Annotated in this window: 104 protein-coding genes and 3 pseudogenes (2 of these 107 running past the window's edge); 29 read left to right on the top strand and 78 right to left on the bottom strand. The window is 61.3% G+C overall.

Going from position 1 to position 114,230, the window contains the following annotated elements; all coding sequences use genetic code 11:
• The 3 genes from V7S54_RS20815 to V7S54_RS20805 all read right to left on the bottom strand — a co-directional run.
• On the bottom strand, positions 1-1,139 hold the 5' portion of the coding sequence (locus tag V7S54_RS20815; protein ID WP_234793148.1) for an ABC transporter substrate-binding protein. The gene continues 433 nt to the left of window position 1, outside the view; the window shows 1,139 of its 1,572 coding nt (coding positions 1-1,139); the start codon lies at positions 1,137-1,139; its stop codon lies beyond the left edge, outside the window.
• A gap of 92 nt (positions 1,140-1,231) precedes the next feature.
• A complete protein-coding gene (locus tag V7S54_RS20810; RefSeq protein WP_065375869.1) occupies positions 1,232-1,864 on the bottom strand; it encodes a helix-turn-helix domain-containing protein in 633 nt (210 codons plus the stop codon).
• Positions 1,865-2,160: 296 nt separating this feature from the next.
• Entirely contained in the window at positions 2,161-3,618 is a 1,458-nt protein-coding gene (locus V7S54_RS20805; RefSeq protein WP_065375809.1) for a M81 family metallopeptidase, read from the bottom strand.
• A gap of 110 nt (positions 3,619-3,728) precedes the next feature.
• Here V7S54_RS20805 and V7S54_RS20800 point away from each other — a divergent pair, with 110 nt between their 5' ends.
• Both V7S54_RS20800 and V7S54_RS20795 read left to right on the top strand, forming a co-directional pair.
• The gene (locus V7S54_RS20800) at positions 3,729-4,553 is read left to right on the top strand and encodes a M55 family metallopeptidase (RefSeq protein ID WP_336409459.1); all 825 of its coding nucleotides are present in this window, start codon (positions 3,729-3,731) and stop codon (positions 4,551-4,553) included.
• A 23-nt stretch (positions 4,554-4,576) separates the two neighbouring features.
• On the top strand, positions 4,577-5,815 hold the full coding sequence (locus V7S54_RS20795) for an NAD(P)/FAD-dependent oxidoreductase (protein WP_065375811.1): 1,239 nt from the start codon (positions 4,577-4,579) through the stop codon (positions 5,813-5,815).
• Positions 5,816-6,306: 491 nt separating this feature from the next.
• On the opposite strand, the gene V7S54_RS20790 is transcribed toward V7S54_RS20795, so the two are convergent.
• Both V7S54_RS20790 and V7S54_RS20785 read right to left on the bottom strand, forming a co-directional pair.
• Positions 6,307-6,600 carry a type II toxin-antitoxin system RelE/ParE family toxin gene (locus tag V7S54_RS20790; RefSeq protein WP_065375812.1) on the bottom strand — a complete coding sequence of 98 codons (294 nt, stop codon included), beginning with the start codon at positions 6,598-6,600 and terminating at the stop codon, positions 6,307-6,309.
• On the bottom strand, positions 6,597-6,905 hold the full coding sequence (locus V7S54_RS20785) for a type II toxin-antitoxin system RelB/DinJ family antitoxin (protein WP_065375813.1): 309 nt from the start codon (positions 6,903-6,905) through the stop codon (positions 6,597-6,599). The genes V7S54_RS20790 and V7S54_RS20785 overlap by 4 nt, the downstream gene beginning before the upstream one ends.
• Positions 6,906-7,367: 462 nt before the next feature.
• On the opposite strand from V7S54_RS20785, the gene V7S54_RS20780 reads away from it, so the two are divergent.
• Complete coding sequence (locus V7S54_RS20780; protein WP_336409460.1) at positions 7,368-9,107, top strand: adenylate/guanylate cyclase domain-containing protein; 1,740 nt, start codon at positions 7,368-7,370, stop codon at positions 9,105-9,107.
• Positions 9,108-9,823: 716 nt separating this feature from the next.
• Here V7S54_RS20780 and V7S54_RS20775 read toward each other — a convergent pair.
• The 4 genes and pseudogenes from V7S54_RS20775 to V7S54_RS20760 form a co-directional block, all read right to left on the bottom strand.
• The gene (locus V7S54_RS20775) at positions 9,824-9,973 is read right to left on the bottom strand and encodes a transcriptional regulator (RefSeq protein WP_419178173.1); all 150 of its coding nucleotides are present in this window, start codon (positions 9,971-9,973) and stop codon (positions 9,824-9,826) included.
• A 167-nt stretch (positions 9,974-10,140) separates the two neighbouring features.
• A pseudogene (locus V7S54_RS20770) lies at positions 10,141-10,385 on the bottom strand (DUF4168 domain-containing protein); the annotation flags it as partial.
• Between the two features lie 43 nt (positions 10,386-10,428).
• Positions 10,429-10,947 (bottom strand): tetratricopeptide repeat protein, encoded by a 519-nt coding sequence (locus tag V7S54_RS20765; protein ID WP_234793149.1) that lies wholly within the window; start codon positions 10,945-10,947, stop codon positions 10,429-10,431.
• The gene (locus tag V7S54_RS20760) at positions 10,938-11,957 is read right to left on the bottom strand and encodes an adenylate/guanylate cyclase domain-containing protein (RefSeq protein WP_442892583.1); all 1,020 of its coding nucleotides are present in this window, start codon (positions 11,955-11,957) and stop codon (positions 10,938-10,940) included. The genes V7S54_RS20765 and V7S54_RS20760 overlap by 10 nt, the downstream gene beginning before the upstream one ends.
• A 534-nt stretch (positions 11,958-12,491) precedes the next feature.
• Here V7S54_RS20760 and V7S54_RS20755 point away from each other — a divergent pair.
• Entirely contained in the window at positions 12,492-13,724 is a 1,233-nt protein-coding gene (locus V7S54_RS20755) for a flavin-containing monooxygenase (RefSeq protein WP_065375815.1), read from the top strand.
• A gap of 437 nt (positions 13,725-14,161) precedes the next feature.
• Here V7S54_RS20755 and V7S54_RS20750 read toward each other — a convergent pair whose 3' ends face one another.
• From V7S54_RS20750 to V7S54_RS20735, 4 genes are all read right to left on the bottom strand, one after another.
• On the bottom strand, positions 14,162-14,998 hold the full coding sequence (locus tag V7S54_RS20750) for a tetratricopeptide repeat protein (protein WP_065375816.1): 837 nt from the start codon (positions 14,996-14,998) through the stop codon (positions 14,162-14,164).
• Positions 14,999-15,188: 190 nt separating this feature from the next.
• On the bottom strand, positions 15,189-15,623 hold the full coding sequence (locus V7S54_RS20745; protein ID WP_176707588.1) for a hypothetical protein: 435 nt from the start codon (positions 15,621-15,623) through the stop codon (positions 15,189-15,191).
• A gap of 25 nt (positions 15,624-15,648) precedes the next feature.
• Positions 15,649-15,849 carry a winged helix-turn-helix domain-containing protein gene (locus V7S54_RS20740; protein WP_065375818.1) on the bottom strand — a complete coding sequence of 67 codons (201 nt, stop codon included), beginning with the start codon at positions 15,847-15,849 and terminating at the stop codon, positions 15,649-15,651.
• 40 nt (positions 15,850-15,889) lie between these two features.
• Positions 15,890-16,174, bottom strand: a complete 285-nt coding sequence (locus V7S54_RS20735) for a hypothetical protein (protein ID WP_065375819.1) — start codon at positions 16,172-16,174, stop codon at positions 15,890-15,892.
• A gap of 539 nt (positions 16,175-16,713) precedes the next feature.
• On the opposite strand from V7S54_RS20735, the gene V7S54_RS20730 reads away from it, so the two are divergent.
• The 4 genes and pseudogenes from V7S54_RS20730 to V7S54_RS20715 all read left to right on the top strand — a co-directional run.
• Positions 16,714-16,905 (top strand): DUF6494 family protein, encoded by a 192-nt coding sequence (locus V7S54_RS20730; RefSeq protein WP_065375820.1) that lies wholly within the window; start codon positions 16,714-16,716, stop codon positions 16,903-16,905.
• Positions 16,906-17,279: 374 nt separating this feature from the next.
• On the top strand, positions 17,280-18,041 hold the full coding sequence (locus V7S54_RS20725; protein ID WP_234793150.1) for a L,D-transpeptidase: 762 nt from the start codon (positions 17,280-17,282) through the stop codon (positions 18,039-18,041).
• Between the two features lie 132 nt (positions 18,042-18,173).
• Positions 18,174-18,404, top strand: coding sequence for a 30S ribosomal protein S21 (gene rpsU, locus V7S54_RS20720; RefSeq protein ID WP_057249963.1), 231 nt, complete (start codon positions 18,174-18,176; stop codon positions 18,402-18,404).
• Positions 18,405-18,641: 237 nt separating this feature from the next.
• Positions 18,642-18,761: pseudogene (locus V7S54_RS20715) on the top strand (transcriptional regulator); the annotation flags it as partial.
• 213 nt (positions 18,762-18,974) lie between these two features.
• Here the strand turns inward: V7S54_RS20715 and V7S54_RS20710 are convergent.
• Positions 18,975-20,369 (bottom strand): sulfite oxidase, encoded by a 1,395-nt coding sequence (locus V7S54_RS20710; protein ID WP_336409461.1) that lies wholly within the window; start codon positions 20,367-20,369, stop codon positions 18,975-18,977.
• Between the two features lie 573 nt (positions 20,370-20,942).
• On the opposite strand from V7S54_RS20710, the gene V7S54_RS20705 reads away from it, so the two are divergent.
• Positions 20,943-21,416 carry a YbhB/YbcL family Raf kinase inhibitor-like protein gene (locus V7S54_RS20705; protein ID WP_336409462.1) on the top strand — a complete coding sequence of 158 codons (474 nt, stop codon included), beginning with the start codon at positions 20,943-20,945 and terminating at the stop codon, positions 21,414-21,416.
• A gap of 418 nt (positions 21,417-21,834) precedes the next feature.
• On the opposite strand, the gene V7S54_RS20700 is transcribed toward V7S54_RS20705, so the two are convergent.
• The 14 genes and pseudogenes from V7S54_RS20700 to V7S54_RS20635 all read right to left on the bottom strand — a co-directional run bounded on the left by V7S54_RS20700 (position 21,835) and on the right by V7S54_RS20635 (position 37,944).
• Positions 21,835-22,194 carry a helix-turn-helix domain-containing protein gene (locus V7S54_RS20700; RefSeq protein ID WP_057205211.1) on the bottom strand — a complete coding sequence of 120 codons (360 nt, stop codon included), beginning with the start codon at positions 22,192-22,194 and terminating at the stop codon, positions 21,835-21,837.
• A complete protein-coding gene (locus tag V7S54_RS20695; protein WP_065375870.1) occupies positions 22,191-23,066 on the bottom strand; it encodes a S1C family serine protease in 876 nt (291 codons plus the stop codon). Before V7S54_RS20695 ends, V7S54_RS20700 begins: the two co-directional genes overlap by 4 nt.
• A 916-nt stretch (positions 23,067-23,982) precedes the next feature.
• Positions 23,983-24,894: an FAD:protein FMN transferase gene (locus V7S54_RS20690; protein WP_083203747.1), complete on the bottom strand. Its 912-nt coding sequence runs from the start codon at positions 24,892-24,894 to the stop codon at positions 23,983-23,985.
• Between the two features lie 4 nt (positions 24,895-24,898).
• Positions 24,899-25,480 (bottom strand): nitrous oxide reductase accessory protein NosL, encoded by a 582-nt coding sequence (locus tag V7S54_RS20685; protein ID WP_065375825.1) that lies wholly within the window; start codon positions 25,478-25,480, stop codon positions 24,899-24,901.
• Positions 25,477-26,298, bottom strand: a complete 822-nt coding sequence (locus V7S54_RS20680; protein WP_065375826.1) for an ABC transporter permease — start codon at positions 26,296-26,298, stop codon at positions 25,477-25,479. The genes V7S54_RS20685 and V7S54_RS20680 overlap by 4 nt, the downstream gene beginning before the upstream one ends.
• Positions 26,295-27,194, bottom strand: coding sequence for an ABC transporter ATP-binding protein (locus tag V7S54_RS20675; RefSeq protein WP_065375827.1), 900 nt, complete (start codon positions 27,192-27,194; stop codon positions 26,295-26,297). Before V7S54_RS20675 ends, V7S54_RS20680 begins: the two co-directional genes overlap by 4 nt.
• Positions 27,160-28,488: a nitrous oxide reductase family maturation protein NosD gene (locus V7S54_RS20670; protein ID WP_065375828.1), complete on the bottom strand. Its 1,329-nt coding sequence runs from the start codon at positions 28,486-28,488 to the stop codon at positions 27,160-27,162. Before V7S54_RS20670 ends, V7S54_RS20675 begins: the two co-directional genes overlap by 35 nt.
• 3 nt (positions 28,489-28,491) lie before the next feature.
• Complete coding sequence (gene nosZ / locus V7S54_RS20665; RefSeq protein ID WP_065375829.1) at positions 28,492-30,420, bottom strand: TAT-dependent nitrous-oxide reductase; 1,929 nt, start codon at positions 30,418-30,420, stop codon at positions 28,492-28,494.
• A gap of 35 nt (positions 30,421-30,455) precedes the next feature.
• Positions 30,456-32,612: a 4Fe-4S binding protein gene (locus V7S54_RS20660; RefSeq protein ID WP_336409463.1), complete on the bottom strand. Its 2,157-nt coding sequence runs from the start codon at positions 32,610-32,612 to the stop codon at positions 30,456-30,458.
• 302 nt (positions 32,613-32,914) lie between these two features.
• A pseudogene (locus V7S54_RS20655) lies at positions 32,915-33,184 on the bottom strand (SDR family NAD(P)-dependent oxidoreductase); the annotation flags it as partial.
• 489 nt (positions 33,185-33,673) lie between these two features.
• Positions 33,674-34,960, bottom strand: coding sequence for an ABC transporter permease (locus tag V7S54_RS20650; protein WP_336409464.1), 1,287 nt, complete (start codon positions 34,958-34,960; stop codon positions 33,674-33,676).
• Complete coding sequence (locus tag V7S54_RS20645) at positions 34,957-35,643, bottom strand: ABC transporter ATP-binding protein (protein ID WP_336409465.1); 687 nt, start codon at positions 35,641-35,643, stop codon at positions 34,957-34,959. Before V7S54_RS20645 ends, V7S54_RS20650 begins: the two co-directional genes overlap by 4 nt.
• Before the next feature lie 2 nt (positions 35,644-35,645).
• Positions 35,646-36,110 carry a hypothetical protein gene (locus V7S54_RS20640; RefSeq protein ID WP_336409466.1) on the bottom strand — a complete coding sequence of 155 codons (465 nt, stop codon included), beginning with the start codon at positions 36,108-36,110 and terminating at the stop codon, positions 35,646-35,648.
• A gap of 79 nt (positions 36,111-36,189) precedes the next feature.
• The gene (locus tag V7S54_RS20635) at positions 36,190-37,944 is read right to left on the bottom strand and encodes an alkaline phosphatase (protein ID WP_336409467.1); all 1,755 of its coding nucleotides are present in this window, start codon (positions 37,942-37,944) and stop codon (positions 36,190-36,192) included.
• Between the two features lie 604 nt (positions 37,945-38,548).
• On the opposite strand from V7S54_RS20635, the gene V7S54_RS20630 reads away from it, so the two are divergent.
• The 4 genes from V7S54_RS20630 (at position 38,549) to V7S54_RS20615 (ending at position 42,874) form a co-directional block, all read left to right on the top strand.
• Positions 38,549-39,034 (top strand): adenosine-specific kinase, encoded by a 486-nt coding sequence (locus V7S54_RS20630; RefSeq protein ID WP_336409468.1) that lies wholly within the window; start codon positions 38,549-38,551, stop codon positions 39,032-39,034.
• A gap of 871 nt (positions 39,035-39,905) precedes the next feature.
• Complete coding sequence (locus V7S54_RS20625) at positions 39,906-41,663, top strand: phospholipase D-like domain-containing protein (protein WP_336409469.1); 1,758 nt, start codon at positions 39,906-39,908, stop codon at positions 41,661-41,663.
• 367 nt (positions 41,664-42,030) lie between these two features.
• Positions 42,031-42,387, top strand: coding sequence for an ArsR/SmtB family transcription factor (locus tag V7S54_RS20620; protein ID WP_336409470.1), 357 nt, complete (start codon positions 42,031-42,033; stop codon positions 42,385-42,387).
• A complete protein-coding gene (locus tag V7S54_RS20615; RefSeq protein ID WP_336409471.1) occupies positions 42,371-42,874 on the top strand; it encodes an SRPBCC family protein in 504 nt (167 codons plus the stop codon). The genes V7S54_RS20620 and V7S54_RS20615 overlap by 17 nt, the downstream gene beginning before the upstream one ends.
• Before the next feature lie 374 nt (positions 42,875-43,248).
• Here the strand turns inward: V7S54_RS20615 and V7S54_RS20610 are convergent, their stop codons facing one another.
• From V7S54_RS20610 to V7S54_RS20590, 5 genes are all read right to left on the bottom strand, one after another.
• The gene (locus tag V7S54_RS20610) at positions 43,249-45,138 is read right to left on the bottom strand and encodes a bifunctional sugar phosphate isomerase/epimerase/4-hydroxyphenylpyruvate dioxygenase family protein (RefSeq protein ID WP_336409472.1); all 1,890 of its coding nucleotides are present in this window, start codon (positions 45,136-45,138) and stop codon (positions 43,249-43,251) included.
• Positions 45,139-45,172: 34 nt separating this feature from the next.
• Positions 45,173-46,033 carry a shikimate dehydrogenase gene (locus V7S54_RS20605; protein WP_336409482.1) on the bottom strand — a complete coding sequence of 287 codons (861 nt, stop codon included), beginning with the start codon at positions 46,031-46,033 and terminating at the stop codon, positions 45,173-45,175.
• Positions 46,034-46,126: 93 nt separating this feature from the next.
• The gene (locus V7S54_RS20600; protein ID WP_065375840.1) at positions 46,127-47,140 is read right to left on the bottom strand and encodes a TRAP transporter substrate-binding protein; all 1,014 of its coding nucleotides are present in this window, start codon (positions 47,138-47,140) and stop codon (positions 46,127-46,129) included.
• 59 nt (positions 47,141-47,199) lie between these two features.
• Positions 47,200-48,480, bottom strand: a complete 1,281-nt coding sequence (locus V7S54_RS20595; protein WP_065375841.1) for a TRAP transporter large permease — start codon at positions 48,478-48,480, stop codon at positions 47,200-47,202.
• Between the two features lie 10 nt (positions 48,481-48,490).
• Positions 48,491-49,054: a TRAP transporter small permease gene (locus V7S54_RS20590; protein ID WP_065375875.1), complete on the bottom strand. Its 564-nt coding sequence runs from the start codon at positions 49,052-49,054 to the stop codon at positions 48,491-48,493.
• A gap of 281 nt (positions 49,055-49,335) precedes the next feature.
• On the opposite strand from V7S54_RS20590, the gene V7S54_RS20585 reads away from it, so the two are divergent.
• The gene (locus V7S54_RS20585; protein WP_065375842.1) at positions 49,336-50,001 is read left to right on the top strand and encodes a TetR/AcrR family transcriptional regulator; all 666 of its coding nucleotides are present in this window, start codon (positions 49,336-49,338) and stop codon (positions 49,999-50,001) included.
• 460 nt (positions 50,002-50,461) lie between these two features.
• Here the strand turns inward: V7S54_RS20585 and V7S54_RS20580 are convergent, their stop codons facing one another.
• The 6 genes from V7S54_RS20580 to V7S54_RS20555 form a co-directional block, all read right to left on the bottom strand.
• Positions 50,462-51,535, bottom strand: a complete 1,074-nt coding sequence (locus tag V7S54_RS20580; RefSeq protein ID WP_065375843.1) for an ABC transporter ATP-binding protein — start codon at positions 51,533-51,535, stop codon at positions 50,462-50,464.
• Positions 51,532-52,359 (bottom strand): carbohydrate ABC transporter permease, encoded by an 828-nt coding sequence (locus V7S54_RS20575; RefSeq protein ID WP_058327944.1) that lies wholly within the window; start codon positions 52,357-52,359, stop codon positions 51,532-51,534. The genes V7S54_RS20580 and V7S54_RS20575 overlap by 4 nt, the downstream gene beginning before the upstream one ends.
• A complete protein-coding gene (locus V7S54_RS20570) occupies positions 52,356-53,258 on the bottom strand; it encodes a carbohydrate ABC transporter permease (RefSeq protein WP_065375844.1) in 903 nt (300 codons plus the stop codon). The genes V7S54_RS20575 and V7S54_RS20570 overlap by 4 nt, the downstream gene beginning before the upstream one ends.
• A 201-nt stretch (positions 53,259-53,459) precedes the next feature.
• Positions 53,460-54,692, bottom strand: coding sequence for an ABC transporter substrate-binding protein (locus V7S54_RS20565; RefSeq protein ID WP_065375845.1), 1,233 nt, complete (start codon positions 54,690-54,692; stop codon positions 53,460-53,462).
• 59 nt (positions 54,693-54,751) lie between these two features.
• A complete protein-coding gene (locus V7S54_RS20560; protein ID WP_065375846.1) occupies positions 54,752-55,654 on the bottom strand; it encodes a sugar phosphate isomerase/epimerase family protein in 903 nt (300 codons plus the stop codon).
• 10 nt (positions 55,655-55,664) lie between these two features.
• Positions 55,665-56,699: a Gfo/Idh/MocA family protein gene (locus V7S54_RS20555; protein ID WP_083203748.1), complete on the bottom strand. Its 1,035-nt coding sequence runs from the start codon at positions 56,697-56,699 to the stop codon at positions 55,665-55,667.
• 137 nt (positions 56,700-56,836) lie between these two features.
• Between V7S54_RS20555 and V7S54_RS20550 the strand changes: the two genes are divergently transcribed.
• From V7S54_RS20550 to V7S54_RS20535, 4 genes are all read left to right on the top strand, one after another.
• Positions 56,837-57,853, top strand: a complete 1,017-nt coding sequence (locus V7S54_RS20550) for a LacI family DNA-binding transcriptional regulator (RefSeq protein WP_065375848.1) — start codon at positions 56,837-56,839, stop codon at positions 57,851-57,853.
• Between the two features lie 388 nt (positions 57,854-58,241).
• On the top strand, positions 58,242-58,754 hold the full coding sequence (locus V7S54_RS20545) for a hypothetical protein (RefSeq protein ID WP_336409473.1): 513 nt from the start codon (positions 58,242-58,244) through the stop codon (positions 58,752-58,754).
• Between the two features lie 155 nt (positions 58,755-58,909).
• A complete protein-coding gene (locus V7S54_RS20540) occupies positions 58,910-59,068 on the top strand; it encodes a hypothetical protein (protein ID WP_176707589.1) in 159 nt (52 codons plus the stop codon).
• Between the two features lie 2 nt (positions 59,069-59,070).
• Positions 59,071-59,730 carry a dienelactone hydrolase family protein gene (locus tag V7S54_RS20535; protein ID WP_083203749.1) on the top strand — a complete coding sequence of 220 codons (660 nt, stop codon included), beginning with the start codon at positions 59,071-59,073 and terminating at the stop codon, positions 59,728-59,730.
• Positions 59,731-59,994: 264 nt separating this feature from the next.
• On the opposite strand, the gene V7S54_RS20530 is transcribed toward V7S54_RS20535, so the two are convergent.
• From V7S54_RS20530 to V7S54_RS20500, 7 genes are all read right to left on the bottom strand, one after another.
• The gene (locus V7S54_RS20530; protein ID WP_141679494.1) at positions 59,995-60,183 is read right to left on the bottom strand and encodes a hypothetical protein; all 189 of its coding nucleotides are present in this window, start codon (positions 60,181-60,183) and stop codon (positions 59,995-59,997) included.
• A gap of 100 nt (positions 60,184-60,283) precedes the next feature.
• Complete coding sequence (locus tag V7S54_RS20525) at positions 60,284-61,357, bottom strand: lipocalin-like domain-containing protein (protein WP_065375852.1); 1,074 nt, start codon at positions 61,355-61,357, stop codon at positions 60,284-60,286.
• Positions 61,347-63,758: an ABC transporter permease gene (locus V7S54_RS20520; protein WP_065375853.1), complete on the bottom strand. Its 2,412-nt coding sequence runs from the start codon at positions 63,756-63,758 to the stop codon at positions 61,347-61,349. Before V7S54_RS20520 ends, V7S54_RS20525 begins: the two co-directional genes overlap by 11 nt.
• Positions 63,755-64,408, bottom strand: coding sequence for an ABC transporter ATP-binding protein (locus tag V7S54_RS20515; RefSeq protein ID WP_065375876.1), 654 nt, complete (start codon positions 64,406-64,408; stop codon positions 63,755-63,757). Before V7S54_RS20515 ends, V7S54_RS20520 begins: the two co-directional genes overlap by 4 nt.
• A 96-nt stretch (positions 64,409-64,504) precedes the next feature.
• Positions 64,505-64,864 (bottom strand): hypothetical protein, encoded by a 360-nt coding sequence (locus tag V7S54_RS20510; protein WP_141679495.1) that lies wholly within the window; start codon positions 64,862-64,864, stop codon positions 64,505-64,507.
• Between the two features lie 111 nt (positions 64,865-64,975).
• A complete protein-coding gene (locus tag V7S54_RS20505; RefSeq protein WP_336409483.1) occupies positions 64,976-67,417 on the bottom strand; it encodes an SAM-dependent methyltransferase in 2,442 nt (813 codons plus the stop codon).
• Positions 67,418-67,482: 65 nt separating this feature from the next.
• Positions 67,483-68,235 (bottom strand): protein-L-isoaspartate(D-aspartate) O-methyltransferase, encoded by a 753-nt coding sequence (locus tag V7S54_RS20500; RefSeq protein ID WP_058323821.1) that lies wholly within the window; start codon positions 68,233-68,235, stop codon positions 67,483-67,485.
• 269 nt (positions 68,236-68,504) lie between these two features.
• On the opposite strand from V7S54_RS20500, the gene V7S54_RS20495 reads away from it, so the two are divergent.
• Positions 68,505-68,696, top strand: a complete 192-nt coding sequence (locus tag V7S54_RS20495; RefSeq protein WP_065375856.1) for a DUF6494 family protein — start codon at positions 68,505-68,507, stop codon at positions 68,694-68,696.
• 944 nt (positions 68,697-69,640) lie between these two features.
• On the opposite strand, the gene V7S54_RS20490 is transcribed toward V7S54_RS20495, so the two are convergent.
• Complete coding sequence (locus tag V7S54_RS20490) at positions 69,641-70,165, bottom strand: GNAT family N-acetyltransferase (RefSeq protein ID WP_065375857.1); 525 nt, start codon at positions 70,163-70,165, stop codon at positions 69,641-69,643.
• Between the two features lie 17 nt (positions 70,166-70,182).
• Positions 70,183-71,043 carry a LysR substrate-binding domain-containing protein gene (locus tag V7S54_RS20485; protein WP_442892582.1) on the bottom strand — a complete coding sequence of 287 codons (861 nt, stop codon included), beginning with the start codon at positions 71,041-71,043 and terminating at the stop codon, positions 70,183-70,185.
• 154 nt (positions 71,044-71,197) lie between these two features.
• On the opposite strand from V7S54_RS20485, the gene argH reads away from it, so the two are divergent.
• The 6 genes from argH to V7S54_RS20455 all read left to right on the top strand — a co-directional run bounded on the left by argH (position 71,198) and on the right by V7S54_RS20455 (position 77,507).
• The gene (argH, locus tag V7S54_RS20480) at positions 71,198-72,652 is read left to right on the top strand and encodes an argininosuccinate lyase (RefSeq protein WP_065375858.1); all 1,455 of its coding nucleotides are present in this window, start codon (positions 71,198-71,200) and stop codon (positions 72,650-72,652) included.
• The gene (locus V7S54_RS20475) at positions 72,649-73,515 is read left to right on the top strand and encodes an amino acid ABC transporter permease (RefSeq protein ID WP_065375859.1); all 867 of its coding nucleotides are present in this window, start codon (positions 72,649-72,651) and stop codon (positions 73,513-73,515) included. Before argH ends, V7S54_RS20475 begins: the two co-directional genes overlap by 4 nt.
• A gap of 10 nt (positions 73,516-73,525) precedes the next feature.
• A complete protein-coding gene (locus tag V7S54_RS20470) occupies positions 73,526-74,296 on the top strand; it encodes an amino acid ABC transporter ATP-binding protein (RefSeq protein ID WP_336409475.1) in 771 nt (256 codons plus the stop codon).
• Between the two features lie 30 nt (positions 74,297-74,326).
• The gene (locus tag V7S54_RS20465; RefSeq protein ID WP_336409476.1) at positions 74,327-75,154 is read left to right on the top strand and encodes an ABC transporter substrate-binding protein; all 828 of its coding nucleotides are present in this window, start codon (positions 74,327-74,329) and stop codon (positions 75,152-75,154) included.
• Positions 75,155-75,218: 64 nt separating this feature from the next.
• Positions 75,219-76,625 (top strand): MmgE/PrpD family protein, encoded by a 1,407-nt coding sequence (locus tag V7S54_RS20460; RefSeq protein WP_336409477.1) that lies wholly within the window; start codon positions 75,219-75,221, stop codon positions 76,623-76,625.
• 12 nt (positions 76,626-76,637) lie between these two features.
• The gene (locus V7S54_RS20455; protein ID WP_336409478.1) at positions 76,638-77,507 is read left to right on the top strand and encodes a polysaccharide deacetylase family protein; all 870 of its coding nucleotides are present in this window, start codon (positions 76,638-76,640) and stop codon (positions 77,505-77,507) included.
• 230 nt (positions 77,508-77,737) lie between these two features.
• Here V7S54_RS20455 and V7S54_RS20450 read toward each other — a convergent pair whose 3' ends face one another.
• The 9 genes from V7S54_RS20450 to V7S54_RS20410 form a co-directional block, all read right to left on the bottom strand.
• Positions 77,738-79,171, bottom strand: a complete 1,434-nt coding sequence (locus V7S54_RS20450; RefSeq protein WP_336557122.1) for an aldehyde dehydrogenase family protein — start codon at positions 79,169-79,171, stop codon at positions 77,738-77,740.
• Positions 79,172-79,183: 12 nt separating this feature from the next.
• Complete coding sequence (locus V7S54_RS20445; RefSeq protein WP_065377103.1) at positions 79,184-80,320, bottom strand: fumarylacetoacetate hydrolase family protein; 1,137 nt, start codon at positions 80,318-80,320, stop codon at positions 79,184-79,186.
• Positions 80,307-81,206, bottom strand: coding sequence for an aldose 1-epimerase (locus V7S54_RS20440; RefSeq protein ID WP_065377104.1), 900 nt, complete (start codon positions 81,204-81,206; stop codon positions 80,307-80,309). Before V7S54_RS20440 ends, V7S54_RS20445 begins: the two co-directional genes overlap by 14 nt.
• A complete protein-coding gene (locus V7S54_RS20435; protein ID WP_065377105.1) occupies positions 81,207-81,947 on the bottom strand; it encodes an SDR family oxidoreductase in 741 nt (246 codons plus the stop codon). It abuts the gene before it with no gap.
• 11 nt (positions 81,948-81,958) lie between these two features.
• Positions 81,959-82,690 (bottom strand): ATP-binding cassette domain-containing protein, encoded by a 732-nt coding sequence (locus tag V7S54_RS20430; protein WP_065377106.1) that lies wholly within the window; start codon positions 82,688-82,690, stop codon positions 81,959-81,961.
• 3 nt (positions 82,691-82,693) lie between these two features.
• Positions 82,694-83,671: an ABC transporter permease gene (locus V7S54_RS20425; RefSeq protein ID WP_065377140.1), complete on the bottom strand. Its 978-nt coding sequence runs from the start codon at positions 83,669-83,671 to the stop codon at positions 82,694-82,696.
• Between the two features lie 146 nt (positions 83,672-83,817).
• Positions 83,818-84,798: a sugar ABC transporter substrate-binding protein gene (locus V7S54_RS20420; RefSeq protein WP_065377107.1), complete on the bottom strand. Its 981-nt coding sequence runs from the start codon at positions 84,796-84,798 to the stop codon at positions 83,818-83,820.
• Between the two features lie 43 nt (positions 84,799-84,841).
• On the bottom strand, positions 84,842-86,044 hold the full coding sequence (locus V7S54_RS20415; RefSeq protein ID WP_065377108.1) for a mandelate racemase/muconate lactonizing enzyme family protein: 1,203 nt from the start codon (positions 86,042-86,044) through the stop codon (positions 84,842-84,844).
• An 11-nt stretch (positions 86,045-86,055) separates the two neighbouring features.
• Positions 86,056-86,778, bottom strand: coding sequence for a FadR/GntR family transcriptional regulator (locus V7S54_RS20410; protein ID WP_065377109.1), 723 nt, complete (start codon positions 86,776-86,778; stop codon positions 86,056-86,058).
• Positions 86,779-86,888: 110 nt separating this feature from the next.
• Between V7S54_RS20410 and V7S54_RS20405 the strand changes: the two genes are divergently transcribed.
• Positions 86,889-87,785, top strand: a complete 897-nt coding sequence (locus V7S54_RS20405) for an SMP-30/gluconolactonase/LRE family protein (RefSeq protein ID WP_065377110.1) — start codon at positions 86,889-86,891, stop codon at positions 87,783-87,785.
• A 297-nt stretch (positions 87,786-88,082) separates the two neighbouring features.
• Here the strand turns inward: V7S54_RS20405 and V7S54_RS20400 are convergent, their stop codons facing one another.
• A complete protein-coding gene (locus tag V7S54_RS20400; protein ID WP_336409357.1) occupies positions 88,083-88,871 on the bottom strand; it encodes a DUF1194 domain-containing protein in 789 nt (262 codons plus the stop codon).
• Between the two features lie 830 nt (positions 88,872-89,701).
• On the opposite strand from V7S54_RS20400, the gene V7S54_RS20395 reads away from it, so the two are divergent.
• Positions 89,702-91,099 (top strand): sigma-54-dependent transcriptional regulator, encoded by a 1,398-nt coding sequence (locus V7S54_RS20395; RefSeq protein ID WP_065377111.1) that lies wholly within the window; start codon positions 89,702-89,704, stop codon positions 91,097-91,099.
• On the opposite strand, the gene V7S54_RS20390 is transcribed toward V7S54_RS20395, so the two are convergent.
• From V7S54_RS20390 to V7S54_RS20335, 12 genes are all read right to left on the bottom strand, one after another.
• Positions 91,075-91,824, bottom strand: a complete 750-nt coding sequence (locus V7S54_RS20390; RefSeq protein WP_336409347.1) for an amidohydrolase family protein — start codon at positions 91,822-91,824, stop codon at positions 91,075-91,077. The two genes, V7S54_RS20395 and V7S54_RS20390, sit on opposite strands and share 25 nt — an antisense overlap.
• Before the next feature lie 95 nt (positions 91,825-91,919).
• Positions 91,920-92,648: a hypothetical protein gene (locus tag V7S54_RS20385; protein WP_336409346.1), complete on the bottom strand. Its 729-nt coding sequence runs from the start codon at positions 92,646-92,648 to the stop codon at positions 91,920-91,922.
• Between the two features lie 40 nt (positions 92,649-92,688).
• Positions 92,689-93,519, bottom strand: a complete 831-nt coding sequence (locus V7S54_RS20380) for a peptidoglycan-binding protein (RefSeq protein WP_336409345.1) — start codon at positions 93,517-93,519, stop codon at positions 92,689-92,691.
• 13 nt (positions 93,520-93,532) lie between these two features.
• Positions 93,533-94,609 (bottom strand): aminotransferase class I/II-fold pyridoxal phosphate-dependent enzyme, encoded by a 1,077-nt coding sequence (locus tag V7S54_RS20375; protein ID WP_065377115.1) that lies wholly within the window; start codon positions 94,607-94,609, stop codon positions 93,533-93,535.
• A 19-nt stretch (positions 94,610-94,628) separates the two neighbouring features.
• A complete protein-coding gene (locus tag V7S54_RS20370; RefSeq protein ID WP_065377116.1) occupies positions 94,629-96,803 on the bottom strand; it encodes a hypothetical protein in 2,175 nt (724 codons plus the stop codon).
• Position 96,804: 1 nt separating this feature from the next.
• The gene (locus V7S54_RS20365; RefSeq protein ID WP_336409344.1) at positions 96,805-98,160 is read right to left on the bottom strand and encodes a hypothetical protein; all 1,356 of its coding nucleotides are present in this window, start codon (positions 98,158-98,160) and stop codon (positions 96,805-96,807) included.
• Positions 98,161-98,166: 6 nt separating this feature from the next.
• On the bottom strand, positions 98,167-98,844 hold the full coding sequence (locus tag V7S54_RS20360) for a hypothetical protein (protein WP_065377118.1): 678 nt from the start codon (positions 98,842-98,844) through the stop codon (positions 98,167-98,169).
• Positions 98,845-98,866: 22 nt separating this feature from the next.
• The gene (locus V7S54_RS20355; protein ID WP_336409342.1) at positions 98,867-99,457 is read right to left on the bottom strand and encodes a hypothetical protein; all 591 of its coding nucleotides are present in this window, start codon (positions 99,455-99,457) and stop codon (positions 98,867-98,869) included.
• Positions 99,458-99,973: 516 nt separating this feature from the next.
• Entirely contained in the window at positions 99,974-101,254 is a 1,281-nt protein-coding gene (gene otnK / locus V7S54_RS20350) for a 3-oxo-tetronate kinase (RefSeq protein ID WP_336409341.1), read from the bottom strand.
• Positions 101,255-101,257: 3 nt separating this feature from the next.
• Positions 101,258-102,034, bottom strand: a complete 777-nt coding sequence (otnI, locus tag V7S54_RS20345; RefSeq protein ID WP_336409340.1) for a 2-oxo-tetronate isomerase — start codon at positions 102,032-102,034, stop codon at positions 101,258-101,260.
• Between the two features lie 11 nt (positions 102,035-102,045).
• Positions 102,046-102,990, bottom strand: a complete 945-nt coding sequence (gene ltnD, locus V7S54_RS20340; protein ID WP_065377122.1) for an L-threonate dehydrogenase — start codon at positions 102,988-102,990, stop codon at positions 102,046-102,048.
• Positions 102,991-103,058: 68 nt separating this feature from the next.
• A complete protein-coding gene (locus tag V7S54_RS20335; RefSeq protein ID WP_336409339.1) occupies positions 103,059-104,375 on the bottom strand; it encodes an MFS transporter in 1,317 nt (438 codons plus the stop codon).
• A gap of 242 nt (positions 104,376-104,617) precedes the next feature.
• Here V7S54_RS20335 and V7S54_RS20330 point away from each other — a divergent pair, with 242 nt between their 5' ends.
• On the top strand, positions 104,618-105,616 hold the full coding sequence (locus V7S54_RS20330) for a LacI family DNA-binding transcriptional regulator (protein ID WP_336409338.1): 999 nt from the start codon (positions 104,618-104,620) through the stop codon (positions 105,614-105,616).
• Between the two features lie 16 nt (positions 105,617-105,632).
• Complete coding sequence (gene otnC, locus V7S54_RS20325) at positions 105,633-106,301, top strand: 3-oxo-tetronate 4-phosphate decarboxylase (protein ID WP_065377125.1); 669 nt, start codon at positions 105,633-105,635, stop codon at positions 106,299-106,301.
• 24 nt (positions 106,302-106,325) lie between these two features.
• Here otnC and V7S54_RS20320 read toward each other — a convergent pair whose 3' ends face one another.
• The 8 genes from V7S54_RS20320 to V7S54_RS20285 all read right to left on the bottom strand — a co-directional run.
• Positions 106,326-107,225, bottom strand: a complete 900-nt coding sequence (locus V7S54_RS20320; RefSeq protein WP_058328924.1) for a carbohydrate ABC transporter permease — start codon at positions 107,223-107,225, stop codon at positions 106,326-106,328.
• Between the two features lie 16 nt (positions 107,226-107,241).
• Entirely contained in the window at positions 107,242-108,174 is a 933-nt protein-coding gene (locus V7S54_RS20315; protein WP_336409337.1) for a carbohydrate ABC transporter permease, read from the bottom strand.
• Between the two features lie 95 nt (positions 108,175-108,269).
• Positions 108,270-109,586 (bottom strand): ABC transporter substrate-binding protein, encoded by a 1,317-nt coding sequence (locus tag V7S54_RS20310; RefSeq protein WP_336409336.1) that lies wholly within the window; start codon positions 109,584-109,586, stop codon positions 108,270-108,272.
• A 160-nt stretch (positions 109,587-109,746) separates the two neighbouring features.
• Positions 109,747-110,814, bottom strand: coding sequence for an ABC transporter ATP-binding protein (locus V7S54_RS20305; RefSeq protein WP_065377127.1), 1,068 nt, complete (start codon positions 110,812-110,814; stop codon positions 109,747-109,749).
• A 97-nt stretch (positions 110,815-110,911) separates the two neighbouring features.
• The gene (locus tag V7S54_RS20300) at positions 110,912-111,688 is read right to left on the bottom strand and encodes an SDR family oxidoreductase (RefSeq protein WP_336409335.1); all 777 of its coding nucleotides are present in this window, start codon (positions 111,686-111,688) and stop codon (positions 110,912-110,914) included.
• A gap of 1 nt (position 111,689) precedes the next feature.
• Positions 111,690-112,673: a D-erythronate dehydrogenase gene (gene denD, locus V7S54_RS20295; RefSeq protein WP_336409334.1), complete on the bottom strand. Its 984-nt coding sequence runs from the start codon at positions 112,671-112,673 to the stop codon at positions 111,690-111,692.
• A 40-nt stretch (positions 112,674-112,713) separates the two neighbouring features.
• A complete protein-coding gene (locus V7S54_RS20290) occupies positions 112,714-113,490 on the bottom strand; it encodes a FadR/GntR family transcriptional regulator (RefSeq protein WP_336409356.1) in 777 nt (258 codons plus the stop codon).
• 267 nt (positions 113,491-113,757) lie between these two features.
• Positions 113,758-114,230, bottom strand: partial view of an ion channel gene (locus tag V7S54_RS20285; RefSeq protein WP_065377143.1) — the 3' portion only. It continues 19 nt past the right edge of the window; 473 of the gene's 492 nt are visible here — the last part of the coding sequence; the start codon falls outside the window, past its right edge; it ends in the stop codon at positions 113,758-113,760.

Here is a 114,230-nt window from a genome sequence, read left to right as displayed (position 1 = left end):
GCAAGGCCGACCGGTTCCCAGGCGGGGTCGGCCTGCGAGAAGGTATAGGTCAGGTGGATGTCGCTCTTGCCGGATTCGGCAAGCAGCGCCTTGGCCTTCTCGACGTCGTAGCTGTACTGGAAGCCCTGGGGATCGTGGCCCCACATGCCGCTCGGAACGGCACCGCGCATCTGCTTGGCCTGGCCCAGCATGATGCCGTCGATGATCCCCTGGTAATCGACAGCGTAGGAAATCGCCTGGCGCACCTTCGGGTCGTCCAGCGGCGGCTGGCGGTTGTTCATGTATATGTAGTTCACATACATGCTGGGATTGCTCTCGACCACGATGGACGCGTCTTTCTGCAGCGCTTCCGCCTGATCGAGCGGGATCTGCTCGATGATATCGGCATCGCCATTCGTCAGTTGCAGGCGGCGCGCCGAGACGTCGCCGACAATGCGGATGACGACCTGCTTCAGCGCCGGTTTGGCGCCTGCATAGTGCTCGTTGCTGTCGAGCACTATGCTCTGGTTGCGCTCCCAGGAGGCGATGCGATAGGGGCCGCTTCCGGCCGTATGCTCGGCGAGCCAGGCCTTCGCCATGTCGCCGTCCTTCTCATGCTCCATCACCTTGGGATTGACGATCGCGGCCCCTGAGACGGCGAGCGTCGACAGGAAGGGCGCAAAGGGCGCGGTCAGATGGAACCTCACCGTCTGGGGGTCGACAACCTCGACCTCCTTCAGCACCGGGAACGCGTCTGATGGTCCCGCCTTCAGCTTCATCAGCCGGTCGAAGCTGAACTTGACCGCTGCCGCATCGACCGGCGAGCCGTCATCGAATTTGTGACCATTGGCAAGCTTGAAGGTCCAGACCAGACCGGCGTCGTCGGCCGTCCAGCTTTCGGCCAGTTCAGGGCCGACTTCGGTCGTCGCCCCCTTGTACGCGACCAACCGCTCATAGGCAGCGTAGATCAGCGTGTAACCGCTGTTGCTGATCTCAACGCCCGGATCGGCGGTCGGCGGATCTTCCGCCCGCGCCAGTACCAACACATCCTGCGCTGCCATCGCGCCGGAAAGAGGCGTCGATGCCAGAAGCAATGCGATGCCGATCGACTTCCACTTGGAACCGCTCATCTCGTAGTCCTCCCCAGAACTGCGGCGCACGATGCCCTCCCGGCATTCACCGCAGCAACAGACTAGGAAAGGATTTTCCGAAGCGCAAGATTTTTTCCTATCGTACGCTCTTTTTCCAGATTCTAATCTCTGTGCTTTATCGTCTGCGTGCTCTCAAGCGTGGAGACCAATTCGGTTTCCGGGGTAGAGCACACGCAGATGATCTGGGCTGGTTCGTCACTCACGCTGAGGTAGGCGTGGCCGGTCATGGCGTCAAAATAGGCGGAATCGCCCTTCTTCAGCCTGAGCGGCGCGTAGATTTCGGTGTGAAGTTCGAGCTCGCCCTCGAGAACATAGAAGAACTCCTCGCCTCGATGGCGGATCAGCGGCCCGAACTCCTCCAGCGTGCGGGCCCGCACGACCGCGAAGATGGGAACCATCGACTTCTTCGAGATCTCCGTACAAAGGTAGAGGTAATCATAGTTCCGCGTGATGATTGCCCGACCGTCGCCCGTCCGGGTGTATGTACGGCGCCCTAGCAAGTTCTGAGTGTCTCCGCTTGCTGCAGGCGTGCCGAAAAGCTCGACGATGTCGACCTCCAGCCCTTGGGCAAGCTGGATCAACCGGTCGTAAGTCAGCTGCATCTGGTTGTTCTCGACCTTGGAAAGGGTCGACACAGCAAGTCCGGTCATGGAGCTCACCTCTGCCAGCGTCCAGCGATTGCGGTTGCGAATTTCCTTCAGGATATCGCCGAGGCTGGATTTCGCGTCTGTCATCGTTGGCGTCTCCATTTTGCCTTCAGCTATTCCGACGGGGCCACCGACCGCAGTCCGCGCGGTAGCGCCGAGGTATCCGACTGGCATGATAGGAAAACCATTTCCTATAATACGTGGCCGAAATCAACATCGCCCTGAAAAGCAATCCAGACTTGCCGCACGATGGCCACGCCCGTTGGACGACCGCTGCCATCATTTGACCACCCGGTCGTTCCGGTTGACCGAGGAAAAAGGCGGGGTATCGACCCGTCGAAGGCGCGATCGGACCAACCAGAGAGGAGACCAGCGTCCCTCCTCTACTCCGCAAACGGGTCGGCGACCTTGGGCCAGTAGGGCTGTTTCAGCTTGGTAAAGGGCAGTTCTTCAAAAGAAGGCCGCAAGGCGCCAGGAGCGCCGACATAGAGGATTTCGCTGGCGATGGGTTCGAAGCCGGCGCGGAAGTGATTGCTGGATTTCACCACGACAATCTTCTTCTGCGCCGGGTTCAGGCCCAGCGCCGTCATACATTCCGGGTGGAAGGTTTGGGTGCGCACCGTGTTCAACACGATGTCGATACTGCCCGCGCTGACCCATACCGCATCGCCGATGCTAAGCGGCGTTGGGCCGAAGTGCTGAGTAATATCCGAGGCGATGCGCCTGATTGTCACCGTCAGATCAAGCGGGTCGCCGGAGGCCGGCCCGACTTTGCCGCCGATCCTTAGCGGCAGCGTGGCGCCTTCACCTGCCTCGCGGCACATGCGCACGGCAATCGGGTCCCAGTAGAGGCAGGTCGCCACGTCTTCTATGCCGCGCTCGATGATCCGTCGCAGGACGAAGGTGGAATCACCCGGCGCCCCACCGCCAGCATTGTCGGAGACGTCAGCCAGCACGATCGGACCGTTCGTCGCCGCGACGGCCCGGTCCAGCGCTGCGTCGATACTGAGATAGGTGCCGCGCATTTCCTCACGCGCATCGAAAATCTCCCGGCCAAAAGCCTCTGCCGTACGTGCCGCCTTCTCAGCATCGTCATCCGTAACGACCAGCATCTTGGCGCCGACATCCTCGACGTCCCCCCAGGGGAACCCGTGACCGAACGATACCGAGAGGATGCCCTCTTGACCCTCGACCGCCTTCATGCGGTCGACAATGCCGCGCAACGGAGAGCGATGCGGATGGAAGGTGCTGATCATACGGCAATCATAAACGCCCATTCTCGGCCGCACTTCGCCGGCGAGTGTGCGCTCCATCAGCCGGAACAGTTGCCCCGCAACCTCCTCGATATCGGTGTGCGGATATTCCTTGTAGGTGGCGATCATGGTCGCATTGGCGAGCATACGCTCGGTGATGTGGCAATGCAGGTCAAGTTCGGCAGCAATCGGCACATTCGGCCCGACCAGTCGGCGTATATGCTCGAGCAGGTCGCCTTCGACATCGTCATAGCCGTCGGCGACGCAGGCACCATGTAGGGCAAGCAACACCGCGTCGACCGGCATGGCTGCCTTCAGATCACTGAGGATCGTTGCACGGAAGCTCTCATAAACCGCGCGCGTGGTCTTGCCGCCAGGCTCGGCCACCGCGCAGAGGCTCTCCACAACTTCCCAAGCCCTTTCCTCGGCGGCATTGCGCCAGACAAGCATCTGCGATGAGCAGCAGTTGAGCGGTTTGCTGGTGCCATCGCCGTAGGCGATCAGGTTTTCCCTGAAAGCCTCAAGCCCCGTTTGCATCGGCGAGAAGGTGTTGGTTTCGGTATCCAGCCCCGCGATGAACAGCTTCATTTTTTGCCCCACATAACAAGAAAGATATTTTCTAATCATAAAACTATGTTTATCGTCGGAAAGTCAAATGCATTATCCGCGCCATAGCGCGGCTGACTGGGGAGGCAGAAATGCGCCTATATATTTCCGCTGATATCGAGGGGATCGTCGGCGTGGTAAGCCGCGACCAGCTGATGCCGGAAGGCTTCGAGTACGAGAATGCGCGCCGCTGGATGACCGATACCGTGGTCAACGCCTGCGAGGCGGCCCGTGAGGAAGGCGTGGAAGAGGTTATCCTCAGCGATTCCCATGGGAATGGCGAGAGCATCCTGATCGATCGCCTGCCCGACTATGTGCAGATCGTCCGCAGTTGGCCACGTCCCCTGATGATGATGCAGGGCGTCGAGCTCGGTTCCTTCGTCGGCGCGATGCTCATCGGCTACCACGCCGGCGCCAGCCATATCGGTGGCGTGCTGTCGCATACGATCGGCGGCACGGCCTTTGCCGAAGTGCGGATCAACGGCGTTGTCATGCCGGAGGCCGGCATCAACGCCGCCATTGCCGGCCATTTTGACGTGCCGGTGCTGCTCGCCTCGGGCGACAATGTGGCATTGGACGAGATACGCCAGGTTATCGGAGACATCGTTGCGGTACCGGTGAAGCAGGTCTACAGCACGCAATCGGCGATAACGCTGACGCCGGCCGTCGCGCATCGCCGGATTCGCGAGGGCGTCAAGAAGGCATTGTCCAGGGCAGGTTCGGCAAGGCCGTTCAAGCTGGACAGTCCGGTCCTGGAAATCGTATTCCGCAACCGCCTGCCGGCCGAATATCTTTCCTACCTCAAGGGCATCGAACGCACCGACGGCTATACGATCCGCTACCAGGGCGACGACATGGTCGACGTCTCGCGCTTCATCGAGTTCGTGGTCGGCTACAATTCACGCCTCACCTTCTGACGCACCCACGGCGAACCCCATCCATGACCACCTCTATCGTACTCGGCGCCGGCATGGTCGGCGTCTCAACCGCGCTCGCCCTGCAGGAAAGCGGCCACCAGGTGGTGCTGCTCGATCGCAAGGCGCCTGGCCGGGAAACCAGCTACGGCAACGCCGGCATCATCCAGACCGAGGCCGTCGAGCCATACGCTTTCCCTCGCTCAATGCGCGAGATCGCGTCGGTTGCCCTGAAGCGGGCAAACGATGTCGACTGGCGGCTGCGCGACATGCCGCATTTGGTAGGGCCGCTCTGGCGGTACTTCGCCCAGTCGGCGCCCGCACCATATGCCAGAACCGTCGCCGCCTATTCGCGGCTGGTGCTGCGCGCGAGCGAAAATCATGCACGCTTCATCGAACCTGCAGGAGCCGGCGAGCTGATCGTCCGGCAGGGGTGGCGCGCCGTCCATCGAAGCCCCGCGAAATTTGAGGCAGCTATCGCCACCGCCGAGCGGCTGAAGCAGGCCTATGGTGTGCCGTCAAATGTGATGAGCGCGGACGAACTCGCTGCGAGCGAGCCTCGAATGCGTCGCCGGCTGGCAGGTGCGATACACTGGACCTCGCCGTGGACCTGTCGTGACCCGGGCGAACTGGTTGCCCGCTACGCCGCCCTTTTCGTCGCGCGCGGTGGAACCGTGGATCGCGGCAATGCAATGACGCTGCAGCAGCACGGCGCAGGATGGCGAGTGTTGTCTCAGGATGGCGTTGTATCGGCGCAAAACGTGATCGTCGCCTTGGGACCATGGTCGCCGGCGCTCGTCAAGACCTTCGGCTATCGCATACCCATGGTGTTCAAGCGCGGGTATCACCGGCATTTCGCGATTGCGGACGGGCCGCGCGTCTCAACGCTGGATGTCGACAACTCCACCTTGATCGCGCCGATGAACGCCGGTTGGCGGGTTCTGACCGGGGCACACATGGCGCCGCCTGGCTCAGCGTCGGCATCGCGACAGATTCTGCATGCCGTCAACGCCGCGTGCGAGCTTTTTGTGCTGCGCGAACCCGTCGAGGAGACGCCTTGGTCGGGCACCCGCCCCTGCATGCCTGACATGCTGCCCGTCGTTGGTCCCAGCCGGCACAAGGGGTTGTGGTTCCATTTTGGTCACGGCCATCAGGGCTTTACATTGGGGCCGACGACCGCGTTTCTCCTGGCGGAGCAGATTGACGGGAGACACACCAATCCGCTCGCCTCGCCCCTGTTGCCGTCGGCACGAAACTGGGCCTAGGGCAAACCGCTAACCTGGGACCACACAAGCATAAGCTCGGTCAGTGATGACCGGACTTTTCATATTCACGTGGTTGGCCGTCCAACAGAAAGCTGCTCGCGCCCCATCCAGGCAGTTCCACTTCCTGGCGCACCCATGCGACCCCGCTCGCCTCTATATCCACAACGGCATGCGTGCCAACGTAAGAACCCAACGTCCCTGGACGTAGGCGGCAATTGCGGCGGGATGAAAGCGCGCGGCTGGCGCCGTCACTGATGGCGATCGCCGAAGGTACTTGCCTCGTTCCAAGTTTTCACAATCATGTCTGCCGTACGGTGGCGGCTTTTGATAGTGATCCCATACGGCATTCATTCGCCTCCCTTTCGATGTGGCCAGACCTTATTCCAACATCGAAGGCTGGGTCGAGCGTCCGTTTTAGGCCGGAAACCGACCGTCGAATGGCTGCTCTTGAAGGGATTCGAACCGGCGACTTCGTTGGCTCATAGTTGGGACTACTCGTCGCCGAACTCGAAGGGCCATATCTGGGCGCCGTGCAGGACGCGCAGAATGCGGATCCGATCCACCGACACCATGTAGGCGGCGATGTATGGTGTGCGCGGAATCACCAACTCCCGCGTTCCCTCAATTCGACCGGGACGACCGCTTTCGGGAAAGTCGAGGAGACGTCGAATGGCTCGCACAATCTCCTCATCGACGTGGATTGCCGCTTTCGGATTTTCGCTTTCAATGTAACTGAAGATAGCGTCTCGATCGTCAAGCGCGTACTGCGCCCAGACAAGCCTCATCGGTCGCCAGCCCCTGCCTTACGCAGAGCAGCCGCCCGGCGCTCGCGGAAGCGAGCCTCTGCATCAGCATCCTCTAAATCGGGTCGTGTGTCCTCAAGGGCCTGCAACACTTTGGCGCGGAACCAGGCGTCGTGGGCGTCACTGCTACCAACCATTTCCAGCGGCAGAGAGCCCTCGTTCGCTGTCCGGGTTAAGAGGATTCGAACAGCATCCGAGACGGTCAGCCCCATGTTCTGCAGCACGGCCGTAGCGCGGTCCTTAATGTCAGCATCAATCCGGGTCTGGACCAGTGCATTTGCAGCCATCACAATTCTCCTCACAAAGCCTCAATGTAATGCAACTGCATGACGGAATCTAGTGTTGTCGCGAACAGTGAATCGGTCGGGCCCAATCGACGTTCCGTAAGCGTGACGTAATGACCGCGCAGAAGCGCCTACCGGGTTCCGGACGATACGTTATGTGATCCTAGCTGCACAGATAGCGAACATTTAAGTTGTTGTCGCAGGATTGCGAAGGAACTGGTGCGATACGCAATCCAGATAGCGCTGCCGGATACACTTTCTCCGATCTGTGTTCAGAACAAAACCTCCGTCGGAAGGCTGCAACACACGCGGCGTAGACGCACACGGAGATCGAATCACGTCTTCGAAAAGGCGTGGGATGTGCACTCATATGATCGTCGGAACTCCATTCGGAATCGGCCCGTTGGACTTCGACCCAGGGCGCAAATATCATAGAGTCGTTGCCACCTTCGGGTAGATGCCCAAATGGCCGAAGAACACGTTAAGCGCCGTCTTGCAGCTATCGTCGTCGCGGACGTGGTTGGTTATTCGCGTTTGATGGAGATGGACGAGGTTGCGACGCTGGCCGTGCTGAAGGAGCGCCGGGCGAAAATTCTCCAGCCTGTCGTGCGCGCACATGGCGGCCGCATTGTCAAAGTGATGGGTGATGGGGTTCTCGTTGAGTTCACGAGTGCGGTCAACGCCCTGTCAGGAGCGATCGAGCTACAGCGGCGGATGGCGGATGCAAACGCTTCGCTGCCAGAGGCGCAACGTATCGTCCTGCGCATCGGGATCAATCTCGGCGATGTTGTCGTAGACGGCAGTGACCTCTATGGCGACGGCGTCAACATCGCCGCACGGCTGCAAAGTCTTGCCGAGCCGGGAGCCATCTATGTCTCCGCGGGCATCCATGATCAAGTCAAACGAAAGCTCGCACTTGGCTACGATGATCTCGGGCCGAAATCCCTGAAAAACATCGCCGAAGAGGTTCACGTCTATCGTGTTTCCGAGGCCGAGGCCGCGAAGGATCACGCAGAAAAGCCGGAGCTGCCGCTGCCTACCAGGCCGTCCATCGCCGTGTTGCCGTTCACCAATCTGAGCGGGGAAGCCGAATACGACGTTTTCGCAGACGGTTTGACAGAAGACCTCATTACCGACCTTTCAAGGAATGCCGGTCTGTTTGTCATCGCGCGCCATTCCATCTTCGCCTACAAGGGGAAGTCGGTCGACGTTCGATTGATCGCGCGCGAACTGGGCGTCCGCTACCTCGTGGAGGGAAGTGCACGCCGCGCCGCCGGTCGCGTGCGGATCAACGTTCAGCTCATCGACGCCGTTGGCGGAGATCATCTCTGGGCCGAACGCTTCGACCGAAATCTCGAAGACATTTTTGGCGTACAAGACGAAGTCACGGACAAGATCGTCGAGGCCCTTGTTGGACGTTTGGCGGGATCACCGTCGCGTAATCGCCCGAAGAGCCTGGAAGCTTATGATCTTTGTGTCCGTGGACGAAGTCTGATCTCGGCGTTCAACAGTTCCCCAGAAGCGCTTCGCGAAGCCGAGATACTCTTGAACCAGGCAGTCTCCATCGATTGCGAATATGCGGAGGCATTTCGCTGGCTGGCTTTTGTTTACTGGCAATTGTGGGCGCAGAGCATCGAACCCACGGAAGAGAACCGATCACGAGCCCTTGAGCTGGCCCGCAAGGCATTGGCATTGGACAGGAACGATGCTGCCGGTCACTGGTTTATCGGATATTTGCTGGCCTATGAAAAACGCTGGCCTGAGTCCGATGAAGAGTTTGCAGCCGCCTTCACGCTGGAACCAAACAATGCGGATGCCCTGGCCATCTGTTCGGAGTTTGCGGCGTTCGCAGGTCGCGCATCGGAAGCGATCGAACTGATCCAAAGGGCGCTTCGCCTAAATCCGCACCCAGCCGGGTGGTATTATTGGCAGCTTGGCCTCGCGCATTACGCGGCCTGCCAATACGAAGAAGCCATCAAGATTTTGCGCACGGATGCGATCTACCGCAGCCCTTCGCGACGCATACTGGCGGCCAGCCTTGCCCAACTTGGGCGCAGGGACGAGGCGATGCATGAGGCAGCTCTTTTCATGGCGATGACCCCAAAGTTCACGATTACGCACTGGGCCGCGGCACAACCCGCCCGCAATATGGAGACGCTCCAGCGCTTTATCGAAGGCTATCGGAAGGCCGGATTGCCCGAATGATTGTGAAAGTTGGTAAGCTAGGCCTCAGACGGCGCATCGGTCCTTCATGCGAATTGACTGCTAGACAGTGGAATCTCTTTCTTGACGTGCTTGCCTACGTTCGGGCTTGTAGGACGCTAGCAATTTCATAGCCATCTCGATTCCCGTAGGGCCGTTTGGGTCGACGTCATTCGCGCGACACCATTCCTCATGCCGCCGCCTGATCGCGTCCATGTCGGTCGTAGAAAACGTGTTGCGCATCTCCCCTCCCCGGTGTCGCATAAGGGGGGCAAACTATCACAACTGAAATAATAGAGACCCGGCACAAATACTGGGTTTCATCGGCGTTTCTGGTTGTTTGATCCCATTCGGTGTCTGCAGCTTGCGGTCACGTGAGAGTGGTAGTGAAGATCGTGGACAGGCAGGCCGCAGGGAGGCGACTGATGGGATATGACTGGACGGGCGCACGAGAAGCGCCGAATGAAGGTCACACGCTACAGTGCGGCGGTCACGATCGCCGCCCTGGTCGTTACCGCCGCTACGCAGGTTGTCAGTAAAACACTCTAGAATCGAAAAGCCCCTCCCTTGCTCACGCAAGAGGAGAGGCCCGGCGTCTGAGCGTTCGACTTCACAGACGCGGGTATTGATGGCAGAGACGTCGGAAATTGATAGCCCGCTCACACGATTGTGGGCAAAAGTTGATGCCCGGTGCGTCCTGCTCGTGCGACATGCCCGAGCTACTTCTTGAAACGAACACCCACTCCGCCACCATTTTCCGGAATAAACTCTATCCCTGCCTTATCAAATGCGGAGGCGATGCTCGCGAGATTGTTGCTGATAGGCACGTGAGTTCCCCGTACAAAATCGGCAACAGTCTGGCGAGACACGTTAGCTGCATTCGCGAGCTCTGCTTTCCCGAGCTATGCTTGGCTCGAGCCCAGCATAGCTCGTGCCCCTCGGTCAGTTAGGCATTCATCACTCAGCACCGGGAGCCCGCAAATGGGGTTCGCGGGCCACCCGCAGTGTCCGGCAATCCGATTGCTGCCGAGGCCACCTACTGCTGTGCCGGAGCCGCCTTTTGAAGTTCTGCCTGAACCTTCTTGGCGATGGCCGGATTGCTCTGCGCCTCCATAAGGATTGCCGAATATTCTTCGACCGAAATGGACGGCGAGGCTTTGACGGCTCAACCATTTTCTTGCTGCCTTCGGTCTCCAGCTGCTTCTTCGCCGCCGCGTCCGGTGTTGCTTCTATCTTTACCGAGTGTTCCTGCCTGACCTTTTCGACCTGAAGATAGGCAACCTGGTTCGTTCCGGGCCGCCAACCCTACCCTCCTCGCTTTCGCTCATTCTGGCAGCCCTGCCTTGAGATAGCCTTCGATAAAATGCTGTCGGTCGGCATCATCCCCGAAGGGCTGCGTCCGACCCCACTGCCGGGCCGAAAAATTCGGAAATTCCGAGAGGAATTCCCTCCCCACCCTGCGCGCTTCTGCGGTACGGTCCAGTCGCGCAAGCGCGGCGGCGAGATTGCGTTTTGAGCCAGGTCCACCCGCCTGTGGGTGACGGAGCGTTTCGACAGCATCCTGATATCGACCAGCAGCATACTGGGCCCAGCCGAGGAACGAGTAGTGGTCGCCTGGAGGATAGGGATTAAGGCGAAAACTGTTCTCGGCGCATTCAACGGCCTCATTTGCACGCCCCTCGAACACCCGGAGATCGGCAAGGTGGGCCCAACCCGCAGAGTGATTGGGATTGAGCCGAAGCCCCAGCTCGAACTCGGCCACTCCCGCTTCGAACTCGCCCTCATAGGCGCGCAGGTAGCCCAGCACGATATGCGCGTCGGCGTTTTCCGGATCTATCTCCACGGCTTTCGCGGCGGCGGTGCGGGCGGCAGCGCGGTGCTCGTCGATAAGCCGTAATAAAGCGCATCGAAATGGTGGCTCATCGCGAGCCAGGCATGCGCCCCGGCAAAGCCCGGATCGATCTCGATAGCCCGGGCGAGGAGCGGACGGGCAGCCCTTGTTTCCCTGAGCGATTGCGTCGCGAGCGCTCGCCCCCGAACGAACAGGTCGTAGGCCTCGAGATCGGTAACTCTCCTGCTCGGAGGGGGTTTCGCCGACGGCAGGACGTCGGCCAAGGCGTTGATCACTTTGGTGACAACTTCGTCCTGCAGGGCAAAGATATCCGCGAGGTCGCGGTCCAGGCGTTCCGCCCAAAGACAGCTGACATTAGTGGCGTCGATAAGCTGCGCATTGATCCGGAGGCGCGCTGCCGCCCTCCTCACGCTTCCCTCGATAAGATAACGGACCCCCAGTTCCTTGGCGATCGCACGCAAATCCAGCGCGCGATCGCTGTAGGCAAAACTCGAATGACGGGCGATCACCAGGAGGCCTTCAACTTTGGAAAGATCGGTGATGAGGTCTTCCGCGAGTCCGTCGGCGAAATACCCCTGCTCCGCATCGCTGCTCAGGGTGGCAAACGGCAGCACGGCAATGGAAGCCACCCGCGGCAGTACCGGAACGGCATTCGGCTCGCCGTCCTCCCGTCCGTGGGTAGGTCCCCAGTCCACCCGGAAAACCCGAATAGGGCGGGCAATGTTCTTCAGCAGACACTCGCCCTGATCAACGAACTGCATCGGCAGCTTGCGATTGACTTGTTCGTGAACGCTGTGACTTATAAGCACCCCGCCTGGCGCGGCCAAGGCCTCCAGCCGGGCGGCGACATTGACCCCATCTCCGAACACGTCGTCCTGGTCAGCCAGGACGTCCTCGAGGTTGATACCCATTCGGAAAACCAGTCGGCGGTCCTGGTCAACATCCTTGCTCCGCTCGGCTGTCGCTCGCTGGAGATCAACGGCGCAGCGCACCGCTTCGATGGCGCTCGCGAATTCCGCCAGGAACCCGTCCCCTGCCGTCTTGAAGATGCGCCCCCGGTGTGTTTCGACCGCTGGCCGGCGACATCGCGCAGCAGTCCCTGCAGCCGCTCGTGGGTGTCCTCCTCGTCACGCTCCATCAAGCGGCTGTAGCCCGCGACATCAGCCGCAAGGATGACTGCCAGCTTCCTTTGGGGTGCGGCAGAAACCAGAGTTGGTTTGTGGTCGTCCGGCATTGGGGGAGGTTACGCTGCACCAGTTCTGCCTTCAACAGGGATCACGGTCCTGCGTGTTGAGGTTGGGGATGCTGCTAGCCTGCGGGCACAGAAACGAACAACGCCTTTCTCCTTAGAGTTGATCGAACTTTCATGTTACCGTCGTATCCTCGCTGCGTGGTGCGTTAGCCTCCTTGTATCAAAGCATATCCAGGACAGGACAGATGGCGGCGGAGCACACCGCCAGCAGGTTTGCCTGAACGTTGATCCGAGGCCGTTGCGCTTCGATTCCTACGATGCCGTCTTGTTGGGAGGATGTGTCATGGCGGGGATACTTGACGTGGTCGTCGTAGGTGCGGGTTCGGCCGGGCTTGGGATCAGTTATTTCCTCAAGCAGCAAGGCCGCGATCATCAGGTGCTTGAACAGGGCCGCGTCGGAGAAACGTGGCGGACCCAACGCTGGGATTCCTTCCGTCTGAACTCGCCGAACATCCGCTCGTTGCTGCCCGGTGATGCCCCCGACGTCCCTGACCCTTGGGGTGCCGGCACGCAGCATCAATTCGTCGCCTATCTCGAGAGCTATGTCGAGCGGCATCGTTTGCCGGTGATAACTGGCACTTCGGTAGGGGAACTATGCACGGATGACGGGCTCTTTCTCGTGACGACGCCGCGCGGTGTACTTCGGGCCCGCAACGTCGTAATCGCGAGCGGTAGCCTGAACTGTCCGAAACGCCCGCCTGCGTCGGCGGAGCTGCCGGGAGCGCTTCGCCAGCTCGATTCCTCGGCCTATCGCAATGCCGCCGAACTGGAGCAAGGTGCTGTTCTGGTGATCGGTAACGGTCAATCGGGCGGCCAGATCGCCGAGGACCTGGCACTCGCCGGGCGCTCGGTCTTTTTGGCGACGAGCCGAGCCGGACGCCTGGTCCGCTATTATCGCGGCGGCGACATCTTCAATTGGATGACGATTTCCGGTTTTCTCGACGTCCCGCGCAGCGAAGTCATCCTTCCTTCCGGGAAGTTGCCGACGCGAGCCCTGCTTGGTGCCACGCACACCATCAGCCTGCAATCGCTGAGTGCCCAAGGAGTCGTGTTGCTCGGTCGCTTCTTGGGTATCGAGAACGGCAGCCTGATATTCGGCGACAACCTGGATGAGCACATGCGCTTTGCCGACCAGAGCTCAGCCGACGTCAAGCGCTTTATTGACGATTACATCCGGCGCGCCGGGCTGAACGCGCCGCCAGCCGAGGATGACCCAGCCGAGATGATCGCCCCACGCCTGCCATATCCACCGATCCGCTCAATCGAATTGGCGACGAGCGGCATACGGTCGGTGATTTGGTGCACAGGCTTCAGAGGCGATTTCCAGTGGATCAAAATACCGGACACCATCGATGACGACGGCCAGCCTATTCACGAGGACGGGATCGGATTCGTTCCCGGACTGTATTTTTCCGGCCTCGATTTTGCCTCGACACGGAAATCGGGAATCATAGCGGGGGTTGCTGAGGAAGCAGCACGTCTGGTGAACCATCTCGCCGGGAGATCGGCGAGATAATTCGATTGGGTAACACCTGCATGGTCAGCGCTATTACAGGACCCTTGTGAAGGGCCGGCCCCTTTTCGGAACGCCGTGTTGGAGTTTCAGCAGCTCTGGCGGGACCGACCGAACCTCTCTCAAGTAGCGCTCGATGGGTGTCTCGAGGCCCTTGTTGGACGCTTGGCGGAATCGCCGTCACGCAACCGTCCGAAGACCCGTGGTTCGCATGCAGCTCCGTCGAACGAGGGCCGCGCCGAGGTGGTGGTCGAGCATCAGCCTCCGTGATGTCTGGGCGACGCGGGAGCCCGGATCTCCTCGGATCAGTGCATACAGGATGGGCTTCGAGCTCCTTGCAGGCGGTATTCCCGGTCCAGAACATTCTCAACTCAGAGAGTCGGCTTCGCGAGCGTGAGCCACGCCGCTTTGTCAACCTCCGGGAAGCCGCCCAGGCACACTCATCGCTCATTCTCGTTGTGAAACCGATCGGTGGCGGCGCCGATCCTCAATTCAAAGGAGCGCGTCTGCCATCCGGTTGCGACAAGCGCGTCGTAGCCTGGATGCCTGCGAACGGCGTCTAGATCCCCATCGTGCCGGATGAATGTGGCAGCATCTTCCGAGCTATGATGGATGGAAGTTTCGAGATACTGCAAAGCAGTGTCCTGGTCACCGGAGAGGGAGTAGACCGCCGCCGCGTTGTAGCAGGTTACCGGATCCTCGGGATCGAGCGTCAGGGCACGTCGAATCCATGAAGCGGCCTGCGAGATTTTGCCGAGATGGACGAGCGTAACGGCGCCGCGTGACAGTGGTGCAGGATTCTCGGGTTGGAGAGTAACCGCGCGCTCGATCCTCTCAAGAGCGAGCTGAGCCCAAGCAAGCCTGTCGGGACCTGACTTGTCGATCATACCGAGCACGAAATAGGGCGCGACATAGTCCTCGCGACGCAAATCCGCCGCTTCGATGAACCGAGCCTTAGCTGCTAGGCGATTGCCCTGCGTCCAAGCCAGATGACCGGCGAACAACTTTGCTTCATAGCAGCTTGGGTCGATCGCCATTGCCCGTGCATAAGCGTCTGCGGCTTCGTCCGTACGTCCGCTCCGATGAAGAACCGAACCTCGGGCCACATACGCCGTGGCGAGATTGGGATCGAGCGCCAATGCCATGTCCGCCGTGGCGAGAATGGAACTACGGGTATGGGAGGTTGCGGACCACTCCAGCAGATAGCAATCACATAGGGCCAGGGCAGCGTAAGCAGGCGCGAAGCCAGCGTCGAGCTCAGTTGCTTTGGCGAACAAGCGGCGTGCCACAAGCAGATGGGCTTTGCTCCAGTGGCGCGCCAATTGCCACCCGTGCCGATAATAGTGTAAGCCTCCATATTGTCGGTGCGGGACAACTGGATGGCCCGTCGTTCCTCCGGCAGAAGCTCGAGTTCGAGGTGCCTTACGGTCGCTTCCGCAATCTCGTCCTGGATCGCGAAGACGTCGTTCAGATACCGGTCGAAACGATCGGCCCATAGTATGGTGGCCGATTGCGCATCGACAAGCCGAGCGGAAACGCGCAGGTGCTCCCCGCCAGCCGGACGCTACCGTCCACGACATATTGCACGCCGAGCGCTTCGGCAACTTCGGTCGCGGGCGGAGGGGCCGCGGTTTCAATGGCTCGAACGGGCCGTGACACGACCGTCAATTGCCGGCTTCGTGTCAGCGCCGTGGCGATGTCGTCCGTCAACCCATCCGCGAACCAATGGTGCTCGTGGTCGTGCGCCAGTGGTCGGAAGGGCAGGACCGCGATGGTCGGTTTCTCCGATCGGCGGGCCGGAAGCCGGTTCCGACTGCGGATTTGCTCTGCATCCACCATGTAGCCGCGACGCGGGACCGTACGGACAAACCCTTCCCCTTCAGCGCCGAGTGCCGCGCGCACTCCCTTCAGGCACTGGCTGAGTGAATCATCGGTGACGATCGAAATTCGGCCATACCGCGGCGATCAGCTCTTCCTTGTCGATCACCCTGCCCGGATTTTCGACGAGGTAAACGAGCATTGCCAAGGACTTCGGACGGAGTGCGACGTCCTCATGGCCGCGCTGGAGCCTGCCCCTACCGAGATCGAGCGTGTGGCCTGCGAATTCGTAGATGCGTTCAGGTCTCATCTCATCCCCCGCGTCCAAGTGAGTGCGATGAAAATACACCTCAGCCATCCAGGCGAAAATAGTCGAACACCGCCGTCCCCTCCGAGGCGAGGCTCCGGTCAAGATGGTCCCATTTTATACGGCGGACTTTGCGGTAGACGCCGATATCGTTTAGCTGCTCATCGCCCATCCTGGAAAAGGCTTCCAAGGCCCTTTCGTCCGTAACGCGGGAGTTGGGTTTCCCACCTGCCCCGGCCGCGTGTGCCGCAATGCGCTTCAAAATCCGCAATACGACCTGGAAGACGCTCGTCAATGACATCGTACTGTCGATGCGGATATAGGACATTGGTCGCTCCATTCATTGTTGGTGACGGACTAAAACTCCCATGCGCCCGCCCAAATGTCCGGAACGTTCGGGGAAAGTTTCCTGAAGTTCTTTTGAAACCCTCGTGAGACGAGCAGGGGCAGCAATCACGGCCGTCCGTCGTCAAAGCCCTCAACGGCGTCTATGGCTACGTCCTGACAGGCGTGCCGGACGAAACCTACGAGGTTGCTCGCGAAATAGCCGCCATGAACCGACCGTCGCCCTTCCGTGTGTGGACCCGGACACCATCCCGCCACCAAGCTCCCGAGCAAGTCGAATTGCTCCTCCGAGCGCAACGCGAAACCCAAGTTCCGCACGATACATTATGCGATTTTCGAGCTCCTTCCGCCGCGCATAACGTGGATCGGTTCCACGCCTCCTCCCAGAACCGATTAAGTTCAAAGGCCCCGGAACCTCCGCCCGTGTCGCAGTGTGCTTGTAGCGCACCGCGCCTCACCGCCCTGCTTCCTTGATCGCGCGGCTTGCCTTACAATCCCTTCCGGACACAGTGGAGTTCCGCCATGAGCGAAGACGCCTTCAACATGTCGATCCGCAAGTTTCTGAAGGAAGTCGGCATCACCTCGCAGCGCAAGATCGAGGAGACGGTGCGCGAAGGGCAGGCCGGCGGCCAAAAGCTGAAGGTCCGCATGACGTTAACGGCAGAAGGCACCGACCTCAACCACGTGGTGAATGGCGAGATCGAACTTCCATAAGAAGCATCGGGCTTCCTAACGTGCAACGTCGCATCCCCTGATACGAATTCGGAGCCGTCTGAACGCCATTCACCTAACCACGGACCCATGCTGCTCGCCCTGGAATCACTGGAGCGCATAACTGCTGCCGCAGAACCCAAAATGTAGCGGCTCCGACGAGCAGTTGGGTCCTGCCATCCAGCCCCTCGAGCCCACGAAATGGCATCTGCCACCCTGCACTTGCAAAAGGGAAGCGGCCGGGAGGCCGGTTTCACGCCTTCTTAACCATGAATTGTGAAAATGTGCCCATCCGGTGGGCATGATGCCGACCGTTCGTTTTGGGTAAAAAGCGCATGCATAAGCCGCAAGATCAGAAGCTGTCCTCTGACGCCCCCATGCCGGAGTCCGGGTACATCGTCTCCCGCCGCGCCGTGCTTTCGGGCCTCGGTGTCATGACCCTGCTTGGCGCTTCCGGCTGCTCGCAGACGCTGGAACTCCCGTCGCTGGGACCAATCGAGCCGTCTGGTGGCATGCCGCCTGTTGGCGTTGACCAAATGCCGACCGGGTCCATCCGCCCGATCCCACCGATCAGCGTCGACAGCAACATCACCGACAACAGCACGATGTATGCCTCGCTGATCGATAATGGTTTCGTGATCCCGGCAATCCCATTCCAGAAGGTCAGGCCGGAATTCCGGCGTCAGATCGTCATCGACCCGACCGGAGAGGCGCCGGGCACGATCGTAGTACGGCTCAACGAGCGGCATCTCTATTGGGTGCAGGAAGGCGGTGAAGCGATCCGCTACGGCGTCGGCATCGGCAAGGCCGGCTTCGAATGGAACGGCCGCGCGGAGATCCAGTACACAAAGGAGTGGCCGATCTGGACGCCGCCCAAAGAGATGATCGCGCGCAAGCCGGAGCTGGTAAAATGGACGGGCGGCCAGCCGGGCGGGCTCGACAACCCGCTCGGCGCCCGCGCGCACTATATCTACAAGGACGGTCACGACACTGGCTATCGCGTGCACGGCTCACCGGAATGGTGGACCATTGGCACTCAAGCATCTTCCGGCTGCGTGCGCATGATCAATCAGGACGTCATCGACCTCTACAACCGGGTCAAGGCGTCGCCGACCAAAGTCCCGATTGTGGTGGCGTGAAAGCCTTCCTGTCCCGGTTTCAGCGTTGCCTCGCTTTATATTTTAGAAAGCTCGAATTTCTGCGAACTGTGAACTTGGAATCAGCTCGAAAACTTGTAAGTTGAGCGACCTTTTCCAACCTACGAGCGGCTAATGCAGGTTCTAGTACGCGATAACAATGTCGATCAGGCGCTCCGCGTCTTAAAGAAGAAACTCCAGCGCGAGGGCATTTTTCGTGAAATGCGGATGCGCGAGGCTTTTGAAAAGCCCTCGGTTAAGAGAGCGCGCGAGAAAGCCGAGGCGGTGAGCCGCCAGCGCAAGAATGCTCGCAAGCAGATGCAACGCGAAGGCCTGCTCCCGTCGAAGCCGAAAAAGAGTAGATAGTTTCGTGAAGGCTTAGGGCGGCCACTGTGACGGTGGAGTAAGCGCCCCCCGTGGTTCAGAAGCACAGGCCCGAGTATTTGCCCGGGCCCGCTGCGTAACTCGAATTGATTAGTCAGCACCCCTAAAAATCCATCGCTTTTGAGCATCGCAATTGCAACGATTTACTTGTAATTGCATAACCGAAAAGCACACGTTAAAAATGAGATTCGTGCTGGTTTATTGCCGCGCAATTCCTCAATTTTAAGAACGCGCACCGTGATTGAGCCGAACCAAAAAATAGGGTCCCGGCTTGCGCACCGCGCCGATATCGACCGCACCTACATCAGCTCTCTCGAACGATGTGTGTACAGCCCCAGTACGAGCGACGCGAATGGCTGCTGTCCCATGTCATGCCATTGCAGGCATGTAGACCTTGGTGACTTCCATTGCTTCCTTCAGACCGACAAAGCGCGCGATCAAGCCGCTCGAAGGTGGCGGCGATTGCGCGCCCGAGGCGGTCATCGCTGAAATCAAAGGAGCCTTTGCACCGCACATGTAACGACGCCGGTTTGAAATGCCTGCTTTCTCGCTTCAGATTACCCGTGCTGTTACAGAGTGGATCGAGTTGTTGCCGTAGCCCAGCCGGTTCCACACGGCGTGCTCGGGTTGTGTCCGGCCCGCCGTGTCGGTGGCGCGCGCCCGCACGGTGAGTGGCCCCGTCTCCTCAAGTCGCGTGATTAACTCCCACCATTGCCAGGCAGCCCGTCGTCGTGCGCCAACGAGCCGTGCCTCGCACCAAGGTCCGTCGTTCAGGCTTACATCGACCCTGGATATGCTCCCCGCGCCCGACCATGCGACACCCCGGATCGCGGTCTCGCCGCGCGGCAGGTTCTCCCCCTCATCAGGTGAAGATACCAACGCTCGCACATTCATCAGCTTCACCGGCGCGCGCTCGTCATGCCCATTGCGCACCCAATGGTACCAGTACTTCTCCGCCTGATAGTACGCTTCGCAGGGCTTGTCGGTAACGTCGATCTCGGTCAGCCACTTGACGGACGCCACCGCATACCAACCGGGCACGATCAGCCGCAATGGATAGCCATGAGGTGGTGACAGTGGCTCGCCGTTCATCTCGTAGGCAAGAAGCGCATCCGTTTCACCGATCTGGTTCAAGCTTAAGCCACGTTCGAAACGAACCGGCGCGCCGTGCCCGTCGACGACCCCGCTGTCGGCACCGCGGAAGGTGAGTTCCGTCGCCCCGGGTCGCATGCCCGCGCGCTCAAGCACTTCCATCAGGCGAACCCCGGTCCACTCGGCGGTGCTGACGGCGCCCATTCCCCAGGCTTCGCCGGGTACGGCCGGATCGAATAGGCTGCGGCCGTTGCCGGCGCATTCCAGTGTCACCACGAGGCTCTCCGCATGAAGGTTGTGAAGCTCCCTCATGCTCAGTTTCAGTGGCCTTTCGACCAGCCCGCCGATCGACAGCCGGTAGTTATCACCGCCAAGGTTCGGAATATCGAAGTGGTTCCGCAAGTAGAACCGACCGTTCGGCATCACGGCACCGCCTGCAAGGTCCGGCACCGAGGTCTCGCCGTTCAACGGATTAACGCTGTGAATGAGAAGGCCAGCCTCGATGGCATCCTGGCACGCATCTGCGGGGTTGAGCACCTCTGCGGACACGTCCACCGGGCGCCCATCACAGCCGCCGCTCGAAACCATCGCTGCGCAGGTCATCGCTGCCGTCACTTCGACCTCGCCGGCTTGACGGAGAGGCGTCAAAAAAGCCTGAAGCACGGTCTCATCCGCTGCCGCGGCAATGAAGAACAGGGAATGTGAGCCCTGTGCGACAGCTTCCCCCTTGATCAGCACACCGTGGCGGGCAGCACTCGGCCGGCTCAAATGGTTCAACAGCATCGCGCCCTTGGCCGGATCGCGCGCGGGACAGGTTTCGGGTGAGTGCCGATGGTGCACAATGAACAGAGGCATCGAAAACTCCCTGCTGGGGCTTCGTCGAACTGGCTGGTCGGTCTGATACGATCAGTGGTGGTCCTTCGGCCACTTCGGCACCTGCATGATCAGATAGAACCGCGCCGCTTCCCGGCCAGGATTAGACGCCGGATTTTTGGATGAACATGCCTTGTCAACCGCGCTAGGAATAGGTTGCCGGTTGATGTTGTGAGGCTGAAGGTCCGCTTTGGACCGGAATCCGAGACACATCCTGCGCCCTGAAGGGATTCGAACTGTAAACCGCAACTGCAAGGAGCTATTTTGCGCTCCCACCATATGTGGGGCGTTGGCATCATCGTCCATCCGATATCCTATGATAAAGTCCTTTATCATCGACAGACGTTCGCGTTAATTTTGCTGACACTCGCAGGCTGCGTGTAGATGTGGGTCGCTATAGAATTATTCTGAAACTGGTTGCGGGTCGACATCCTGGACATCGTGCGCCAATAGGCCGATGCTGTCGTTGGCCTGGAGGCGCCCACAGATTGCGTGGGCACGGGTATATCGTGCGTGCGGCAACGAAACGGTTTCTTGAACTCGTCGAGGCTCCATATGGCGTTCACTATCGCATCGCCCGCCTTTAACAATGGCGGAACCATTCCCAGGCTTTACACCTGCGAAGGGCAAGATATTTCCCCGCCTCTCGAATGGACAGACATCCCGACCGGAACCAGAAGCCTTATATTGATCGTCGACGACCCGGACGCCCCCGATCCGGCCCATCCGAAAATGACCTGGATACACTGGATTGTTTTCAATCTGCCCCCCGATCTGAAGGGGCTTGTGGAAGGGATTTCGCAACTGCCATCAGGCGCTCAGACAGCGAGGAATGGGTGGAACAGCAATGCGTATGGCGGCCCTTGTCCTCCGATCGGTGTGCACCGCTACTTCTTCAAGCTCTATGCACTCAATGACCGGCTCACCCTATCGGCGGCGGCTAGCAAGGACCAAATCGAAGCGCAAATGCGCGATCACATCATTGCCGGAACCGAGCTAGTCGGCACCTATGGCAAAACAGGGATGTGACCGATATGCGTCGACCGATGTACTCGATCAAACCTTCTCGCCGATTGATCAAGATGGAGTGGGGTAGCGCGGACTACGATCTGACCGACGTCAGAACTGCGAACCTCAGCGATAACGTTGATGCTTTGATGCTGAGCCCTCCGCGAATGCTTACATTGCTGTCGTTCAAGATCGCAGAGCCAATGACAAAGCATTGGTTGTCTTCTGGTCTTCGCAATGAGGACCCGCGTGAGCATGATGCTCGCACTCAGTCATTTCGGCCCGCTCCGCGTCGATTTCCGGCACGCACGACCGATGGGCCTACGGCTTCCGCGACACGCACAACGGCGCGCGAATAGGCATCTATGGGATGGTCAGCGGATGACCGTCATCAGAATGACTGTCAATTGGAAGTGTATCGAGCATAATAAAAGCACCTTCACAGATGAATCACGCCGCGCCGCGCGGCGTGGGCGACCGCATCGGTGCGGCCGGTGGCATCAAGCTTGTCGATGACGCGGCCGACATGAAATTTCGCTGTATCGACAGAGATGCCGAGTTTGCGAGCAATCTCTTTATTCGAAAGGCCTTCTGCGAGAAGCGCCACGACTTCGCGTTCGCGGGAAGTCAGGCCCGCCTCCTCCGTGGCGGCCCGCGCCGTGGAGAGGACCAGCTCGGACATCTCCCCTTCCGGCGCCAGGCGCACCCAATCGACTGACGTCAGCAACTCGCTCAACCGCTCCGCAAGCGCCGGATCGTCGATGCGCACCGCGATCGTAACAGGGCCCGTGTCACTCATCGGCGGGGTCGGGTCGCGATAGTGACCGCCGCCTCCACATCAGCGCCCGCACGCCTGATCCCCAAGGAGACCGATCTGCCAATCGATTGATGATCAAGGGTCCGCACGAGCGCATTGACCGAAGGAACGGCCTCACCGTTCCAGTGGACGATGATGTCTCCTTGCAGGACCCCACCAATAGCGCCGGGTCCATCGGGGTCAACACTCATGACCATCGCCCCCTGGCCGCCACCGGTAACGGCGACCTGATGGAGCCCGAGGCCGAGATAGCCACGCGGGACTTCGCCATGCGCCAGGAGAAGAGCCGCCGCGCCTTCCACGGTCGCAGAGGGGATGACGAGGGTTCGGCCCCGGGGGCCGCGCACCGCCATTCCAAAGACATTGCCCTCCGCGCTGATCGCCAAGCCCCCCTCCGCGCGACGTCGCAATCTCACGTCGAGCTCGATACGTGCATCGATTTTCCCGCCGCGCATCGATCGCCAAGTAGGACCAACCGCGATCGCGCTGCCGAATGAAACAAGTGGCGCGCTCTCGGCGGCCGCGGCGACCACGACGAGTGCACCAGGTCGAGGCACCACTTGGTCGAGCACAGCCGACGGCGCGTCGGCTCCCTCGACGCGAAGCAGCGCGACGTCAGTCGACGGATCGCGCCCCACCAGGCTGGCTGGGTGTTGCGTGCCATCCGAGAATTCGATGAGGATCTGACCTTCGTCGGAAAGAGCTTCATCTGCGGTGATGATGAGCCCTGCGCGCCAGACGAATCCGGTGGCGAGCGAACGGGTTGAGGCAATTTCAACAATGCTCGGCGCCACCGCAGCGGCGGCCTCGACGATCGTGGAAGATAATTGAGTGAGGAAACTAGGTTCAGTCATGGGTGATCTCCTGTAGAGCCTAATGTGTGTCTCTACGGCGGTGATAGCCACTGCCCGGTCAGGTAGGCCGATCACGCTCGGCTTGCCGCATCCCAACGCCTCGGCGCTCATCACTTGTCGACGTACGCGGCTGGCCAATTCATAGTCCGAAGCATTACCGATATACGGCCGGCTGTGCGTCCCCTCAATGCCCAAATAATATCTCAACGCGATCTGGAAGGTCAGGATTGCGCCCGTGCGGGGAGCGAGTCTCATACAGGCAGTTCGAATAGATTACCCCGTCAGGGGCATAATTAGCCGGCTGCTCCTTCGCGTAACGGGTATTCGCCGGGGGGTCGTACCAGAACCAACGGCCCCGAATACTCTCCGGATATCCCGTTCCTCGCATATCGAGTTTCCGGCAGTAGCACGGGCTCCCGTCAATACATTATGCGATCCTTTTGGCCCAGAACGTGAACATACTCACAACAAGCCGTGCATGGGGCTCATGAAGTACGTATCCCTTCTGCCCTAGGAGACGTCCCGATCCGCGCGTCCACTCCCGTTCCTCTGTGAGTGAAGGCGTCAGGTTTAAGTCGGCGATCGAGAAGTTCCCCGAGGTCGATCAGCGACATGCACAAAAGCAGCCTGGCCATGCAGGCACCGAAATGATCCGGCGCGACCGATTTAGGGTCAATCTGACAAAGGCCTCAGGGGACTGTAGGGACTTTGTTCCGCCAGCATACGTGCGAATATATTTCTGATCTGGTCCTGCGCGCCCCAATCCACCGGTGTCAGAAGATGCGGCTCAAACCGAGTACCTCATCTGCCGGGCCGCACCAGCGACCGGGCAACGTCGATGATATCGTCCTGGGCAGTTGTTCGATCGTCCTCTGGCCGTTCTCAAGCCCACGGATGACGTCGTTAGTCGAACCACTTACATTAACGCCTCTTCCAGGTGGGCATCCTTAAAACGCTCGTTCATCGCAAGGATCGATACTACATCCGGCATCAGGCATGCGGCTGTCGCCAGTGCGTCGGCTATGGCGGCGGATGGTGCCGAGACCGACACGGAGCGCCAGGTTGCTGGCGCGGGCATTCCGGTCACGGGGTCGAGAATATGTCCGTCTCTGGCTGCCTGATCGAAGGTTGTGCCCAGAGGGGCGGAGGTAGCCACCGCGCGCTGGCGCAGCGGCAGGCGCTCGCCTGATTCCAGTCGGACCGGCCATCCGCCGCCGCCCGGACGTCCACCGAGCGCACGGAACTCGCCGGTGTCGATCAGAATGTCCGTCAGGCCCTCACCTTCGAGCAATACTGCTACCCGGTCGGCGACATATCCTTGGCCGATGCCGTTCAACGTCAGCGCCATGCCCGGATGTAGCGTGATCGCTGCTGCCTCGAGCTTTACCTTACCCCAGCCTACGTTGGCACGCACTCGAGCAACTTCTGCTGAGCCGGGTCGTTTGCCGTTTGCGGCCGATTCGGCCCAGAGCGTCCAGAGCGGCTGCACCGTCGGATCGAAGCGCCCGCCGCTCGCTCGATGGACTGCGTCGGCCAGTGACAAACATTCCAAAAGCTCGAACGGCGGGTCTTGAAGATGGCCATCGCGGTTCAACTGCGAAAGCGCGCTGTTTGGGCGGTAGAGGCTGAGGATATTTTCCAGGCGGCTGATCTCCGCCATGACCCGGGCGACGATGGTGTCGGCCTCAGGATGATCGATCCGGATCGAGGCGCGCGCGCCAAGAGCCTGACCTGTCCAGAAACGGGTTGCCGCGTTGGCGTGGGCGATCGCGGGCGCAGTTGCCAGAACTGCAGAAATTGCGATCAGGCGGCGTCGGGTCAGCAGCATGGGGTCAACCTCCGGCTGGATTGGGCAGTGCGCGCAGACGGCCGAGATAATCGTCGTCGTCCGCCCCCTGTTCCGAGCCGGTCTCCACCGGGGTCAGAACCATGGCATCGGTAATATCGGCGAGCGCGAGCACCTGGCCGCCCTCGGCAAGGACGAAGGCCGCAGCCTCATCGCGGCTTGAAAACGGCACGGCTTCGGGCGCACCCATACCACCCCGCCGGGCAGAGCCGACGACGTAGAACGCCTTGTCGGCGGCAATCCAGTTGCCGTTACCGGGCTGGTGCCAGGTTGCCCCTGCGGCCCCCATGTCATTGACGTAGATGACGAGGATCGGTGCAATCTGCTCCGGCCCGCGAGCATAGGCGATAGCGTCACGCACCTGACTGAAGAAAAGCGGCGCCGGGCTTCCTTCAAGAAAGATCTGGGCCTTCGGGCCGGGGTGCTCCAGAAGGTTCATCTGACAATAATGACCGAGGGTCTCGGGCGTCATGTCCTGCGGCACTATGCTTTGGGCTACGTCCTCCTTGCAGGCGGAAAGTAGCGCCAAAGCGGCAGCGAGCAGCACGAATCGAAGCCGGTTCCTCATGGGGTCACCTTTCGGAAGGCTGCCGCGGCAAGTGCGATGGCAGCGAGTGGCCAGAGGAGAAGGGAGGCCGCCGATTGCCAAAGCGGGATCGTGCCCGCGGCGCCACCTAGTCCGCCGGCGGCAGAAACGGCTTGTGCGGCCGAGAGGTTGAAGACGCGAAAGGCGTCGGCCGGGTTGGCGAGCAGCGCGACGGGCAATGCCTGTGTGGTGAAGGGACCGCCTCCATCCGTCACGATAAGCGCCAACAGGGCGAGGTCGTAGAGCACCACCGCCACCAGCCAGAGGGCGATAGCCAACCCCGCCGCCCCCGACGGCCGTCGCGCCAATGCCGAAAGCGCATAGCCTGTGCCAAGAAAAGTCGCACCCAGCAGCACCGAGGACCAGATCAGCCGCCATAACGCGCCGAGCCCCTCCGTCGCTCCAGGATCGAACCAGACGGCTGCGAGCGCCGCCGCGCCATAGCCAAGCGTCACGGCAAGACCGAGGATTGCGAGATGCGCCAGCAGTTTGCCGAGCAGGATCTGCAGGCGCGAGACGGGATAGGTGAGAAGCAGTGGCAGCGTGCCGCGTTCCACCTCGCCAGCCACCGCATCGAAACTCATCAGCAGTGCCAAAAGCGGCACCAGATAGACCGCAAGCGAGGTGAGCGAGGCGACCGTCACGGAGAGCCGGTCGATGCCGACATCGCCCGTCGGGGCGGAGCCGGCTGCGGCCAACACCAGAGCGAACAGCACCATCATGCCGGTGGCGATAGAGACCCAACGATTGCGGAAAGCGATGCGGAATTCGCCCACGGCGGTAGCAAGGATGCGGTTCATTGCCCGTCCCTTCGGCTGAAATGGCTGTAGATGTCCTCGAGGCTGGGCGGGATGACATCGAGATCGGCAACGGCGCTCCCAAGCGCCGCGATCCGGGCGAGGAGCGGCAGCTTTTCCGGCTGCGAACAGCTAAGGCGCAAGAGACCATCCTCCCCTTGCACGCCCTCGGGAAAAGTTGCTGCCAGCGCCGGCGCATGGCCCGGTGCGGAGCGGACGGAAAAGGCGACCGGAAGGGCCGCACGGGCCCGAAGATCGGCAAGCGTACCCTCGGCCACCAGTTCCCCACCGGAAAGGATGAGGATGCGGTCAGTGCGGGCCTCCACCTCGGTCAACACGTGGGAGGAGAGCAGGATGGCGGTTCCTTCTGCGGCCAACCCGTCGAGCAGGTCATAGAAGTCCCGTCGCGACACCGGGTCGAGGCCCGAAGTCGGTTCGTCCAGCACCAGGAGACGGGGGCGGCCGATCAGCGTCTGGGCCAGGCCCACCCGCTGGCGCATGCCCTTGGAATAGGTGCCGATCCGCCGCCGCGCCGCGTGGCCAAGCCCGACCCGCGCAAGAAGCTCTATGGCCAGCCTCGGGCTTTCGCCGCGCAGTGCAAGATAGTGGCGAAGCTGCTCCTCTCCTGTCAAAGCCGGGTGAAAGGCGACATTCTCCGGCAGATACGCAACTTGCGTCCGCGCGGCGGGCGAACCGGGCGCCATGCCGCAGACCGAGACCTCGCCGCTGTCGAAGGGGATGAGACCAAGCACGATCTTCATCATCGTCGATTTGCCCGCACCGTTATGGCCGAGCAGCGCCGCGCGCCGTCCCGGCTCCAGCGCCAGGGAAACGGACTTCAGCGCTTCCACGGATTGGAAGCGCTTAGTGAGCCTGGAGATTGTCAGCGTCGGTGTCATCGTAATTTCCTTCAGTCCAACGCCCTTCGGTCTCCGCCTCGTAGGCAAGGATGTCGAGGGGGACAGGGATGGTCAGGGGGCGCATCAGCGGCGCGCTATCGCGCACGCCTCCAGGTAGCGTGGCGGGAAAATCCCGCTGGCTCCAGCGAACGATCTGCACAGCGGGCGAGCCGGTGAGCAGGCTTGCCGCCGGCTGCGACCAGAGGATCTGGTCCATCAGATCGTTGGGGCGGTAGAAACTGTCGGCAATGCCGTCGCCGTTGAGGTCGAAGGCCGGATGGTCGGACCAGAAATTGCCCCGGCCTTCATGGCTCCATTCCATGTTGCGAGTGCCGACATACTTAACCTGCTCGCGGTTGGCGATGAAGGCGTTGCCGGTCAGCACATTTTTCTCGGAGCCGGCGGTAAAATGAATGCCGATGCCGCAGCTCTCGAAGCGGTTTCCCCAAACCAGGTTCTTGTGGGCGTTGTAGATGAAGAGGCATTTCTTCGTGCCCCCGCGCACCAGATTGCCTGACACGTCGGCATTGTTGGCATAGTTCAGCATCAGCCCGTGCTCACGGTCGCTGAGACTGAGATTGTTCAGGATCTTCGCGCGGTTGGAGAACATGATCGCGAAACCGAGATGGTTCCCGATCGAGATGTTGTCGGAAACCTCGGTGTTGCGGGTGTACATGAAGTGCACGGCAAAGCGCAGGTCGCGCATGATGTTGCGGCGATAGATGCTGTCGGCACTGGCGTTCGAAAAGATGCCGTCGCGACCATATCGGATAATGTTGTCTTCGAGCAGCGTGCCGGGGCTGTTCCAGACATAGATGCCGTTGCCGCGCTCGTTCATGCGGGGGCTGCGCGTACCGACGATCTCGTTCGCCGCGACAACAGCGCCACGGCCGCCATGAACGTCAATGCCGTGCATATTGTCTGTGACGAGCAGATTTTCGACGCGGGCGCGATCGGCGCCTTGAACGATTTTGACCCCGGCGTCGAGATCCTGGTTGATGCGGCCCGAACCGGTGACGGTGAAACCGGTCAAGGTGACATCGGGCGCCGTAATCGTCACCACGCTGCCCTGCCCGAGCCCATCCACCACCGCTCCGCGCGGACCGGTGACTGTCAGCGGCCGGTCGATGGTGACGGGGCCGCCATAGGCCCCGTCGGTCAATATCAGCACGTCGCCGGGTTGAGCCCCAGCGACGGCCTCGGCAAGACTGCCCGCACCCGGCACGACTGCGCGCTCCGCCGCGCAGAGCGGCGAGGCAAGAAGAAAGCCGATCAGGAGAACGGACAGCCGCATCGATCAGGCGCCCTTCGGTTCCACGAACATGCGGCCGCGCATTTCCATATGCAGGGCATGGCAGAACCATTGGCAATAGTACCAGTAGACGCCAGGGTTGGCTGCGACGAAGGTGACGGAGCTCGTCTGTTGCGGCCCGACCTCCATCGCTACGCCGTGATTGCCCATGGTGAAGCCATGGGTAAGGTCATCGATCTCATCGAGATTGGTGACGATGACCGTGACCTCGTCGCCCTCCTTCACCGTAAAACTCGGCTGGCTGAAGCTGGGCGCGACCGAGGTCATGTAGACGCGAACCTTGTTGCCGTCGCGGATCACGGCCTCGGTCCATTCGTCGATGTCGACCTCATCGGCCTCGGCTTGCTTGCGCGTTTCGGCCCATAGCGGATCCTTGCGATCCCAGACCGAGCGGATGTTCGGCAGGATCGAGGGGGCGACGGCGATTGCGTCATGCGGCTCGGCAAAGGTCGGGCCGTCATGCACCAGCACCATCTTGTCACCGGAAATGTCGATCAACTGATCGTTTTCCGGCTTCAGCGGGCCGACATTCAGGAACCGGTCCTTCGAGAATTTGCACAGGCAAACAAGCCAGTCGTTGGCGGCATCCAGCGTCTCGCCCATCACCGTCTTCAAGTGGCCCGGCTGATACTGAACGTCGAGCTTGTCCTTGATCGGATTTATCTTTTCACCGGCGTAGGCGCGGATGGCCTCATCGATGTTCCACTTCACCACCTGGCTGTCGAGGAAGAGCGAGGTATAGGCGTTGCCACGTCCGTCGAAGGCCGTGTGCAACGGGCCGAGGCCCAGTTCAGGCTCCGCCACAACGGCGCTGCGCGGCTCGGCATTGTCGTAGAACAGGGCATCGAACTTCGTGACGTCCAGCACGGTGACGGTGGGCGAGAGCTTGCCGGCAACGCAAAGATGCTTCCTGTCCGGTGCCATGTTGCAGCCGTGCGGATTGTTGGCGATCGGGATGTAGCGCGTGAAAAGCGACTTGGCCTCCTTGCGCCCGTCCACCACCTTGACGCCGTTGATCTCCTCGTACTGCCCGGCTGCGATTGCCTTCTCGATCTCGGCGAGATTGAAGACGACGACATGGTCCATCTCGGACTTTGTCATCTCCTCCAGCGTCATGCCCTTTTCGGAATTGTAGCTGGTGGAGAACGCCCACTTGCCCTCGTAGTCGGCATCGCAATTGTCGAGGTTGCCCGATACCTTCACCTGCCAGGCCACATTCCACTTGTCGGCATCGACAGCGGTGAAGATGTTCACGTAGGTCGCCACGTCCGTCATCGTCGAGCCGTCATTGACGAGCGGCGCTTCGTCCTCGCCGTTGCAGAACACATAGTTCGAACGCGGCCATTTCTGCGGACGCATGCCGTGGATACCCTTGGCGTTGGGAATCTCAAGGATGGCATCGGTTTTCATCACGTCGCAGCGCACGCGCGCCACGCGCGTATTGGCCTTGTCGTTCATGAACAGGTAGCGGCCGTCATATTTGCCGTCGGTGAAGGACATATGGACGTGGTGCAGGTCGCCGTTGTCGTGAATCTTCTTGCCGTTGGCGGCAAGCTGCTTCTTCGTCTTCTCCGACATCGTGCGCTGATGGATCTGGATCGATTCATTGGTCTGCCCCCAACCTGTGGCCGAGCAACGGTTGAATACCGGTACGCGCATCAGTTCGCGCATCGAGGGAATGCCGAGAATGCGCATCTCGCCGGTCTGACCGGAGGACCAGAAGCCGTAATAGTCGTCCAGCTTGCCCGGTGCGACCGAGCCGTCGGCGCCTGTCGCCGCACGGGCCGGTGTCGCCAGTCCTGCGGCGCCGAGGCTGAGTGCGGCTGGCCCTACGGTGCCCGCCAGGATGGCGCTGCCTGCAGTCGCGCTAAAGAGCGCTCGGCGGCTCAGTCCCTTGTGTTCCTTTGTTTCCATGATCTGGTTCCTTTTTGCTTGAACCTTGGCTTCGATTAAACTTTGGCTGCGGGTTGATGGATCGGCACGCCGCCCGGGCTTGCCGCAAGCTTCGCCCGCGACTTCATCTTCTTGATCACGACGGGGCAGACGGTTTCGGACTGATAGAGCACCTGGCAGTGCAGACAGTTGATGCACTCGTTCGGATTAATCTCGCCGGTCCGGTGGATCGCCTGCACCGGACACTGGTGGGCGCAGGTCTGGCAGGGGTTCCCGCATTCATGGTAGCGCTTGAGCCAGTCGAACATGCGCATCCGCGCAGGAATCGCCAGCGCCGCACCCAGCGGGCAGAGATAGCGGCAATAGAACCGCTCGACGAAGAGCCCGGCGACGAGAAGTGCGACGGCATAGGCCACGAACGGCCAGGCACGGACGAACTTCAGGATGATCGCTGTCTTGAATGGCTCGATCTCGGCCAGGTGTTCTGCCTGCTCGACGCTGATCAGCGAGATCCCGAAAAGACCGAGGAAGATCATGTATTTGATCGGCCAGAGCCGCTCGTGCAGCCCCCAGGGCAGCGTCCATTGCGGAATGCGCAGCTTGCGCGCGATCTGGTTGGTCAACTCCTGCAGGGCGCCGAAGGGGCAGAGCCAGCCGCAATAGGCTCCCCGTCCCCAGAACAGGAGTGCCGCGGCAACGGCAAACCACAGGATGAAGGTAAGCGGGTCGAGCAGGAAAGCCTGCCAGCTGAAGCCGTTGACGAGACTCCCGAAGAGCGCCATCAGATTGACGACAGAAAGCTGCGCGTTGGCAAACCAGCCAAGGAAGACCAGCGTCACCGTCAGGAAGATTATGCGAAAGATGTAGAACGCCCTCGCGTTCCTGACCGCATAGGTCTGGAAGAAGAACACCCCCGTCAGCACGACCAACATGGCGCCCAGCACGACAATCTTCAGCCTCGAGTCGTCCCAGATGCGTTTCCACAGGTCGGACTGTGCAGTCCCCTCGTCACGATCAGCAACTGCGGCAACTTCCTTCACCGGTGGCGCGACAGCACGCAGATACTGCTGCGGAAGCTGGTAACCCAGATCGAATGTATGAAAGACCTTTTCGACCGGTCCTACCTCGCGCTGCGCCAGGAGCTGTATGCGGAAAGGTTTTGTCGGATCGAAGCCGAGGCCCGCTGGAATGCGGAACAGGTCCATCTCGTTGAATTGCGGCGCACCGGCAAGCGCGATTGCCCCCAGGCGACGATGGTCGCGATCACGGAAACGAACGGAAACATCGTCCTGGATCAGCACGATGCGATCAAAGATGCCGCCGCGCACATAGCCCGAGCCCTTGAAGGAATAGAGCCCGCGCCCCACCACGGCGATGGCGTGCTCGCCTTCGCCGAGCCAGGTCTTAAGATTTTTCTCCTCGGCTGACCCGAGAAAGGCCTTGCCGATGGGGGGAACCGAAACCAGTGCCGCCTGCATCTCGATGAACGTGGTTTCCGGTGCTTGCGCAATCGCGCGCTCACGGGCGCGCTCATCGTGATGGCCGGCGAAAGCAGCATTGACCTGCGCAACGTCGAGCGACAGACGGCGCAGCGTGCCGTCACCCTCTGCCTCGGTCCAGTCGGTTGGCGCGGCAGCTGTGGGATCGATCTCAAAGCGCGGGCCGGCGTTTTCCGCTTCCGGCGCCAATCCGCCGAGGCCGAGCGCACGCGCGACCTTAAGTCCGGACCGGACGATCGAATCGTCGATGACCATTACCGTCACCGTCGCCCCCGAGATGATGTCCACCTCATGGGTCGTGCCGCCGGATTTCGCCTCTGCGACGAGATCGAGGCCGGCGTAGCCGGCAACAAGCGCCTTTACCTTGGCATCCGGGATGCCGATGAGGACGATGGGCTCCGAATGTTTCACCAGCCGGACGCCGACGATCTTGGCATTCTTGTCCACCGCCACGAGGGTATGGATCGGCTTGCCGGAATAGCCCGTCGTTCCGACGAAATCCGAGGTAACAAAGACCCACGCCACCGTCTGACCGCCCTTCAGCACCGGGGCCGCCGCCACATCATCACGCACAGCGCCGAAACCGTCCGCTCCCGGCACAAGATCCGAAGCTGTGGCGGCCGGCAAAAACTCCTGCAACACCGTTGCCGCGCTGGCGGATACGGCACCGCACAGGCTGAGGCAGAGCAGAAGGGCAAGACGGAAGAGTTTCATTCCAGGGTGTTTTCCCGCAAATCGTTGCCGGAGCATTGGAACGTTGGCGCGGGACATTCGTTGATCTAGCTCAAACAAGCACAGCTTCGTTGATCGCAATCTTTGGCCGGCACAACTCGTGCACGCAGTGGTTTTCAGCTGGATCTGGGAAGGGTTGGCGTCATGTCGTCAACCGGCCGGCGCGAAAACAAAGCCTTAAAAGTTGATCAGGGCGATTGTTCACGATTTCTACGACCGCACGTCACGAGTTTCTGCTCGAGCCAATCGTCAACGCCGCATCGGCGAGCATTGGGATCGTTATCGCCGTAAACTCCGTTGAGCTCCTCCGGAGAGATCGCCACGGTCGACGCGATGTTGATGACTGTGCCCACGCCGCGGGCCACGAAACCAAGCACTGCTGCATAGGCGAGGCGCATCGGTGCGACAACGTTGAGCGTCATCATGTCCTCCATCCTGTTGACGTCGGACTTCAGGAGCGGCGCGGTTGCCCCGAAGCCTGCGTTGTTCACCAGCATGGTGATGTTCGGATTGGTCTTCAGGACCTACTCGACGCGTGCAAGGTCGGCCCTTCTCCTCTTAAAATGCGCTGGCGGGTGCCAACGCTCGAAGAAGAGCATACGTGCCGATATCCGTTGGTCGTTACGACGGATATCCCTACAATCAGGACATGGGTGTGAGTCGTCACTTAACGCGCGGTTTTCACGCCACCCCGTGCGTCGCCTTGGTCCTCCAGGATTCACGAATTGCCGAGCATGTTGCAGAAAGGCGTCGCACGAGGCGGGGTCGCTACCCAGTTGGCAGCCGGACAAATAGCTTGGCTCCGATAGAATTGGGCGGCATTAACTTCGCCACGGTATTCGGCAGATCAGGATCTGTTCGTCGGGATCGCTCGCTATTCTACAGACGAGCAGCACGCACTCTTTGAGCTTCAGCCAGCTCGTCGACAGCGGATGATGCGGGATCACTTCGGCTGACCGTAATTGCCCACTGGGAAACTGATCTTCAATTATTTTCGAGATGAAACTGGTAGTTCGGACGCGGCAAGTGATTGCGACGCGGCGTCAGGCCCTCAGCGCCCTTGCCGGGCTAAGTCGCAGGGCGGATAGCGCCGGCACTATCGATACCAGAACAGCCAGGACACCGAACCAGACGGCCAGCGAAACATCCTCGTGGGCGAACTCCACCGGCATTCGGATGGCCGTCGTGGCGGTGACGGTGGCCGAGATCAGTTGCGCCGCGCCATAGCCGATGAGAATGCCGAGCCCGAAACCGGCAAGGAAGAGCAGGAAGAGTTCGCCCCAGACGATGGCCACGACCGCGCGTCCTGGAGCGCCGAAGGCCCTGAGGGCACCGATCTGCCTCTGGCGGGCGCCGACATGCATGATCGTGACCAGAAGGATGGCGGCGATGACGATGACTTGTGTGCCGATGGCGATGGCCAGCAGCAGGCTCCGCACGTCACCGAGCGTTGCGTAGAGGCGGGTCAGCACTTCGGCGGGGAAGACGGCAAGCGTCGTCTCACCGCGATACTCCTGGCGCAGGCGATAGGCATCGGCGACCGTTTTCGGCTTGACGAGAACGGCGGGAATGCCGGGCGTATCGGTATCGAAATGTTCGTCGAGCGCCGTATCACCCTCGACATGCGTTTCGTGGTCGCGCTCGCCTTCGGATGCGTCGCCGGCGTGATCATGATCGTCCGCCGCGGTATCCTCGGTCGCGTGGTCATGGGCGTGTCCACCGTCCCCAGCCATGCCATGCAGTTGCCAGACGGCGCGGATCGGCACGAGGATCGCCCGGTCCCAGGCGGTGCCGGTCGGGGCCATGCGGCCGGTGACCTTGTAGACGAGCTCGGTATGGGCATGGCCGCCTTCGTCGGCTGCGCCGTGCATCGGCCTGATCTCTGCGCCCAGCGGCTTCGGCACGTCCGAGCCGATCACCGCATCGCCGAGCCGGGCGAAGATCGCACCCTCCGCCAGCGCTGGCGAGAGCGCCGATACGAGTTTCACCGTTGTGCCGACCACCGGATAACCATCGGCGGAATCGCCGAAGCCAACCGGGGCGGCGAAATCGACGCGCGGGTCCTCGGAGAGTTTAGCCAGCACGCTGCCGGACATCAGCGGCAGTGGCGAGGGCTGAAGGAAGACGGCCGAGAGCGCAAGCTGGGTTTCGCTGCCGGCGGCCCCGACCAAGAGATCGAACTTTTCCGCTGCCCGGGCGCTGCCGAGCCTGACGGCGCGTTCCTGCAAGGTAACGGTGGTGCTTAGCGCGACGGAGAGCGCAATCAGCACGATGACGGCAAGCGCGCCACCCTTGAACCGGCGAAGATCGGCGAGAATGAAACGGATCATGCAGCGCGCGCCTCCGCGCTATCTTCGACGATGCGGCCACCATCGAGGTCGATCCGCCGGTCAAGCCGATCCACCAGGGCCGGATCGTGGGTGACGACGACGAGCGTCGCGCCCTCCTCGCGAGCGAGCCGGACGATCAGCTCGGCCACCTCGCCGCCGGTGCGCCGGTCGAGGCTGGCGGTCGGTTCGTCGGCGACGATCACGCCGGGTTTTGACAGCAGCGCCCGTGCCACCGCAATGCGCTGCATTTCGCCGCGCGACAGGGTCTCGATGGGTTGGTCCGGGCGGGCGATGCCGGTGATTTCGAGAAGATAAAGCGCCCGCTCACGCACGATCGGCGTCAGGCGGCGGGAGAGCCGGACCGGCAGCACGACGTTCTCAAAGGCCGAAAGGCCGGGGAAAAGATGAAAATCCTGCATCACGAGGCCGATATGCGCGGCGCGGAAGGCATCGCGGCGCCCGGCCGAAAGGCGCGCGATGTCCGTCCCATCCCAGGAAACGGAGCCGCTCGTTGTCGTTTCAAGCCCCGTGATGGCGTTGACCAGCGTGCTTTTGCCGGAGCCCGAAGCGCCGGTGACTGCAAGCTGACCACCGGCGGGAAGGTGGAGCCGGTCGATGGCGAGCACCGGCGTGTCGAGGCCGGGAAAACACATCGTGAGGCCGGAGATACCGAGCGCCAGCATCGTCAGACCGTATTGAAGGCGGCTTCGCGCAGGCGAAGCTGGCTGACGAATCCGGTTTCCGGATCGGTCCACGAGCCGTATTCCAGTACGCCTTGCGCCTCGATCGGCGCGTTGAATTGCACGAAGGTCTGCTTGCGGGCGAGATAGACGACAAGGATATTGTCCGGCCAGTCCGCGTCGGAGGAGCAGAAGGGGCAGAGCGACATCGGAATTTCGGTGAGCACAAAGAAATTCGCTTCGGCCTTCAAAGGCGGCGCCATGAAGCCTTTTACGGTCACGTCCTGGCCATTCAGCCGCTTCACCTTGTCCGAAAACTCGAGGCCCAACACGCCAAAGCTCTTGTAGAGGTCGCCGAAGCCGAGCGTCTCGGCGGCCAGCGCCGGGCGTGAGAGGGACAGGGTGGGCAGGGCCGCGAGCGCGCAGAGCACCCGCCGTCTGTTGAAAAACCTACGGGGTCCTTCGGTCATGGCCATGCTTTCCCTCTTCATTCGCGATCATGCGGACAGGCGGCGCGGGGCCGCCTGTCCGTCAAAGGGATGTAAGCCCTTAGTCCTTCGCCGTGCCGAGGGCGAAAGCGTCGACAAGCACGCGGTAAACGTCGCTCTGCTCCATATAGCCGCGGAAGCCTTCCGAACCGGGGCCGGCCGCCTGAAGCACGACGTCGTCGACAGCATGAACGCCGGTGTCGCCATCCTTCGGGATATTGCCCTGAACGAAGACCGCGCCGGGAACGTCCTTATAGGCTTCGTTGGCGACGTATTCCTTCGCCTCGTTTTGCACGGCCGGAACGAACGGGCCGTCCAGCTTCGGACGGAAGGTTTCGTAGTGGTCCGGACCGTTGTTGGCGGCCAGGAAGAGGCGACGCGTGACGTCGATGCGATCCGGATAACCGTCGCCGTCCTTGTCCTCGTAGTTCGGGAAGCCGGCGTCGCCATAGGTGCCAACCTTCGCACGCATTTCCTCGCCGGGCTTCTCGTCGTCGACAGTGCCGATGATGGCGACGCCGTGGGTGTGGTCACCCGTGACGACGATCATCGTGTCGGGGTTGGCAGCGGCGAATTCGCGGGCGAGGCCCACGGCCTTGTCGAATTCGATCGTTTCGACGAGTGCGCGGTCCCAGTCGAGCGGATGGCTCATCTTGTCGACCGAAGCGGCTTCTACCATCAGGAAGAAGCCTTCCGGGTTCTTCGAGAGCTTGTCGAGCGCGACCTTGGTCATCTCGACAAGACCGGGCTGGTTCGGGAACTTCTCGACGGTGCCCTTCTTGAGGAATTCACGGTCGAGCGTCACGTCCAGGTTGCCGGTGTGGAAGAGGCCAAGCATCTTGTCCTGGTTCGAGCCGGTGGCAGCGGCCAGTTCCGTCTTGTCGGTGGCGAGCGCGTAGCCGGCGTTCTTGAATTCCGCGATATAGTCCTTGTCGTCCTTGCGCTTGGAGCCCGGTACGTCCTTGCCGAGGAAGTAGGCGGAGCCCCCGCCGAGAAGCACGTCCGGCTTGACGTCGAGCAGCATGCCGACGATCTCCGCCTTGTCGCCGCGCTTGCGGGTGTGCGAGACGACGGCTGCCGGCGTGGCGTCCTCAACTTCGGAGGTCGTCACGATGCCGATGGACTTTTTGGTGGTGCGGCGCAGCGCCTCGGCTATGGTCTCGACCTTCGGGTCGTCGAGGCTTGCCGGCGTGCGGTCGGCATAGACGCCGAGCGCGTTGACGCGCGACTTGTGGCCGGTCATGTAGGCCGACATCGTGTTGGCGCTATCGGTTGCGATCGAATGCGTCGAGGAGGTGCCGATGAAGGCGACCGGCGGGATGTCGTCCATGGCGAGGCGGCCATTGGCCTTTCCGCCCGTCATACCCTTCGACATGATGCGCGCGCCCGTGCGGTGGGCGACGGACAGGCCGTCGGCAATCAGGAAGATGACGTTTTTCGCCTTCGGCTCGGCGGCGGTGCCGTAGACATCCCAGCCAACCGACTGCGTTTCGCTGCCAGCGGAAACCTCAACCTTGTAAGCGCCGGCCGTGCCGATCGTCAGGCCACGCAGGACGAGGGCGGAGCCGAGTACCTTGTCTTCCGCGCCCTTTTCCTCGACGACGAATTCGGCCTTCTTGCCGAAGACGGTTTCGTAGTCCTGGCCGTTGACGGTGACCTTCACGTCTTCCGGCTTCACGACGGAATCGAACTCTACCTTAAAGTCGAACGGCGAGCCGACGAGGATCGTCGCGCGATCGATGGGATAAACAGTCGCGGCCTGTGCTGCGCCGGAAAGGATCGTTGCCGATGCCAGGGCGAGGAGGAGTTTACGCATGGGAGAGCCTCTCTTGAGCGGTGGTTACCTCCTTGCGATAGAAACTCAGCGTGACAGGCGTATTACAGCCGCGTCGCGGAGGCGTTTTCGGCCTTCCGATACCGGTTCGGTCAGCCGAGCGCCGGGTCCGGCCGCAGCCGCTGCGACAACACTCTCACGAAGATCGTTCTGCATTCACGCCCCAGATAGGGGTCGCTCCAGAGGCCGCACCGTCAATCTACAAAACCGCGGGAGCCAGGGGTTTCCTCGATATCCAAAGAGAAGTGGTCAATCGCCAGATACAGCGCCGGTTACTCGAGGAAAAACCATGTCCAATACCCTCCCTGCAGAACGCCTGGACTTGTGCTGCAGAGGCGAGCGCGTTCGATCATCGCTGCAGAGCCCGAATTCACCCATAAAACGACGATCCCCAGCTGTTCCCATTTGAAAAACTGACCTCACGCTCAGAGATTCGTCGCTGCCTGCGCCTGCCCTTGTGTTGGTCGGTCCGCGAAGAAGTGAAGGTGGCAGCGCTGGGGGGCCAAAGCGGTCGCATATGGCGGCTTGAAATCGCCTTCCGTGGGCCTACCTACCATTACGTTGCCTACCTTGAAGGAGCGCAGCCATGGAACTCACCGTGGTGCCCATCGTCAAGCCGGACGCCGCCAACTTCATCTTTGGCCAGTCGCATTTCATCAAGACTGTGGAAGACCTCCACGAGGCGCTGGTGGGCGCGGTTCCTGGAATCCGCTTCGGGCTGGCCTTCTGCGAGGCCTCCGGTAAGCGGCTGGTGCGCTGGTCGGGTAACGAAGAAGCCATGCTCACCCTCGCACGTGACAACGCATTGGCCATTGGCGCCGGCCACACTTTCCTGATCTTCCTGGGGGACGGATTCTTTCCCGTCAACGTGCTGGCTGCGGTGCGTGCGGTGCCAGAGGTCTGCCGCATCTATTGCGCGACGGCCAACCCGACGCAGGTGATCGTCGCGCAAACTGAACTGGGCCGCGGCGTGCTCGGCGTGGTGGATGGCGCCTCACCGCTGGATGTCGAAACCGTCGCGGACATTGCGTGGCGGAAAGACCTACTGCGAAAGATCGGCTACAAGCTGTAGGCTGTGTGAAGTCGACGTGCCCGCATGGACAACACCGTCAAGCCCATGACCCAGACGCGGACCGTTCGCGCAACGCCCGCGATGACCCCGCTATGGCGCGTGGGTCGCGGTACGCCATAACTCCGGCGGCGCTATGGTCGCCCATCAAGAGGTCTTCCTGCGCAGCAGGAGGGAACAGCGGCGGTGCGCACAGGGCCGCCGCGGCAGTTCCGGTCGATACATTGTGCGATCTTAGAGGCACAGAACGGGAACCAAGAGGCGTACATGCGGGTCATAACGGGGCATTACGCCTTGCCTCGGCTCCGCCTAACTGGTTTTGCGCACGCCTGGCCCATGGGCGCGGTAGTGCCGGAGAGCCGATAGACGATCGAACACGACACGCAGCTATTGGTGCGGATTGAGCCGTTTATGCTGTCGATCGCTTCGGCCTGCGGGGCGGAGGTCCCGGGCGCTTTATCCTTCAGCGTGAGAACCTCTACGCGAGTATATGTGGCAGCATCTCCGACCTGCGCGGTGATCAACTGAGGCTTGCGGCGGACAGCTGCCATGTCAGGATTTCGTGGGCCTGGGGTAAGAATGCAAGTGCGGCGGCCGAGGCGATTGCGCCGAGACATGGCGCTCGCGCTTGGTGGATTGTCGATATAGCCGGCGAAACCTGTCCTTTCCACCTTACTAGCGCTTTCCCCAATCCGAATCCCACCATCGGCGCCCCATCCCAGAAGTTCATCGCCTCAATATGGCCCACCCGCGGCTTGCCGGGAAAAGGGCTTGGTTTGCACCTGTGCCAATCTTGGAGCTAAACTTTATCTGGCATCTCAATACTGTTGCACAACCGTGATAGATTTCCGCCAGTCGGGTGGGGGAGACGCACGTGGATACGAACTACCGGGTCACAGGCAAGAACGGTGCGGCGCCATTTTCACTCACGATCCATCGCGGTGACGGCATGCTGCTCCTGGGAATGGACTGGAAGGTTGGTCGGCCACCGGCCAACTTCGTCGGTTTTGCGATCCAGTATCGCGAGCCTGGGACCGATTTCTTCAAGAACGTGCGCAATCGCATCGGCTTTCCCGGCCAGGACGTCCCCGAGGCCGGCATCCGCACGACAGATGCACCTATCCAAAAGTTCCGTTGGGTCCATTTCCCCTTCAATGCAGATCTACCGGGCGCATTCGTCTATCGAGTGATGCCGATATTCATGGGCGCCGACGGGATGCTCACCGCCGGCGAGGCGCAGGAGGCGGAGCTCGCTCTGATGAGAGAGACCATCTCTGGCAGGCTGAACGTTGCCTTCACTCGCGGTTTTGTCTCATCGCAAGCCTTCGTGCGCAACTTCGCTGCCGGCGGAGATTTGATCACGCTTGTGCCGCCGGACGGTGATGAGGGCCTGACATTCGTACCGACCCATACCGACGCCGAGCGGGCGTTCGGCTGGATGGGGTTCGAAGCGCGCGCGGAAACACTTTCACTGCTTGAACGCGCGCGCGACGCAGGCGCCGAGGTCCGCGTCATTGCCTACGACCTCAATCTCCCGGAAGTGGTCGAGCGACTGGAAGCACTCGGTCCAAAACTCAAGGTCATTATCGACGACAGTGCCCGAACAAAGGGACACGGACGCCCGAACTCGCCCGAGACCCATGCGGCCGAGCGACTGATTGCCTCGGCCGGAGCGGCAAACGTGAAGCGCCAGAACATGGCGAACCTGCAGCATCACAAATCGATCGCGGTTCGCGGGGGCGGCATCAACACGGTCATCTACGGCTCGACCAATCACAGTTGGCGGGGTTTCTACGTCCAGTCGAACAACAGCCTCGTCGTACACAGCGCGAAGGCGGTCGAAGACTATTTCGTGGCCTTCGAGAGTTACTTCATGGCAGAGCGCGCCGCGGATTTCATGGCCTCGGCAAGCTCCGTCGGCTGGCATGACCTGGGTTTGGAGGGTGTAGACGCCAAAGTTGCCTTTTCACCGCACAGCGAAGCCAACGGACTCCTCAACGAGATCGGCGCCGACATCGACACGGCCGGCTCGAGCGTCTTCTTCTCCCTTGCCTTTCTCGGCCAGACGACGCGGGGACCGATCGGCCCGGCCTTGGGGCGAGCGTTGCGGAAGCCGGATGTGCATGTCATGGGGATAGCGGATGGGCGGGTCGCAGCCGATAACCTCGGACTGACCGTGTTCAGTCCCGACAATCGTCGCCGCGTAGTGCGGGCTGCTGCGCTGACGGGCAACGTCCCGCCGCCGTTCCAAACGGAACCATCCGGGCTTTCCGGCGTCCACGGCAATCTGCGCGGAACAAGAATGCATCACAAATTCATCGTCCTCGACTTTGACAAGCCGACGGCGCGGGTCTACCTCGGCTCATACAATTTCTCGGAACCGGCCGATACAGAAAACGGTGAAAATCTGGTCCTGGTCCGCGATAGAACGGTGGCGACCAGTTACATGATCGAGGCGCTGCGCATGTACGACCACTATCGGTTCCGCGTCGCCGCCGAAGATGGAGATGAAACCGGGCATCCCCTCGAGCTTCAGTTGCCGCCGGAAGCAGGCGAAGCCGCCTGGTTCGAGCGTGACTGGACCGATCCGGTGCGCGCCCGCGACCGGCAGCTTTTCGCACGAGCCGAGTAACCCGCCGGGAGTAAAGCTCGGCGCTGATCGCGACATCCCGACGAAATTGCATCGAGAAGCGCGCTCGGCGGCGGCCAGCTGTTAGGAATTTGATTTCCTTGGGGAGCCGCCTTCGTGCTTCGAGATGTGAGGGCGCAAATCGGTCATCAAGGCCCGCCAGCGCAAATTCGTGCTGGCCGGGTATTTGACAGCGGCAGCGCGAAACCTCGCCAAAGGGACTTCTGAGAGCTTCCGTGTAGGCGGAAGCGCCAAAGCAGACGATTTTTGCTGCCGCCGTCGCGATGCATGGCCTCGGATGACCGGTCTACGGCAGGGAAAGATCGGGACGCTTGCGCTTCCTGCGCGAGCAGGCTAAACACTGAACTATATGGTTCAGTATATTAGTCCTCCCCTCGATGTCTCATTTGCGGCGCTGTCCGATGCGACCCGCCGCGGGATCATCGATCAGCTTGGGCGAGGGGACGCGTCGATCACCAGTCTCGCGGATAAGTTCCAGATGACACTGACCGGCATGAAGAAGCACATCCAGGTTCTCGAGCGGGCGGGGCTCGTCGTCACGCAGAAGGTCGGACGGGTGAGAACCTGCAAGCTTGGGAAACGCGGCCTCAAGGCGGAGGCCGAGTGGATCGAGGCGCATCGCAAGCTCTTCGAGGCCCGCTTCGAAGCATTGGACGAAATCATCAGCGAAATGAAAAAGGAGGGAAGCGATGAATCAGCAAGTTAACAGTCCAGGTGGTGAGCAGAACCGCATGTCAGTCGAGCGCAGAGGGGATCGCGAACTCGTCGTAACGCGGACATTCAATGCGCCGGCGAGTACGGTTTACAGGGCATGGAGCCAGCCCGAGCTGTTCCAGCGCTGGTGGATGCCAAAATCGGCATCCGGCGTTTCGCTCGTATCGTGCGATATGGACGTCCGTACCGGCGGCAAATATCGGCTGGAATTCGGCGCCGGCGGTTCGGACACCATGGCCTTCTATGGCAAGTATCTCGAGGTGATACCGAACGAGCGCATCGTCTGGACCAACGACGAGGGCGAAGAGGGCGCGGTCACGACCGTAACCTTCGAGGACCAGGGCGGGAAGACGCTGCTGACTTTCCACGAAATCTATCCGTCCAAGGAGGCGCTTGAGGAAGCACTACAGGGCTCGGCGGTCGCCTTGCCGGAACAGCTGGAGCAGCTCGACGAATTGCTTTCCAGCAAAGGCGAGTAACGCGGGTCGGGAAACTCGCCTCGGGGGAACGTATACTCTTGGGAAGTGACCCCACCGGCCATTCCGGAAGGAGCGAGAGCGCAAAGCCGTCGTTGAGCGTGGACCGCAGTTGGCATCGAGCACGATGTCGGGCCAGCTTCTTCGCCTTGATGGGAATCGAACCGCTGGCATCCATCCAGGTAGCCTAAGCGCCTGAAAAAACAGTATTTTAGTTCGAAACGCCGATTTGTGGAACCACTTTCTTCGATGTTTTTCGGAATCCTCGCCGTCAACCTGACAGCCTCCTTTCGGAAGGACTTTGGGACGCCTTAACGATCGGAACGAGCACTTGCCTGAGCCATGCCAGTCGCCGACCCAAAGCTGACGTTGGAAGATCAGTTTTTAGGCAGACCCTCTGGCCTCAGGTATTTTTTCAGCGCCGCAATGCGAAAGATTGCATTGGCGGCTCCGTATCCACGATACCCGCGCCGCTCGATGATTTCAAAGAAGAACCCTTCGCCGTAGGTCGGACTGTAGAGCTGGAAATATTCGCCGTTCTCGTCCCGGTCATAAAGGATGTTCTCGGCCCTCAGCCGCTCGACCAGTTCCGCGTCGAGTCCGAAGCGCGCCTCGACGTCATCGTAGTAGTTCGGCGAGATCGGCAGCGCCTTGAAGCCGTTTGCACGCAGCGCCTTAGCCGTGGCGAAGATATCGCAGGTGGCGAAGGCGAGGTGCTGCACGCCGGAGCCGAACGTCTCGGCGATGAAGTGGCCTGCAAGCGTGTTGCGGTTCTCCGCACCGTTCAATGTCAGGCGCAGCGTCCCGGCATCGTTTTCCACGACCTGGCTGCGGACGATGCCTGCGGGGTCGACGATGTCGATCATCGGCGTCTTTCGGGCATCGAGCAGCGACGTGTAGAAGAGCAGCCAGGTCAGCATCTCCTCGTATTTGACGGTCTGGGCGATGTGGTCGATGGTCGTCAGGCCAGCTGGTATCGCCGCTCCCTTGTCCGGCACCGGATCGAATTCGATCTCCCAGATCCTGGCGAGGTCGGATCGCTCGTCGAGGAAGTAGATGAGCCCGCCGCCAACACCGTGGATCGCCGGAACCAGCAATTCTCCTGGGCCGACTGGCTGTTCGAAGGGTTCAGCGCCAAGCGCCCGGGCCCGCTCAGCAGTCGCTTTGGCATCGTCGACCATAAGGCCGAAAGCATAGGCGGACGTGCCGTGAACCAGATAGGAAGCGTTGGCGAAGCCTTCCCTTTCAGTATTGATCACCAGATTGATGGAGCCCTGCCGGTAGACCACGACCCGTTTCGTCCGATGTTGCGCCGTCTTGGTGAAACCGATCGTCAGCAGCAGCGCTTCGAGTTCCCCTGCCTCGTCCTCGGAGGCACTGAACTCCACGAAGGCGATACCCTTGACGTCGACGCGCGGAGGCATCTGGGGTACCGGCAAGCGGACATCGGGCTCAGCGCGCTTCACCTGGTCCCCGAGATAGATCAGCGAGCGATAGCCATCGACGGCGATGGCATTGGCGTTACCGCCGCGAAACTGGTCGTTGAAGATTTCGAGTGACAGATAGCCGTCATAGCCGGTTGCCGCCACCGCGCGGGTAAAGTCGGTCACCGGCAGGTCGCCCTCACCCGGCATATTGCGAAAGTGCCGGCTCCAATAGAGCAGATCCATGTCGATCAGCGGAGCATCCGCAAGCTGGACGATGAAGATCTTCTCCTTCGGGATGGAGCGGATCGAATTGATCTCGATCTTGCGCGACAGGGTATGAAAGCTGTCGAGGATCAGGCCTATGCTCGGGTGGTCGGCGCGCCGGACGATCTCCCAGGCATCGCGATGATCGCTGATATGGCGCCCCCAGGCGAGCGCCTCGTAACCGACGCGCAAGTTCCGCTTCGCCGCCCGCTCGCCGAGTTCGTAAAAGTCGGCGGCTGCCCTGTCGATGCCGGCCACGGCCGCCGGCGAGACATTGGAGCAGACGAGAACGAGGTCGGTGCCCAGCTCCTGCATCAGGTCGAACTTGCGTTCAGCCCTGTCAAAAGTCCGGGCTCTCAACGGCTCCGGCATGCCCTCGAAATCGCGGAACGGCTGGAACAGACTGATCTCCAGGCCAAAGTCCCGCACCATTCGGCCGACGTCACGGGGACTTTCGTCGAAGGCAAGGAAGTCGTTCTCGAATATTTCGACACCGGCAAAGCCGGCCTTGGCGATGGCGCGCAGCTTGTCCTTGAGATCGCCGCTCAGCGAAACCGTTGCTATCGAGGTTTTCATGTTTCTGTCCTTGCTGGAACTTCCCGCGTCGGTGTCAGCCGGTCATGGCCTTGAAATGGTTAAGCATGCGCGCTGCGTCCGGCTCGAGCCCAGTAAACAGTCGAAAAGCGCCGACCGCCTGGAATACCGCCATCCCGCCGCCGTCAAGCGTGCGGCAGCCGCGCCGTCTCGCTTCCTTGAGCAGCCCCGTTTCGAGCGGGAAGTAGACGATCTCCGCAACCCAATGACGCGGGTCGATAAGGTCCCTGTCGAGCGGCAGTCCGGGATACTTCGCCATGCCCGTCGGCGTTGCATGAATGAGCCCTGATGCGGCCCGCATAGCCGCCGGGAGATCCGTGCCGGCCGCGATTTCGGCCTCGGGGAAGAAGCCAGAGAGCATCGAGACGAGCGACTGCGCCCGTTCCGGTTCGCGATCAAAGACCGTGAGGCACTTCAGTCCGAGTGAGAGCGCGGCATAGGCCGTCGCCACACCCGCGCCGCCAGCGCCAAGCTGAACAGCGAAGGAAAGGTCGGCTTCCGGCAAGCCGCGCCGAAAACCTTCCGCGAAACCCCACCAGTCGGTGTTGTGACCGTAGCGTCGGCCGTCCTTGAGAACGACCGTGTTGACGGCGCCCAGCCTTTTCGCGTCGGGAGCAAGATCATCGAGATGGGCGATCACCGCCTGCTTGCAGGGGTGGGTGATATTGAGGCCCGCGAACCCGTCCTGCTCGGCATCGGCAAGCAGGCGCGGCAGGTCGTCCTGCGTCGCTTCGAGTTCGAGAAGATCGATCAGCTCATACTGATAGCGAAGCCCCTGTGCGGAACCCTCCGCCACATGCATCGCCGGGGTCAGCGAGGCCTGAATGCCCGCGCCGATGAGACCGACCTTCAAGGGTCGTACAAGCGTTTCGGTCATGGTTTCCGTTTCCATTTTTCTGTCCGCAACACCGAGCTGCCGCCCCAGCCCGACCCGCCTTTGTCTTGAAGGCGGGCCGGAGGTTCGCAGTAGTTACTGGCCGCGGGCGACGCTTATCTCCTTGAAGAGGGCCTGAACCGTCTCAGCGCCAATCTCGGCACTGAACTTCTCGATCACCGGCTTCACGGCATCACGCAGCTTCTGCGTTTCCTCGGGACTGAATTCGCTGACCTCCATGCCGGTCTTGCGAATTTCATCGAGCGCTGCGGCGTCCGCTTCGCGCGACACCTTGCGCTGGTAGTCGCGCGCTTCGGTCGCGGCAGCCTCAAGGACGGCCTTTTCCTCGTCATTCAGCCCATCCCAGAACTTCTTGCTGACGAGCACGATCTGCGGATTGTACTGGTGACGGGTCAGCGTCATGTACTTCTGCACTTCGTAGAACTTGGCGTTCAGGATGTTTGCGGCCGGGTTCTCCTGCCCGTCGACCGTCCCGGTCTCGAGCGCTGTGTAGAGTTCGGTGTAGGGCAGCGGCACGGCATTGGCGCCGAGCGTGTTGAAGAGTTCGATCGGGATTGGAGACTGGATCGTGCGGATCTTCAGGCCCTTGATGTCCTCAAGCTTCGTCACCGGATGGCGATTGTTGGTGAGATTGCGGAAGCCGAGCTCCCAGTAGCCGAGACCGACAAGGCCGGTATCGGGCAGAAGTTTGATCAGGCTTTCGCCAAACGGCCCATCCATCACCTTGTCCGCCTCCGCACCGCTGTCGAACAGGAAGGGAAGGTCGACGGCGCCGAACTGCTTGACGTTGTTAGCGAGGATGCCGGCGTTCAGCACGGTCATTTCGATGACGCCGCCTTGCAGCGCCGAGACCGTCTGGACGTCGCCGCCGAGCGTGCCGCCCGGGAAGAGCTTTACCTCGATCTTGCCGCCGCTCTTGTTCTTCACGAGTTCGGCAAACTTCTCCATGCCGGTCACCTGCGGGTGACCTTTGTTGTTGGCGGATGCGAACTTGATGGTTTGATCGCGGATCTCGGCAAGCGTCGGCCCTGCCGTCAGCAAGGCGAGCGGCAGAGCAAGGCCCAGGGCCAGTTTCGTAAGTTTCAACATGTTCTCCTCCCAGATTTGGCCAGCCCTTTCGCCGGCCGTGTTGAAGCGTGAAATGTCTGTCAGTGCCCGAACCAGGTAACCGGAACGGTCACCAGTGCGGGGAACAGGACGAGCAGAAACAGGACGATCAGTTCGGCGATCAGGAAGGGCAAAACGCCCTTCATCAGATCCTCCATCGACAGTTTCGAGACGCCGCAGATGACGTTCAAAACCGTGCCGACCGGCGGTGTAATCAGACCGATCGAGTTGTTGATGATGAACAGGACGCCGAAATAGACCGGGTCGATGCCTGCCTGCTTGATGATGGGCATCAGCACCGGCGTCATCACCAGGATGGTCGGCGTCATATCCATCGCCGTGCCGACGAGCACGATCAGAACCATGATCGCAATCAAGAGAAGCGTCTGGTTGTCCATCAGCGGCTCGATCAGCGAGGCCAACGCCCCGGGTACGTCGGCCACGGTGATCAGCCAGGCGGAGACCGCGGCACAAGCGACCAGGAACATGACGACAGAGGTGATCTTTGCCGCCGACACGAAGACATGAAAGAGTTGTGCCGGCGGCAACTCGCGATAGACAACCATGGCGACGAAAAGCGAGTAGACGGCGGCAACAACCCCGGCCTCGGTTGGTGTAAAGACCCCAAACTTCAGACCGACTATGATGATCACGGGCAGCATCAGCGCCCAGATGCTGTCGACGAGCGCCTTGAGCCGCACGGCCCCGCTCTGCCTTGGCGGCAGCTCGAACTGCTCCTTGCGGGCAACGATCAGCCAGGTGATGCAAAGCGCAGCCGCGATCATCAGTCCCGGGAAGATGCCGGCGAGAAAAAGTTTGGTGATCGAGACGCCACCAACGACGCCATAGAGGATGAAGCCGATCGACGGCGGGATGATCGGTCCGATCACCGAGGCGGAGGCGAGCAGCCCGCCAGCGCGCGCTGCGTCATGACCGCTCTTCAGCATCATCGGCAGGAGGAGCGCTCCGAGGGCGGCGGCATCGGCGACAGCCGAGCCAGAGAGGCTGGAAAGAATGCAGGCGGCAAAGATCGCGACGAAACCGAGACCACCACGAATATGGCCGACCATCGCCATCGCCAGTGCGACGATGCGCCTGGAAAGCCCACCTGTATTCATGACTTCGCCTGCGAGCAGGAAGAAGGGCACGGCCATCAGCGGAAAACTGTCGGCACCATTCAAGACATTCTGTGCCACGATTTGTGCGTCGAAGAGACCGAGGTAAAGCATCAGCGCCACGCCGCTGAGGATGAGTGCAAAGGCGATCGGCACGCCAAGCGCCATGGGTCCAAGAAGTGCGCCGAGGAAGATCGTAACGGTCATGGCCAGCTCCTCAGCGTTTTGCGGAAACGGGGCCGAGGACCGGCTCAGGAAGATCGTCGAGGGCCAACTCGTCCTCGCTCTCACGCACGAGTTCGGCCGTGGTCACGTCGATGCGGCCCGTGGCGATCGCCAAAGCGTCGGCAAGCAGGATCAGGAAAGCCGGAACACCGAAGGCGAGCCCGGCGCCGTAGAAGAAACCCATTGACAGCCCCGTCGCCGGTGCACCGACGTGGAGATTGATCAGCGTCTGCGCCCAGCTGCCGCTGATCATCAGCCAAGTCGCATAAAGCATCAGCGCATGGCCAAGGAGCACCGCGACTTTTGCCGCCGTCGGCGGTAGACGCTTGATGAGCGTATCGACGCCGAGATGACCGTGTTCGCGCATGGCGACCACAGCGCCGAGGAAGGTGAGCCAGACGAAGAAGATCCGTGACAGCTCCTCGGAAACCGTAATCCCCTGATTGAAGGCATAGCGCAGAACGACATTGCCGAAGACGAGGACAACCATACCGGCGAGCAGCAGAGCAATCGCCACCTTCAGCGCGAAGAAATAGAAATCGATGATGCGGGTCATGCGCTCCTCCCAAAGCAGAGTGCCGTCTTTGCGCCCGAGCGTTGTATCGGCTTCGGTATGCACATCAGGGGCACGGGGCGACCACTACCTCCTCCAGGCGCAATCGCTCATAACAAAATGTACGAACTAGTACGTATGTCAAGAGGAGTCTCTTGAAAGACCCCTGCAACCTCAATATGACTTTCAACGGAGGCGAGATGACGAGTCCTGGTGACCCGCCCGTTTCGAATTGGTTTTATTGAGAAAATTTCGGGTAGCGCCGGAGGAGTGGCGACGAAAGCATGGCGGGGCGGGCTGAGGCAAGTCGGAAGAACGATCCGGAACGGACCAAGGAAGACATCCTTGTCGTCGCCACGGAGGAGTTCTCGACGCATGGTCTGGCTGGCGCGCGTGTCGACGCCATCGCGGAGCGGACGCGAACCTCCAAGCGCATGATCTACTATTATTTCGGAGGCAAGGAGGGACTTTATCTCTCCGTGCTGGAGCGCGCCTATCGCAAGATCCGCACACTTGAGGAGGATTTGAAGCTTGCAAGCCTTGCGCCGGAAGAGGCGCTGCGCACCCTCATCTCCAGTACGTTCGACCACGACGAGGCCAACCCCGATTTCGTGCGATTGGTCAGCATCGAAAATATCCACCACGCGGCGCATATGCTACGTTCGGACGCAATTCGCGACCTGAATGTTTCGGTCATCGAGACGATCGCCGCCATTCTGGAGCGTGGTATCGCTGAAGGTGTGTTCAAGCGAAAAGCCGACCCGATCGACGTACATATGTTGATCAGTGCCTTCTGTTTCTTCCGGGTCTCCAACCGCTACACGTTCGGCACGATCTTTCGCCGTGACCTCTCAGAGCCACATACGATCGGCAGGCATCGGACCATGATCGCCGACGCCGTTGTTAGCTATCTCAAAGAAGCGGACGGGAACGCGCTGGTGGGTCCCTGAGCCACACGTCGTTTGAAGACTTCCGCGAAGAGGAAATGCGTCGAAGTTGTTTCCTCAAATCGTCCTTGCTTCATGTGGACAGAAGAGGCATGGCATAAGGACGTGAATTCACCCCAACAAGCGGTTTGCTGACTGGCGAAGAGGGCCTAAGGTCCGCGTACAAGTTCCTTCCGATCGTCTGTTCCCGGATCAGGTCCTTTAGGGAACCGGTATCTGCCGTCCGCCGACACGGCCAATATGGGCCGCGACGAAGTGCGGTGATTGACAGCCAACTGCGGGTAATCTGCGTGCCGCGCCCACGGATGACAGAGGCGGCGATGAAGCCGACGCTAGTCAGCAGCAAAACCAATGCGCCATCGATAATTGTTGCGAGCGCCGCGACCATTTATCTAGGCAAGGGCCAGCCGGAAAGTCGCATATCGAAGCAACGCACGCGCTGTTGGGCGGTCAGTATCTGCCCTCAGTCCGGTAAACGCCGTTCGGCATCTGCGTCGAAAAGATGAATGCTGGCGGGTGCAAAGTTCAGTCCGACCCGATCGCCGGCTTGCGCCTGCGATCGCCCGTTGAAGACCACCGAAAGCTCAGGCGTCGTTGCCATGGTCAAGAAGCATGTCGCCCCGGTCGATTCGACCAGCGCCACCTGTGCCGAGACGACGCCCTCATCCGCCGGGGCAAGTTCGATGTTCTCCGGGCGCAAGCCAACGATCAAGGCCCGCCCCGGCTGCACGGCGCGTTCGAGAGAGACCGTTTGCTTCATACCGAGATCGAGGATGATCGACCGGCCATCCGGACCGCCGACTGCTGGCAGAAAATTCATGGCCGGAGACCCGATGAACCCGGCCACAAACTTGTTGTCCGGCCGGTCATAGAGCTCAAGCGGGCTGCCCTGTTGTTCGATGACGCCATCGCGCATGATGACGACATGGTCCGCCATCGTCATTGCCTCGACCTGGTCGTGGGTGACATAGACCGAAGTGGCACCCAAACGGTCGTGCAACGCACGGATTTCCTTGCGCATATGAACGCGAAGTGCCGCATCGAGATTGGAAAGCGGTTCGTCGAACAGAAACGCCTTGGGATGGCGGATGATCGCCCGGCTCATCGCCACGCGCTGGCGCTGACCACCGGAAAGCTCACGCGGATAGCGGCCGAGCAGTTGCGTAAGCCCGGTCACCGCGGCGACCTCATTGGCCGCCTTCTTGCGTTCAGCTTTTGCGACGCCCTTGATCCGCAGGCTGTAGGTGAGGTTCTCCTCGACCGTCATGTGCGGATAGAGCGCATATGATTGGAAAACCATCGCCACGTCACGTTTGCGTGGGGGCACAGCGTTCATGACCTCTCCGGCAATTCGCAGGGTGCCGGACGATATGCTCTCCAGGCCGGCTAGCGACCGCAGCAGCGTCGACTTCCCACAGCCGGAGGGACCGACAAGCGCCGTGAAGCTGCCTTTGCGGATCGAAAGCTCGATGTCCTTCAATGCATGATAGGCACCATAATACTTGTTGACGTTGGTCAGTTCGATCTGGGCGGTCATTTGAGCGCTCCCGAGGTAAGGCCAGAGACGATGCGGCGTTGCAGGAGGACGAAGATGGCGAGGATCGGCGTCACGTAGATCGCCGCATAGGCCATGATGTTGTTCCATTCGTTGGTGTTCGGTCCCATGAAGGAATTCAGTCCGACGCTCGCCGGCTGCAGCTCCACCGCCTGGATCATCGACTTCGAATAGACGAACTCTCCGAACGCCTGCATGAAGATCAGGATAGCGCTGACAAGGATACCGTTTCGTGCCAGCGGCAGGACGATGTTGAAGAAGGCGCCTACCCTCGAGTTGCCGTCAACGAGGGCTGCTTCCTCCAATTCCTGCGGCACGCTCATAAAGGTTGCACGCACCAGAACGACGAAGAACGGCATGCTCTTGGCCGCGATCGCAAGGATCACCGCAAGGCGGGGATAGTTGAGCAGCCCGATCTGGGAAAAGCCGACGAAGATCGGCGTGACCATCAGTGAGGCCGGAAGCACCTGGAGCATGAGAATGAGGAAGAGCCCGATATCGACCCAGATGTTGCGATAACGCGCCAGCACATAGGCGCAGCCGACACCGAGCACGGTGATGACACTGACCGCCCCGCAAGCGATGACAAGAGAATTCCAGATGTACCGGCCCATGTTGCGGCTTTGCCAGACGTTGCCAAAGATCTGCCATTGGGGATCGGTCGGCCAGAAGGTCGGCGGAGTGGCAAACATCTCCGATCCCGATTTGATCGTGGTTATGTACATCCAGTAGAGGGGAAACAGATAAATGCCGGCGAGAATGATCGCGATTGCGAGCAGCAGACGGTCGCGGGTTTGATGGCTCATCCGCGCACCTCGTGCCGTGTGGAACGCACGTAGACGACTGAGGCGATCATCACGAAGACGATCATGATCACGGAAATCGTCGCGCCCTTGGCGAAATCGTACTGTCGGAACGACAAATCCCAGGCCCAGTATTGCGTGACGTTCGAAGCATTGTTCGGCCCTCCCGAGGTGATGGCGGCGAAAAGATCGAATTGCTGCAGCGTGAAGATGAGACCGAGCGCGATGATGGCCCCGATGGACGAGCGCATCATCGGCAAGGTTATCGTCCAGAAGCGTTGCCAGAAATTGGCGCCGTCCAGCTCGGATGCCTCGTAAAGATCCCTCGGTATGGCCGACAGGCCAACGGACAGGAGGATCATGTTGAAGGACGTGCCGAGCCAGATATTTGCGATGATGACGGCCCAAAGCGAAAAGCCGGGGTCTGAGCGCCAGAAGATATTGCCGTCGATGAGGCCGGTTTCGCGCAGGATGAAGTTGAGCACGCCAAAGTCGCCCGAGAGGATCCAGTTCCAGATCGCTCCGACCACGAGGCCGGGCATCACCCAGGACACCAGGAAAAGGCCCCGCAGCCACGAGGCGCCTGGAAAGTTCGTCCAGAAAAACAATGCCAGGCCGAAACCGACGAGAAACTGGCCGGCGATCGAGGCGATGACAAAGGTCGCGGTGTTGGCCAGGATCGGCCACGTTTCCGGCTGCGCGAACAGATCACGGTAGTTCTTGAGGCCGACGAAAGGGCGCCAGAAGCTCCCGAGGCTGAACATGTCGACCTCCTGGAGGCTCATGGCGATATTGTAGAGCAGCGGGAGACCGGACAGGGTGAGCAGGAACGCGAGCGGCAGGCCGACAAGGCCGATATCGAAGCCGCGACCGTCGATCATGCTGGATAGAAAGCGTTTCATGAGCTCCTCCGCCGCCAAGGCGCCAGCATACACCGCTCGCACAACCCGGCCTGCAAACTATAACGACCAGAAGCACGCCGGCCTCGCCGGCATGGTTTTGCGGTTTTTCCGCCCGAGCGCCTCAAGCGGATTAAGCGCTTGTGAAAGGCGGCCGGCTGTTCCGGTCCGTCCGGAAGCCTGCAGGCCGCCTTGCCAGAGGCTTTAGCCAAGGACTGCCTTTATCTTTTCAGCCGCCTGGTCGAGGGCATCTTTCGACGTCATTTGCCCGGTCAAGGCCGCCTGGATTGCGTCCTGGATGGCCTTGGAGATCTTCGGCCATTCCGGATGGGGTCCACGGGGCTTTGCGAATTTGAGCTGCTCGATGAAGACCTTGAGGGCCGCGTCCTTCAGCGGCACACCCGTCTCAGGGATAGCGATGTCGGATCGAGCGGGCAGCTGCCCGAAATCCTTGAACATGCGGTCGTCCTGGGAGGCGAAGTACTCCAGCACCTTGAATGCTTCGGCAGGATGCTGCGTGTTGGAAAAGATCGCCCAGTTAAAATCGCCCATGGCCGAGGAGCGCTCTGCACCGACCTCGGGCACCGGCAGCAGCGCGACGCCCCAGTCGAACTTCGCCTCACTCACCATGCGGTCGAGTTCCCATGGACCGGAGATCGCCATGGCAGCATTGCCGGAATTGAACGTGCCGGTCGAATCCCACTGGCCGCGGGTCAACGTATCCGGTGAGGCCAGTTTCTCGGTTATGATGGTTTTCCAGATGTCGAGCGCCTTGACGGCACCTTCCGAGTTGATGTGCTCGTAGCTGCCACCGGCCATCTGGACCCAAGGCAGGAACTGGAATGTTCCCTCCTCGTTAGCCTTGGCCGAGAAGGCGAGCCCGTAGACGTTGGCGGAGGGATCCGTCAGCTTGCGGGCCGCATCAACCAATTCATCCCAGGTCTGCGGCGGTTTGTTCGGATCGAGCCCCTTCGCCTTGAACATGTCCTTGTTGTAGTAGAGCGCAATCGTGTTCGTCGCCTTGGGAAGGCCATAGTGCTTGCCGTCCCACATGGTGGAGGCAAGAGGTCCCGGAAAATAGTTCGACGTCTTCACCACGGTCGACTTTGCGATCATGTCGGTCAGGTCGAGGAAGGCGCCGCGTGACGAAAAGAGCGCATGTTCCGGGTTGTCGATGGCGATGATGTCGGGCGCCTGCCCTGTCGAATAGGCCCGCATCGCTTCACTGACGACATCGTCGAACTGGATCTGGCGATATTCGACCTTGATGCCGGTGTTCAGCTTGTTGAAGTCCGCTATCAGGTTCGGTGCGGGCTGGATGTCGCGATCGAGCGACCAGACGTTGATCGTGACATCTTCCGCCTTGGCTGAAAGTCCGAATAAAGAGACACCTGCAAGGGCGAGAGCGCCCAGGATTGCGGATCCGCGGATAGCCATTTTCTCCTCCTTTGGTTATCCCCATGCCGGCATCCTCCATGCCGGCCGACATGCACGTCTCAGGCCGGGTCGATGACGAAGTCGCCGCCCCGGCAGGTCTTGAGGTAATTCAAGCCATGGACCTGGCCGGTCATCTCCAGATCGTCGCGATAGACCGGGTCATGCCAGCCTTCGATATCGATCGAACCGGACCAGCCGGCGAGCCGAAGTTCGGAAATCACGTCGGTCCAATTGGTGTCGCCGAAGCCGGGCGTACGCATGAAGACGAATTTCTCCTTGCCGAAGATCCCGTGCTCGCGGATGACGTCCCAACGGATGGTGGCGTCCTTGCCGTGCACGTGAAAGATCTTCTTTGCCCATTTGCGGATCTGCGGCAGCGGATCGATCAGGTAGACCATCTGATGGCATGGTTCCCATTCGAGCCCGATATGATCGTCCGGCGTCTCGTTGAAGATCAGCTCCCAGGCGTCCGGATTGTGCGCGATGTTCCAGTCTCCGGTGTGCCAGTTGCCGTCCATGGCGCAGTTCTCAAACGCGATCTTCACGCCCCTGTCGGCTGCACGCTTTGATAGCTCTGACCAGATTTTCCGGTAGCGCGGCAGGCTGTCGGTCAGAGGCTTGCCGCGAAGGCGGCCGGTGAAACCGGCAACGCAGGTGGCGCCGAAGTGGTGGGCGTTATCGATGCAGTCTCGCCAGCCCTGCTGGGTCTGCTCGTCAATCTCCGTCGTCTCCAGCGGATTGCCGAACATGCCGAGGGTAGAGATGGTGATGTCGCGATCACCAATCGCCGCCACGCAACGCTTGCCAAGTTCGGCGAGATCCTGGCCGTTAGTCGTCTGCCAGAAGAAGGGCTCGAAACTCTCAAAGCCCATGTCGGCGATCTGACCGATCCGTTTGTCTGCGCCGCCGTTGGTGGCCGAGATCATCGTGCCGATGCGGATGGATTTGCTGGGGTTCTTCAAAATTGGCTCCCTAGGCTGCAATGGTGACGCGCTTGCCATCGCGCGCGCTGTCGATCGCGCCGAAGACCATGGCAAGGCTCTTGATGTTGTCGCTGCCGTCCGTTTCCGGCACTGTTCCCGCGTCGATCGCGCGGATAAATCGCTCGATGACGCTCGCGTGGCCGTTGGTGTCGGCACTGTCTTCGGCCTCAGGCACTGTGACCGGCTCGACGCCACGCAGGAAACCTTCGCTGCCTGCGACGACATTGGCCTCGAAGCGCTCGCCGCCATCCCAGAGCAACGTGCCCTTCGAACCGGTAATGCGCCACGCGCTTTCCCAGCTCGTGTTAGCACCCTCAGCGCACCAGGAGCCGCGGTAGGTGAAGGCGACGTTGTCGGAGAACTCGAAGATCGCATTGGCGGCGGCGCCATGGCGATACCAGGAGCCGTGCGGATTGTACTCGTGGCAATAGACCGCGAGGGGCTCCTTGCCGGACATGAAGCGCGCCGCATCGAAAGTGTGAATGGCCATGTCCAAAAGCAGGACGTTGTCCATCTGTTCGCGAAAGCCGCCGAAATGCGGACCAAGGAAGAAATCGCAATGCAACGCTGTCAGCTCGCCCAAAGCGCCTGACTCGATGAGGCGACGAATGCGACGGACACCGCCGATGAAGCGACGGTTTTGCACGATGGCATGAACGCGTGAGGCCTCGGTCGCAAGCCGGCGCAATTCGCGCGCCTCATCGAGCGTGGCGGCCATCGGCTTCTCGCTCAAAACGTGGCAACCATGCGCAAGACCGGCAGCCACCACCGCGCGCCGCGCCGCAGGAACGACGATGTCGAAGAGCAGGTTGGCTCGGCTTTCGCGAAGAACCTCCGGCAGGTCCGTACCGATCAGGATGTTGCCAAGGTTGAAGTCGGCGGCGAGAGCTTCCGCGGTCGCCTGATCAAGATCGACAAGGCCGACGATCTCCACTTTCTCGCGAAGAACACTGCTCTCAGTGAGCGCTTTCAGCCAGCCTTTGGCCATAGCTCCGCACCCGCACAAAACGGCCCTGTGTCTCACGTGATTTCCTCCAAGAAACGGAAACGCCAACTCCCCAATTGGCTTCCGTAAACGTTTACGATACTATGCGGCAACGGGTTTTTATGTCAAGAGGTGTGAATATGACCAGTCGCGGGTCTGGGGAGGAACGCGGAAAAATGAAGGGGATTCGCGAACTTGCCGAACACCTCGATATTTCGATCGGCACGGTATCACGCGCGCTGAACGGCAAGCCCGACGTCAACGAGGAAACCAGAAAAAGGGTTCTGGAAGCAGCCGAATCCCTTGGCTATGTTGCCAATCAATCGGGCCGTGCTCTCAGGAAGGGCGCGACCGGCGTCATCGGCTTCATGATGCAGACCGGCTCCGAAATTACCGGCCAGGGTGACACCTTCTTTATGAGCGTCTTCGACGGCGTGCAGACCGTCTTTGCCCGTCACAAGCTCGATCTCGTCGCCCTGCTCTGCTCCTCCGAGGAGGATCCGAACGACTACTTGAAGCGCGTCGTTGCACGTGGGTTCGCCGACGGGATCATCCTTTCGGCAACGAGACGCCACGACGCCCGCTTCGAACTGTTGGCCAAGCGCAGGATCCCGTTCATCACATTGGGGCGAAGCCTGACCGATGTTGGGCAACCCTGGCTCGATCTGGATTTCGAGGGCATGGCCGAGGCGTCCATCGATCGGCTCGTCGCCCGCGGCCACAAGCACATCGCCGTTACACGACCGCATGACGACATGAATCTCGGCTATGTTTTTGAGGATCAGTGCCGGGCGACCCTTGCCCGACATGGGCTTCGCCTCGACGAGCGTCACGTTTTTCGTTCAACGCCGAACGAGGCGGGAGGATACCAGATCGCCTGCGAACTGAGCGCGCTTGATGCCCGTCCGACGGCAATCGTACTCATCAACGAAGCAATCACTGTCGGCCTTTATCGGGGGCTTGTCGAAGCCGGGATAATGCCCGGGCGAGACATGGCGATCATCGGACGCCAAAGCCCGCATTCGCAATTCCTGTCGCCCCGTCTGACATCCTTCAGCCTGTCGCTACGCGACCTCGGGATTGCGCTTGCCGAGTCCCTGCTTGCAACGATGCCTGCCTTTGCAGATTACTACCCGGCGAGGTCTGAGCGATTTCTCTGGCCCATGGCTCTCGTCCCCGGCGAGAGCGATTGAGCAAAATTCGGTCTTGAAGATTCCGAGATGCACCAAGTCTTTTCAAACGTGATCAGGACCTCAGTCGGTATCGTAGACGCTGACGGCGTCATGGCGCGAGACACTCGTTACAAATTCCACAACCGTCGGCATCCATTCGCGAGACTAAGCGCTTCTTCAGACAACAAAGGCATCTCATCGTGTTTTTTCAAATTTAGCTTGCCCTAATATCCATTGATCCCTACGTGTACTATCGGCGAACGCAAGCTCTTGATTGTAGCGGATCAATGACGGCCCATGGGTGCGATGGGCGGCATTGGGCTCTCGCCGAACTTCCAGGCGCGGGAAGGTTTCTCGCCCTCTATGGGTGCACGACACCTTGGGTTCGAACGGTGCTTAGGGGATTTTCATGTTTTTGAACCGCATCGATTTGGACGCCGCCGCCGGGCTGTGGCGCAACATCATCTTGACGTCCTTGCCCTGGGATAGGCTCGGCGGCTACGTGGCACTTCGCAAGCATGACCTGACAATCGACCTTCACAACCTCGACGAAGATAGCGATCTCCTCGCCTTTGTCGCCGATGGCGAGGCTATGATCAATCGGTTCCGTTTGGCCTATCCATTCATAGTCACATACAGGGAAAATCCCGGTTACCCACTGGAATACCTAGTTTGGCTTTCATTTCACATGCAGGCAAATTTCGAGCGGTTGGGCGCACTTGAGATGAGCGCGTTTTACGCGGATGAAGACGACGGCACACAACGCATGGAAGCATTGGCGATGGGCTTCTCGCGGCAAGCCGACCTCGAAGACTTTATGGCTCGGTTCGATGGAAAGGACCTGAGCCTGGATCCGTTGTTTGGTTACGAGGCATACATTTGCGAGGTGGCAGGCCAAACCGCGGGAGAGCTTCAGTCATAGTCGCTGTAATTCCCAAATCTTGCGGTGCCTCGCTCAAATCGACACGTTCCGACAGATCGCGTTCGATTGCAGTTTGCTGATATCGCTCGGTCTACGGCAACTGGTCATGCCGGTGATCCGGGTGTCTAATAGCTAGCTGATCCGGGAGGTTCGCAATGAAGAGCGAGATTGAGAAGCCCGAGCTTGCTGTCAATCGTCGTGAGTTGCTCGTCGCTCTTGCCATTGCAGCAGGCGGAACAACCCTTCTGCCGTGGTCAACTGCGTCAGCGCCCGTCGCTACCCGTGATGATCCCGGTATCCGCGTAGCAACGTAAAGATCGACAATGGCAGCGGCGGACTGCAGAGCTACCTTGCGCTCCCCTCGGCACAGCGACAGTTCGCGAGTGTCATCGTAGCCCATGATGCACTCGGCCTGACGCCACACTTCGAGCATGTCACACGACGACTTGCAGTCGAAGGCTTTGCCGTTCTGGCGCCTGACTTCGCGTCACGGTACGGGGGAACGCCCGCCGAACCGGGACCTGCCCATGAGGTCGTGAGCATGACCACCTGGGACGAGTGGCTGGCCGATGCGCGCGCGGCTTTCAATTGGCTGACAAAACAGCCTCCTAGCAACGGAAAAGTCGCCGCAATCCGTTTTGGCCTTGGTGGGAGCGCGCTCGGCCGGATCGTCTTCCAGATGAAGGTGTTTACCAGTGCCGTCCTCTTCTACGGTCGGGCCCCGCCGCTAGAGGAGGTGAGGAAGATAGACACTCGCCTTCTGCTCAATTACGCGGCGGACGATCCGCTGGTTAATCCGCAGGCGGCGGCGTTCGAGAAGGCCCTTGCCAAGCAGAACGTCGACTATCAGACGCTTTCTTACGTGGGCGCGAAGCACGGCTTCGAGGATGACACGGTTTTCGCAGCGTACTCTCAGGCGGCTGCAGACCTCGCCTGGGCGCGAACCCTCGATTTCTTGAAGCGCACAACCGCCTGATAGCCTGGAAACGAAACAGTGCGCGCCATTGATGATTGGCACGACAAAAACCCTCAAGCAGCGGTGGTTCTCCGGCTTCACCTGCCAGAGCTCTTTCTGCGCTTCCAATCACCGCGCGAAAGCGAAGCTCGGCTTCACGCCTCGCCCGTTGCCGTGTGCAAATCCGATCTGATCGGCCAGCGCGCGATCGAGACCCGCAGATGCTATTCCCTCGGCCGGGGTTCTCGCGTCCATCCGGGTCATCGCGCATCCGGACATGCGGCGTTATCGCCAAGATAGCCCGCCGATGAGACCGGTAAGAATGTCCTTCAGCGGCGGCTCGACATCGACGACCGCATGGGCAAGAAGCGGCTCTACGCGATAGAGCCTGGCGACGTCGGGACCGGGCGTCGCCATCTGCCAAAGCGCGCCGGCCATGCTGGTCGCAGTGGATATGACGTTGATCGCCAGCACGACACGATCGCAAAGCGTGATTCTTAGGCCATGGTCACGCAACCATCAGGCAGGTGCGATAGAAGCTGCCCCATCACCTTCCCGCTACCCTTGGTTTGGGCTAGTACCCGGTCATCTCCAGGTAACCCCTGCCACTGACACTGCCCTCGAAGGCGATCGGGCCTTCCCAGTACGGGATGGACGTTGACATCCACGCATGGTCGTTCAGAGGCTGGATCGTGACGTCAAAGCCGCGACTGGGAATCTGGACGTTCCAGGAAACAGGAATTTGACGCCCTGCGACTTTGGCGGTTCGCACGGGAACGATCTTGAGAGCTGCCGCGGGTAAAGGGTCCGGTCGCCCGTCGGCAGTGATCCAGGTGGCGGAGGTATATCCCTCCCCTTCATCTCTGAGGCGGAAGCCCATGAGCTTCTCCCCTGTATCGAGATGCAGCGAGAACCAGTCCCAACCGGTCTGGTCCTCCGCGAGCGGCTGTGACGACCACTCGCGGTCAAGCCAAGCCTTCCCCGTCACCTCTACATCCCCGGTCGGTAGCGAAAGCGAGCCGGCCACCGCGTAGAACGGTTGCGAATAGTAGTAGCTGGCCTGTCCCTTCGCTGATTTCACCGAAAAGCCGTTAATGCCCTGCGGCACCAGCGGGCCGGTAGCCGATAGGCGGAGTTCATAGCCGAATTCCTCGGCCGTCGCAGTCAGGCTGAGATCGGCCAGTTGATCCGCTCCCGGGCCAGCATGTCCCTTCATCTGCCAGTCATCGATCCAGGCCGAGAACGGCGCCGCGACAACACCAGCCTGCCCCACTCCCCCGCGTGAAATACGTTCTGCGACGAAGTGGTCCTCTGCAGTGGTGACGGCTGCGTGACCCATCCAGAGCTGTGGGCTCGACCATTCCTTGGCCTCACCCGGAGCAAGCGCTGAGCGGAAAAGGGTCCACTGCGCTCCGTATTGAGTTCCGTCGGGGGCTTCAAGATTGGCTGTTAGATACCACCACTCTATCCGGAAGTCCGGATGTGGGCCGTGGTCGGCGGGGAAACGGAACAGCAGGCCAGGCTGCGGCACCGAAAACCCTTCGGCCGTCGAGCCAAGACCACCAAAACCCTCGGAGGCCGCGTGGCTCACGGACAAGCTGGCCATGGTCGTCACCGCAAAAGCGATCGCAATCGATCTAACGCTCATTGGCGAATCCCTTCAGAAGTTCCGATGGCGTCACTCCCGCCAGCCGGCGAAGCGGGATGAATACGGAAACGACCGCAGCGGCGAGCGCGACTAGACCGAGGCGAAGCCACTCGTAAGGAAAGATATACATAGGCAGACGCCAGCCGAAGGCTTCGACGTTCACCACCGCGAGAAGCACCCACGCTAGCGCCAGGCCGAGTGGCAAAGCGGCAACAAATGTCGCTAGCCAGAGCACCAGCGCCCTTAGAACCTCAAGAAGAGCGAGATCACGTCTCGTGACCCCCAAGGCCCACACGGGCGCAAGCTGCGGGAGGCGCATTTCCGACAGCGTGAGGAGGCTTGAGAACATAGCTAACGCTGCAACTCCGAGCGTGAATATGTTCAACGCGCCAGTAACCAAGAATGTGCGATCGAAGATCCGCCGTGACTGTTCCTTCAGTGCCGCTTGGTCGGCGACGTTACCCGGTGGCAGTCCGAATTCGTCCGAGAGCCTCGATCGTAGCTCCGCAATCTGATCAGGCTGGATCCGCAGACCGTAGCGCAGGCGCGAGACCTGCGGGTAGCGAGAGGTCAGAGCGTTTATTCCGGCGATGACCTGGCCCTTTGGGTTCCCGTAATCCGAATAGACCCCGACAACCGCCGCCTTCCAGTCACCCGCCAGATCCAGCTGATCTCCGATGCGGAGCCGGTCCCGCCTCCAGAACTGTTCGTTGACCAGCACGCCTTGACCGGACGCCACCCGATCCCAGACGTCCGGCATGCCAACGATCAGCGGCCAGTGCTTCCTGTAGGTCGGATCGTCAGCGACACCGAAGATCTGCATCGGCTGCCCCCGGATCTCGGCATCTACGCTCAAGATCGGCAACACTGATTCCACCTTCGTTGCGAGCCATGCCCTGAGCCTGTCTGCCTCGCCCTCGTTCCGGGCAGCGACGTAAAGCTCGGCGGGGAGACGTTGGTCGAGCCAGCCGACGAACGTGAGACGGAAGCTCGACACCATGGTTCCGACGCCGACGTTTGCCGCCAGAGCAAGAAGCAATGCCATAAGCGCAAGGGAAAGTCCGGGGAGCTGCTGCCGCGCGTCGGCCCAGAACCACGTGACCAGCGCGCGCGAAGACGTCCGCTGCATCATGGTGAGGAATCCGGAGAGCACGGTGGGGAGAAGTAGCGACGCCCCGAACAGAAGACAGCCAAGAACGCCAAAGCCCGCCTCGAGTCCTTCACCCCACAGAAGAAGAGCTCCCGAGAGGGCTAACAAGGCCGTTGCGGCCAGCACCTGAAACCGCCGTCCCGCATGCCACGATCGCCCCCAGGTCTGGGGCTGGGCCGCCGCGAGCAAAGGCACCCTCGTCAAGCGCAACAGGCTCTGCGCCGACGAAACCAATGTTCCGGCCACCGCGATGGCAAAACCAGAAACCCACCACTCCGGACGCAGGGAAAGCGTGCCAGGCACGCTGGCTCCGTAGAGGCCTTCGAGGGTTGCGGCCACTCCGGGCAAAAGCAGCGACGCGACCAGATATCCGATCGCGACACCGACCGCCCCGGCGGCAAGGGCGAAAAGGACAAGTTCGGCGAGCAGCAGAACCGCAAGCGCACGCAACGAAACCCCAAGGCAGCGAAGCGTTCTGAAGGTCGGCCGCCGTTGCTCGAAGGCGAGACCAATCGTCGAGTACACGATGAACAGCCCCACCGCGAAGGCGAGAAAACCGAAGGCCGTCAAATTGAGATGGAAGCTCTCGGTAAGATGCTCGACGTCGGTTTCTGCATTCGGCTTGCGAACCGAGAGCGTTGGAACAAGCTTTTCAAGCGGCTCCAGACCAGAACGTTGGTTTTCGGCAATCACAATCCGACTGAGTTCGCCCTCTCTTCTTAACAGCTTCTGGGCCAAGCCGATGTCGATGAAGGCGGCGCCGTCCAGCATCCGATCCGAAACACGCAGTGCGAGGTCCGTCTGTCCTCGCATTTTCTCCGCTGTTTCGGGAGAGACAAATAGCATGCCCGGAGGTGTGATGAAGGAACGCAAGTCCCCGGCATTTCCCAGATCAACCGTGTTGGTCTCGGCGGGCATCGTCAGTGGCTCGATGCCGATCACCCTTAACCGGGTCACTCCAAACCGATAGTCTCCCTCCAAAACTGGTGACACGTTCCAGCCCGCCCGTCTGAGCCGCACGAAGGCGGACTGAGGAATCGGGCTGCCGTTTGGAGAAACCAGGTTCGCCAATCCGTTCTGGTCGAGCACAACCGCGGCACGGGTGTAGCTGGCGCGGGCTTCTGCGTTGATCGCCTGCACTCCGCACCACAGGGCGGTCGCCAGCGCCAGGCCGGACAAGAGGGCGCCGAGCTGCAGCGGTCGTCGTCGCCAGTGGGACAGAAGTGCCGTGGCTGCAGTCCACATCTTCATTCGATCTTCCCGGACCGCAAATGCACCTCCCGGTCGAGCCTATCCGCCAGTCTTTGCGAGTGTGTCACCAGGAGCAGTGTCGATCCGGTTCCCTTCGACAGCGAAAGCATCAGTTCCAGGACAGCGTCTCCGTTGGCCTCGTCCAGGTTTCCTGTGGGTTCGTCCGCCAGCACTAAGCCGGGACGCGCGGCAAGGGTTCGTCCAATCGCCACCCGCTGCTGCTGTCCGATGGAAAGCTGCTCGGGATACCTGGTGAGCAATGTCCCGATTCCGAGGCGGGCCACGAGTTCATTTTCCCACGGAGGATCGTGGCGTCCCGCGAGCTTGGCGTGGAAAGCGATGTTCGCGGCCACGTCTAGCGACGGGACAAGATTGAACTGCTGAAATACGAGACCGACTTCTGTCCGCCTGTAGGCAGCGCGTTCCCGGTCGTTCAGCTTGGAAATGTCGCGCCCCCCTATCGTGATCTCGCCTGAATCCGCTCGGTCGAGGCCGGCTACCAGATGCAGGAGCGTGCTCTTTCCGCTACCGGACTCCCCCGTCAGGGCAACTCTGTCTCCCGCGCCGAGATCGAGATCGATCCCTCTCAAGACTTCAAGCCGCCCTTCGGCAGTCTCATAGGATTTCCTAAGATTGCGGAGAGCGATCACCGTAGCGGCCAAGGTTAGGACGATTGCACATATTTAACTCTCCACAGCCGCTTGGAAAGGCCTGCAGTGAGGAGATGCGAATGCTGACGTCGGACGTCACATGGCGACGCGGGAGCCCGGTGATTGCGAGCGTTGATACATCGTCAGCGCCCACTGCGTTCGGAGTACGTCCAGATACAAAATGTAAACGTCACCCTCGCTGCCCCTGACCTTGAAGTATCGGTAGTCGGCGCCATGCCACTGATCGAGGTTTTCGACCACTTCGACCTGCCGGCCGTTGAGGTAAAATCGTCGGAGCTTTTCGACACCACCTTCGTCCACAAAGGTTTCGACCTGAACTTGCATGGCGCGCTCGCTGTTCTTCTCGGCCGAAAGGCGGCGGACCGCGCCTCCTGCCAGTCGGAGCAGGATTGTTCTTGGATAAATAGCTGAGGGTGGACGAGAAGAAAGGGGCACGGCGCCCCTCGCCGCATGTATTGGACGCCGCACGGCTGCTTGGGACGCCCTCCCCCTGTTTGCACCGGGTTATGTCGCATGCCGCGATCGACATCAAACGGTCTGCCGACATCAATTGCAGGAGAGGCCATTTCGCGTATCTCGCGAACGGTTCCGATCTGGATTAACGTCTTGCGACGTCTGCTGATCGTATCGATCCCGCGACCCGGCGAGTAAGGCCGGCGCGGCAAGATAGAGGATCGCGGCCATCGTCACGACGCCAGTGAACCCGATATGCATTGCAAGCAGTGCGGCGAGGATCGCGCTCAGCACCGACGCACAGCCATTGATTCCCCACGCCCAGGGAAGAAATTCCTCCGAGCGTGCGCCGACGTGGCCGAGGCCGAGGGGGAACGGCATTCCCATGAAGACAGCGAGCGGTGCTATGAGGAGGAGCGCGATTGCAACCTTCGCGGCATCCGGGAGCGCCAGCAGCCGTTCGAATATCGAAGGCAGCGCGAGCACGTAGGTCCCAGCCAGCAATGCTATTACCACGACAGCGAGGGTGATGCCGCGCACCGCGGATCCGCATCCGACCGCCGCCACCCAACGTGCAGCCAAGGCGCTACCGAGACCTGCGAAGGCGAGGAAACCCGCAAGCACGACAGCGACAGCGTAGAGCGGATGGCCGAGGAACAGCACGAAGCGCTGGATGAAGGCGATCTCGATGAAGAGGAAGGCCAGGCCCAAGGCAAGGAAATAGAGCCCGAAGCGCAGCCGGGGTACGGCTCTTCCGAGTGCGCGCCGGCGAAGCCAGAGCGGCAGCAGGATCAAGACGGCACTGAGGATCGCGGCCTGGACGAGCGTCGTCACCAGGATCAGGTAGCCCCAGTCGAGCATCGCTGCCCCACCTTGGGTGCGCAGTGTCAGGAGCTCGGGCAGCGCACACCAGCGGAAAAAGTCGAAGAAATAGGGCCGATTGTCCGTGGCCGGCGCAATATCGAACTTGTAGCGCTCGGTGAAGTCGGCTCGTTCAGGGCCAAGGAGAGCGAGGGCTCCCTCGTAGAGAAATTCCCGGTCGAGTTGATTGTAGCGGTTCACGTCGCTCGCGGAGATGCCCGGCACCCAGGAGATGTCGAAGAAATTCTCGTCCGCGAAGCCGCGGATCGCTGCGACGTCCTCACCAGTGAACGGCGACTTGGCGACGAGCAGGGTTGCGGTATTCCAGCTCCGGATCAGCGCCAGGTGTCGGCCGGGCTGGGACACGCCATCCGCTTCAAGCGCAGCGGTAGCCGTGGCAAACAGCTTGAGGATGTCGCGCGGCGGCACCCGCAGCCATCGCGTGATGGCGACGACGCCATCTGGTTTCAGTACCGCCAGGTAATCCCGCAGTGCCTCCACGGTGTAGGTGTAATTCTCGTGCATGCTTTGCACCCCGGCCGCCGCCGCGCTGAAGGAGTCAAGGAGCGGCATCTGGATCAGGTCGTAACGCTCGCCAGCGGTCGCAGCGAAGGCGCGCGCCTCGGCTAGATGCAGATGCACGTTCGGTCGGCTGAAGATGCCGCCGGCGAAGTTCGCGAAGCGATTGCGAGCCAGGTCGATCATCTGCGGGTTGACCTCTACAGCGTCCACGAGATCGGCTCCGGAGCGCAGCGCCAGCAGCACCTGCTCGCCGCCACCAGCACCGAGGACCAGCACTCGCGGCCGTGCAAGCATGCGGTACGGGAGCGCCGCCGTTGTCCGGTCGAGATAGGCGACCGTCGCCAGATCGCCGCTATAGGCGGTCATCGCTGTAACACTATCGCCATCGCTGAAGACGGCGAGTTGCGTGGGCGGCTCTTGGGTGTTGGCGAGGCTGAGGCCCGGCGCGTACCGGAATGGGACGCTCGGGCTCTCCACGACTGTCAGTAGTCCGAGCGGGCTTGATCGCTCCTCGACCACCCGCGCGTTGGGGACGTCGAGAGCCATGCTTAGGCCCTTGTATTGCGACATGTGCGGGCCGGTGGCCGTAATGGACGGTGGCAGCCACACCGCGATGACCGCGGCTGCAAGCCCGAGGCTGCCCGCGGCGAGCCGCCGATGGCGAGCCATGCCCGTCGCGGCAAGGGCAGCCGCCGCAAATCCCAACGCCGCGACAAAGCGCAGTGCCGCAGAGGGAAAGACCAGGAACAGGAGTCCGACGATGCCCAGTGCACCGACCCCAGCGCCGACCAGGTCGAAGGCATAGACGCGTCCGATCTGGCCGGGATGGCGGCTGAAGGCAAGGCCGATACAGGTGGCACCAAAAAAGAACGGCAGGACCAGGAGAGCATAGCTAGCCGCGAGCCAACCGAGCTGGCCCGGATTCCAGACGACCTCTAGCGCGTTGAACGGCAGGCGTTCGGCACCGGCGAAGCTGGCAACCGCAGTGATGCCGAACAGCGCTGCCGACGCTGCGAAGGCGGCCGGGTACCGTTTCACCAGAGGGCGGCGGGCCAATGCAACGAACGTACCGCTCGCGCCGAAGCCCAGGAGTGCGATGCTTATGATCATATAGGCAAATTGATGCCACTGAATGATCGAAAAGAGCCGCATCAGCAGCACTTCGTGAGCAAGGGTTGCCGCCGATATGAGACCAACCGGCAGCAGGCGCCCCGCTCTCATTGGGCCCTACCTCCCCTCAGCGGCACAAAGGCCACCGGCAGCAGCTGGCGGGTCGTGATGCTTCCGTCCCGTCGCTTCTCGACCAGCATGAGAAACTGGGTCGCGAAGGGGCCTCCCACGGGGACGACCATCCGGCCGCCCTTGGCGAGTTGCTCGACCAGCGGTGGCGGGATGTGACTGGCAGCGGCAGTCACCACGATACCGTCGAAAGGCGCGTGCGCAGGCCAACCATAATAGCCGTCGCCCACCCTCCCCTCGACATTGTCAAAGCGGAGCTCCGCCAATCGGGCGGCGGCCCTTTCGCCCAGCTCCGGTATGATCTCAATCGAGTAAACCTTCGCTGCGAGCGGCGACAAGACGGCTGCCTGATAACCCGAGCCAGTGCCGATCTCGAGGACAGCGTCGCCAGGCCCAACGTTGATCAGGTCCGTCATCAGCGCGACGATGAAGGGTTGCGAGATGGTCTGGCCGTATCCGATCGGCAATGGCCGATCTCGATAGGCCGCGCCACGCTGCTCCTCGGGCACAAAAAGGTGGCGCGGCACCCTTCCCATCGTCTCCAACACAGCCGGATCGATGCCCTGGCCCTCGACCGCTGACGGCGCCGAACGGGCGTGCATTTTGATCGTCTCGATCATCGCCGCACGCTCGCCGAGTCGATCCTGAGCGGGCGCGGATGTCGAAACCACGGCGGCCGCGCCTGCGAGAACCGCCGCCATTAACGCTTGGCACTGGGCTAGAGGACGCATGAACTCTCTCCCGGTTATATCGCCAGAGTATAGTGGCGGCTGCGGCAATTTTGAACAAACCTCGCCCGGCTCTCTGCGCAAGGCTGCGATGTTACCTAGGGCACACTCCAATGTCGGGGCATAATTTATCCTAACCATTATCAACCCGCAGTCCTGCTGCAATGCCTCCTCCGGGCACGGGGTCTACTTCTATGGCGCGGGCGCCACTGTCCTTCCTTGACAGCTTGCCTTCCCTTACAATCCCTCCCGGATAGGAGAGGAGTTCCGCCATGAGCGAAGACGCCTTCAACATGTCGATCCGCAAGTTCCTGAAAGAAGTCGGCCTCACATCCCAGCGCAAGATCGAGGAGACCGTGCGCGAAGGGCAGGTCGGCGGCAAGAAGTTGAAGGTCCGCATTACACTGACGGCGGAAGGCACCAGTCTCAACCACGTGGTGGACGGCGAGATCGAACTGCCATAGTCCGGCAACGGATCAGCTTTGCGCCAATAGCAGCCACGAACACTATTCGGGGGATGGATTTTACTACCGATTGACGCTTAGGCGAAGACACGGATAGAACGATCTCTCGAGTTTGCTCGCTAGCTTTGATTATTGCGCGATTGGCATCGCGCTCTGAACGAACCTTCCTTTCAAAATCGCTTTCAGGCCCCATGTCTCGGACCGGGGCCTCAATTTTGCTTTGGAAGGACTCGTCACGGCCACCGGCACAGTTAAATGCTTCCAATAAGGACATGGTTTCCTGACAAGCACGGCGCCGATGGAGCGATCTCGTCGAAGGCCAGAGCTTTACCAACGCCTGCGCGATAAGCGCGAGTACCATTCCGCACAGCCAAGGAACCGCAGCACGCGGGTGACCGCAGGTGAGACCAATGCCATCCTCCCGTGGTCATTGCCGCCTCCATCACAAGATAGATTGAAGGTAGACAATGAAGAGCTTGGACGAAAAACTTCTTATTATTCTGGGTGCCTTCCACAGTGTTCGATATGGAGTGTCGCCATCCGTCTCACGCGGCGCTGCCGAAAATCATTCCAAAAAACATGGTCTCGCGGGAAGTGAATACAGCCAGACCCTCGAAGCCGCCATTGGCGCTGGACTTATCGGACTCTCGTCTGACTCAACTCTCTCAATTCGGGCCGCGGGGCGAACGAGGCTAGGAAAACGCTAGCCAGCTTGAGTGCGACGTGGAGGAAACCGCCCGGCGACTTGTCGGCTTCAACACGCCGGAAAAGTTCGAGCCTCGATGTTCGCGTGAAGCCGCGCTTGGAAATAGGGCAAGCGAGCGCCTGAAAGACCTCGTTGCGTCCGGAGCGCCGATAGTGACCCGGGTAATCTGCCGAAAGTAAGAGATCGCATGATCGGTTGACCGCCTTGAAAGGAACGAACTGTTGACTGCCAGAGACGTTCAGAGCACCAAACTGTCAGCCCACACAAAGACGATGTTTCGCGAGCGCCAGATCGGACCGGCATCCGTGTATTCCCCGGCCCGCTTGCCGCCGAGCGCGTCGTAGAAAGCGATCGCAGGTTCGTTGCCGTCGACCACGCCCAGCCCAACTCCGGGAAATCCTCTCTCCCGCAAATGCAAAGCAAGCCTTGAGAGCAATAGGCGGCCGATGCCCTGGCGTTTGACGTCCGGATCGACGTAGAGGTTTTTGATCTCGCCGAGATCGCCAAAGATCGCGGCTGAGGGCGCGCCGGCGGCGGCGATCGCGACCGGCCTTCCCTCCAATTCGGCAAGCAGCACGATCTGGTCGGGATCGCTCGCCGTGAGCTTTTCGCGCCAGGTGCTGCGGCGACGGGTTTCATCAAGCACAGCGTACACCTCCGGTGGAGCAAGGTCGCGATAGGTTTGCCGCCATACCCGCACGTGCAAATGCGCGATTGCATCGGCATCGGCTGGGGTTGCATGCCGTATCGTCACCTTTTCCATCGCCCTTGCCCCCGTCCTTATTCCACTTGAGTCATCAGCCAACGTTGGAACGCCTTCAGCGCAGGCGACGGCTTGCGGTCCGTTGGGGTGGTGAACCAGTAGGCGACCTTGGATACGTAGCCAATCCCGCCGGGATTAACGAGGCTTCCGGCCCGTAGCTCCTCCTCGACGAGCTGCGGCGGAACGAGGGCCATGCCCTGCCCGGAGATCGCGGCGCGCAGTACCAGCGTATAATAGTCGAAGCGCATGACGCCCTGTGGCTCAAGGTCCGGTTTCCCATGTTCTGCCACCAGGTCGATCCAGCGCAGTGGGGTGCCCGGATGCTCGATGATGACACCGCGCGCCGCATCCTCGAGGGTTTCGCAAGTGCCGAGCCGCGCAAGATAAGTGGGTGCGCACACGAGTTGGACATCCTCGCCGAAGAGGTAGACCGAGTGTTCGTTCGCGAAAGGCCCACGGCCGAAGCGAAAGATTGCATCCGGTTGGGCTGCCGGATTGTCGGTCGCAAAGGTAGTGTACTGGACGTCGATATCCGGGTGTTTCTGATTGAAATCGGAAAAGCGCGGCAAGAGCCAGCGATCACCAAGGATGGGCAGCACCTTCAGCCGGAGCGTATGGGAATCCGGCTGAAGGCTCGCCGCGCGGAAAGCGGCCTCCTCCATCGCCTTGATCGCCACCTGCGCCTGTTCAAGGTAGATGCGGCCGAGGTCCGTCGGCACCATGCCCGACGGCTTTCGCATGAACATCTGCGCGCCGAGAAGGTTCTCGAGGGTCAGCAACTGCTTGCTGACGGCGCTTTGTGAAAGGTTGATGCTTTCCGCAGCCGCCGTCGTCGAGCCGCGCTCCGCAATCGCCAGCATCACGCGAAGGGCGGTCATGGAAGGCAGCGGCACGGAGGTATGAACCAAGGGAATGCTCCGGTAAGGGGCTAGTCGGTTTCGTCATAACGGTATCGCTTTTTCGCGTTTGTGCAAGCGGTCTCTAAAAGGCAACCTCTGCTCGGGAACATATTCACCGACATGGGAGACCGACATGACAGAACAAGCGACGTCGCTATGGGGAGGACGCTTTTCCAGCGGCCCGGCTCCGGAACTCGCGGCGCTTTCGCGAAGCAATCCAAGCTTCTTCCGCCTGTCCCCCGAAGACATCGCCGGGTCTCGCGCCCATGCGCGTGAACTGGCGCGCGCTGGCGTATTGAGCGAGGACGAACTGCCGCGGATGCTGCAAACGCTCGATACGATCGCGGCCGATGTCGCGGCCGGCCGCGAAAAGCCGAAAGCCTCGGATGAGGATCTTCACACCTTCCACGAGCGCCTGCTGATCGAGCGGCTGGGTGCCCTCGGCGGCAAGCTGCGTGCCGGCCGCTCGCGCAACGACCAAACCGCCAACAACACCCGCCTCTACCTTCGCCGCACGGCGCGGCGACTGGTGAAGCTGGTCCTTGCGGTGCAGGACGCACTCGCCACCCAGGCGAATGAGAATATCGAGACGGTCATGCCGGGCTTCACCCACCTTCAGCCCGCTCAGCCGATATCGCTCGGCCATCACCTGATGGCGCACGCACAGTCACTCAGCCGCGACATCGGGCGCTTCATCGACTGGGACCGCCGCTTCGACCGTTCGCCGCTCGGCGCCGCCGCCCTGGCCGGCTCGGCTTTCGCCCGCGACACCGAAAGCTCTTCGCGCGATCTCGGCTACGCCCGTCCCTGCGAGAATTCCATTGATGCCGTCGCGAGCCGCGACGTGGTCTCGGAATTCCTGTTCGTGACCGCGATGCTGGGCGTGAACCTCTCGCGCCTGTCGGAGGAGATTTGCATCTGGGCTTCGCGCCAGTTCGCCTGGGTGAAGTTGCACGATTCCTACTCGACCGGCTCGTCGATCATGCCGCAGAAGAAGAATCCCGACATCGCCGAGCTGACGCGTGGCATGTCGGGCACCATGATTGGCAATCTTGCGGGCATGCTCGCCACTCTCAAGGCGATGCCGCTCGCTTACAACCGCGATCTCGCCGAGGACAAGCGCGCGCTTTTTGAGACGATCGATCTTCTCGACCTGATCCTGCCTGCCTTCGCCGGCATGGTCGCGACGTTGACCTTCGACACCAACCGCATGGCCGCCGACGCGCCACGCGGCTTCACGTTGGCAACCGAGGTGGCGGACTGGCTGGTGCGGCAGGGCATTCCTTTCTCGCACGCCCATGAGATCTCCGGCGCCACCGTACGTTACTGCGAAGAGCGCGGCATGGACCTTGACGGGCTGACCGAGACGGACCTGCCGAACATCGATGAGGCATTGACCCCGGATGTGCTTAAGGTGATCGACCCAGCCCGGGCGCTCGCCGAACGTTTCGGCCAGGGGGGAACCGCCCCCGCCCGCGTGCGCGAGCAGATCGCGGCCTTTGCCGACACCTGCAAAGAGCAGCGTGCCTGGGCCGAACAGGATCTCTCGGGTGTTGCCCTTGTCCCCTTGACGGGAGCGGAAGCATGACCGACACGCCCCTTCCCCAATCCAGCCGCGATGCCCATGACATCGCCCATCTTGAACTCGTCCCGCGCAGGCATGTGGGGCGCAAGGTCTTCGCCGCCATCGTGCTGCTGCTGGTGGCGCTCCTGATCCGCGCCTTCGTCGTCGGCCAGATCGAATGGCCGGTCGTCGGCCAATTCCTGTTCGCGCCCGTGATCATCCAGGGCATCTGGAACACGCTGCTGATGACAATCGCGGCGATGTCGCTCGGCATCGCACTCGGCGTCCTCATCGCGATCATGCGCATTTCCGGCAATCCGGTGCTCGAGTACATCGCCCTCGTCTATGTCTGGATATTTCGGGGCGCACCCGCACTCTTGCAACTCCTGCTTTGGTTCAACCTCGCTCTGATCTTCCCGACGATGGGCATTCCAGGCCTTTTCGAATTCAACACCGTCGAGGTGATGACGCCCTTCGTTGCCGCCATGCTCGGCCTCGGCATCCAGCAGGGCGCCTATACCTCGGAAGTCGTACGAAGCGGCCTGCTCTCCGTGGACTCCGGCCAATACGAGGCCGCCCGGACGATCGGGATGACGGGCATGCAGACGCTGCGCCGCATCGTGTTGCCGCAAGCCATGCGCGTCATGGTTCCGCCAGTCGGTAACGAGGTCATCAGCATGGTCAAGCTGACCTCGCTCGCCTCGGTGATCCAGTATTCGGAGATCCTGCACAATGCGCAGGTGATCTACTACGCCAATACCCGCGTGCTGGAGCTGCTGATGGTCGCCAGCTTCTGGTATCTCGCGATCGTCACCGTCCTGTCCCTGATCCAATCGCGGATCGAACGCCACTACGCTCGCGGCACCCGCGGCCGCACGACGATTTGAGGGGGCACACATGACAAACGAAATCCTGGTCAAGGCCGTCGACGTCTGCAAGAGCTTCGGCACGTTCAAGGCGCTTCATGACGTCGGTCTGGAAGTGGGCAAGGGCGAGGTGAGCTGCATCATCGGCCCCTCGGGCTCCGGCAAGAGCACGTTCCTGCGCTGCATCAACCTTCTGGAACGCATCGACTCCGGTGCAATCTGGGCCAATGGCGAGCTGATCGGCTACCGCCGCGACGGCAACAAGCTTTATGAATTGAGCGACGCTGAAATTGCCCGCCAGCGCCGCGGCATCGGCATGGTGTTCCAGCGCTTCAACCTCTTCCCGCACAAAACCGCACTCGAAAACGTGATCGAGGGGCCGGTGCAGGTTCTGGGCGAAAGCGCAAAAGCCGCGCGGGAGCACGCGATGGATCTCCTCAATCGCGTCGGTCTCGCCGACAAGGGAGGCAACTATCCGGCAGAGCTTTCCGGCGGCCAGCAGCAGCGCGTCGCCATCGCCCGCGCGATGGGCATGCGCCCCTCACTCATCCTGTTCGATGAGCCGACCTCCGCACTCGACCCCGAACTGGTGGCCGAAGTGCTCGATGTGATGAACGATCTCGCTGCCTCCGGCATGACGATGATCGTCGTCACCCACGAAATGGGCTTTGCCCGCAACGTCAGCAACACCGTCGCCTTCATGGATAGCGGGCGGCTGATTGAGCACGGCCCTTCGGCGCGGGTCCTGACCCAACCCGACAACCCCCGCACCGCCGATTTCCTCAAGGCTGTGCAACGATAACCGCAAAAAAACGACAGGATGGGAACTACGATGAAAATAGCTATTCTGGCCGCCTCGGCGTGCCTGCTCGCCTTTACCGCCCACGCACAGGGTCTGCCGGAAAAATACAAATCCGCCGGCAAGCTTGTGGTCGCGAACACGCCGAATTATCCGCCGATGGAGTATCGCGATCCTGCAACGAACGAACTGATGGGCGTCGACATCGAGCTTGGCAAGGCGCTTGCAAAGCAGCTGGGGACTGAAATCGAATGGTCGGAAATCGGCTTCGAGCAGATGGTCTCATCGCTGAACACCGGGCGCGTCGACCTTGTTTTGAGCGGCATGAGCGACCTGCCCAAACGGCGCGAGACCATGGACTTCGTCGACTATATGAGCTCCGGCGCGCAGTTTTATACCTCGGCCAAACGCAAGGACGAATTCAAGGAACTCACCGATTTCTGTGGCAAGACCGTGGGCATGAGCCGTCGCACCTCGTTCCCGGATGAGGCCAAGAAGTGGAGCGCCGCCAATTGCGAAGCCAACGGCAAGCCGGCGCTTGTTATCGTCGGTACGGAAGGCTCGGCCGATGCCCGCGCCCAGTTGAAGCAGGGCCGCCTTGACGGCGCGGTCCAGGGCTCGGAAACCCTGCCCTACCTGCTGCAGCTTGAAAAGGACACCTACGCCATCGTCGGCGAGCCCTTTACGGAAGTCTATCAGGGCATCGGCTTCTCCAAGCAGACGCCCGAGCTGCGCGACGCGATCGCCGGCGCCCTGAAAGCCCTCATGGCCTCCGGCGAATACAAGGCGATCTTCGAAAAATATGGTCTCGCCGCCAGCGCGCTCGACGGCGTGATGATCAACGGCGAAGCCGCAAAATAATCGCGGGACGGCCCGGCGGGTCTGCCGGGCCGCTCCCCTCGCCTGCCCGAACGAGGATATCATGATGCCCGATGTAGCCCGAAGCGGCGTGCAAGCGTTGACGCATGTCGAGGCGCTTGCCGATTTCTGCGCCCGACTTGCACCTGCCGATCTACCGGCCCGGATCGCCGCCCGTACCAAATCCCACTTTCTGGATACGCTCGGCGCAGCACTCGCTGGCACTCGCTCCATCGAATTCCGCAAGGTACGTGCGCTCGTCGCACCAGGAGGAACAACACCGCTTCTGGCCTCGCCGCAGCGCACAGGACCGCGCGACGCGGCCCTTGCCAACGGGGTGGCCGCCCATGTCTTCGAGCTCGACGATTCCGGCGGCTGCGATCATACGGGCGCCGTCGTTCTGCCTGCGCTATTGGCAGGTCTTGCGTCCAGCGACGCCCCGATTTCCGGCGGCGATCTCATTTGTGCGCTGACGGCGGGTTACGAGGTGGGCCGCCGCGTGCTGGATGCATCCGGCGGCTACGGCGTGCACAATGGTGCCGGTTGGCACTCCACCGGCACCTGCGGCACGCTCGCGGCCGCGGCGGCGGTCGCCCGGTTGCGCGGCTATGACAGCGCCCTCTTTCGCCACGCCATGACGCTGGCTACCAGCTTTTCCTCTGGCCTGTGGGCCTTCAATCATGATGGCAGCCAAGCGAAGAAGGTCCACGCCGGTCGTGCGGCTGAGGGGGGACTTCTCGCCGCCGACCTCGCCGGCGCCGGCTTTTCCGGTCCCTCGCAGGTGTTCGAGGATGTCTGGGGCGGTTTCTTCCGCACCTATGTCCGGGATGCCGGGCATCCGGCCGAACTCTCCGCCGGGCTAGGCACGGACTGGAAGATTGGACGGGCCTCGCTAAAGCCCTACGCTGCCTGCCGCGGCGCGCATTCCGCCATCGACGCGGTCGGCGACATCCTTGCCGAGACCGGCCGCACTGCCGCCGATATTGCGAGGGTTGACGTCCGCCTCAGCTCCTTCCTGATGGACATGTGCGGCCGGGCGCGACTGGAAACGCTGGCGGGCGCGCAAATGAGCCTCGGCTACGCGCTAGCGGCGCTCCTTGTCTTCGGTCGCGTCGACCTCGAACAGTATTCTGCCGCTGCCCGTAGAGATTCGCGCATCGCCGTTGCTCTCGACTGCATCCGCTTTCATCCCGACCCGCAGATGCCGCAAATGGCCGAGCCGGAGGTGACCGTCACCTTCGCTGATGACGAAAGCAGGACGGCGATGGTGGCCCGCGCCACCGGCTCCAGCGAGCGGCCGATGAGCGACGCCGCCATCCGTGCCAAATTCGACAGCCTCGCGTCGATGGCATTGCCTGCGGCTCGTATCGCGGACCTCGCCGATTTCGTGGGCGTGCTGGAGGAACGCGCGGACTGCCGGGGCCTTTCTGACCTGCTGGTCGTAGACGAACCCGAAGCGCCGGTCTTCATTTGAGAAGGAAGTTTCATGACCTACGATCTCAGCCCTCGCCCACTCAACCCGGCGTCACCAGCCCCCGTTTTTGACTGGCCGTACGGCAAGAAGAGCGCCCTCTTTATCGGTTTCGACGTCGATGCCGAGACTGCCTGGATCGGCAACAACCACGCCAATGTCGACCGGATGGTGACGACCTCACTCGGCGGCTACGACGCCCGGGTCGGAATCACAAAGATCCTCGAACTGCTGGATACGCTGCACCTCAAGGCGACCTTCTTCATTCCAGGCTGGACGGCCGAGGCCCATACAGCCGCGTGTGAACCGATTGTCGCTGCCGGGCACGAGATCGCCCATCACGGCTACCTGCACAAATGCCCGGATCGCAACAAGCTGGACGAAGCAAAAGAGGAGATCGACCGCGGCCTCGAAGCGCTGAAATCCCGGCTCGGCGTCACACCCGTCGGCTATCGCGCGCCATCCGGCGAGAATTTTCCCGAGCTTCTCGCCTATCTTTGCGAACGGGGCCTGCGCTATTCCTCATCCTTCCGCGACGATATCCGCCCCTATCGTCACCGTCTGGCGGACGGCCGCCCAGGCCCGGTGGAAATTCCGGTCAACTACGCCTTCGACGACTGGAATTTCGGCATGAGCGGTCGGCTGGATGCGCGCCCGCTCTTCGGGAGGGACGCTATCCTACCCATCTGGCGTGAGGAGTTTGTCGGAACCCACGAGTGGGGCGGCGTGAGCACGCTTGTCCTGCATCCGCAGGTTTCCGGTCGGCCGATGCGGTGGCGGATTCTGCGAGATTTCCTCAGCGAGATCGCCGCGCGTGACGACGTCTGGATCGCCACCGGTGCGGAAATCCTCGCGCACTACGAAGCCGAAACCGAAGCAGCATAGGGTCTCGCCGGTCGCCCGCCAAACCCGCGCGAATGGACTTCAGCCGTCTCCACAGCAGAGGCGACCCTTACAATATCGCCATCGTGGTTCCCGACGATACATTATGCGACCGCTGAGGCACATAACGAGAACGCTGCATCGCCCATGTCCAATGTTCGCGGCGGGACGACCGAATTCGCTCTTGACATCATTTCTTCAATTAACGAACCCGGACAGCAACAACCAGTCAGTTACGCCGATGTGTAGGCCGTCTTGACGGTGGTGTAGAACTCGGCGGCGTAGCGACCCTGCTCGCGCGAGCCATGGGAGGAGCCCTTGCGACCACCGAAGGGCACGTGGAAGTCGACGCCGGCGGTCGGCAGGTTGACCATCACCATGCCCGCTTCGGCATTGCGCTTGAAATGGGTCGCATGCTTGAGGCTGGTGGTGGCGATCCCCGACGACAGGCCGAACGGCGTGTCGTTGGCGACGGCAAGCGCCTCGTCGTAATCCCGGACGCGAATGACCGACGCCACCGGCCCGAAGATCTCTTCGCGGGAAATGCGCATCTGATTGGTCGCCTCGGTGAACAGCGCCGGCTGCAGGTAGAAGCCGGGCGTGTCGCGCTTCAGCAGCTCGCCGCCGAAGGCGAGCTTGGCACCTTCCTGGCTGCCGATGGCGATATAGTCGGTGTCCTGGTTGAGCTGGCTCTGATCGACCACCGGACCGATCTGCGTGCCGGCCTTCAAGGCGTCGTCAACCACGAGCCCCTTGATGCGCTCGCCCATCGCGGCAACGAAGCGATCATGGATGCCCTCGGTGACGATGAGGCGCGACGACGCGGTGCAGCGCTGGCCGGTGGAGAAGAAGGCGGAATTGACCGCGGCTTCGACCGCAACCGACAGATCGGCATCGTCGAGCACGACGAAGGGGTTCTTGCCGCCCATCTCCAGCTGGTATTTGCGATTGTGCTCGACCGAGGCGAGCGCGACGCGTTTGCCGGTGCCGGTCGAGCCGGTGAAGGTGATGGCGTGCACATCGGGGCTGTCGAGCATCGCCTGGCCGACGACCGAGCCCTTGCCCATGACGAGGTTCAGGACCCCCTTCGGCAGGCCGGCGCGGTGGAGAATGTCGACGATCGCCCAGGAACTGCCGGGCACCAGTTCGGCCGGCTTGAAGACGACGGTGTTGCCGTAGCAAAGCGCCGGCGCGATCTTCCAGGCGGGAATGGCGATCGGGAAGTTCCAGGGCGTGATGATGCCGACGACGCCGACCGGCTCGCGGGTAATCTCGACGCCGATATTGGGCCGGGCCGACGGGAGCACCTCGCCCGCCAAACGCAGGCACTCGCCGGCGAAGAAGTCGAAGATCTGGCCGGCACGCACCGTCTCGCCGATACCCTCGGCGAGCGTCTTGCCTTCCTCGCGCGACAACAACTTTCCGAGCTCGTCCTTGCGGGCGAGGATCTCGTCGGCGGTCTTCCTCAGGATCGCGTGGCGCTCGAGGATGCCGGAGCGCGACCAGGCCGGGAACGCCGCCTTGGCAGCGGCGATCGCGGCGCGGGCATCGTCGGCCGACGCGCGGGCGTATTCGCCGACCACGTCATTGGTATTCGAAGGGTTGATGTTGGCGACCCCGTCACCGCCGACCCATTCGCCGGCAATCAGGTTCTGGTGCAATGTCATCGGCGGTTCCATTCAGATGAGCTGACGTGCTGCGAGATTGCGCATCAAGTGCGATGCGCCAAAAGTCCAGGGACTGCACTCGGTCGACAATCGCACCGTGTTGACCAGCGACCCCAGCTGGGAGTTTGAGATCGTCACGATATCGCCGAGCTTATGGGTAAAGCCCTGTCCCGGAACGTCCCGATCTTCGACGGGAGCAAACAGCGTGCCCATGAACAACATGAAGCCATCGGGGTATTGGTGATGAGCGCCGATGGTCTGTGAAACTAGATCGAGTGGATCGCGGCTGATCTCCTTCATCGAACTCCTGCCCATCAGGACATAGCCATCCTCGCCTTCTATCCGCAGGTCGAGGTCGGCATTGCGCACGTCGTCGATCGAATAACTCTCATCGAACAGTCGAATGAAGGGCCCAAGTGAGCAGGAGGCATTGTTGTCCTTGGCTTTGCCAAGCAGCAGCGCCGAACGTCCTTCAACGTCGCGCAAGTTCACATCGTTGCCGAGCGTCGCCCCCTTTACCTGGCCCTTGCTGTCCACAGCGAGCACGACCTCCGGTTCCGGGTTGTTCCACCTCGATATCGGGTGCAGCCCAACCTCATCACCATAGCCAACTGCCGACATGACCTGCCCCTTGGTGAAGACTTCGGCGTCAGGACCAATTCCGACTTCGAGGTACTGCGACCAGACGCCCTCTTCGATCAAGGCCTCCTTGACCTTGGCCGCTTCCCGTGAGCCCGCCTTGAGGTTGCGGAGGCTGTCGCCCACCAGCAAAGTCACGCGTTCGCGGATTTTGCAGGCGAGGTCGGGGTTTCCTGCGGCACGCTCCTCGATCACCCGTTCGAGCATCGAGCGGGCGAATGTCACGCCGCAGGCTTTGATTGCCTGAAGATCACATGGCGCGAGTAGCCGGGGTGCCTCGGAGACCCTCGGAGCTGCCGCGAGAACCTCGGCCAGCGCGCAGATCGCCCTTCCCTCTTGTGCCCGGACGAACCCGACCGGATCATCCATCTCCAAGAGATCACGCATCGTTGGCGCTTTTCTTGTGGTGATATCGAACACCACGCCGGCCCTGACTGTCACCAGGGCCGGCCCCTTCTCCTGCGACAACCACACACGACCGACGAAGGAGCCACTCCTATCGAGTTCCATATGTCTCTTCCCATTCCAAAGTCATTGAACCAGTCAGCTCCTGGCCGTCTTCAAGTATCTTCAGGCCTGGCCGGCCCACGAGGTTATGTGCATCGACTGGGTGGGAAACCGGCTCAAAACAAAAGAAGTCCGCCTTGGCGTTCGGCGAATAGAGCAGCGCACAAGCAAGATTGTCGGAGGCCGAGATCCTGACGGAGACCGCTCCCTCTCCTTGCGTGATGACCGCCTCTCCGGCCCATCCGCCGAAGGCGTTGTTGATCCACTGGTCAGGTAACACCCGCCCTTGGTCGAAATTCCAAGCTGGAACTTCGCAAAGCTTTCGACGACCTGTCGGCAGGTGTTCTCTGTCCTCCAGCCATACCTCCGTGGCGCGAAATTGCAGCCGCGTGCCAGCATTTCGCGGAAACCACGGATGGAACCCGATGCCAAACGGTAGTGGTTGTCCCGACAAGTTTTGAACTGTGAGCTTTATTTCCAGCTTTTCGAGCCTAAGGGTGAAGACCTGCCGTGCCCGATAGCGAAATGGACCGATCTCCCCATCGCATTCGAGTTCGACGGTCTCGCCGCTGCGAGCAAGCAATCGCCAGTGCCGCTGGAAACCATCCCCGTGAATAGGGAAGGGCTCGCCGACAAGGTTAGCTGGAATGCGATGAAACACACCTTCATGTTCGAAACCGCCGCGTGAGATGCGGTTCGAGAATGGAACAAGCACATTACACCCCAGTTCAAAGGGGCCATCTTCCATTCGGCCATTCCACGGCCTGAACACAGGAAGCCACTCGCCTGACGGATGCCGTACATCAAGATGTGCGATGCCACCGCCAAGTGTCGGGATGAGCTGCAAGTGCGCATTACTGTTCTCGACATTGATCCACTCAACAACCATCTACCAACCGCCGTCGATGGCGAAGTTCTGTCCGGTAATCATGTCCGAAGCCGGTGAGACGAGGAAATAGACGAGCTCCGCGACATCCTCGGGCTTAACGCGTGTTTTGAGGCATTGCCGCTCGAGGACCCAGTCGTTGTATTCCTGAAGCCGGTCGGCAAATACCCGGTTCTCTGCTTCAGAAACCACCGCTCCAGGTGATATCGCGTTGACGTTGATCCCGAATGGTCCGAGTTCGCGAGCCAAGGATTTCGTCAGGCCGATCATCGCGCCCTTCGATGCCACATAGGGCACATAGCCGTCCCATTGGCCATTGAGCGTAATGGAAGCAAAATTGAGAATCTTGCCGCGTCCCTTGCGTTTCATCATGTCGGCGCAGGCTCGAACAGCTGCAAACGCAGCCGACGAATTGACGCGGATCTGATCCTCGTATTCGGCCAGACTGAATTCCTGAAACGGCTTGTTGATTATGAGTGCTGCGTTGTTGATCAGGATGTCGATACCGCCTGAAGCTTCGGCTTCCAGCCGGATCAGTTGCTCGGTTCGCGCGAGATCGTTCAGATCGCATCCGAGAAAACGCACGTTTTCGCCGAGACTTTCCGTCTGGCCCGGCGCCTCGAGGCCAGGACGGTCGAGCACGATGACTGCTGCGCCTTCCGCGGCGAGTTTGCTCGCCTGGGCTCGACCGAGCGTGCCCAGGCCACCCGTGACAAGCGCCACTTTTCCCTGAAGTGATTTCATCTGCGTTCCCCTCAAAGCACGGACTGGACTTCGTCGATCGACGTTTCGCTGACGCGCTTGTCGAGCACGATTTGCCCACGCGCCATGGCGACCACCCGATCACAGGATTCGAAGACGTGGTGCATGTTATGGCTGATAAAGATGCCGGTGACGTTCTGTTCCTTCAACGAGCGAACGAAACCAATGACTTTGTTCGTTTCCTTGACCGAAAGATGGTTCGTCGGTTCGTCAAGGATCATCACCTTCGACTTGAAATGCATGGCACGGGCGATCGCCACACCCTGTCGTTGGCCGCCTGAGAGTTCGCCGACCAAGGCGTCAGGCGAGCGCAGATGAAGATCGACGTCTGCGATGGCCTGAACGCTCTCCTCACGCATCTTGCGGATATCCAGAACGCCGAGGCCGAAGAAGGAATATTTGAGCGGCTCGCGACCAATAAACAGGTTCCGCGCGATAGACATGGTCGGGACCATGGAGTTGTATTGGTAGATAGTCTCGATCCCGAGCCGCATGGAGTCGCGCGGGCTCGATATCGCCGCCTCCTTTCCTTCGATAAAGATGCTGCCTTCGTCCTGCTTCTGCACCCCGGACAGGATGTTGATGAGTGTCGACTTTCCCGCGCCGTTGTCACCAATCAGGCCGACGGCCTCGTTGCGAGCGAAATCGACCGAGACGCCCTTAAGAGCATGGACGCCCGAATACCATTTGTGCAGGTTCCGGACGGATACAATAGGACCGTTCATGGCTTAAACCTCCACCTTGATCGATTTTGCCCGCTTACGAAGCCAGGAGTTGGCGACGACAGCAAAGATCGTCAGCGACCCGATCGCAAACTTGAACCAATTGGCGTCGACCTGGCTGAGGATGAGACCGTTGTCGATCACGCGGATGAGGATGACACCAATGATGCCACCGAAGACTGCTCCAACGCCACCGTTCAGGGCGGTGCCACCAATGACGGCTGCGGCAACCGCTTGCAGTTCCATGCCCTCGCCAATAGACGGTAGCGGTGACCCCAAGCGAAGCACCTGAATAAGCCCGGCAAAACCGCTCAGCACCGAGCAGAGTATGAAACAAGCGATTTTGACACGCGCAGTCGGAATCCCAAGGGCGTCGGCGGCCGGCAGGAAACCGCCGGTAGCTCTGATCCAGTTGCCGAAGTTTGTACGGCTCAGGAGCAGCGATACGAGTACCGCAAATGCTAGAAACCAGAGGAACGACATGCGCAGCAGTTGGCCGGGCCCAACAAAACTGGTGAAGAGCCATGTGGGAAGATCAGCCGGCAAGAGGGGCGGAAAGCCGCCCGAGATCACGACCGTGAGCGATCTGGCGACAAACATCATGCCAAGCGTGGTTATGAAGCTTGGGATCGCAAAACGGATAGTCAGATAACCGTTCAGCAGTCCTATCGCCACACAGACGAGGAGGCCCGCTATTAGTGCCATAGGGAACGAGATCCCCGTGGCCATCAAAACGGCCATCGTCATCGGCATCAGAGCGAAAACGGCACCGACTGAAAGATCGAATTCACCGCAGATCATCAAAACGGTGACGCCGATCGCGACCAGCGCCATCTCCGGGAGAATCCCAAAGAAGCCTCGCAGGTTATCAAAGCTCAAAAAAACGCCTCCAGACCGGATCTGGAAGAGAATTATGAGCAGCAAGAGTAGAAGAAGCGCCGCCAGTTCCGGCTTCTCCATGTAGATTTTCAGCATTCTTTTCATCGCATGCACCCCCGTGCGGCAGGGCGGCTCGTTTGCAGGCCTGCCGGTCAAATTCATTGCTTTGCGCGCGGTGTTCGACGCGCAAAGCACATGCTTCATCAACAGGCCCTTTCTCCGAAAACCCTCCGATTTTCGGAGAAACGCGTCTACCGCAGGCCCTGTGCTGAAAGGTCCATAATGTTGTCGGCATCGGCCGGACGGACGATCCCCTGCCCCGTATCAATGTCAGCCGGGGCGAGGCCAAAATTCTTGGCGAGATAGACCTGCATGACAGGCATGAAACCCTGCATATATGGCTGCTGATCGACCTGGACCTGAACATAGCCTGTTTGCATTTGCTGGACGACTTCGGGCACCAGATCGAAGCCGCCCAGAAGCACCTGGCCAGGCGCGACCCCACGATCCTTCAGCACCCTGGCTACCGCGGCATGCCAGAAGCCGGTATCGAAATAGGCGGTGGTGTCGGGGTGCGCATTAAGATAGGCGCCGACACGATCTGACGTAACAGCAAGGTCCGTGCCGCTATCGATCCGTTCCCAAGAGATTTCTCTACCGGGGTTTGCAGCCTTAAATTCCGCGAGGAAATCCATCACGCCTTGTCCGCGTGCCTCGGACCAGTTCTGGCCGGGCGCGGAAATTCCGACCAACACTTTGATCGGTCCCTCCTTCGGAAAACTCTCCGACATGGCCTTTCCAAGCGAGTATCCGGCGCGCCGGAAACCCTGGCCGACGAAAGCAGCGCGCGCATTTCCTTTCGCTCCCTCGCTGTCGTCCACGTTAACGCCGATGACCTCAACGCCGTCCTTGGCGGCCCGAGCGATGACGTCGTCAAAGGCCTTGTCATCGACGATGGAGGTCAGAAGTGCGTCGGGCTTGCTCGCCAGCGCAGCTTCCATATTGGAGAGTTGCTGCTCAACGGAACCCTCGGTCTGGGTAAACACCATCTGGCAACTTGCGCCGATCTTCTCGCAGGCGTCGTCGTAACCCTTTTTGACCGCCTGCCAGAATGTGTTTGAAGCCGACGAGTGATGCGTGAAGACGATCTTCAACGGTTCCGCCGATGCGCCGAGCGCGGTCGAACCGAAAAGCGCCAACCCCAATGCACTCCCAATCAATACTGTTCGCATGCTTGCTCCTCCTTAAGCTGCAGAATTGCGAAAGAACTCGGACTTATTTTCCGCTCGAAACGCGACGGGACACCGTAAATGCCTTTTCGAGGTCGGGATTAAGCTCCATGCCGAGACCGGCACCTGGCGGCACTGTGATCATCCCGTTTCGAACTTCCGGAAGCGCGGTAACGAGATCGCGATACCAAGTCTTGTAGAAAGCGCGAACGCTCTCCTGGACCAACGCGTTGGGTGCGTTGAGCGACAGATGCGTCGATGCGCAAAGAACGACCGGCCCGGTGCAGTCATGCGGTGCCACGGGGAGATGCCACGCTTCCGCCATCGCCGCGATCTTGCGGGCCTCCGACAAACCGCCACACCAGCTGATATCCAGCATGACCACGCCAGCGGCGTCGGTCTCCAGGAGGTCGCGGAAAGCCCATCGCGAACCCAACGTTTCCGACGCCGAGATCGGCGCAGGCGAGACGGCTGCATAGCGCTTGAGGCTGGAGAGGCTGTCCATCTTGATGGGATCTTCGTGCCAGAACGTTTGATACGGCGCGAGCGCTTTGGCTATCTGCATTGCCGGCAATAGCTGCCACATCGAATGGAACTCGACCATAATATCCATACGATCGCCAACGGCGTCGCGGATCTTTTGAAATGGCACCAACGCCGATTTCAGATCGGGCATCGAAATATACTGACCGCGCGACTTTTCCGCTGCGATGTCAAACGGCCAAATCTTCATCGCCGTAATCCCCTCTTCCAAGAGGGAAAGTGCCAGTTCGTCGGCGCGATGCAGGAAGCCGTTGAGGTCGTCGTAGTTGCGGGTGCCGGCAGACGACAGATCGTAGTTTGCGGTCGTCTGACCGGTCGCCTTTTTGATGTACTCCGTACCCGCACAGGTGTTGTAGGTGCGGATCTCATTGCGGCTGAAGCCGCCGAGCAACTGTGCGATCGGCTGGCCCGTCGCCTTTCCGAAGATATCCCAGAGCGCAATGTCGAACGCCGAATTGCCACGCACCTCTGCACCGGACGACCGAAACCCGAGATAACCAACCAGGTCATTTGCAAGAAGATCGATCTGCAGCGGGTTTCGCCCGATAACACGTGGGGCGACGTACTCGTGGATGTAAGTCTCGACGGTTTCTGCGCCGAAGAAGGTTTCTCCAAGCCCGGTCAAACCCTCATCGGTATGGACCAACAGCCAAAGCAGGTTCGGCCGTTCCGCAACGCGGACCGTCTCAAGTCTCGAAATTTTCATCAGATTGTCCTCTATGCAATTCCGGCCGCGAGCAGCGCTTTTGCGCTCTCGTCGAAATGGCGCGCCATAAGCTGGCTGGCGGCTTGCGGGTCGCCAGCAAGGATTGCCTCGGCCAACTCGATATGTATCCGGTTCATGGCATGCCGCTCGGCGTCGGACGCGCGGCTGCGCCACCCGATCGGCCAGGTCTGCCGGGAGACCCCCTGGAACGCGCCGACGATTATCGAAAAGATCGGGTTCTTGGAGGCGCGAGCGATCTCGAGATGAAAGGCAAGGTCACTTTCCATGACCTTGTCCGCATCGTCGAAATTGGTCTCCATCGCTTTCGCATGGCCGAGGATGATGCGGGCTTCCGCGTCGGTTCGGCGAAGTGCAGCCAGGGTCGATGTTCGCATCTCTATCGTTCGGCGAACGTCATAGACCTGGTTGATGTTGATCTGCGCCGTGTGCACGCCGTGCTCGATCATCAAAGACATTGCGCCATGATCGAGTTGGGCCACCGTGGCACGCTTTCCGACGTTGAGATCAATCAGCCGCATCGTGGCAAGCGACCTGAATGCTTCACGCACCACCGACCGGGACACGCTCAGTTCCTTCGACAGCGTGGCCTCGCTCGGCAGTCGATCGCCCGGACCAAGTTCGTTCGCCCGGATGTGCTGGGTAATGGCGCCGATAGCGGTGCTGACGAGATTACCTCCTGCAAACTGCTCTTCGTCGACCGACACTACACTCATTTTCGTCTCCCAGTTCGATAAAACCTGTCGGACAGGTTGAATTGAACCGAGTCATAATTTATGCGTAAGCTGTGTGTCAAGAACCAAATCGAAGACAGCATGGAGGGATTATGAAAAGCGAAGTAGACGTCGCCTTCGCGGCGGAAAATGTGGTTGGAGAGAGTGCCGTATGGGATGGGCGGCAAAACAAGCTTTGCTGGGTCGACATCGTCGGAAAATCGATCCATCGGCTATGTCCGAGTTCGGGTAAGCATGAAAAGTGGAGTTTCCCCGACCTGATCACCTCAATCGGTCTTCGCAACGACGGCGGCGCGATCGTCGGATTGCGGAAATCAATCGCGTTATGGGAATTTGCAGATGAGCTTCATGTCGTGGCCGAGATCGAACCAGAGCTGCCGGGCAATCGACTGAATGAAGGCATCGTCGGACCGGACGGGGCTTTCTGGATTGGCACGATGCAGGACAATATCGCTGCCGATGACACGCCGCAGGCGACAACTGCAAAAGCCGGGAGACTCTACCGATATTCGCACGGGGCATTGCATTCGGTTTCGGATGATCGGTTCGGAATTACAAACACGCTAATATGGACCGATAATGGTCGGCTCATCACGGCAGACACGGAAGACAATGTGATCTACAGCTATGCGCTCGATGCCAATTCCTGGGCGCTTCACGACAGGCGATCGATCCTTTCGGGTTTCGATCGGGGTCTTCCGGACGGCTCTTGTATGGATGCAGAAGGCTTCATCTGGAACTGCCGCGTCGCCGGCGGCGGTTGTGTGGTTCGGTTTGCCCAGGACGGCAAAATTGACCGCGTTGTCGATCTACCCTGTTCATGGCCCACCAGCTGCGCGTTTGGCGGACCAGGCTTCGATACGTTGTTCGTTACTTCCGCTCGCTTCACGATGAGCGACGAGCACCTTGCCCTCAATCCGCACGAGGGTGCGGTTTTCGCGGTGCGCACGGGTATTTGCGGGTTACCGGCCAACCGTTTCAGTCAATGACAATCTAAATTGCCCGAAAGCATTTACGCGGGCTTCAAGATAGATCCTCAACTGCAGCCAAGGCGTGTGGCTAAAGCGGGAGAAACCAGTGCTACAGCATGCCGACGCTGATCGCTGCTAGGCCGAACTCGCTGCATGACACAGTTCAGTATCGTCGTGAACGATGAAACGTGCGAGCCTCGACGTTCCCGACGATACATTATGCGATCTTCGTAGCCCATAATGTGAACACCCGGACAAGCAAGCCCCGGCCGGAATCAGAATGCCTTCATCAGGCGCCGTGTTAGCGCCTGCGTTTCACCGGTTTCCGGGAAATACCGGTTCGTGAAGGTTCGGGTATTTCTCGCCGATCAAGCAATCTACTGGGGGTGTCACGGCGGCCGGCTGGGGAGTCCAGCCAGGCGTCAGTCCGCTCACTTCGAGGAGCAGCTTCTGGCGGACGGCGCTCGCAAAGTCCTCCGCCTTGCGCACGGGAATCATGAAGGAACCGGGGCCACCGATGACACATTCCGCATAATATTGGTCGAGCGGACCGGTGGAATTGGAGGGCCTGATGAGTATCACCAATCCGTTGATTACGATCCCGCGCGCCAGGGCGTCATCGCGGGCGTGTGCGCTCGGCAATCCCGTGTTGTTGTGTCCGTCGCCGGAAAGGTCGAGGATACGGCGCACCCGGAAATAGGCGTTGGACTCGATCAGTTTCGTACCGAAGCGGATTGCGCTCGAGATCGAGGTGCCGTGTCGCGTGCCGATCGGGCGGGCTTCGAGCTTGGCGGCAAAGGCTTCTCCATCCTTGGCGTCTTCGATCACCTGCCAGGCGACGACCGACGATTCGTTTACCCGCCCGGCCCATTCAAAATAGCCGATGGCAATGCGTCCCAAATAACCGCCTTTGACGGCGTTGATGAAGTCCGGGTGTCGGAGCGCCTCCAGATAGCCGAGGCGCTGCACGCGCGCCTCCCCCATGTCCATGGAGCCCGACGTGTCGACCGCTCGCACGAGTTCCAAATCGACGTCTGGAGGCGCTGCGGTGACCCGCAACGGATATGCGATGAGAGCAAGGACCAACACCAGGACGCGAAACATCGCATAATAATCCTCGGCCGAGTCGCCGCTCAGATTGGCGAATGGCAGCACCGCAATCGATGTACGCTGCGGCGCAAACGGCCATTGCCATGCGAAGACGATCGCGAAGGTTCCGATCAGCAGCGCTGCGACGCCCGCCGCGAAGACAATAGCCCGACGGCCGGGCCTGCGGCCGGCCGTCAAGACCTTTCCCGCCTCGGGTGGGTCGAGCAGAACGCGAGAGATGCGGACCGGGTCGGCTATATTTTTCAGGTGCTGCTCGCCCAGATCCGAGAAGCCGACATCGGCTTTGTGCACGGCGTGATCGAAGGCGGTTCCGGATATGCAGATGCCGCCAGGCTGGGCCACGGTTTGCAGTCGAGCGGCTATGTTTACGCCATCGCCGTAGATGTCATCGCCCAGAACTTTGACCCCTGGGCCGTGTGCCCATTTCGTTTTGGTTCGAATGCCCGCCCATAGCGGCATTATCGTTAACGGTGAATGAACCACACAAATTGAGGAAGACCCAGGTGTGATTGAATTCATCAATGATGCGAGATACTCTCCCTAGCTCGAAGTTTGGCCCACGCGCCAGTAGGAACTGTCATTCTTGTGGTTCGCATCTTCGTAATGGCAGCCTAGAGGTTGCCCAGTGTCAGCGCAGCGTAATCGTGATAGTCGAGTCGGCAACGATGGTGTTGAGATTCCGTCAAATGATGTGCGCCATCTCTTTTTTGCGCATGGGCCGGGCCTGGGGAGGCGGCACTTGCCCCAAGCAAGTGATCGAACGCGCCTCGACGCGGTAGGTTTTACGGATTTAACCATCGCCCCTTGATGTGGAGCGGCCCGCGATGGGGAACCCGGTCCGTTTTGTGTGTTTCGCAGGCACGGGGGCAACCGTCGATGTCGTGCGAAGCCGGCTGTCCGAGCTCGGCTTTCAGGACGCGCTTGCGGAACGCGACGGCGACGCCGAATACTGCATCGCCTTCATCTCGGACGTCGATACCGCGCTCATCGCGTATATCGAAGAGCTCTCACAACGCTTCCAGCTCATCGTTGTCCTGATCCCGGGTTCAAACGGCGCGGCAGATCCGCGATGGGAGCTTCTCAACGCCGGCGCCATGGACGTGCTCGACTGGAGCGTCGAACGTGCACTGCCCGAGGAAATCGCGGCGCGCCTCACGCGCTGGATCGAGATCGCACGGCTGGTGGAGAGCGACACGCTTCAGCACGGCCTCGTCGGTGGTTCGCCGTGCTGGAAATCGCTGAAGCGAAAACTGGTCGAGGCGGCCGCATACTCCTTGGGCAACGTGCTCCTGATCGGCGAGACCGGCACTGGGAAGGAACAGATCGCCAGAGCCATACACAAGCTTAGTATGCGGGCAGGCAAGCCGGAACTGATCGTCGTCGACTGCACGACATTGTCTCCGGAGCTGTCAGGAAGCGAGCTGTTCGGGCACGAACGCGGCGCCTTCACCGGTGCTATCACGGAGCGTGACGGCGCCTTCGCACTCGCCAACGGCGGCTCACTCTTCCTCGACGAGATCGGCGAACTGCCGCTGCAACTGCAGGCGCAACTGCTGCGCGTGATCCAGGAGCGTACCTACAAGCGGGTCGGAGGTAATGTATGGAACCGCACCGAGTTCCGCCTGATCTGCGCCAGCAACCGCGACCTGGAGAAGCTCGTGGCTGAAGGCGGTTTTCGCGGCGACCTGTACTACCGGATCGCCGACTGGGTGATCAACCCGCCGCCGCTGCGTGAGCGGCGCGCCGACATCCTCCCGCTGGCGCGGCATTTCCTGACAGCTGCCAGCGGCAACGCCGCAGCGCCCGAAATCGAACCGGCCCTGGCCGACTATCTCGTCAGCCGCGACTATCCAGGTAATGTGCGCGATCTTAGACGGCTGGTGATGCGTCTTCATTCGCGCCATGTCGGCAAGGGGCCGATCACGATCGGGGCGCTTCCGCTCGACGATCGGCCGGTGGGCGGCCGACCGCCCGAACCATTCGGCGAGCCCGGATTCCTGCTGGCGATCCAGCACGCCTTCGACCACGGCATTGGCCTGAAGGAAATCGGCCGCGCCGTTTCCAACGCTGCCATCAACCTGTCGCTCGAACAGGAGCGCGGCAACCTCCAGCGCGCCGCGCGCCGCCTCGGAATCACCGATCGCGCGCTGCAGCTGCGCCGCGCCAGTCACGACCAGGCGGCCGGAGGCGGCGCACGTCACGCGGCGGCCGAAAACCCCTGAACCCGGCTGACAAGCCTGAGCACGTTGCCGCCGAGGACCGCTGCGCGATCCTCGGGGTTGAGGCCAAGCGCCTCGATCTTGGCGATCTCGACGCCGGGATGCAGCCAGGGCCCGTCCGACCCAAACAGTATTTTCCTGGCGCCGGCGCGCTTGACCGCCTCTTCGAGAATGTCGAAACGGCGCACGCCGGCAGTGTCGGTGAAGATGTTCCTGTGCCGGACCAGATGGTCAATGAGTGCGCTCTGCGCCTTCCAGTCGTCGGCGAAACTGCCGAGATGCGGAATGATGAACGGCACGTCCGGATACTCATGGGCAAGGATTTCGGCGACCGAAACCTCGCCCATGACGTCATAGAGGACCGGCAGCCGATAGCGGCGCGCAGCTTCGCAGATCTCGCGGGTTATGCGCCCATCGTGACGATGGACCTTGATGCCGACGAGGCCCAGCGACACTACCGCCTCGCGGATCATCATCTCGACGCGGCCCTTGTCGACGACCGGGTGGACAAAGGCGAAGCCGAGAAGGCGATCGGGGTTGTCGGCAATGATGCGCGCCACTTCCCGATTGGCCAGACGGTAGCCGTCAGAAAATGCCGCGAAGATGATGGTGCGGTCGATGTTGGCCTCGCGTGCGCGCGCAAGATACCGGCCAAGCGGAGCGGACGTGTCGGCAGGCTGCGTGAGCCCGTCGCCCTTTCCGGCGTGACAATGGCAGTCGATGATCATGGCCAGACAGCCTCAATGCGGTTACCGGACCCGGTCCGCCACGGCCGGACTTGTCCCGAGAGGGTGGGGACATCCGGCCGCGGCGGACAGGATATTTACACGCCTTCGATGACCACGGCGTTGCCGCGGCGCCACCATCTGCCGCCCGCAGCCCTTCCCGCGATCGCCGAAGCCCCACCCGATGCGGCCAGCGCTCTCGAGGGTTCCGAAGTGCGGGCTCCGGACGCGACCTGCCGCAGCACGGTGGCATTCACTCCAGGTACATGACGGCGCGTTGCGTTGGCCACCACGGTGCGCGCAATCTGCTCGGCAGGCACAGAACCGGGCACCACCGGCGAGGTTCCGAGCGCGGCCGAGGCGTCGGCGATCGCGGTTGCTGCAATCCTGATAAAGCGGCGGGCCTTCTCGATGTCGGCCTGATCCGGGCTCATCCCCGCGGTTTCCAATTCGAGCGCGCTGGCCACAGCCTGGCCCAGCCCCCGGCCGATCATCGTTCCGACCCCGGGAATGGGGATCAGCGAGCCGAGCGCGCCGCCGGCGATCGGCAGCGCGGCCTTGGCAAGCGACTTCAGTGCCGGGCCGACCACGGGCAGCACGTTCTTGCCGACAAACTTGCCGACCGACTTCAGACCGGCGCCGACTTTCTTGAAGAGGCCGCCAAGGAATTGCTCAAGCTCCTGTTCGTTCTGGGCGGAGAGCAGCTCCATGGCCAGCTCGAACTCTTCGTTCTCGGAGAGGAGTTCGCCGGCCTCGAAAGCTCCATACAGTTCAAATTCCCCTGCCGCGGCGCGGCAGCTTGGGCAATTGCAGTGCATCGGATGCATACTAGCCTCCCGTTGTTAGAGTGACATGATGATTGCGCGTTCAGATTTCGTTGAGCGCGAGCACCTCCAGCTCGGTGACCCTGTTGAGGCGGTTGTTATCGTTCTTGTGATGCTCGTTGATCTTCTTTTCGAGCGCACGGACCTGCGCTTCCGTGGCGTCCTTCATGAGGTGGAGCGCGAGCTTCATGCCTCTTGCGGTCTTCCCGAAATGCGACAGGCACCACATGTGCTGGACGAGGCGGCGGCGCAGATCGACGGCCTTGCCGGTGTAGAACTTGCCGGTGGACGTGTGGAAGCGGTAGAGGCCGGGGATCTTCTGCTTTCCCAGCGACTTCAGCACGAGCTCGACGGGCTTTGCATTGGTTGCCGCGAGCGCGTTTTCCGCCGTCAGCGCCGCGCCCGACAGCTCCCATTCGAATTCGAACTCGCGCTGCTCGCGGTCGCTCCGGACCCGGCGCAACGCGGTTTCGGTGTCCGGCCCGATGAAGCCGCTGACCGGCAAGCGGCAGCGCCGCTGGAAGACGCGTATCCATTGGCGTAAGGAGTTGGTCATGACACCGTCGACGGCCAGTGTGGTCCCGAGAGCGGTGTTGAGCGTGTCCTGCACCCAGCGGACATATTCGGAGCTGCCCGGACGCGCCGGCTCTCCGTCCGCCATGCGCAGCGCTGGCTGCGGATCCGGCCCGTCGTATGCAGGGCCAATCGTCGAGGAGCGCGGGCCGCCAAATCGCCGCCTGCGCCAGGCGGGAGCGTATGGCGGCTGGGAGGAGCGCGGCGGGCGTGACGGCTGTCCACCCCTCGGTCCCGTGGCTGCGCCACGAGCCGGCCTGAACGAGCGCTCGAATTCCAGTTCCGTCGGGATCGTGCTCATAACGCCTCCTGTCTCACGCGGCCGAAATGCCGTCCGCGATGCGCTCCAGCGCGGCCAGCAGACGGCCGATGTCGGCCGGCGCATGACGCGCAGTGACCAAGAACGAAAGGTTCGGCTTGCCCTCGCCGCATGAACGAGTCGCCAGCGCGCGCACGCCCATGCCGGCAAGGGACTCCAGCGCGGCTCGCGCCGCGTCGATGGAAGGCATGGCGATGGTTTGCATCGGAACCGGCAGCAGGCTCCTGACCTGCAAACCTATCCGCCTCACGCCGGCGCGAAGCTGCTCGACAAGCCGCACCAGGCGCGCCCGCAATGTGTCGCCGGCGCTGCAGTTTGCCGCGAGCGCGCCCCTTGCCGCGGCAATGTCCGCGACCGACGGCGGGCTGGTGTGAACACGGGTTTCCCCGTCACGCGCGGCGCGCGCGACGAAGTCCTGGGTGCCGCACAGCACGGCCAGCGGCGCGCCGAACGCCTTGGCGAGCGACGCACCCGTCGCAATGTTGGCACAGGACAGGCCATGCCAGGCGAGCGAGCCACCACCGCCGAGGCCAATCGGCTGGGCCGGCGACGGGTTGCGGCCAAGCATGCCGAGCGCCTGCGTGTCGTCGATCACGAGGCGCCCTCCCATGTCGGCCGCCAGGCGTGACAGAGCGGGCAGAGGCGCTACCTGGCCGCAGGATGGGCAAAGCCCATCCGTGATGATGACCGGACGCTGGCCGGCGCGACGCGCCTTTCGCAGCCGCCGCTCCAAGCTGACCGTATCATGGTGCCGGTAGGTTTCCACCGGCACCTGGTCGAGCTGGACGCGCTCAGCGCTCCAGCGTGCGATCGGATAGGATGAAGCGTCGAAAAGGAGAAGGCTGTCCTTCGACACGGCGGCCTGGAACAGATCGCGGAACAGGTGCAGCGTCGAAGGATAGAGCAGCCCAGCCTCCTCGCACATGAGCAGTGCCAGGTCCCGCGCCAGCGGGCGCGCTCCCGGGGGTTCATCGAGGGCGGCGGGCCGGCCGAGCGTCAACGCCTGCCACGGGGCAAGCGATGCGCTCGGATGGTCCAACCCGAGATAGAGTGCGGACGTAAAGTCCAGCATGGCACACACTCCCTCGCGGTCAGACCAGGCGCCGCTGCTCGTCCAGGCGCCTGACGAGATGCACCGAGGGCATGGTGGCGTCGATCCGCGCGTTCTGGACGTCGAGCGACAAGTCGATGCCGGTCGCCGACCGGTAGGCATGCAGGTAGCCCTGGATCTCGGAGCGCCAGTAACGGGCCCAGTTAAGCGCGCTGTAGGGATCGTTGACGTCGGCCCAATTGCCGAAACGGACCGACAGCAGCACCTGCTCGCCAAAGATCGCGAGGTTGCGGAAGTGCAGGCTGCTGGTGTCCGACCATCCCTGCAGCTTCTTCATGGCGTCCACGCGATCCATCCAGGGTTCGGGATAGGCGACCATGATGCGCGTCGGCAGGAACTCGCGGAACTCGGGTCGGGCGAGTATCCATTGCTGCATAAGCATCTCGATGCGCGCCGTCGAAGGCAGGTCACCGAACTGGTTGTGCGCGCCTTGCGACAGGACGAGGTGCGCTTCCTTCAGGGCGTTGAGCACCGGGAACGCGTCCGCTTTGACGGTCGTGTCGTCGTCGAGCCGGTAGAAGCGCGACACGACGGAGAGCAGCGTGTGGAAGGCCTCCAGGAATTTCGACCGGCTGTCAGCAGGGCGCATGTTGTTGACGGCCTTGCCGGAGAGCCTCAGCCCGTAGTGGTGGTCATATTCGTAGTTGCGCCTGACGACGCTCAATCGGTGCTGCTCGTCCTGGATGTAACCCCAGAGCAGATTGTTGAGCGGCCGCAACGGGTCGACCTCCATGTTGGCAAGAGGATCGTTCTGCATCGGCCCTCGGATGTTCTGAAAGCGCCGCGTGATCGAGTTCATTGCCTGGACGAGCATCCCTTCTTCCTGCCAGTACGACCAGATGAGTTCGAGCAGGCAGGGCTGTGTCAGCCGAGACTTGAGTATCCCGTAGCAGCGGCTGACCTGCTCATGAAAATCGTTCGGATCAAGCTCGAGGTCGACGTCGCCGATGTCGGTCTGCTTGATCGGCTCGTCGGCCATCTTGCGCCGGATAACGGCAAGATAAGGAAGCAGCCCCGCCTGCGCCTGGAAGTCGAATTCGAGATAACGTCCGAGCCAGGTGGCCAAATCGCCGATGTTCGTCGGCACGACGACGCGGTTTGTGATGAAGTCAGCGTCGTCCTGGGAATAGCTGGTCGCATCGCCGAGAAAACCGCAATTCGCCATCACGAACGCTTCGGTCGCGACCTTGATGTTGCGGTAGGCGTCGGTGTCCGTGAAGGGCAGCGCCCGGCGCCTTGTGGTCCGTGACAGCGTGTCCCTGGTTCGGCCTCTATCGATCGGATTGCCGGTTCCGAGCGGATCGCCGCAGAACACCCAGTCCATGAAATCGAAGTAGTTCTTGAACAGAAGCGCGTCGGTGCCACGGCGTATCTCCGGCCCGACCGAGATGTCGTTGGTCGAGAACGAGCTCGCGCGCTGCATGGTGACGGTGACGGGGCCGACAACTGCCGAGGGCTCCGGCGGTGCAATAACGCCGGACGAGGTCGCATCATTGACGAAGTCGAAACCCTGGTGAGGCACGTTCCCGAAGCCACCGACCATTTGGACCTCGCCTTGGCGGTCGGCCGTCAGGACGAACTCGCTGTCGAGCATGCCACCGTCTTCGATATCTTGGGCAGCCGGCGCAACGCGGCCCAGCGAAGCGCGAAGGTGTGCGTGCACGTTCGCTTTGCCCGTGGGCCAGCGGAATTTGAACGTGGCGCTCTTACCCACGGGAAGCGTCGGCAACCGAGTGCCAACCTCCACGAATGAAGTCTGGTCGGGCGAGGTCACATAGATCTTGAAATTGTCGGTGAGGTGCAGCTTAAGCGCAATGCTCGTCTCACCGTCCTGGTTGAGCAGGAAGGGCTTCTGCTCCTTTATGTCGTCGTTATGGAAGCGCGCTACGACAGCATAGTCCTCTTCCATGTCGTCGGGCCTCGGGATCTCGAACCTGGCTTTGCCATCCGCCTTTGTCGTCTCGTGATGGATGGTGTCCCAATTTTCAACGATGTATCCAATGACATCCTTGCCCTTCTTGATCTGGGTGACGATTGTCCGGTCATCGATGATGGCGACCTCCACGCCGGTCAGGCACACGCGAAGGCCGGTGCTCAGCAAGCCCCTGACATGGACGGTGATGCGAACTTTGTCGGAAACGGTGCTCGGGCTCATCTCATCCTCCTTGGATGGTCAGACTGGGGTTCGGGGATCGGATAGCGGCGGTGAAAGGTCCGCCGCGCAGGGTCTCGCCCGTGAGGGCGCATGCGTAACTGGTGTCGAGCGTCGACTTTAGCGCCCAGAAGGTCAGCAGCTTGCCGATCAGCACGCTCTCGTCTTCCGGAGAGAGCTTGCCGTCGGCGCGGGCCTGACCCAGCACCGCGAAAACAACCGTCGGCCGCGCCCGGTACATGCCAGCCGGCGACCGCGACCATGATTGGAACATCATCGAAAGTTGCATGGGCGCGCGGGTTTGGACCTGCAGCACCTCGGGCAGCGTCTGTCCGCGCAGCTTTTCCGGACGATGCTCGACGAGCCGCGCCACGAACTGCGGCATATGGTTCTCGAGGCGTTCGAACAGAGTACGGCGCTCGAGGTCGAGCCCCTCGCGCGGATAGAGCTGTTCCCAAAGGGCCGAGATGCGGGCCCATTGCGGATGCGGGTAGAGCGCCTGGCCGATCGCAGCACTGATTTTCACGCGCAGCCACGGCGTTGGATGCGGATCGTTGACATCGACGCGAAACACAAAGGCGCGCGGCAGGCTGACGACGCCGATCAGGCCGATCGTCGAGGTAATGCCGACACGGGCCACCGAGAAGAAATCCGCGACGATTTCGGAGATCCAGCGATCCCAGATCGCCCACAGATCCTTGTCGGGGCTGGCCTGCTCCTTGAGCGGTTTCAGCATGGCGCGCAATGAGGGAACGAGCTCGATCAGCGCAGCCGCCTGATGCCCCGTCTCGTGAATGAGCGAAGAGGCGATGCCGCTGCCGACCATTCGCTCGCGCGGGACACGGATGACTGCGACGGGACTTGTGCGGCCGCCGGGCAGTCGCGTGCGCGCCCGGCGGATAGCGGCGCCAGGCCCGCGCTCCAGGTGACAAACGACCGGCGGCAGTTCGTAGAATTGACCCTGCAAAGTGAGCGCATCGGCCGCGACCGAATCGAGACCTGAGAGCCAGGGCCCGTTGTCGTGCTCGCTGCGTTGGGTGATGACGTCACTGTACATGTCGAACTCATTGAGCACCTGGTGGAACCTGAGGCGCAGGATCGAGAGGCGTCGTTGCGCATCGGCCGGCGTCGCAGCCGCCCTTGCGCGTTGCAGCCAGGCAAGGAAGCTTGCCATCAGGCGCCTTAGCTCCCTTCGCCCGTCGATGAGGGCCCTCTCGATCGCCGAATGCGCATTCGGAAACAGATTGGCGGCCGGCACCATCGGCTCGAGCAAGGCGAACGGCTTGACGCGGTCGAGCCGCGTCTGAAGGCCGCGCGCCTCCTCCTCGAGCATGCGAAATGTGAATGGGTCGATCGCCATGGCAGCTCAGGCTCCGTATACGACGATCCTGTTACCCTGCCTGACCCAGCGGCCGGAGGCTGCACGTTGGCCGAGCATGCCGCCGGCCCTAGCCGTCAAGGCCGTTCCGCCCGCAGGCCCAAGGAGCCCCGGGGCATGCTTGCGGGCGGCGGCCACCACGGCCTGCTGGGCAGCAGTACGCGGATCCGTTCCGGCGGCAGCCGCGTTGGTCGCTTGCCTGGCAGTGTCTGAGGCGAGGCGGACGAACTGGCGGGCGCCGGTGAACTCCAACTCCTCGTTCTCGCCGTATTCGAGCTCGAGGCCGATCGCCCTGCCGGCCGCATTCGCAAGGCCGGTGCCGATCTTGGCACCCAGCGGCCCGCCGATGTAGCCGCCCAATGCCTGGCCGGCCATGGGCAGGGCCTTCCTGGCAACGCCCTTCAGCGCGCCGCCGATCGCCTGGCCGATGGGCGACTTCGCAGCCTGGCCGACGACGCTGACGGCTTTCTTGATGAAGTCGCCGAGGAATTGCTCGAGTTCCTGCTCGTTGTTGACGGCCAGAAGCTCGTGGGCGAGCTGGATTTCCTCGTTCTCGCTGAGCTCCGACTGGCCGGAGCCCCATTCGAATTCCTGGAATTCGAACTCCTCGTTCTGGAATGGGGAAGCTTCCTGGAACTCCAGTTGGGTACGGTCGATGTCATGCATGACGCTCTCCTGGGTTGGGTTTTCAAGCAAAGCTCTGACGTCTGATGGCGCGGCGCGCCCGGAAACCCGGCACAAGCTGGACGAAGTCCAATCCCGGTGCGTGGCGACGTGCCGCGACCCTCGCCGCGGCAGTGGCAACCGCAGCCGGCGGCTGGGTCGAGGGCGCCCTGGCGGCGAGGCGCCCGGCCTCCATCGCGAAGCGCACGAACGCTCGCGCGGTTTCGAATTCCTTATCCTCGTCGCTCAGACCTTCCAGCTCGGCGCCGGTGATGCGCTCCATCGCCTCGGAAGGGTCGGCGTCGGATCGACCCACAGGCGGCGCCAGCAAAGTCCTGACGGATTGACCGGCTCGGTTGAGGCGCGATCCAAGATGCTGTACGACCTGCGGGTCGATGGGCCTGCCGGCGAGCAATGCGCCATGGCGAAGAATCTGGTTCACGACGCTGGCGAGTTCGCTGGTGCTCGTGGCCTCGAGAAAGGCGCTGCCGAGTTCGAGCTCCTCGAGTTCGGTCGATGGCTGAGGCTGCGCCGCTCGCGTCGGCACGCCCATTATGAGAAGGCCGCCTTCTGCGCCCTCGGTCTCAGGATTGTAGGTGAGAAGCCTATTGCTCATGCCACCACTCCATTAGGCAGCCACGAGCTGCGCCGAAACAGAGGTAGCAAGGACCGTGCCAGATCGCGTCAGCCGGGATTTCACGCAAAATTAGGTCCGCCGGGCGAAGACAGCTTCGCAATCAAGGCGATGGGTACTGATTTCCGGCGAAGTCCGATTCGCCTCTGGCCCGGATTATCCGGTGCGGCGCGCTCGGCAAAGGGGCCCAGGTGATCGTCATGACCAATGACAAGGGCGCCCAACTCGAGCCCTCAGGCAAGTAGGTAGGCCTGCAAGTCAACGCCGATCTCAGCGGTCTTGCCATCACTGTGAAGTAAGCGCCGTCGCTCCGTTCGTCGTCCCTAAAGGCGACCCACGACGCTGAATACAAAGGTCGGCTTTCAGCACTACCATCTAGGAAGCGGCCGTTCCGCTGTCGGCCCCAATTGAGACGCTGGGGTCACGCTGGCCAAGTATCCGCTTCTCGGGTCGCGTGCCCAGAGGTACAGCATTGCGCCGTGTCCGTTGGCTTCTTGCTCAGTGCATCATCGCCAGCGCGGCCGTGAAGAAATCCTCGCCTCCGAAGTTCCCCGATTTCAGTGCCAGTAACATATCGCCCTGCGCATTGCCGACCGTTCGCAGCACCGGCACGCCGGGCGCGATCTCCGGGCCGATCAGGAAGGCTGGAATGGCCAACCTGTCGACCGCGGCACCCGAGGTTTCTCCGCCTGCGACGACCAGGCGCCGCACGCCTCTTGCTACCAGCTCGGCGGCTATGATCGAAGTCGCGGTTTCGATCGCGTGGCCGGAGGCCTCCCGTCCGTATTGCGACTGCAGCTGCAAAACGGTTTCAGGCGATGCACTCGCCGCGATGACGACCGGACCGGCGGCAATGCGGTCTCCAGCCCAGGAAATCGCAGCGGCAATCTCGTCCGGGCCGGCAAGCAGCCGCTCCGGGTCGAGCCGCAGGACGGGCATCGACCGTTCGGCGACATCGAGTTGCCGCAGCGTCGCCTTGGAGCAACTGCCGGCAACTACCGCGGCAGGCCCGCCGACCGGGCGAATGGCATCCGCTGTCGTTGCCCCCCCGGACGATACCCGGCCGGAGCGGACGAGTGCGCGGGCAAGGCCGAGGCCGAGCCCCGACGCGCCCGTCGACACCGGCGTTTCGAGGGCGACCTCGCCGAGCGTTTCAAGATCACGTTCGAAGACCGCGTCCGCTATCGCCGTCTTGACACCGGTGACCTGGAGAGCCTCGAGCCGGGCTCTTACCGTATCAGGTCCCGCAGCGATTGCCGGCAGCTCGATGAGACCGATGGCGCCACGCGACTGTCTGGCCATGACGCGCACAAGATTGGCGTCGTGCATCGGGTTGAGGGGATGATCCTTGAGCGGGCTTTCGTTCAACGGTTGTCCGTTAACGAAGAGGTGGCCGAAATAGACGGTGCGTCCCGTTTCCGGAAAGGCGGGCGTAACCAGCACCAAACCGCCGTCGGCAGCGGCGCTCAGGGCCTCCGTCACCGGACCGATATTGCCGGCGTCGGTGGAATCGAAGGTCGAGCAGATCTTGTAAAGCACATGGGCCGCTCCGCGCTCGCGCAGCCATCGTTCGGCTTGCGTCGCCGCAGCTACGGCGTCAGCGGCCGCGACCGAGCGGATTTTCAGGGAGACGACAACCGCGTCTACATCCGGCAGCGCCAGCGACGGATCGGGGATGCCGACCGTCTGCACCGTGCGCAGTCCGTTTTTCGTCAGAGTGTTGGCGAGGTCGGAGGCACCCGTATAGTCGTCAGCGATCGATCCGAGCAATATAGCCATCGTCTAGCTCCGTGCAAAAGGTCTGAACCAGCCAAGACCGTCCAGTGTATGGCCGCGCGGGATGTATTCGCAGCCGATGAAACCGTCATAGCCAAGGCGGTCGATTTCGCCGAACAGATAGGGATAGTTCAGCTCCTCTCCGTCCGGCTCGTTGCGTGACGGCACGCTGGCAATCTGGATGTGGCCGATGACCGGCAGGAGGCGCCGCAAGGCCATGATCACGTCGCCATGCAGGATCTGGCGGTGATAGATGTCGAATTGCAGCTTCAGGTTCGGCAGGCCGAGTTCCCCGATCAGGCGCTCGGCCGCGCCGAAATCATCGAGGAAATATCCCGGCATGTTTCGCCCGTTGATCGGCTCGAGCAACAGGTCGATGCCCTCTTCGGCGAGCCGCCCGGCGGCGTAGGTGACGGAGCGCCGGTACCAGGAGGCTGCGTCTTCGTCGTGGGGATCAGCAAGGCCGGCCATCAGGTGCAGCCGCCCGACACCCGTCGCCGCCGCATAGTCCAGCGCCCGCTCGACGCCCGCTTTCAGCGCATCGAACCGTCCGGGAAGCGCCGCGATACCCCGCTCGCCTGCGGCCCAATCGCCCGGCGGCAGGTTGAACAAGGCCTGCTGCAGATTGTTGCGGGCGAGCCGTTCGGCGATTGCCTCCGGTGCGGCTTCATAGGGAAAGAGATATTCGACGGCGGCAAACCCGGCATCGGCCGCGGCGTCGAAGCGGTCGAGGAACGGCCATTCGTTGAACATCATCGTCAGGTTGGCGGCGAAAACCGGCATGGTGGCGTTCCTTACGGCTTCTGAGGCTCTTTGGTCGCACCGGGCAATGTGGCACCCGAGAGCTGGGCGTAGAGGCGCGCAAGCGACGAATCGTCGTCGCGGCCCATGCCGGCTCCGGACGCGCCCAAATACATCTGCAGGGCCGCGGCTGCGAGCGGTACCGGATAGCGCTCCGAGCGGGCCATATCCTGGACGATGCCGAGGTCCTTGACGAAAATCTCGATGCTGCTCAGCGGCGTATAGTCTCCGGCCAGCACATGCGGCACGCGGTTTTCGAACATCCAGGAATTGCCGGCCGAGGCCGTGATCACTTCATAGACCTTGTGGAGGTCGAGGCCCTGCTTGGCGGCAAACGTTATCGCTTCGCAGGCGGCCGCGATGTGCACGCCGGCGAGAAGCTGGTTGATCATCTTGAAGGCAGCGCCGGTTCCGGCTGCGTCGCCGAGCTCGTAGACCTTGCCGGCCATGGCGTCGAGACCCGGGCGGGCCGTGTCGAAAGCCTGCCTGGACCCGGATGCCATGATCGTCAGTTCGCCGTTTGCCGCCTTGGTCGCGCCGCCCGAAATCGGTGCGTCGAGATAATGCAGACCAAGAGCCTCCACCCGTTGTGCCAGATCGCGCGCGACGGCGGGATCCATGGTCGCCGACGAAATGAAGACTGCTCCGGGCTTCATCGTCCTCGCGACACCCTCGACGCCGAACAGCACAGCCTCGGTCTGCGCACCGTTGACGACGACGGAGACGACAATGTCGGCATCCTTTGCCGCACCGGCGGGCGTGGCCGCGCCGCGTCCACCCTCGGCGGTGAAGCGGTCCACCGCCGCAGGGGTGATGTCATACCCAACGACGTCGAGGCCTGCGCGCTTCATCGACCGGGCCATTCCGAGCCCCATGGAGCCAAGACCGATGACGGCCGCGACAACAGCGGGGCCTGAGTTTTCAGCAAGCGGTGACATGACGAGTTCTCCAGTCTTGTAAAGGAAGAGCTGCCCCTCCGGATGCTGCCACCCGGAGGGGTTGGTGTTTAGCGGTTGACGGATTTCGCCGGAACCGTCAACACGGCCAGCGAACCGACGACCAGGGCTGCGGCGAGAAGATACATGCCCGCGCTGTTGCTGCCCGTAAGATCCTTCAGATAGCCCACCAGAAACGGCCCGAGGAACCCGGCGAGATTGCCGACCGAATTGATCCAGGCGATGCCGGCTGCCGCGCCCGTGCCGGCGAGAAAAGCGGTCGGAAGCGACCAGAAGAGCGGCGCGCAACTGATGGCGCCCGCAGCAGCCAGCGAGAGGCAGACGATTGAGACCGTCGTGCTTGTTGCCGTCGTTGCCGCGACAAAACCACCGGCGGCGATGAGGGCGGGAATGACCAGGTGCCACCTGCGTTCACGCAGCCTGTCGGCGGAGCGTCCGAGCACCAGCATGGCAACGAACGTGCAGATATAGGGGATAGCGGAAATCAGGCCGATATTCAGGTTCCCGCTGACGCCGGAGGCCTTGACGATGGACGGCATCCAGAAATTCAGGCCGTATTGCCCAAGCACGAAGCAGAAATAGATGAGGCACATCAGCCAGACGCGGCGGTCCGTCAGCGTTCCGGCAATGCTGTGCGGGCTCGAGGCCTTGGCCCGGTTCTCCGCCTCGATATTGGCCGCCAGCACACGCTTTTCGTCTTCGTTCAGCCATTTCGCGTCACTGATCGTATCATCAAGGTAGAAGAACGTGGCGACGCCAAAAAGGATGGCCGGGATGGCTTCGATCAGGAACATCCACTGCCAGCCGGAAAGGCCATGCGTGCCGTGGAAGCTGTCCATCAAGAGACCCGAAAGCGGATTACCGAAAATGGCGGATATCGGGATTGCGGACATGAAGGTGGTGATGATTCTGCCGCGGCGATGGGCCGGATACCAAGCGGTCAGATAGAGAATGATGCCGGGGAAAAATCCCGCTTCGGCAACGCCCAGCAGGAAACGCAGGACATAGAAGACGGCTTCCGACGAGGTGAACATGAAGGCGGCGGAAATGATGCCCCAGGTGACCATGATGCGGGCAATCCACACCCGCGCGCCGACCTTGTTCATGATAATGTTGCTCGGCACTTCAAACAGAAAATAGCCGATGAAGAAAATACCTGCGCCGATGCCATAGGCCGCTTCCGACAGGCCGAGCTCACTCGACATCTGCAGCTTCGCGAAGCCGACATTGACGCGGTCGAGATAGGCGACCACGTAGCACAGCATCAAAAAAGGAACGATTCTCCAGAATACCTTGCCATAGGCTCGATCTTCCACCGTCTGTGCGGCGTACGCGCCATCAACTGGCGCCTGCGTTTGCAGCGTCATGATTTTCTCCTCCAATTGTTGCAGCGGTCTCCTTCCGCGGCACGCCGAGCCAATAATGGCAGCGCTGCCATTATTCTTAGTCCACTTTGGCAGCGCTGCCAACACGAAATTGGTAGCGCTGCCAAAAAAATCTTGCTTCTTGAAGAGAGTGGTGAAAAATGAGGACTGCATGGTGGGCGACATCGGAGGGATGACGGCTTAGCGGCTGAGGCGCCCACCCAAGGCCGGGTTCGAAAGTGACTATGGAATTCAAACACCAGGCGACAGTGACGCTTGCCGAGGTCGCGGAAGCGGCCGGCGTCGGCGAGAGCACGGTCTCGCGGGTGCTGCGCAACCACGGCTCGTTTTCCGGCAAGACGCGGGACCGGGTGATGGCTGCGGTCGAGCGGCTCGGCTATGTGCCGAACCGGATCGCAGGAACGCTCGCCTCCACCGCTTCGCGCCTTGTCGCCTTCGTCATTCCCTCGCTATCCAACATCGTATTTCCCGATGTTCTGCGCGGCGCCAGCGCCGTTCTGGAGGAAAACCGGTATCAGGCGGTCTTCTCCGTCACCGACTATGATCCGGGGAAGGAAGAAGTGCTTGCCGCCGCGATGCTCGCCTGGCGACCCGCGGCGGTGATGGTGGCGGGGTACGAGCACACGGAGGGCACGGTGAAGATGCTGCGCGCAAGCGGCTGCCGGATCGTCGAACTGCTCGATCTGGACGGCGATGCGCTTGATCTGGCGGTCGGTTTCTCCAACCGCGCAGCCGGACGCGAAAGTGCTGCCTTCCTGCTCAAGCGAGGCTATCGCCGGATCGGGTATGTCGGCCACGACATCAACCGCGATACCCGTGCCGGTAAGCGGTTTTCCGCCTTTTGCGAAACGCTGGCCGCGCATGACGCCCCGCTCGCCGATCGCGAAATTCTCGCCGGGGCATCGTCGGTGGAAAACGGCAGGCTGGGACTGGAGCGGCTGCTCGCCCGGACGTCCGATCTCGACGCGGTTTATTTCTCCAACGACGACATGGCGCTGGGCGGTTATTTTCACTGTCTGGCGCGGGGGATTGCGATCCCCTCGCAGCTTGCCATTTTCGGCTATAACGGCCTCGATATCGGCCGGGCAACGCCGCAGCCGCTCTCGACCATCCGCACGCCGCGCGTTGCGACCGGACATGTGGCGGCACAACTTGTCGTCGCCAATGCGCCACCCCAGGTCGTCGATCTCGGTTTTGAACTGATCGAGGGGGCAACTGCCTAGAGCTGGAGGAACTGTCATGTCCGACGCGCGCCTGCGTGAGGAAATCTGCCGCTACGGCCGCTCGCTGTTCGAACGCGGGCTGACGCCCGGGTCGTCGGGCAATATATCGCTGCGGCTGGAGGATGGCGGCTGGCTGGTCACGCCGACCAACGCCTCGCTCGGCTTCCTCGACCCGGCCCGTATCTCAAGGCTCGATGCCGCCGGGCGTCTCGTGTCCGGCGACAAGCCGACCAAGGAAATTCCGCTTCACACGGCCCTCTACGACACGCGCGGCAGCGCCCGCGCCATCGTCCATCTTCATTCCACCCACGCGGTTGCGCTGACCATGCTGCCGGAGATCGATCCGCGCGCCGCCCTGCCGCCGATGACGCCCTATTATCTCATGCGCGCCGGCGAGACCGCGCTGGTCCCCTACTACCGTCCCGGCGATCCGGCGGTGGCCGACGCGATTCGAGGGCTGGCGGGCAAATATTCGTCGGTGCTTCTGGCCAATCACGGACCGGTCGTCGCCGGCGACAGCCTGGAGGCGGCGGTTTTCGCCACCGAGGAATTGGAGGAGACGGCGAAGCTCTATCTGCTGCTGCGCAACCTCAACCCCCGTTACCTCAGCCCGGCGCAGGTGGCAGATCTCACCGAGACCTTCGGCCTCGACCTGCCGTCGCATCACGACCACGACCACGATTGATGCGCTATCGCCTGAAGCAGGCACTCATTCCTTCACCGCTCCGGTCATGGACGACACGTAATAATCGACGAAGAAAGAATAGAGGATCACCACTGGCAGCGAGCCGAACAGCGCGCCCGCCATCAGCGCTCCCCATTCGAACACGTCTCCGCGGACCAGCTCCGTCAGCACGCCCACGGGCACGGTCTTGTTCTCCGAAGACTGGATGAAAGTGAGCGCATAGATGAACTCGTTCCAGGAAAGCGTGAAGGCAAAGATACCAGCCGAGATAAGTCCGGGGACGGCAAGCGGCAGGATGATCTTGATCAGGATCTGCCAGCGCGTCGCGCCATCCACTAGCGCGCTCTCTTCGAGCTCGAACGGGATCGACCGGAAGTAGCCCATCAACAGCCAGGTGCAGAAGGGAATGAGGAAGGTCGGATAGGTGAAGATCAGCGCCAGCCTGGAATCGTAGATGCCGAACTTGAAGACAATGAAGGCCAGCGGAATGAACAGGATCGAGGGCGGCACGAGATAGGCGAGGAAGATCAGTAGGCCCACCGGCCGCGAGCCCGAGAACCGCACCCGCTCGATCGCGTAGGCCGCAAAGACCGAAGCCGCAAGCGACAGAAACGTCGCGCAGGTCGCCACCAGCATCGTATTCCACAGCCAGCCTGGATAGGAGGTTTCGAACAGCAGGTATTTGATATGGTCAAGCGTCGGCCCGACCACCCAGAATGGGCTGTAATTGTTGTAATCCGTCAGCTGCGAATTCGGCTTCACTGCAGTGATCGCCATCCAATAGAACGGAAAGAGCAGCACGAAGACGAACACCGCCATCGGCAGATACACCATCACGATCCTGCGTGGCAGGCGGTTGAGATAGCTCATTCCCTGTACATCATCTGTCAGAACGGCGTCTTCGGATTTCACGGTCGTGGTCATCGTCATTCTCCCCCAATCAATCCTGGCCGCCCTGCTGCCATTTGCGCCGCTGCAGGCCGAAGAAGCTAAACATGATGGCGGCAAGGAGGAACGGGATCATCGCCACCGCGATCGCGGCCCCCTCGCCTAGCTGTCCGCCCGGAATGCCGCGCTGGAAGGACAGCGTCGCCATCAGATGCGTCGCGTTTACCGGCCCGCCCTTGGTGAGCACATAGATGAGCTGGAAGTCGGTGAAGGTGAACAGCACCGAGAAGGTCATGACGACGGCAATGATCGGCGTCAGCATCGGCAGCGTCACATAGCGGAACCGCTGCCAGCTCGTCGCGCCGTCCAGCGACGCCGCCTCCTGCAGCGAAGCCGGGATGGTCTGCAGGCCGGCGAGCAATGAAATGGCAACAAACGGAATGCCGCGCCAGACATTGGCGACGATCACCGAGGCGCGGGCATTTTCCGGATCGCCCAGGAAGTTGATCGGACTATCGATCACGCCGAGCTGCATCAGCGACCATGAAATGATCGAGAACTGCGCATCGTAGATCCACCAGAAGGCCAGCGCCGAGAGCACGGTGGGAACGACCCAGGGTAAGAGTACGATTGCCCGGAAGAAGGACTTGAATGGCAAATTTTCATTCAGCAGCAGCGCCAGCCAGAGCCCGAAGACGAATTTCAGGATCGACGCCACAATCGTGTAGAGCAGCGTGTTGAAGACCGAGAGCCAGAAGACCGAATCCTCGGCGAGGAAGATGTAGTTTTCGAGCCCGATGAACACACCGTCGCGGCCGATGCGCGTGTCGGTGAAGCCGAGCCAGACGCCGAGGCCAAGCGGATAGGTCAGGAAGCAGACAAGGAAGACGGCGGCCGGAAGCATGAAGAGGAAACCAATCATGTTCCTGTTCTGCATGAGCGAGGCCATCGCGGATGGCGGCTTCCTGGATGACGCTGTGGACATCGGACATCTCCCGTATAGCGGATTGGGGAACGGGTAGCGGCGGGGCATTTCCGCCGATACCTTGTCTCAGCGGCCTATGCAGGCCACGTTGGGATTTAGACCCGGTAGTAGCGGTTTGCCCGGCGCTCAGCCTCTACAATTGCCTCTTCCGGCGTCATCTGCCCCGTAACCGCGGTGGCGAACATGTCGACCAGCACGTAGTCGGCCATGACGCCGGCGGACGCATAGCCGAGCGGACCGGCATAACCGTTCGGGCGCAGCGTTTCCGAGGCGCGCGCATAAGGCGCGTGGATCGGATCGGACGTCCAGACGGGATTGTCGGCGAAAGCCTTGAGAGGCTGGCAGCAATACGCGCTGGAGCCCGTGATCCAGGCATTCATCTGGTCGGCCTCCATCATGAACTTGATATAGGCCTTGGCAGCTTCCGGATATTTCGTATGGCTGAAGAGCAGCAGCGAACTGGTCTGATGCAGCTCGACGCTCTGGCCGACCGGACCGACGGGGAAGTTCGTGGTGCGGATGTCGGCTGAAAGTTCCGCCATCGCCGGGTCCTTCTTCGACGCATAGTAGAGCGAGACGCCGTTCGCCGTCAGCGACACCTGGCCCGCCAGGAAGGCACGGTTGTTATTGATGTCGAGCCAGCTCTCGGTGCCCGGAATGAAGGTCTCGTAAAGCGCCTTGGCATAGTTGACCGCTTTGAGCGTCTCGGGGCTGTTGATGACGACCTTGCCGCCTTCATCGACCATCTTGCCGCCATGGCTCCAGAGCAGCCAATGGGCATAGTTGTTGCCGTCGCCGACGGCCTTGCCGTGCGGGAAGCCGGCTGGCGTTCCCTTGGCCTTCATGGCTTTGCAGAGTTCGAGGAACCCGTCGGTGTCCTTCGGAAATTCGCTGAAGCCGGCCGCCTTCATGTGACTATCCCGGTAGCAGATCGCATTGCCGATGGCCGCCAACGGCATGGCGATGAACTTGTCGCCGCGCGAAGCATAACCCTTTACGCCATCGTACCAGCCGCCGTATTTGCCGCCGAGGTAGTTGGCGAGTTCGGTCAGATCGACGAGCTTGTCCGGATATTGATGGGCATCGTCGAACCAGCACATCACCATATCCGGCCCGGAGCCGACGTTGGCAGCGACGGCCGCTTTCGGGCGAATGTCTTCCCAGCTTTCCTTGTCGATGCGGACCTCGACCCCGGTCGCTTGGGTGAACTTCGCGGTGTTGGCAAGCCATGCATCCTCGTCACCCTTGACGAAGGGCGTCCAGCGCAACAGCCTCAAGCTCGCCCCTTCCTCCGGCTTGTAGGCCGGCTCCGCCCCTTGCGCGAAAGACGGGCGGATGCCGAAAGGCGAAAGCCCGGCGATCCCCGCCAGCGCGGCGGATGCAGTGAGAAAATCACGTCTCTTGAAAGTCATAATGCTCCTCCTGGTGACAACGGGACATCATCCTTTCCGGCACCCGCCGTCCCGTTTGGCGAATGCTGCAACGAAGGTTCGGGCATGGCCGGAAACGCCGACCCGAGACCGGATGCGTCAGAGCTCCTCTTCCCTGACGCGTCGGCAAAGCGGGGCAGTATCAGTCGGTCAGCCGCACGCCGGTTTCGGCGTCGAACAGGTGCACATGATCGGCATCGATCGATAGGTGGATTGCCTCGCCCGGCCGGGCGGTCACGCGCTCACGGAAAACGCAGGTGACGTCCGTGCCGCCGAAGCGCACGATCAACTGCGTCTCGTAGCCGGTGGGCTCGATAACCGCGACCGTCACGGGAAACCCGTTCGGGTCGAGAGACATATATTCCGGCCGCAAGCCGTAGATCAGATCGCGGCCTCTTGCCGCCGATGGCGGCCGCGCGACCGGCAGCGCCATGCCGTCGGTTGCGATAAAACACGTCGGATTTTGCGGGTCGAGCCTGCCCTTGATCATGTTCATCGCTGGCGAACCGATAAAACCCGCGACGAAAAGATTGGCGGGACTGTCATAGAGGTCAAGCGGCGCGCCGATCTGTTCGACAATACCGTCATGCATGACGACGATCTTGTCGGCCATGGTCATCGCCTCGATCTGGTCATGCGTGACATAGACGGTGGTCGTCTTCAGCCGCTGGTGCAGTTCCTTGATCTCGGCGCGCATTGCTACCCGCAGTTTCGCATCGAGGTTGGACAGCGGTTCGTCGAAGAGAAACACCTGCGGATCGCGCACGATCGCCCTGCCCATGGCCACGCGCTGGCGTTGGCCGCCGGAGAGCTGGCGTGGATAGCGGTCGAGCAGCTTGGAAAGTCCCAAAATTCCGGCCGCGGTGCCGACGCGCTTCTCGATCTCGGATTTCGGCGAGCCGTTCAGCATAAGAGAGAAAGCCATATTGTCGGCGACCGTCATATGCGGGTAGAGCGCATAGTTCTGGAACACCATGGCGATATCCCGATCCTTGGGCGGCAGGGCGTTGACCACCTTGTCGCCGATGCGGATCTCACCCGCTGAAATGTTTTCAAGCCCGGCCAACATTCGCAGAAGCGTCGATTTCCCGCAGCCCGAGGGGCCGACAAGGATCACGAATTCGCCATCCTCGATTTCGATGTTCACGCCCTTGATGACGGGAAAGGCTCCGAATGATTTTCTGACATCGACGAAGTCAACGCCTGCCATATGCTTTCCTCCCTGTGAATTTCATCCGAAATCGGCGGTTTGTCCGGCGGCCGCCTCATGCCATTCTTAGACCCGTCCAGTTTCCTCTCGACCGCCCTTACCCTCGCCCCACCAGCGGCATCTTCGTCGCCATGACCGTCATCGTTAGCACGTTGGCGTCGAGCGGCAGGCTTGCCATGTAGACAACGGCGTCGGCGATATGCGCGACGGGGATCGTCGGCTCACTGGCGGTCTCGCCATTCGCCTGCAACACCCCGGAATTCATCTTCGACGTCATGTCGGTCGCGGCATTGCCGATATCGATCTGGCCGCAGGCGATGTCATATTTGCGCCCGTCGAGCGCGGTCGACTTGGTCAACCCCGTGATCGCATGCTTGGTTGCAGTGTAAGGCGCGGAGTTCGGCCGCGGCGTCTGGGCCGAAATCGAGCCGTTGTTGATGATCCTCCCGCCGCGCGGCGCCTGCGCCTTCATCAGCCGGAACGCCTGCTGTGTGCAGAGAAAGGCACCCGTCAGGTTTGCGGCTAGAATGCCGCTCCATTGCTCGAAGGTCACATCTTCCAGCGGCACGGCCGGCACATTGGAGCCGGCATTGTTGACCAGCAAGTCGAGCCGGCCGAACTCGGTGCGGACCGCCTCGAAAAGGCGAGCGACCGCAGCCGGGTCGCCGATATCCGCAACGATCGCCCGCACGGTTCCTCCCGTTTGCGCCGCTATGTCGCCAGCGGCTTTATCGAGCACGTCGGCGCGCCGGCCGGTGATGACGATGGTATAACCCTCCGCGCTCAAGCCCTCGGCGATGCCGCGTCCGACGCCCGTGCCGCCGCCCGTCACCAATGCGACCTTGCCTTCGCCGGATTTCAAAGCGCGGACCATCTCAGATATGTCCTCCGCGTTCGTCTTCGATATGGATCCTGATGATCTCGTCGAAGTTGGTTTCGGCTTTGAAACCCAGTTGGGAAGCACGCCGCGCGTCGAAATCGGTCGCCCAGCCTGAAACAATCGACTGGATTACCGGGTCGGGCTCACGGCGGATGAGCTTGACGGCCTTCTCACCGGCCACACGCCGGAGCGCCTCGATCTCTTCACCAACAAGGGCGGAAAGGCCAGGCATGGTCAGATTGCGTCTCGGGCCGATCGCAGACGTATCCATCCGCGCGGCATGAATGAAGAAACCGACCGCTGAACGCGGGCTTGCAAACCAGTGGCGCAAGTTCTCCTCCACCGGCAACACCGCCTCCTGACCTGCCAGCGGCTCGCGGAGAATATTGGAAAAGAAGCCGGACGCCGCCTTGTTGGGTTTGCCGGGGCGGATGCAGATCGTCGGTAGGCGGATGCCGACGCCATCGAAAATGCCGCGCCTCGAATAGTCGGCGAGAAGCAGTTCGCAGATTGCCTTCTGCGTACCGTAGCTCGTCAGTGGCGTGGTAAAGAACTCGTCGCCGATCTTTTCCGGGAAAGGCCTTCCGAAAACGGCGATCGACGAGGCGAAGATGACCCGCGGAACGTAGGGCCCCCGCAAACTCTCATGGCGGATCGCCTCGAAGAGCGCCCGCGTTCCGTCAAGATTGACCTTGTAGCCCTTGTCGAAATCAGCCTCGGCCTCACCGGAAACGATCGCCGCGAGATGGAAGATCACGTCCGGGCGCAAAGCGACCAGTTTCCCCGCGGCGTCCTCGGTTGAAAGATCAAGCGCGAGTGCCTTCGTGACCGGCGACAGCCCTTGAGGCACAGGCGGCTCGATCACATCCACCAGCGTCAGCCTGGAAATATCGTAGCCAAGCGCGCCTTCCTCTGAGGCGAGCTTCTCCACCAGCTTGCGGCCGACCATCCCGGCCGCTCCAATCACCATGACATGCATTTCCGGCGAACCTCCCCGTCTGCCGCCCGGCTCAGCCGGATCAGCCTGCTGTCCCGCTCTTGCTCTTTTCCCGTTTTTTCTGCCCGCTCCCCGCAAGCAGTTCCTTCGTCGTGTCGTAGATCCGGGTGAGATGCTGACGAAATGCAGCGATCACCGCGTCCCGGTCGCGCCGCTCCAGTGCCTCCACGATCTCGGTGTGGTCGTCATAGCTGGCATCGATAGCGCCCGGCCGTGACATCGCGCTGCGCCGGTAGTCCATCATGTAGGTGTAGAGATCGGTGACGAAATCGGACAGCAGCGGGTTTCCGCAAGCCCGATAGATTCCCATGTGGAATTCGCGATCGCAGATCAGGAAGCGCATGGCGTCATCGCCACACAGCTTCTGCGCTTCGAGCAGGCTTTTGAGCTTGCCCAGCGTCTCTTCATCAATCCGATCGGCAGCATCGCCGACGACCTTCAGCTCGATATGCAGCCGGGCCGCATGAACATCGTCGAGATCGTAGCTGTCGATGGCGTTGGGCGAAGCGATGGTAACGGTGAGATGGCTGAGATCGACATTGCAGATCCGTGTGCGACTGCCCTGAGACACCTCAACGATACCGCGCGCGGCGAGCGTCTGGATGGCACCGCGCACAGTCTCGCGGCTGACATGAAGCACATTGGCGAGTTCCCGTTCACCCGGCAAGACGTCGCCGGGGCGCAGCATGTTGGTGGCGATTAGCACCATCAGCTTGTCGGCGATGAGGTCACGAGCCGTGCGCCGGTCGAGACTCTGCCCGACCTTTGGCATTTGCGTGAGTATCGGGCTGCCGTCCATCGCCGTCATCACCTCCAACTGACCCACTGGTTGGTCCAGCAGATCAGTTTCCATGGAGCCGCGAAAAGTATGACTAGTCAAGACAGGTTCGTTGCTGCATCGCATCAAAGATCGGCCCTGGAACGGCGCCGCTGCCGGTCACTTTGCGCTTCGGCGGTCTGGGGGAGCGCGGTAGCCTATCCTTGATGATCTCAGATGGGCGCTGGCGATATGAGCCATTTCTTTTAAGTGCCAAGCGACACGAGTGCTTATGGAAATCCGGACGATCTAGGAATTGTCGTCGTTTTCATTTTCATGTGCCTTCCTGGCCCGCAGCATGTCGTATCTTCCAAAGTCCGTCATGATGCTCACGAGGATGCTTCCCGTCCAACCGAAGGTGAATAGTCCGGACATCGCAATAATCGGACCAAGCAGACGCCACCGATCTGGAAGGGCCACATTTCCCTCCCCGAGCGTCGTATAGCTCTCCAGGACGTAATAATAGCTGTCGCGCATGGAGGGAATAATCGCCCTTTCATAAAGTGGCAGCGCCCAGATCAGCGTTTCTGCAAAGTGCAGGAACGCCAAGGCGGCGATTGTCACGGCCAGCATAACATTCAGCCGCCAATGCGCCGTGGTGCTGTCCACGCGAGCCCAGGATTTGCTGAACTGTCGGCTGATGCATCTGATACCCAAGCCGTGCACAAACATGACGATGGTCAGAAACACGGTGCCTACGAGAATTTCCAAGACCGGCTTCG

The sequence above is a fragment of the Ensifer sp. CCNWLY38 genome, from assembly GCF_037120565.1.
Classification (GTDB): Bacteria; Pseudomonadota; Alphaproteobacteria; order Rhizobiales; family Rhizobiaceae; genus Ensifer; species Ensifer adhaerens_H.
The sequence above is the reverse complement of the archived record's forward strand: the minus strand, read 5'-3'. Positions and strand labels throughout refer to the sequence as shown.

Bases quoted from the DNA above. Each gene is read 5' to 3' on its own strand.
- V7S54_RS20435 (WP_065377105.1), bottom strand. From the start codon at position 81,947: ATGAAATCACTTCAGGGAAAAGTGGCGCTTGTCACGGGTGGCCTGGGC.
- V7S54_RS20795 (WP_065375811.1), top strand. From the start codon at position 4,577: ATGACCACCTCTATCGTACTCGGCGCCGGCATGGTCGGCGTCTCAACC.
- V7S54_RS20725 (WP_234793150.1), top strand. From the start codon at position 17,280: ATGCCGGAGTCCGGGTACATCGTCTCCCGCCGCGCCGTGCTTTCGGGC.
- V7S54_RS20360 (WP_065377118.1), bottom strand. From the start codon at position 98,844: ATGCATGACATCGACCGTACCCAACTGGAGTTCCAGGAAGCTTCCCCA.
- V7S54_RS20600 (WP_065375840.1), bottom strand. From the start codon at position 47,140: ATGTTGAAACTTACGAAACTGGCCCTGGGCCTTGCTCTGCCGCTCGCC.
- V7S54_RS20575 (WP_058327944.1), bottom strand. From the start codon at position 52,359: ATGAGCCATCAAACCCGCGACCGTCTGCTGCTCGCAATCGCGATCATT.
- V7S54_RS20465 (WP_336409476.1), top strand. From the start codon at position 74,327: ATGAAAATAGCTATTCTGGCCGCCTCGGCGTGCCTGCTCGCCTTTACC.
- V7S54_RS20390 (WP_336409347.1), bottom strand. From the start codon at position 91,824: ATGATCATCGACTGCCATTGTCACGCCGGAAAGGGCGACGGGCTCACG.
- V7S54_RS20790 (WP_065375812.1), bottom strand. From the start codon at position 6,600: ATGAGGCTTGTCTGGGCGCAGTACGCGCTTGACGATCGAGACGCTATC.
- nosZ (WP_065375829.1), bottom strand. From the start codon at position 30,420: ATGGAAACAAAGGAACACAAGGGACTGAGCCGCCGAGCGCTCTTTAGC.
- V7S54_RS20355 (WP_336409342.1), bottom strand. From the start codon at position 99,457: ATGAGCAATAGGCTTCTCACCTACAATCCTGAGACCGAGGGCGCAGAA.
- V7S54_RS20695 (WP_065375870.1), bottom strand. From the start codon at position 23,066: ATGACTGAACCTAGTTTCCTCACTCAATTATCTTCCACGATCGTCGAG.
- V7S54_RS20595 (WP_065375841.1), bottom strand. From the start codon at position 48,480: ATGACCGTTACGATCTTCCTCGGCGCACTTCTTGGACCCATGGCGCTT.
- V7S54_RS20440 (WP_065377104.1), bottom strand. From the start codon at position 81,206: ATGGTTGTTGAGTGGATCAATGTCGAGAACAGTAATGCGCACTTGCAG.
- V7S54_RS20520 (WP_065375853.1), bottom strand. From the start codon at position 63,758: ATGAAGATGTGGACTGCAGCCACGGCACTTCTGTCCCACTGGCGACGA.
- V7S54_RS20670 (WP_065375828.1), bottom strand. From the start codon at position 28,488: ATGCGGCTGTCCGTTCTCCTGATCGGCTTTCTTCTTGCCTCGCCGCTC.
- V7S54_RS20490 (WP_065375857.1), bottom strand. From the start codon at position 70,165: ATGGAAAAGGTGACGATACGGCATGCAACCCCAGCCGATGCCGATGCA.
- V7S54_RS20405 (WP_065377110.1), top strand. From the start codon at position 86,889: ATGAAAAGCGAAGTAGACGTCGCCTTCGCGGCGGAAAATGTGGTTGGA.
- V7S54_RS20305 (WP_065377127.1), bottom strand. From the start codon at position 110,814: ATGGCAGGCGTTGACTTCGTCGATGTCAGAAAATCATTCGGAGCCTTT.
- V7S54_RS20550 (WP_065375848.1), top strand. From the start codon at position 56,837: ATGAAGGGGATTCGCGAACTTGCCGAACACCTCGATATTTCGATCGGC.
- V7S54_RS20640 (WP_336409466.1), bottom strand. From the start codon at position 36,110: ATGACCGAAGGACCCCGTAGGTTTTTCAACAGACGGCGGGTGCTCTGC.
- V7S54_RS20730 (WP_065375820.1), top strand. From the start codon at position 16,714: ATGAGCGAAGACGCCTTCAACATGTCGATCCGCAAGTTTCTGAAGGAA.
- argH (WP_065375858.1), top strand. From the start codon at position 71,198: ATGACAGAACAAGCGACGTCGCTATGGGGAGGACGCTTTTCCAGCGGC.
- V7S54_RS20370 (WP_065377116.1), bottom strand. From the start codon at position 96,803: ATGAGCCCGAGCACCGTTTCCGACAAAGTTCGCATCACCGTCCATGTC.
- V7S54_RS20645 (WP_336409465.1), bottom strand. From the start codon at position 35,643: ATGCTGGCGCTCGGTATCTCCGGCCTCACGATGTGTTTTCCCGGCCTC.
- V7S54_RS20680 (WP_065375826.1), bottom strand. From the start codon at position 26,298: ATGAACCGCATCCTTGCTACCGCCGTGGGCGAATTCCGCATCGCTTTC.
- V7S54_RS20475 (WP_065375859.1), top strand. From the start codon at position 72,649: ATGACCGACACGCCCCTTCCCCAATCCAGCCGCGATGCCCATGACATC.
- V7S54_RS20310 (WP_336409336.1), bottom strand. From the start codon at position 109,586: ATGACTTTCAAGAGACGTGATTTTCTCACTGCATCCGCCGCGCTGGCG.
- V7S54_RS20420 (WP_065377107.1), bottom strand. From the start codon at position 84,798: ATGCGAACAGTATTGATTGGGAGTGCATTGGGGTTGGCGCTTTTCGGT.
- rpsU (WP_057249963.1), top strand. From the start codon at position 18,174: ATGCAGGTTCTAGTACGCGATAACAATGTCGATCAGGCGCTCCGCGTC.
- V7S54_RS20780 (WP_336409460.1), top strand. From the start codon at position 7,368: ATGGCCGAAGAACACGTTAAGCGCCGTCTTGCAGCTATCGTCGTCGCG.
- V7S54_RS20705 (WP_336409462.1), top strand. From the start codon at position 20,943: ATGGCGTTCACTATCGCATCGCCCGCCTTTAACAATGGCGGAACCATT.
- V7S54_RS20460 (WP_336409477.1), top strand. From the start codon at position 75,219: ATGCCCGATGTAGCCCGAAGCGGCGTGCAAGCGTTGACGCATGTCGAG.
- V7S54_RS20650 (WP_336409464.1), bottom strand. From the start codon at position 34,960: ATGATCCGTTTCATTCTCGCCGATCTTCGCCGGTTCAAGGGTGGCGCG.
- V7S54_RS20585 (WP_065375842.1), top strand. From the start codon at position 49,336: ATGGCGGGGCGGGCTGAGGCAAGTCGGAAGAACGATCCGGAACGGACC.
- V7S54_RS20755 (WP_065375815.1), top strand. From the start codon at position 12,492: ATGGCGGGGATACTTGACGTGGTCGTCGTAGGTGCGGGTTCGGCCGGG.
- V7S54_RS20735 (WP_065375819.1), bottom strand. From the start codon at position 16,174: ATGTCCTATATCCGCATCGACAGTACGATGTCATTGACGAGCGTCTTC.
- V7S54_RS20570 (WP_065375844.1), bottom strand. From the start codon at position 53,258: ATGAAACGCTTTCTATCCAGCATGATCGACGGTCGCGGCTTCGATATC.
- denD (WP_336409334.1), bottom strand. From the start codon at position 112,673: ATGCATGTCATGGTGATTGGAGCGGCCGGGATGGTCGGCCGCAAGCTG.
- V7S54_RS20690 (WP_083203747.1), bottom strand. From the start codon at position 24,894: ATGCTGCTGACCCGACGCCGCCTGATCGCAATTTCTGCAGTTCTGGCA.
- otnI (WP_336409340.1), bottom strand. From the start codon at position 102,034: ATGCCGGTTTTCGCCGCCAACCTGACGATGATGTTCAACGAATGGCCG.
- V7S54_RS20565 (WP_065375845.1), bottom strand. From the start codon at position 54,692: ATGGCTATCCGCGGATCCGCAATCCTGGGCGCTCTCGCCCTTGCAGGT.
- V7S54_RS20470 (WP_336409475.1), top strand. From the start codon at position 73,526: ATGACAAACGAAATCCTGGTCAAGGCCGTCGACGTCTGCAAGAGCTTC.
- V7S54_RS20710 (WP_336409461.1), bottom strand. From the start codon at position 20,369: ATGCCTCTGTTCATTGTGCACCATCGGCACTCACCCGAAACCTGTCCC.
- V7S54_RS20590 (WP_065375875.1), bottom strand. From the start codon at position 49,054: ATGACCCGCATCATCGATTTCTATTTCTTCGCGCTGAAGGTGGCGATT.
- V7S54_RS20450 (WP_336557122.1), bottom strand. From the start codon at position 79,171: ATGACATTGCACCAGAACCTGATTGCCGGCGAATGGGTCGGCGGTGAC.
- V7S54_RS20380 (WP_336409345.1), bottom strand. From the start codon at position 93,519: ATGAGCACGATCCCGACGGAACTGGAATTCGAGCGCTCGTTCAGGCCG.
- V7S54_RS20320 (WP_058328924.1), bottom strand. From the start codon at position 107,225: ATGACCACGACCGTGAAATCCGAAGACGCCGTTCTGACAGATGATGTA.
- V7S54_RS20430 (WP_065377106.1), bottom strand. From the start codon at position 82,690: ATGAACGGTCCTATTGTATCCGTCCGGAACCTGCACAAATGGTATTCG.
- V7S54_RS20385 (WP_336409346.1), bottom strand. From the start codon at position 92,648: ATGCATCCGATGCACTGCAATTGCCCAAGCTGCCGCGCCGCGGCAGGG.
- otnC (WP_065377125.1), top strand. From the start codon at position 105,633: ATGTCCGACGCGCGCCTGCGTGAGGAAATCTGCCGCTACGGCCGCTCG.
- V7S54_RS20545 (WP_336409473.1), top strand. From the start codon at position 58,242: ATGTTTTTGAACCGCATCGATTTGGACGCCGCCGCCGGGCTGTGGCGC.
- V7S54_RS20700 (WP_057205211.1), bottom strand. From the start codon at position 22,194: ATGAGTGACACGGGCCCTGTTACGATCGCGGTGCGCATCGACGATCCG.
- V7S54_RS20395 (WP_065377111.1), top strand. From the start codon at position 89,702: ATGGGGAACCCGGTCCGTTTTGTGTGTTTCGCAGGCACGGGGGCAACC.
- V7S54_RS20500 (WP_058323821.1), bottom strand. From the start codon at position 68,235: ATGCGTCCTCTAGCCCAGTGCCAAGCGTTAATGGCGGCGGTTCTCGCA.
- V7S54_RS20615 (WP_336409471.1), top strand. From the start codon at position 42,371: ATGAATCAGCAAGTTAACAGTCCAGGTGGTGAGCAGAACCGCATGTCA.
- V7S54_RS20630 (WP_336409468.1), top strand. From the start codon at position 38,549: ATGGAACTCACCGTGGTGCCCATCGTCAAGCCGGACGCCGCCAACTTC.
- V7S54_RS20540 (WP_176707589.1), top strand. From the start codon at position 58,910: ATGAAGAGCGAGATTGAGAAGCCCGAGCTTGCTGTCAATCGTCGTGAG.
- V7S54_RS20740 (WP_065375818.1), bottom strand. From the start codon at position 15,849: ATGAGACCTGAACGCATCTACGAATTCGCAGGCCACACGCTCGATCTC.
- V7S54_RS20455 (WP_336409478.1), top strand. From the start codon at position 76,638: ATGACCTACGATCTCAGCCCTCGCCCACTCAACCCGGCGTCACCAGCC.
- otnK (WP_336409341.1), bottom strand. From the start codon at position 101,254: ATGGCTATATTGCTCGGATCGATCGCTGACGACTATACGGGTGCCTCC.
- V7S54_RS20330 (WP_336409338.1), top strand. From the start codon at position 104,618: ATGGAATTCAAACACCAGGCGACAGTGACGCTTGCCGAGGTCGCGGAA.
- V7S54_RS20400 (WP_336409357.1), bottom strand. From the start codon at position 88,871: ATGTTTCGCGTCCTGGTGTTGGTCCTTGCTCTCATCGCATATCCGTTG.
- V7S54_RS20805 (WP_065375809.1), bottom strand. From the start codon at position 3,618: ATGAAGCTGTTCATCGCGGGGCTGGATACCGAAACCAACACCTTCTCG.
- V7S54_RS20495 (WP_065375856.1), top strand. From the start codon at position 68,505: ATGAGCGAAGACGCCTTCAACATGTCGATCCGCAAGTTCCTGAAAGAA.
- V7S54_RS20610 (WP_336409472.1), bottom strand. From the start codon at position 45,138: ATGAAAACCTCGATAGCAACGGTTTCGCTGAGCGGCGATCTCAAGGAC.
- V7S54_RS20485 (WP_442892582.1), bottom strand. From the start codon at position 71,043: ATGACCGCCCTTCGCGTGATGCTGGCGATTGCGGAGCGCGGCTCGACG.
- V7S54_RS20580 (WP_065375843.1), bottom strand. From the start codon at position 51,535: ATGACCGCCCAGATCGAACTGACCAACGTCAACAAGTATTATGGTGCC.
- V7S54_RS20315 (WP_336409337.1), bottom strand. From the start codon at position 108,174: ATGTCCACAGCGTCATCCAGGAAGCCGCCATCCGCGATGGCCTCGCTC.
- V7S54_RS20525 (WP_065375852.1), bottom strand. From the start codon at position 61,357: ATGAGCGTTAGATCGATTGCGATCGCTTTTGCGGTGACGACCATGGCC.
- V7S54_RS20660 (WP_336409463.1), bottom strand. From the start codon at position 32,612: ATGAAACTCTTCCGTCTTGCCCTTCTGCTCTGCCTCAGCCTGTGCGGT.
- V7S54_RS20445 (WP_065377103.1), bottom strand. From the start codon at position 80,320: ATGGAACTCGATAGGAGTGGCTCCTTCGTCGGTCGTGTGTGGTTGTCG.
- V7S54_RS20425 (WP_065377140.1), bottom strand. From the start codon at position 83,671: ATGAAAAGAATGCTGAAAATCTACATGGAGAAGCCGGAACTGGCGGCG.
- V7S54_RS20290 (WP_336409356.1), bottom strand. From the start codon at position 113,490: ATGGACGGCAGCCCGATACTCACGCAAATGCCAAAGGTCGGGCAGAGT.
- V7S54_RS20635 (WP_336409467.1), bottom strand. From the start codon at position 37,944: ATGCGTAAACTCCTCCTCGCCCTGGCATCGGCAACGATCCTTTCCGGC.
- V7S54_RS20785 (WP_065375813.1), bottom strand. From the start codon at position 6,905: ATGGCTGCAAATGCACTGGTCCAGACCCGGATTGATGCTGACATTAAG.
- V7S54_RS20335 (WP_336409339.1), bottom strand. From the start codon at position 104,375: ATGACGCTGCAAACGCAGGCGCCAGTTGATGGCGCGTACGCCGCACAG.
- V7S54_RS20605 (WP_336409482.1), bottom strand. From the start codon at position 46,033: ATGACCGAAACGCTTGTACGACCCTTGAAGGTCGGTCTCATCGGCGCG.
- V7S54_RS20800 (WP_336409459.1), top strand. From the start codon at position 3,729: ATGCGCCTATATATTTCCGCTGATATCGAGGGGATCGTCGGCGTGGTA.
- V7S54_RS20365 (WP_336409344.1), bottom strand. From the start codon at position 98,160: ATGGCGATCGACCCATTCACATTTCGCATGCTCGAGGAGGAGGCGCGC.
- V7S54_RS20675 (WP_065375827.1), bottom strand. From the start codon at position 27,194: ATGACACCGACGCTGACAATCTCCAGGCTCACTAAGCGCTTCCAATCC.
- V7S54_RS20810 (WP_065375869.1), bottom strand. From the start codon at position 1,864: ATGACAGACGCGAAATCCAGCCTCGGCGATATCCTGAAGGAAATTCGC.
- V7S54_RS20410 (WP_065377109.1), bottom strand. From the start codon at position 86,778: ATGAGTGTAGTGTCGGTCGACGAAGAGCAGTTTGCAGGAGGTAATCTC.
- V7S54_RS20300 (WP_336409335.1), bottom strand. From the start codon at position 111,688: ATGGTCCGCGCTTTGAAATCCGGCGAAGGCAAGGTCGCATTGGTGACG.
- V7S54_RS20375 (WP_065377115.1), bottom strand. From the start codon at position 94,609: ATGCTGGACTTTACGTCCGCACTCTATCTCGGGTTGGACCATCCGAGC.
- V7S54_RS20415 (WP_065377108.1), bottom strand. From the start codon at position 86,044: ATGAAAATTTCGAGACTTGAGACGGTCCGCGTTGCGGAACGGCCGAAC.
- V7S54_RS20505 (WP_336409483.1), bottom strand. From the start codon at position 67,417: ATGCGGCTCTTTTCGATCATTCAGTGGCATCAATTTGCCTATATGATC.
- V7S54_RS20685 (WP_065375825.1), bottom strand. From the start codon at position 25,480: ATGAGGAACCGGCTTCGATTCGTGCTGCTCGCTGCCGCTTTGGCGCTA.
- ltnD (WP_065377122.1), bottom strand. From the start codon at position 102,990: ATGTCACCGCTTGCTGAAAACTCAGGCCCCGCTGTTGTCGCGGCCGTC.
- V7S54_RS20620 (WP_336409470.1), top strand. From the start codon at position 42,031: ATGGTTCAGTATATTAGTCCTCCCCTCGATGTCTCATTTGCGGCGCTG.